The sequence below is a fragment of the Pseudohalocynthiibacter aestuariivivens genome, assembly GCF_018457175.1.
GTDB classification, from domain to species: domain Bacteria; phylum Pseudomonadota; class Alphaproteobacteria; order Rhodobacterales; family Rhodobacteraceae; genus Pseudohalocynthiibacter; species Pseudohalocynthiibacter aestuariivivens.
In genome coordinates this window covers 1-115,343 of record NZ_JAGFNU010000004.1, presented here as the reverse complement: position 1 = coordinate 115,343, position 115,343 = coordinate 1, and the positions used below count along the sequence as shown (strand labels likewise).

Below are 115,343 nucleotides of genomic sequence, written 5' to 3'. Positions count from 1 at the left end.
CGCGCAAATAGAGGCGGTTTTCAGTAATCCGAAAGCGGCGGTTAAAATGGCGTCGGCGGCCCTGTCTCAGGGGCGGCCCGATGCGACCGACGATTTGGTGGAACTGGTTGAAAACCTTGCAAGCCAAGGACAAAGAGTATGAGTGCCGCAACCAAATTACCGACGCAGCTCGGCTCCATCCATTTTGTCGGTATCGGTGGTATCGGCATGTCCGGCATTGCCGAAGTTTTGCTCAATCACGGCTATACGGTGCAGGGGTCTGACATTAAGGAAACCAAGATCACCAACCGGCTAAAGAACCTGGGCGCAAAGATTTTCATCGGCCAGCGTGCCGAAAATCTGGAAGATGCCGAAGTTGTCGTAATCTCATCCGCAATCAAGCCTGGGAATACGGAGCTGGATGAAGCACGTTCACGCGGCCTTCCCGTTGTGCGTCGGGCTGAAATGCTGGCCGAACTGATGCGGCTTAAGTCCAATATTGCCGTTGCAGGCACCCACGGAAAAACAACGACCACAACAATGGTAGCCACTCTGCTGGATGCCGGTGGATTTGATCCAACCGTGATCAATGGCGGAATTATCCACGCCTATGATTCAAACGCACGCCGTGGCGAAGGCGAATGGATGGTTGTCGAAGCGGATGAAAGCGACGGCACCTTTAACCGTTTGCCAGCCACAATTGCAATCGTCACCAACATTGACCCGGAACACATGGAGCACTGGGGCGATTTCGATAGTCTGAGGGCGGGTTTTTACCAGTTTGTTTCAAACATTCCGTTTTATGGCCTTGCGGTTTGCTGCACGGATCATCCGGAAGTTCAGGCGCTGGTTGGACGTATCACGGACCGCCGTGTCGTAACCTTTGGCTTTAACGCCCAGGCGGACGTGCGTGCCGCGAACCTGACTTACAAGGCCGGTGTTGCGCATTTTGATATCCATCTGCAAGCCGAGGACAAAGTGATTGAAGGGTGTTCCTTGCCCATGCCGGGCGATCACAACGTATCCAATGCGCTTTCCGCAGTCGCGGTTGCGCGCCATCTGGGTATGAAGCTTGATGAGATCAGAAAAGCATTGGCAAGTTTTGGCGGTGTAAACCGCCGGTTCACCAAAATAGGTGAAGTCAATGGTGTCACGATTATTGACGATTATGGCCACCACCCGGTTGAAATTACCGCTGTTCTCAAAGCGGCACGCCAAGCTTGTGACGGTCGCGTTATCGCGGTGCATCAGCCGCATCGCTACACGCGCCTGCATTCTCTTTTCGATGATTTTTGCGCTTGCTTTAATGATGCTGATGTTGTCGGTATTTCAAAGGTCTACGCTGCGGGCGAAGACCCTATCGAGGGGGCGAGCCGGGATGATCTGGTTGCGGGTCTCGTTCGGCACGGCCACCGTCACGCCTGCGCCATAATGGACGAAGATGGTCTGGAACGTCTGGTTCGTGAAGAAGCAAAGCCCGGTGATATGGTTGTTTGCCTCGGTGCAGGTACGATATCTGCATGGGCGCATGGTTTGCCGGAAAGGCTGAAGACATGACGACGTCTCTTTATCTGGCCTGTTTTTGGGCGATAGCTGCGACTTTCGTTGCGCTGTTGCCGATGCGGTTGCAATACGTACCGGGTGTCTCACTCTTGTTGCTTGCACCGCTTTTGATGGGTTATCTGGCCTACGAGCACAATGTCTGGATCGTATTGCTTGCGTTTGCCGCTGTGATTTCAATGTTCCGTCGACCGCTGGTTTATTACATTGTAAAGTTGTATAATTTTCCATCCAGACAATCAAAACAAGAAGGCACAGACCAATGAACACGTCACTTGTTCTTACGCTTCTGTGGATGATCATCGCGAATGTTTCCGCTATTTTGCCGAGCAAAGACAACTATTGGAGCCGCGCTTACGGTTTGATCGCGATCGGCGTGCCATTGCTCGGGTATCTGACATATGAAAATGGCCCTTGGGTCGGCCTGATTGCGCTGGCGGCGGGCGCGTCGATGTTGCGCTGGCCAATTGTCTATCTGGGCCGGTGGTTGCGGCATCTCGTTCTGGGCGGAGCCAATGATCCTTCCTGAGGTGCGCGGCAGATTAACACCAAACCGGACGCTTGATGATCTCACCTGGCTCAGGGTGGGTGGCCCTGCGGATTATTTGTTTCAGCCTGCCGATATCGAGGACCTGGCAACTTTTTTGCGCAACCTTCCAGCCGACATTGCAGTGTTTCCCATGGGCGTTGGGTCGAACCTGATCGTGCGTGATGGCGGTATCCGGGCGGTCGTAATCCGGTTGGGGCGGGGGTTCAACGACATCAGTATCGAAGATAGTCGCGTTACAGCGGGTGTTGCAGCACTTGACGCCCATGTGGCGCGCCGCGCTGCAGAAGCGGGTATTGATCTTACCTTTCTGAGAACGATACCGGGCGCAATTGGTGGTGCTGTTCGCATGAACGCCGGATGTTACGGCACTTATACCGCTGATGCATTTGTCTCTGCACGCGCTGTCACGCGTGAGGGTGAAATTGTGACCCTGACTGCGGATGATCTGAATTTTCGCTACCGGGCAACGGATCTGCCGGAAGGCTGGGTCATTGTTGATGCCGTATTTGAAGGATCACGCGAAGAACCACAGGTGTTGGCAAAGCGGATGGAAAAGCAGCTTGCAAAACGCGACGAAACCCAACCCACAAAAGACCGGACGGCTGGCAGCACCTTTCGCAATCCTGCCGGGTTTAGCTCCACCGGCAAAGACGATGACAGGCATGATCTGAAGGCCTGGAAGGTTATCGATGACGCCGGAATGCGTGGCGCAACGCGGGGCGGGGCGCAGATGTCACCGATGCATCCGAACTTTCTGGTGAATATTGGCAACGCAACGGCTGCTGATCTTGAAGGATTAGGCGAAGAAGTAAGAAAAAGGGTTTTCCAACACAGTGGAATAACGCTAGAGTGGGAGATCAAGAGGGTCGGTGAACCGGCCCCTGAAAAATGAATAAAAACAAAGGCCCGGAAGCGGGTCGAAAATAACAAGGGTCAGCAATATGACCCAATTGGCGGTACGAGGTGGGTATGTCGAGCAGGGCAACCCAAAAAGTAGCGGTTTTGATGGGCGGATTCTCGGCTGAGCGCGAGGTTTCACTGTCGACCGGGCGTGAATGCGCCGCTGCTTTGAGGGACGAAGGATTTGAGGTGGTAGAGGTGGACGCTGGTCCAGACCTTGCTGCGCGTCTTGTCGATATAAATCCTGACGTTGTTTTTAATGCGCTTCACGGTCGGTGGGGGGAAGACGGCTGCGTTCAGGGAATGCTCGAATGGTTGAAAATTCCATACACGCATTCCGGTGTTCTGGGCTCTGCACTTGCGATGGACAAAGATCGTTCAAAGGAAGTGTTTCGTGTTGCAGGTTTGCCTGTCGTCGATAGCATTATCGCCAAAACGTCTGATGTGGCAGCGGACCACGTGATGACACCGCCCTATGTTGTTAAACCCAACAATGAAGGCTCATCTGTTGGTATTTACATAGTGCATGAATCCGCCAACGGGCCGCCGAAAATGTCATCAGCCATGCCCGAAACCGTGATGGTCGAGACTTATGCACCAGGCCGCGAATTGACCACGACCGTGATGGATGACCGGGCTTTGACCGTGACCGATATCCTGACCGACGGCTGGTACGATTACGATGCAAAATATGTCGAAGGTGGCTCGCGCCACGTGTTGCCCGCCGACATACCAGGCGAGATATTTGACGCCTGCATGGAGTACGCCGTGCGCGCGCATGACGCCCTTGGGTGCAGAGGTTTAAGCCGTACTGATTATCGTTGGGATGAATCCCGGGGGCTCGATGGACTGATCTTACTGGAAACGAATAACCAACCGGGCATGACACCAACGTCGCTCGCGCCTGAACAGGCGGCTCATCTTGGCATCTCTTTCGGGGCCTTGTGTCGCTGGATGGTGGAGGATGCGTCATGCGACAGATGAAAGCATCCCACCGCGAGAACACCAGCCCCCGCGATCCGGCACCAAGCCGGCTGTCATACAGGTATCAACGGCTGTTGCTTACACCATTGTTCCGAACATTCCTGCGGGTTGGTTTGCCAATGGGTGCGGCATTTGCGCTTGGTATGGCTGTATTGGGGAACGCAGATAACCGCGATGCGATTGCATTACGGATCACCGAAATTCGCAATTCGATTGAAGAACGTCCGGAATTCATGGTCAAGCTCATGGCGATTGACGGTGCATCGCCGGAAGTAAACGGCGACATTCGCGAGATTGTGCCAATTGATTTTCCGCTCAGTTCTTTTGATCTCGACCTCGAAGAAATGCGCCTGACCATTGCGGAACTGGATGCGGTCGCATCTGCAGAAGTCCGAATTCGGGCCGGCGGCGTTTTGCAGATAGATGTTATTGAGCGGATTCCTTCGGTTGTCTGGCGTGGCCCGCAAGGTGTTGAACTGCTCGATAGTACGGGGCACCGGGTTGGCGCGTTGATCGCCCGGGCTGAGCGCCCTGATCTACCGCTGCTGACAGGGGAGGGGGCCGAACTCGCGGTGCCCGAAGCACTCGATCTTTTCGCTGCAGCAGAACCGTTGGCGAGCCGGGTGCGTGGTCTCGTCCGGATGGGAGAACGGCGCTGGGATGTTGCACTTGATCGCAATCAGCGAATCCTCTTGCCAGAAGAAAACCCGGTCGAGGCGATTGAGCGTGTGATTGCACTGGATCATGTGCAAGACCTCATGGCGCGCGACCTTGTCGTAATTGATATGCGCAACCAAAACCGCCCAACAGTCCGGCTCGCAGAGACAGCAGTTACCGAACTGCGCAGGATCCGTGGACAGGTTCTAGGAGACACGACTCAATGATGACGAACCTCTATGAAAGCCAGCGGGCAATGCGAAATATGCGCAAAGCAGCGATGCAGCGCGGTGTGGTGGCAATTCTGGACATTGGTACATCTAAGGTCGCTTGCCTTGTTTTGCGCTTTGACGGGCCAGAGCATTTTGGAGAGCAAGACGGTATCGGATCAATGGCCGGTCAGTCCAGCTTTCGGGTGATTGGTGCCGCGACAACCCGTTCACGTGGGGTAAGTTTTGGTGAAATCGATGCCATGCAGGAAACCGAGCGCGCGATCCGAACCGCAGTGCAGGCCGCGCAGAAGATGGCAAATGTCCGGGTCGACCATGTCATCGCTTGTTTTTCCGGGGCTCAACCCAGATCCTACGGGCTGGCGGGCGAGATTGAGCTTCAGGACAGTGTTGTAACGGAACAGGACATCGCGCGCGTTCTTTCGGCATGCGATATGCCGGATTATGGGCAGGGTCGTGAAGTTTTACATGCGCAGCCTGTTAATTTTGCGATTGACCATCGCAGCGGGTTAAACGATCCGCGCGGCCAAATCGGCAATCGTCTGGCTGTAGATATGCATATGATGACAGTGGACAGCACAGCAATCCAAAACCTGCTCTATTGTATTAAGCGATGTGATCTTGAGCTCGCGGGGCTTGCGTCTTCGGCCTATGTGTCGGGTGTTTCCTCGCTGGTTGAGGATGAGCAGGAACTGGGCGCAGCCTGCATAGACCTTGGCGGCGGTGCGACCGGTTTGTCGATTTTCATGAAAAAACACATGATCTATTCCGATGGCGTGCGCTTGGGCGGCGAACATGTGACCGGAGATATATCCAAAGGGCTGCAGGTCCCGTTGACGGTGGCTGAACGGATCAAGACATTCTACGGCGGGGTTGTTGCGACCGGAATGGATGACCGCGAAATGATCGAAATCGGCGGAGAGACCGGTGACTGGGAGCACGACAGGCGTACTGTCAGCCGCGCAGAGCTGATCGGAATCATGCGCCCCCGTGTCGAAGAGATTCTTGAAGAGGTGCGCGCCCGTCTGGATGCTGCCGGGTTCGACAGGCTTCCAAGTCAGCAAATCGTTCTGACGGGTGGGGGCAGTCAGATTCCGGGACTTGATGGGCTTGCCTCGCGCATTCTTGGCCAGCAGGTGAGACTTGGTCGTCCGCTACGCGTTCAGGGACTACCCCAAGCCGCTACGGGTGCCGCTTTTGCGTCCTCTGTGGGGTTGTGTCTCTTTGCGGCCCACCCGCAAGACGAGTGGTGGGATTTTGAAATTCCCGCAGAACGATACCCGGCGCGTTCGCTGCGCCGCGCCGTTAAATGGTTTAGGGACAACTGGTAGACCGCAACATCTAGCTAACCCGGCGAAATCCCGCCGAAGCCGCCCCAAAAATGTCTATATTTTGTGTCTTTTGGGTGTTTTTTAGGTGACGTTGCGGCTTTGTAACGGTAGGATTGACGTGGATTAGGGGCAAATTGCCAACAGAGTAAGTTAACACACAGGCGGATAAATCGATGACATTGAACCTCATGATGCCAGGGCAGGATGATTTGAAACCACGTATTACGGTTTTTGGCGTAGGTGGTGCGGGCGGCAACGCCGTGAACAATATGATCGATAAGCAGCTTGAAGGCGTCGAGTTTGTTGTGGCGAACACCGATGCCCAGGCGCTGCAGTCCAGCAAATCTGGGGCGAAAATCCAGATGGGTGTTAAAGTTACTGAAGGTCTGGGCGCTGGCGCCCGGCCTGCAGTTGGTGCCGCCGCCGCCGAAGAAACGATCGAAGCAATCGTCGATCATCTGGCTGGGGCGCATATGTGTTTCATCACTGCTGGTATGGGTGGGGGCACCGGTACCGGCGCGGCACCGATTATCGCGCAAGCCGCGCGCGAGCTTGGTGTGCTGACAGTTGGTGTTGTGACGAAGCCTTTTCAGTTTGAGGGAATCAAACGGATGAAACAGGCCGAAGACGGCGTTGACGCGCTTCAAAAGGTTGTCGATACGCTGATCATCATCCCAAACCAAAACCTGTTCCGTCTGGCCAATGAAAAAACCACCTTCACCGAAGCGTTTAGCATGGCAGATGATGTTCTGTATCAGGGCGTTAAAGGCGTGACCGATCTAATGGTTCGGCCCGGTTTGATCAATCTCGACTTTGCTGATGTCCGTGCTGTGATGGATGAGATGGGCAAAGCGATGATGGGAACCGGCGAATCAGAAGGTGAAGATCGCGCTATTCAGGCAGCGGAAAAAGCGATTGCCAATCCATTGCTTGATGAGATCAGCCTGCGTGGCGCACGTGGTGTTCTTATCAACATCACTGGCGGCTACGATCTTACGCTGTTTGAGCTTGACGAAGCAGCAAATCGCATTCGGGAAGAAGTGGATGCAGAGGCGAACATTATTGTCGGCTCTACTTTGGATACTTCCATGGAAGGTATGATGCGCGTTTCTGTTGTTGCGACGGGAATCGACGCAAGCGAAATTGTTCCGGAAGTTCCGGTCGCACGCCGCCGTATGGCAGAGCCTCTTCAGCCAAAACAACACGCGACTGAAGAACAAGAGGAGTATGCAGAAGCTGAATTCGTTGCCGAATCAGTATCTGAACCAGAACAATCCCTGTTCGAAGATTTGGATGCGCAAACAGCCGCAGCGGAAGAACAGGCGGAAGATATTTTTGACGACTTTGATGAAAGCGACGATCTTCCACCACCCGCCTATAAGCCACAATCAGAAGCGTCTGATTCGCAGTTCGACGCACGTGCAGAGGCGACCGAGTTTGTTGCACCACGGGCCCCGACGCCGGGTACGCCATCGCCCGAGGCGATTGCGAGGTTGCAGGCCGCTGTGCAAAAGGCTCCCGCAACACAAAGCATGGCACCTCGCCGTGAGCCGGAACAAACGCAGCCAAGGGCAGAAAACCGCCCTAGATTTGGTATCAATTCTTTGATCAATCGGATGACGGGGCATGGCACCGAACCTGGCGAAACACAGAGCCAGTCGACGCGACGTCAACCGCCGGTTCAGTCTTACGAGAGCGATTCCGAGACTGATCCTGAGCAGGAACGCATCGAAATTCCGGCGTTTCTCCGCCGTCAAGCCAACTGAGTCGGTTTAATAAATGTTAAAGAAAGGCCGGATTTATCCGGCTTTTTTTTATTTATAAACAGTGATTTATATCACCTTCATAAATTTTTCGGCAATTTATCGCGCATATTAATTTACGATGTTTCAGAACGTTGCAAAGATTGAGTTGAGCTATTGGCCCTCTGCATTTACCTCAACGGTGCCGGCCACTGATACGTGCCGTGCTTTGCTGAAGGGGTTTGTTTTGCAAACAACGATCAAATCGCCAGTTCGCTTCGATGGAGTCGGGCTTCATTCCGGTGCCGCGGCCCGGGTGACGATTCATCCTGCGTCTGCTGAATACGGGATCTGGTTTCGCAGAACGGATGTTGATTCGAACGCCCTTATCGCTGCGCGCTGGGATCAGGTTTTGCCGGGCGTAAAACTGTGTACCCGAATTTCCAATGAAGCCGGTGTCGAAGTTTCCACAATAGAACACATCATGGCGGCTTTGTCGGGGTGTGGCGTTCATAACGCTCTTGTCGAAGTAGATGGCCCGGAAATTCCTATCCTTGATGGTAGCGCCGTTCCGTTTGTGGAAGGAATCGTTGCACAGGGTCTGCGTCGTCTTGATGCACCGGTACGTGCGATTGAGGTGCTTGCGCCCGTCGAAGTTCGTGACGGTGATGCAACTGCGAGACTTGATCCGTCCGATACGCTTTATATTGATTTTCATATCGACTTTGCCGACTCAGCGATTGGCCGTCAGACCAAAACACTGAACATGGCAAACGGCAGTTTCGTGCGCGAATTGTGCGATAGCCGGACCTTCTGCCGTCAGGTCGATGTAGATGTGATGCACGCCAATGGGCTTGCATTGGGCGGTACGCTTGACAATGCTGTCGTAGTGGATGGCGCTGAAGTTCTGAGCCCCGGTGGTTTGCGTCACACGGATGAGGCTGTTCGCCACAAAATGCTGGATGCACTTGGTGATCTTGCCTTGGCGGGTGCTCCTTTGATGGCACGCTATTCCGGGCATCGTGCGGGGCATGCTCTGACCAATAAACTCTTGCGCGCGCTTTTCGCGCAACCTGACTCATTCCGGATGGTTGTCTGCGATGAAACCATGGCTGCACGGCTTCCGGGCGTGGGTGTGCGGCCTTCTGATATTCCTGCCATGGCGCATGCGTGTTAAAAACCGCGTAAAGTCGTTTTGCACCGGATTTTTCTGTGCTAGGAAACTCCTGACATATTAGGACAACTGGTCCTTTTTGATATTCAAGTGGGGTAGGCGGGTGATGGCACGCGGCAGGTCTTCGTTTAGGACAGTCGGAATTTTGTTGGCACTGGTTTTGGTGACGGCGTGTGGACGCGGCGAGCGTAATCGCGAGCGCGAAATTGAAGAGATGTCCGCACAGGAAATTTTTGAACAAGCAGAGTTTGAGCTTGAAAATCGGCGTAAAGCTGATGAGGCGACACGCCTGTTTGGCGAAGTCGAGCGTTTGTATCCTTATTCGGAATTCGCAAAACGCGCCCTTATAATGCAGGCTTTCGGATATCACAAAGACCGCGATTACGAAAACAGCCGTGCTGCAGCCCAACGGTACATCGACTTTTATCCAGCTGACGAAGATGCAGCCTATGCGCAATACCTTCTCGCGCTAAGTTACTATGACCAGATTGATAAAATCGGTCGTGACCAGGGTCTGACGTTTCAGGCGCTTCAATCGCTAAGAACAGTAATTGAACGCTATCCAGACAGTGAATATGCGCGTTCGGCGATTCTCAAGTTTGACCTGGCCTTTGATCACCTCGCTGCCAAGGAAATGGAGATCGGGCGGTATTACCTTGCACGGGGCCACTATACAGCAGCGATAAATCGATTCCGTGTTGTGGTAGAGCAGTTCCAGACAACCAGCCATACCGCAGAAGCATTGCATCGGCTGGTTGAAAGCTACTTGTCACTCGGGTTGAATGCGGAAGCCCAAACTGCAGCTGCAATATTGGGCCATAACTTCCAGTCCAGCGCGTTCTACGAGGACAGCTATGCCTTGCTGACAGGGCGGGGACTGGCGCCAGAAGCACGCGGCGGCGGCTGGCTGGCACAGATTTATCGCCAGACTGTTAAGGGCCAATGGCTCTGATCCAGAGCGCGCGGAGGACCGATGCTCAGAGGACTGGACGTCCGGGACATGTTGATCATTGACCGCCTGGAACTGGAGTTTCAGCCGGGCCTCAATGTTCTGACAGGAGAGACCGGAGCAGGAAAGTCGATTCTGCTGGATGCACTTGGATTCGTACTTGGCTGGCGTGGACGCGCAGAGCTTGTGCGCACTGGTGCTGAACAGGGCGAGGTTGTTGCGTGGTTCGACCTTGAAGAAGACCACCCCGCCCATCAGATTCTTGAAGAGGCTGGCTTGCCAGATGGCGAAGAGCTGATCCTGCGCCGCACAAACGGACGTGACGGGCGCAAAACCGCATGGGTCAATGACCGACGCTGTTCAGGCGAGGTGCTGCGCCAGCTTTCTGATACCTTGGTAGAGCTTCACGGACAGCACGATGATCGTGGTTTGCTCAATCCACGCGGCCACCGGCTGTTGCTGGATGATTATGCGGGGTTGGCCACAAAGGTCGGAACATGCCGGTCGGCATGGCGGGCGCTTTCAGATGCAAAGAAAGACCTGCAAACCGCCGAAGACGCACTTGAAACAGTCCGCGCCGAAGAAGATTTCCTGCGTCACGCAGTCAGTGAATTTGACTTGCTTGATCCGCAACCGGGCGAGGAAGCAGCATTGGACGCACGTCGCCGAATGATGCAGGCGTCAGAACGTATTCGCGAAGATATCGTCAAAGCGCAGAATGCACTAGGTCTGGAAGGGGCTGAGAGCAAAATAGGGGACGCCCTGCGCTGGCTTGAAGAGGTGGCCGAACAGGCAGAGGGACAGCTTGAAGAGGCGACCGAGGCTTTGTACCGCGCATTGTCAGAACTTGGAAATGCTCAGAGCGGTGTGGAACAATGTCTTCAGGCACTGATTTTTAACCCATCAGAGCTGGAAGAGGCAGAAGAACGCCTTTTCGCTATTCGCGGTCTTGCGCGTAAACACGACGTATTGCCCGATGATCTTGGAACTTTTGCAACGCAACTGCGCGTTAAACTGGATGCGCTTGATAACAGCGCAACTGAAATGAGCAGTAAACAACAAGCTGTGCGCGATGCGGAAACTGAATATGACGCAGCAGCAACCAAGCTAAGCAAAGCTCGCCGAGACTCAGCGCAACTCCTGGATCGCGCTATGGCAAAAGAACTGGCACCGCTGAAAATGGAGCGCGCGATATTTGTGACCGAAATTACCGAAGCACCCGCAGGGCCGGAAGGCCGTGATTCCGTTGCGTTTACCGTTGCAACCAACCCCGGCGCACCTTCGGGCCCGTTAAATAAGATCGCCTCGGGGGGCGAACTTTCAAGGTTCCTGTTGGCGCTTAAAGTCTGTCTTACTTCCGGCGCTTCTGGCCTGACAATGATCTTTGATGAAATTGATAGAGGTGTCGGCGGGGCGACGGCGGATGCGGTAGGGCGGCGCCTGTCAACGCTTGCCAATGGGACACAGGTGCTGGTGGTGACTCATTCTCCGCAGGTTGCAGCCTTGGGTGGCCATCATTGGCGGGTAGAGAAGCACGTGAAAGATGCCCAGACCACATCGACCGTGGTCCCACTCAATCCGCACGACCGGATAGATGAGATAGCGCGCATGCTGTCAGGTGATACGGTGACAGAACAGGCACGGGCAGCGGCAGCGGCTTTGCTCGCTGGATAGAAATGCAAACATCGCTCCGGATATGACTGTTAGAATCCTAAATCTAAAAAGAGTAGATCAGTCGTGGAAATCTTGACTGTCCCCGGGCGCTTGCGCACGTTGATCCATGCCGTAATCTCGCAATACATTGGCAACCCGCAGTCGATAGTCTGCAAATACCTTTCGACGCCCCACGGATTGTGCTGCACGGTGTTGTTCAGTCTTACGCCAGCGTATCACGGCGGCTTCATCACGCCAGAATGACAGCGACAATATCTTGTTCGGGGTGACAAGGCTTTCGAAACGCTCAACCGAAATGAAGCCGTCTATTTCTTCCAGCTTCGCGCGTAGCCCTGACGCAATATCAAAGTAGACAGAGCGTTGCTCTTCGGCGGGCTGAACTTCGAATATTACTGCAATCATAAGGGTTTCCTTTGGGCGTGTGGTTTGGATGCACATGACAGGAATATGCGGTCCTCGCGACGGATAAACTGCTCACTCTTTGCAAAGGCATAGTTTTGCTGTCCCAATGGATGGACGGCAAGCCGGGCACGGTACGCCTCATATTCCGCAAGCGACGGTAATGTATAAACGCCGTAGGCCGTCGTGGCAGATCCTTCGTGTGGTGCAAAATAACCGACTAAATCAGCGCCACACTCGGGAATCGCCTTTCCCCAGTTTTGTGCGTATCTGCAAAACGCGTCGCGTTTGAAGTGATCAATTTCGTAGCGGATAAAACAGGTAATCATGGATCAGTTCCTCTAAGTTGTACAAAGTGTCTTAGCATCTTGAGATTCGACAATGGTTCGGTTACCGTCGAACTATGAAAGAAGGCCCTGACATAGCTCTGACTGCATCACTGATCGGTGATCCTGCCCGCGCAAATATGTTGGTGGCGTTGATGGACGGTCGCGCACTAACCGCGACCGAGTTAGCAACCGAGGCGGGAGTTACGAAACAAACGGCGAGCACGCATCTTGCCCGCCTTGTCGAAGGCCAACTGCTGACGCGTGAAGTGCAGGGCCGGCACCACTATTTCCGTCTGACTGGTTCAGATGTAGGAGCGGTGCTTGAAGCATTGATGGGTATTTCAGCACACCGCACGGGCCACCGTGCTCGCCCTGGCCCGCGAGACCCCGCACTACGCTACGCCCGTGTTTGTTATGACCATCTGGCGGGTGAAATAGGGGTTACCTTGTTTGACAGAGCGAAGGCACTTGGGTGGATGTCGAATGGTGAAGCCTCATTGAAACTAAGCAATTCTGGACGGCTGGCATTGACGCGCTTTGGTCTTGATATGGATGAACTAGAATCGCAGCGCCGCCCCGTTTGCAGAAGCTGTCTTGACTGGAGCATGCGGCGTCACCATCTGGCCGGGGGTCTTGGAAAGGCGCTGTTACAAGAGATTTTCAAGAAAGGCTGGGCTCGCCGTTTACCAGATAGCCGTGTTGTTGCTTTTTCTACTGCAGGCAAATCTGAAATGTTGGATTGGCTTAATTTAGCTTCAAAACCTTCCCCGGGTTCATGATGTTTTTCGGGTCTAGGCTGCGTTTGATATCTCCCATGACAGCCCACCCGTCACCATGTTCAGCCTGCATATAGTCAAGCTTACCCATACCGACCCCATGTTCTCCAGTAATTGTGCCGCCCAGCCGCAGCGCACGTTCCGCCATGCGGTGGGACAGGTCCTTGGCAACCTCGAGTTCTTTGGTGTTGCCCGGCTCAACCAACAGGATCGCGTGAAAATTGCCGTCGCCGACATGGCCCAGAATTGGGCCGGGAATCGAACTATTTGTGATATCTGCACGGGTTTCTTCAATGGCCTCGGCAAGACGGGAAATCGGAACACAGATATCGGTGACAAGCGCTGTCGCCCCTCTGCGCAATGCGAGGCAGGCGTAGTAGGCGTTGTGGCGCATGGCCCATAACGCACGCCGGTCTTCTGCCTTGGTTGACCATTCAAATCCCTTGCCGCCCATGTCATCGACGATTTCGCCAAATCGGCGCGCATCTTCAGAAGCAGATGTGTCTGAACCGTGAAACTCGACTAACAGATGCGGTACTTCAGGCATGTTCGCCCCGGCATATATGTTGAAAGCGGTAGCGGTGGCGCTGTCGACAAACTCGATCCGCGCCATCGGAATCCCCATTTGGATGGTCGTGATAACTGTGTTCACCGCATCTTCGATTGCATCAAAGGCGCATATCGCAGAGGCAACCGCCTCGGGTTGTCCCTGAAGCTTGAGCGTCAGTTCGGTGATCAACCCAAGTGTGCCTTCGGAACCGACGAACAAGCTGGTCAGGTCATATCCGGCAGAGGATTTTCGCGCCCGGCTGCCAGTTCGAATGATCCTTCCGTCAGCGAGCACGACCTCAAGCGCGCGAACATTGTCCCGCATCGTGCCATAGCGCACGGCTGTTGTTCCGCTGGCCCGTGTTGCCGCCATGCCACCGATCGAAGCGTTGGCCCCGGGATCAACCGGGAAGAACAACCCGGTCGCGCGCAGATCCGTGTTCAGGTCTTCACGGGTTATGCCGGGTTGTACGACAACATCCATGTCTTCAGCATTGACAACCAAGACTTTGTTCATGCGAGAAAAATCAACGCAGACCCCGCCGCGAAAAGCCGAAGTATGCCCTTCCAATGATGTGCCTGCGCCCCAGCCAATGACCGGGCAGTCTTGAGCTGCGCAAATTCTCACGATCTTGCTGACCTCATCTGTGTTCTCCGGATAGGCAACAGCATCAGGCGGCATTGTAGTGAAATGTGTCTCACTTTGACCGTGAAGCTCAAGATCGGGCTTTGCTGAGGATAGCCTATCGCCTAAAACAAGAGAAAGCTCGGCAATTGCGGACTGGATGGACATTGTCGCCTCGTTCAAGTTGTAACCGGAAGGACCCTAGGCCAAGCTGGTAACATGGGAAAGCCTGCAAAAATAGAAACCGGTCGTTATTGGACCGCACAATAAGGTAGGTGCTAGATGGCAGAACAGGGCAAATCCCTGATCGTGCAGCAAAAAGACCAGGCCGTCCGCGCACTCCGCCAAGGCTGGCAGGTCTTGCTCAAACGTGGACCAAGCCAAATTCAATTCTGGTTCATTGCATTGCTGATTGGTATTTGCGCTGGCTTTGCAGCGCTGTTTTTTCGCAAAGGCGTTTCGGCCGTTCAAACGGCACTTTATGGAACTGAAGATGTGCGCATGCTGCATACGTTTGCGGAAACTCTACCCTGGTACTGGATATTAATAATCCCAATCCTTGGCGGGCTATTGACTGGGCTGGTTTTGCATTGGTTCACGCCCGATGGGCGGGCACGCGCTGTTGCGGATGTGATTGAAGGGGCTGCTCTGCGGGAAGGGCGCGTTGAAAAGCGCGCGGGTCTGGCCTCTGCCTTTGCCTCGCTCGTGACGCTTTCATCGGGCGGTTCCAGTGGCCGGGAAGGGCCTGTCGTTCACCTTGCGGGAGTGATTTCAAGCTGGGTGTCAAACCGCATACATGCCGACGGAATCACCGGGCGTGATCTGCTGGGATGTTCAGTGGCCGCTGCGGTTTCGGCGTCTTTCAATGCCCCGATTGCCGGTGCCCTTTTCGCGCTTGAGGTCGTGCTGCGCCACTTTGCGGTGCATGCCTTTGCGCCAATTGTTATTGCCAGTGTTGCGGGTACCGTGATCAGCCGTCTGGAATTTGGGGATGTTACCGAGTTCATGTTGCCGGTTGATGGTGCGATCGCGTTTTATGTCGAGTTGCCGGCATTTCTGATTCTCGGGCTGGTGTCGGGCCTTGTGGCTGTCGCGCTGATGTGGGCGATCTTCTGGGCAGAGGACATCGGCGACCATATACAGGCGCGCTTGCATATTCCGCGTTGGGCGCGCCCGATGATTGCTGGCGCACTGCTTGGGGCAATGGCAATCTGGTATCCGCATATCATTGGGGTTGGTTATGAAACCACGTCTGCAGCATTGACCGGTAAGCTGTTGTTTCATGAAGTGGTGATCTTTGCGGTTTTAAAAACGGCGGCTGTTGCGATCACTTTAGCCGGACGCATGGGGGGAGGGGTTTTTTCCCCTTCGTTGATGCTTGGTGCGCTGACAGGACTCGCTTTTGGAATTGTGGCAACCGGAATACTGCCGAATGTTTCTGGTTCGGAAACGCTTTACGCCTTGGCTGGGATGGGCGCGGTTGCAGCAGCGGTGCTTGGCGCACCCATTTCAACGACGCTGATCGTGTTTGAACTGACGGGGGACTGGCAGACTGGACTTGCTGTCATGGTATCCGTATCGCTGTCTACGGCGCTGGCGAGCCGCCTCGTGGATCGGTCGTTTTTCCTGACACAGCTTGAACGACGAAATGTTCATCTTGCAGCCGGACCTCAGGCCTATCTCTTGGCGACGTTCAATGTTGCCCAGGTGATGCGTGCCAAAGGGCAGGAAGACGGTGCAACGGATGACGCCTGTTGGGAGCTGATCGAACAGGGCGTTTATGTCGATGGTAACGCAACGCTTGAGGCAGCTATGCCAATCTTTGAAAAATCTGGGCTGCCCTTCATTCCAGTGGTCACTTTGGGGGGGGAAGATCAGCCTCCCGAGCTTTGGGGTGCGTTGTTTCAGGTTGATGCGCTTAGGGCGTATAACAAAGCTTTGATGGAAACAGCCGCAGAAGAGCATTCCTGAAGCTCAAGACCAGCGCTTTGAATGGGAAGGTCCATCTAAAAGATTCTATGCCTTCGGCGAGGATATTTCTTGGAAAAAGAAAGTGTTGAATAAAGAGCTTAAAGTTGTTCCACAGCTACTTTCTCCGGATAAAACGCAAGGTGGCCCTTTATCCGCGAAACATTTTCTGTTGGGTTTTCATATGACCATGCGGCGTCATCGATAAGCACGCTTTTGGTCTGGATCGAATGATAGCTTGCATCGCCCTTATGTGGGCAATGAGAGGTGGTTGCGGACGGTTCAACAAACGCCATCGCGATATCCGCGCGCGGGAAGTAGATCACCGGTGGATAGCTGCCCTCTGAAAGTTCCAGAGCGTTTTTGGATTCTGCCAAAACGGCGCCGCCCGCGCGGACAACCCATGTGCCGTCTGCTTTTCGAATATGAATGTGATCAGTCATCTTTTCCCACCTCTAAAACTTGCTGCGCAATCTAACAAAGAAAACGCAACAAATCAGTGTCACAGAGGTTGGGTCGCGGCGTCAAGCCATTCTCTTGCTTCTTTTGAGAGACGTGGCGACAGGAAGCGGCGTGTATCTGCATGATATTGGTTGACCCAGTCGCGCTCATTGGTCGAAAGCATATCAGATACAATCAGGCGGCGGTCGATTGGCACATAGGTCAACGTGCGAAAAGCCAGCATCTCGCGGTTATCAGCCCCGGGCAGATCCGTTGCAGGTTCTACAACGATGAGGTTTTCGATCCGGATGCCAAAGGCGCCTTCGCGGTAGTAACCGGGTTCGTTCGATAACAGCATACCGGATTCAAGCGGCAGGTCGGACGTGCGCGCGATCCGGACGGGGCCTTCATGAACGCTTAAAAACGCCCCAACACCGTGGCCGGTACCATGGTCATAGTCCTGACCAGCCAGCCAAAGCGGATAACGTGCGAGACTGTCCAGATCACGACCGGCAACACCTTTGGGCCAACGGGCGCGGGACACGGCGATCATTCCCTGTAAGACTCTGGTAAAGCAGATCTTTTCATCTTCACCAATCTCGCCAATTGCGATTGTGCGCGTGATGTCTGTTGTGCCGTCCAGATACTGGCCGCCGCTGTCAACCAGCAGTAGTTCGCCGGAGGTGATGTTGCGGTTGCATTCCTCGTTCACCCTGTAGTGAATGATTGCGCCGTTCGGCCCGGCACCGGAGATTGTTTCAAAACTGATGTCCCGCAGTGCATTTGTTGCGCGACGAAAACCTTCCAACTTCTTAACAACGTCAATTTCTGTGAGCGCGCCCTTTGGGGCCTCCTGATCAAGCCAATGCAGGAACTCGACCATTGCGGCACCGTCGCGCAAATGGGCCTCGGCAGAGCCAGCAATTTCGGCAGGGTTTTTCCGCGCCTTTGGCAAAATGCAGGGATCACGATCAAATACGGTGTGAATTTTTGCAGTCTCAAGCGTGTGAATGACCTGCATTGGAACAGTGTTTTTATCGACCAGAATCTTTCCCGAGAGGGACGCCAGGGTGACTGCAAAGGCTGCAGGGGCGTGAACTCGCACATCTGCGCCCAGATGAACGTTGACATTTTCATCAAGCTTGGCTGCGTCGATAAACAAATCAACACTTGAGTCTGCATGCAAGATCGCAAACCCATGCGCCACCGGGTTATGTGCAATATCGGAGCCGCGAATGTTCAAAAGCCATGCCAGACTATCGGGCAGGGTGATGATGGCGGCACTTTGGCCTGAGTCGATCAAAGCTTTGGCGAGCCGCTTGCGTTTGTCTTTATGGCTTTCGCCAGCCAATTCAGCCGGGTAAACCTCAACTTTGCCAAGCGGTGGGGGCGGCTGGTCATGCCAAATGCGATCCACCAGATTTCCGCTGGTTTGCAGTGAAATTCCGCTAACCTTCAGCAGTTCACTGAGCGTTTCGATTTCGTTATAGGCATGCAACCAAGGGTCATAGCCAATGGTCCCTCCATCTGGCAGGGCCTCTTTCAACCAATTCCCAAGTTTTGTTTCGGGCCATGGCACAGGCGTGAAATGCTCAAGGTCAACTTGCGATTTCACCTGAACGCGGTAACGCCCGTCAATGAACACCCCCGCGCGGTCTGTAAGAACAGCGCAAAACCCTGCTGACCCGGTGAATCCGGTAAGCCAACTTAGGCGACCGTCATGATCGGCAACATATTCACCCTGATGGGCATCCGCACGTGGCACGAGAAAGCCATCCAGAGGTTCCGCAACCAGTTCTGCTCTAAGTGCCGCAAGGCGTGGTGGGCCATCTTTGGGGTGGGTGCGAATTTCAAAGCTCTGGAACATCAGACCGCCCGCTTTATTCCCAAAAACCGGGCGCGGGCGCGTGGATCATTGTCAAAAAGCGCTGCAAGCTGTTCGGTGATAGCACCGGCGAGTTGTTCGACATCGGTGATTGTGACGGCACGTTCGTAGTAACGTGTCACATCGTGGCCGATGCCGATTGCAAGCAGTTCAACAGCATTTCGTTTCTCGACCATGGCGATCACGTCGCGAAGGTGTTTTTCCAAATAATTAGCAGGGTTAACGGACAAAGTTGAGTCGTCAACCGGTGCACCGTCAGAGATAACCATAAGGATTTTCCTGACTTCAGGGCGACCGGTCATACGCCGATGTGCCCATTCCAGCGCTTCGCCGTCTATGTTTTCTTTGAGCAGGCCTTCCTTCATCATAAGGCCAAGATTGGGTCGTGCACGCCGCCATGGCGCATCTGCGGATTTATAAATGATGTGACGAAGGTCATTCAGGCGTCCGGGTTGTTGTGGGCGCCCTTCGGCCAGCCAGCCTTCGCGGCTTTGCCCACCTTTCCAGGCACGTGTTGTGAAGCCCAGAATTTCGACTTTGACCTGACAACGTTCCAGCGTACGCGCCAGAACATCTGCACAAATGGCGGCAATGGAAATGGGGCGTCCGCGCATGGAGCCGGAATTATCAAGCAGCAGGGTGACAACGGTATCGCGAAATTCTGTATCGCGTTCCATTTTGAAGCTAAGCGGGGTTGTTGGGTTCGCGACTACTCGGGCAAGGCGGCCTGCGTCGAGAATGCCCTCTTCCAGATCAAACTCCCAACTGCGGTTTTGCTGTGCTTGCAGGCGGCGCTGCAATTTGTTGGCAAGACGGCTAACCGCCCCTTTCAAGGGTTCAAGCTGTTGGTCCAGATAGGCACGCAGACGTTCAAGTTCCGCAGGTTCCGCCAAGTCTTCGGCTTTGACTTCTTCATCAAATTCAGTTGAATAGATGGTATAGTTCGGGTCAGCATCCGATGCAGGTGCAGGCGGGGGTGGCTCCATCGGAGCATCGCCTTCGGGCAATTCCGTTTCGTCGCCCTGTTCCATATCGGCCATTTCATCAAGCGAGACTTGAGCCTGACCGGAATCTTGCTGTTCTTCCTGAGATTCTTCGGGCGATGCTTCGGCTTCTTCCGATTCATCATCTTGACCCTGACTATCCGGGTTTTCGTCGTCGTCCTGATTTTCTTCAGCGTCTTCGCTTGAATCCTCATCTTCGTTGTCCGGGTCATCACCCAGTTGGTCACCGTATCCAAGGTCTTCTATAACTTGCCGGGTAAATTTAGCGAAAGCCGTTTGATCAGAAAGGTTTGAAGACAGATCTTCAAGTGTTCCGCCAGCCTGTTGTTCAATGAAACCGCGCCAGAGTTCCATCACATTTTCAGCACCTGCAGGCAGGTCGCGCCCAGTCGCCAGATGACGTACCAGATATCCAGCCGCCACAGAAAGCGGTGCATCACCACGTTCAGTTATCTGTTCATAGCCTTTGCGGGTCGCATCGGTCGCAATCTTTGCATCAATGTTAGACAAGGTGCCGGGCATTTGGCGTGCGCCCACGGCTTCGCAGCGCGCGGTTTCCATAGCCTCGTAAAGATCACGCGCCATCTGACCCTGAGGCAGATAGCGGTTATGTGTCGTCAGGTCGTGGTGCTTGTGCTTCATCGCCAAAGCATCTGCAGTGCCACGGGCAAGCAGAACTTCGTCACGCGTCATGCGGCGTGTGACTTGCGGTAAACGGACTGAATCTTCCGTCTTGCCAGGAGGATCAACAGAGTAAGTGACCGAAAGCTCAGCGTCATCGGCCAGCACTTTGGTGGCTTCTGCAAGAGCCTTCTTGAACGGCTCAGCTGGGTTATCTGTTGGTTTATTCATTTGCCGGTCTTCACATCATCCAGAGTGATAACACCCAGTGCTAGTTTCGCCAATTGGTCGACGTGAACGTCAAGCGCATCAATCACCCGGTAGCCCGTGTTCTGCCCATTAAACGCGAGGTTCAAATCGGTTCCTGCGAGCACCACCGCATCGGCCCCCTGATCGCGTACCATGCGGGCACCCGCATTCACAAGCGTTGCACGCTGTTCATCTGTACAGAAACCGGCAACAGCCATGTCCTGATATGTCTGGCCAAGGTGCTCAATATAGTCATCCAAGGCGGTTGCCCCGGTTTTATTAATTTGCCCGTAGAGCCGTGTACGCATGACAACACGGGTGCCTAGAATCCCTGCTTTCTTAATGCCCTGTTCGACAAAAAAATCATCAAGCGGGGTAACGCCAGATATCAAAGGCAAGGCGCTGCGGGCTTCGGTTTCTTCAAAACAGAAATGTCCACCAAGCGAGGTTATTGCGGCGCAATCACATCCGGCGGCTGCAAGACGATCAATTAAACGAGCATAAATTTCAGCTTGTGTTTCCCGGTCATCCGCTAGGTTGTTCTTGATCAGCTCATGTACATTAGCATGAACGATGGTCAGTTCGAGGGCGCCACCCTGTGCTTCTATCGCCGCCGTAAGACGTTGATAGTAAACAACAGTTGCTGCAACTCCGATGCCACCGATCAGACCGATATGCATTTACTCAGACCATCGCGCTTGATGCGGCACTTTCCGGCAGTTCTTCGTCAAAGCACCGCTGATAGAATTCCGCTACCGTCTGGCGCTCAAGCTCGTCGCATTTGTTGAGGAAGGACAGACGGAAAGCATAGCCGATATTGCGGAAGATATGGGTGTTCTGAGCCCAGTTGATCACGGTTCTCGGGCTCATCACTGTCGACAAGTCCCCGTTCATAAAGGCCGTGCGGGTCAGGTCGGCCACTGTAACCATCTGGCTAATGGTTTGTCGGCCCTTTTCATTGTTGAACAGCGGGTTCTTCGCAAGCACAATCTGTGTTTCAGCATCGTGACTCAGGTAGTTCAGCGTTGCGACAAGCGACCAGCGGTCCATCTGGGCCTGGTTGATTTGTTGCACACCGTGATAAAGCCCGGTCGTGTCCCCCAATCCAACGGTGTTTGCAGTGGCAAACAGGCGAAAGTTCGGGTTCGGGGTGATGATTTCGTTCTGGTCAAGCAACGTAAGCTTGCCGTCATGTTCCAGCACACGCTGAATAACGAACATCACGTCGGCGCGGCCAGCATCATATTCATCAAAAACAATCGCAACCGGATTGCGCAGCGCCCAAGGAAGGATGCCTTCATGAAATTCAGTCACCTGTTTGCCGTCGCGCAGCTTGATTGCGTCTTTACCGATAAGGTCGATCCGGCTGATATGGCTATCAAGGTTAACGCGCACACAAGGCCAACTCAGGCGAGCAGCCACCTGTTCGATATGTGTCGACTTCCCGGTGCCGTGGTAGCCTTGAATCATGACACGGCGGTTGTGGGAAAACCCGGCAAGAATTGCCAGTGTTGTATCAGGATCAAATTTGTAAGTGGCGTCAATTTCGGGCACCCGATCACTGCGATCTGCAAAGCCTTTGACAACCATATCGGTGTCGATTCCAAAAACCTCGCGTACAGAGATTTCTTCAGTTGGTTTTGCTGCGACATCAGTTGTGCCATCTGCCATGACGTATCCTTCCAGACTTTGTTGCCTGCCCCAAGCAAAGCAACGCGATTGTCGTGCAACAAAATTCACGGAGGTGCAAGGGGAGCAATGGCAGAAATGGATCACTTAGGGAGTATTCATTTGTTTAACACTTAGGTCCGAATATCTGGTCTTGCGCGGCGATGATGAACGAATATTCCAGGCTCAACCGCCTCAGAATCCGTGCTTTCACGCTTTTTTCGCTTGGTTTGGTCAAAAAAAGTAACGCTGGTCTCACGCAGATTTGCTTGGTGTTCACTTGCTCAGAACAGGGCTAACCTACTATTCTTTCTCCCAATTGGAGGAGGATTCTATGAAGCGTCGTCACTTTCTTTCTGCTACAGCGGCTTTTGCCCTGATTGGAACAACGTGCAGCCCCGCATTTGCGAACACAGGCAATTTTGAGGTTACTCGAACACCGGCAGAGTGGCGTGCCAGGCTATCCGCATTACAGTACCGCGTGATGCGCAGAGAGGGCACAGAGGCACCTTTTTCAAGCCCGTATGATAAAAACTATGCGGATGGAACTTATATTTGCCGCGGTTGCCAGCTGCCGCTTTATTCTTCTTCCGCCAAATATGACAGTGGTACCGGCTGGCCAAGCTTTTACCAAAGTTTGCCAGGTGCGATTGCCACGAAAGCGGACAACACATTGTTTACCACGCGAACCGAAGCGCATTGTCGCCGTTGCGGTAGTCATTTGGGCCACATCTTTGATGATGGGCCAGAGCCGACAGGCATGCGGCATTGTCTGAATGGCGTTTCATTAATTTTTGTGGCTGCCTAAAACTAACACGAAAAAATCGCAAAGACCCCTATCGCAGAATAAAAAAAGGACCGCAATTTGGCGGTCCTTTTAAATTTCCAGTGCTAGTTTCTGAAACTGCGGCTTTCCTTGATCTGATCCCAGGCCCAGACAACTTCTTGCAAACGGTCCTCGTCGGATCGGTCACCGCCATTCATGTCTGGATGCAGGATTTTGATCAGCGCTTTGTATTGTTTGCGAATCTCAGTTTTAGTCCAGTGGTCGCGCGCTTCCAGAATTTCAACGGCCCGGCGTTCCGTCGGTGGCAGTTTACGGGTGCCAGTTATGGATTTTCCGGGGTTTTGCGTCGCATTGCTTCCCAGAACCTGATGCGGGTCATCAACACCAAGGCGCGCCCATGCACGCTGTTCATCAGTTGCCTTCAAGGGCTTTGTCGGACGGCCCCATACGCGGTCTGACTGAACCTGTTCTTCGACCTCATCTTCGGTCGCACCGTTGAAAAAGTTCCATTTCAGATTGTATTCACGCACGTGGTCTTTGCAGAACCAATAGAAATCATCCAGAATATCCGGTGACTTGGGCGCACGATACTGGCCCGGCTCCTGACAGCTGGGATGCTCGCATTGACGGGTAGAGGTTTCGAAGGCCCCAGACATCCCACGCTTGCCTCTTGTCCGCTTCTTTTTGTCCGAAGAAACGGAAATATCGAATCCGAAGGGATCAGCTTTTTTCATGTTCTTTACCTTTTCGACTCGGACAAGAGAGTTTAGTGTTTTTTGAGCATTAGAGAAGGGGCTAGGGCAAAAAATATGACCGTTCAGGACGAAATCTACCAAAAACTTTCATCCGCGTTTTCGCCGGAGAGTTTAAATGTTGTTGATGAAAGCGAGGATCACCGTGGTCATGCCGGATATCAGGAGGGTGGTCAAAGCCATTTTCGAGTTGCTATTGTAGTGCCGGAATTTGCAGAAATGAGCCGTATTGCGCGCCACAGAGCCGTGCACGTTGCGATTGGACCCGAGATTATCGGACGTATCCACGCGCTTACATTGGATATCAATTCCTGAGCCAAGTTACTCAGCAGCAACTTCTGACTTGGGTTCGTCTTTGCCGGCTTCTTTTGCAGATCCCAAAGCGGGGGCCGCATTTTCCTGATCTTGAAGCGCTGGTTGGATTGTTGGCGCGCTATGCATAAAACCACCCGTTGCCTGTGGCACAGCGAGCGTCACTGAAGAATCGGTCTTGGTTTCAGCACCGGTTTCAATAGCACGGCGAAAAATTAGCATGTTCTGGAAAACGGTTGTTTTTCCGGTCAGACCAGAGCGTTCTTCGCAAGGTAGGGTATCTGAACGCTGGTACTCCCAGCCGTCTTGACCAAGCTCATTCATCACACCCATCAAGGTATTGGCAAAACGCGCGTCAGAGCTTTTCAATCCTTTTGCGCGTTCTCCCTTTTTTGGGGCAGGCACAACTTTATATTCGAATTTTGGCATTACCGTTTTCCCTGATCGGTTCTGGCGAAGTTACTCATTACCCGATTCGGGGATGATTTGTCCAAAATACTGCGATTATGTCCGTATTTTTGTTGCTTTATTGCCGATGCATGCGGATGACGTTGTTGAGATTAGAACGTCACCGGTACGCTCATTTATAGCAGCACTATAAACCAAGCTTGTCTTTCACGAGGGCGTTGACGGTTGCGGGGTTTGCTTTGCCGCCGGTCGCCTTCATTACTTGGCCGACGAACCATCCGGCAAGCTTGGGGTTCTGCTGTGCTTTTTCGACCTGTGCGGGGTTGTCCGCAATAATCTGATCAACAGCGGCTTCAATCGCACCGGTGTCTGTCACCTGCTTCATGCCACGTGCCTCGACGATATCCGAAGGGTCACCGCCTTCAGTATAGACTATCTCGAACAGTTCCTTGGCAATTTTGCCGGAAATGTCACCTTTGGTAATCAACGCAATGATGCCGCCAAGCTGTTCTGCCGAAACCGGGCTATCGGTGATAAGAAGATCGTCCTTTTTCAAACGGCCAAACAGTTCATTAATTACCCAGTTCGCGGCCAGTTTTCCATCGCGCCCTTTGGCAACGACTTCAAAGAAATGCGCGCTTTCAACATCGGCGGTCAGGACGGACGCGTCATAGTCTGACAAGCCGAAATCCGCTATAAACCGCGCTTTTTTTGCATCCGGTAGTTCCGGAAGCGAGGCTTCTATTTCATCAACCCAGGCCTGTTCGATTTCGAGCGGCAGCAAGTCGGGGTCTGGGAAGTAACGGTAGTCATGCGCTTCTTCCTTGCTCCGCATAGAACGCGTTTCGTTTTTGTCGGGGTCATAGAGGCGCGTTTCCTGCACGACTGAACCGCCATCCTCAAGAATGGCGATCTGGCGGCGCGCCTCATAGTCGATGGCCGCCTGAATGAACCGCAAGGAGTTCATGTTCTTGATCTCGCAACGCGTACCAAGATGGCCGAAATCCTGCGTTTCCTGGTAACGCTCATAGTCGCCGGGGCGACAGACAGACACGTTCACGTCTGCACGCATGCTGCCGTTTTGCATATTGCCGTCACAAGTTCCGAGATATCGCAGGATCTGGCGCAGCTTAGAGACATAGGCAGCTGCCTCTTCGGGGCCGCGAATATCCGGGCGACTGACGATTTCCATCAGCGCAACACCTGTGCGGTTTAGGTCAACGAAAGACATGTTCGGGTCCATGTCATGAATGGATTTGCCGGCGTCCTGTTCAAGGTGAATGCGTTCCACCCGCACTTTACGCGCAATCCCTTCGCCCATTTCCACCAGAATTTCACCTTCGCCAACGATTGGGTGGTAAAGTTGGCTGATCTGATAACCTTGCGGCAAGTCCGGGTAAAAATAGTTCTTGCGGTCAAAGGCGGAGTAAAGGTTGATATCCGCTTTCAGGCCCAATCCCGTGCGCACGGCCTGCTCTACACAATATTCGTTGATCACCGGCAACATGCCCGGCATCGCGCTGTCGACAAAGGCAACGTTGGAATTCGGCTCCGCCCCAAACTTGGTCGAAGCCCCGGAAAACAGCTTGGCCTTTGACGTGACCTGCGCGTGGACTTCCAGCCCGATCACAAGCTCCCAATCTTCCTTGGCGCCAGCGATGGTTTTGGGGGTCGGGGCAGTGTAGGTAAGGTCGAGCATGTCAGATCCGTCCGAAAAGCAATTCAGCGCTTTCTAAGACAGGGCGAAGTGCGGGGCAAGATCACATAAGCCCACGTTCAGCCGCTACAGTGCGAAAATCCTTCAATGCAGCCGGAAAACCGGACAGTTCCCAGTTCAAATCCTGCGGATTGCCGTGTCTGTCGGTAAAGGTGAAGCGAAAACTCTCACCAGTTTCCATCATTGATATCAGCGTGGCCGCCTCTTTACCTGTAAAATTGCAATTGCGCCCCCTCAGGCATCCACGTCGGTCGTTTGACCAGATGACACCTTCGTCAGCGAGGATGCGGAACCCGTCAGGTTCAAATGCCGTGCTGCGTTCCATCCCAAAGTCGATTTCAACACCATCTGCGTGTGGTGTGATGAAAAGAAACTGTGCCGCGAATTTTGGTGCAGGGGAAAATACGTCAACCCGGCGGATGTAACAGCGTTCTTCAAGGGTATCGCCGGTCAGCCGTTCGTCACAAAAAACATTCCAGATACCAAAAATCTGGTGGTGGGTCACACGCCAACTGCCAGCAGTGTCGCCTCCGCTTCTGTCTTGTGCCAAGACCGGAAGACAAAACAACAGCAAGATTGGCAGAGCATAACGCATAGTGGAATCCCCTTTTCGGGCACTATAGGCGCTTGTGGCTTAAACGGTATTCACAACAACGAGAAGTGATGGCGTTCCGTCACAACGCCGCGTTCCTTCATCGCTCGTTCAAGCGTTTTATGCGGGGGAAGGCAGTCATAGGGCAGGCGGAGTTTTTTTCCACTGCTTAGAAAAAGCGTTACGCGCACGGAAAAATCTAACCGCGTATCAAAGCGCGCCTTGACGATTTGTTCAAGTGGTAGTTCCTGCGTCACGTTGCCCGAAGACCAACCGAGGCTCTGATCATTGAGTTTTAGAGATGATGGACGATCTATTGCAATGTCCCAAAGCGCGGGTAGCGTAAAGATTACTAAACCACCAACAAGCCACCACGCAGCGTCAAAGACCACCAAAAGCGCTGCCAATGCAGAATAAACCAGTACCAAGACAATGATCGTACGCGTAGTTCGACCGCTCGTTTTATAGGAAAATTCTTGCATCAATAACCTCAGATCACGCAGACCCTACGCAGCGCTTTACCGGGGAACAAGTGTTAACCTTTCAGCTGATACTGATCCCAACCGATATCACCGCTCCAGCGCCAGGCGGCTAACAGTGGTTTTTCGCGCGTTTCGCTGCGATGTGGCATCATCGATGGATGAAAAATCACGTAACCTGCGGTTTTGTGATATCGCTCTCCGTCATCTGTGCTCCAGAACCCTTCCCCTGCCAGCATAATGAAACACTCTTCTGCGGCGTGGTTGCGGGTGACATAGTTCAAGCCGGCCCGTTGCATGAAAAGGCCGACCCGAACCGTTGGATGAAAAATCATGCCATCTGGGTCCAAAAGTTCTGCGGTCAGCATATGACGGGCGATTTCCGGGCGGATGCGGCCATCTTCCAAACCCGCGTAGTGCCATTTGATCAGCGGCAGAACATCTTGCACAGCAATAGCCTCAGGCGCTGGGTTGGTTGCAAAGGCAGTTTCGAATTCTTCAAGAAATGGTGTTTCGTCAACCTCTGAAAACGAATGATCGGATGTTGTCGCCTTCTTTAGCGCGGTAACGGCTTCATTTGCCCCATCACGGCCCTCCCTTTCATAAAGGGACGCCAGGGTTGAAAACAGGTTTGAAAGATCATGTGCCATGATGCGCGCCTCGCTTTTCCGCATCAAGGCTGTGGTGCGTGATCCCGTCTTTGCAGTTTGCGACGCCAGTTGTCGTCTTTTGGCCGGTCCGCATTTCGCAGCCGGCCAAGTGAGTTATTTTCGTGCTAAATTTTCTCTGCGCGTAGTTTCGAAAGCGAAAGCAGGTGAAATCCAATGAAAATGGGTACAAAAAATCCTGGAAAAAGCGCCATCGGATAGCTGTTGATAATATTTGGTGCATCAAGCGACCAGATGTGAGCAAACCCTTCTGTGGTCAAAACCCCGGTTCCAACCGCAACGGCAAAATCGAGCAGCCCGATGACATTTGCGCGAACGAGCTTTTTACGGGCATCAGGAGCATTTTGCTGAACGGCCCGATAGGCACTAATACCAGCGAAACCAGCCCAGATGTCACCAAGGCCTGCGGGCAAGGCGAACTGCCATGGGATATCTCCGGTCAGCCAGCCAACCAGAAAGATGAACCCCATGATACGCAGCATTTGAATGGCAATCAGCGAGGAATGGCTTGCTTGGTTAAACAGCGCATTGCCGGTGGCGGTTTTGCGCCCGAGGAACCAGATTAGCGGGCCACCGATCAAAATGGGCATCAGCGCGAAGGGTGGGTCAGCGAAAGTTTCGGGCGGCATCAAGATTCCGGCAAGGCTTAGTGCCGAGGCGCCCGCATACCAAACGCCAAGTAAAAGTCCGACAATGCCCACAGTGGCGAGCATTCGGCCTAATGAAAATTCGGCTTTTTGTGCGTGAAACGCAATTATCCCCAGAACTATTGCAGGAACAAGCACCACAAAACTTTGGACATAGTACTCTACGAATTGAACGAACATATATCTCTCCTATATTGATATAAATCACGTAGTGACTATAAATATGGAAGTCAATTCGAGAACGGTAATTTATATGGTAGGCAAGACGCATGGAGATTCCTGACAAAACAAATTGCCCGATCAAACGCACAACCGATGTGGTTGGCGATCAGTGGAGCTTTCTGATTATGCGAGAGCTGATTTTGGAAGGACCGCGTCGTTTCAAAGACTTTGAAGACGTCTTGTCCGTCAGCCCAAACACCTTATCGGCGCGGCTCAAAAAACTCGAAGACGCTGGTGTGATACGCCGTGAATTCTACTCAACGCATCCACCACGCGCCGAGTATCACCTGACGGAAAAGGGCGAGTCGCTAAAACCGGTTATCGGCGCCATGTACGAATGGGGAATGGGCCCGGGACTGAAACAATAGACCGCCCGAAAAGAAGCTTATCCGTTCAGTATCCGCCCGACCATCTCGCTTGTGTCGCGTGACAGACCGGGTGTTGATTGAATTCGCTCCAAAGCGTCCCGGATCAGGGATTGCCTATCACCATCATAACGCCGCCAGGTTTCAAACGCTGTGGACAAGCGTGCCGTGGTTTGTGGGTTCAGCGCATCAAGGCGTATCAACCAATCGGCCACCAGGTTGTAGGACGTCCCAGTCGGGTCGTGAAAGCCCGCTGCGTTCATGGCGAGGGCGCCAAAAACCGCACGAAAACGATTTGGATTTATCAAATCAAACTCAGGGTCTTTGGTCAGCCTGTCAGCAGTTGCAGCGGCGCGTTCCGGTGCTGCGTAAGTGACTTGCAGACCAAACCATTTGTCCATTACCAGGCGGTCTTGGCCCCATTGCGTGCGGAAGGCCGCAAGCTCTGCTTCCCCCTTTTCAATCGTCAGCAGGCAGGACAGCGCGCCAAGCTGCTGGGTCATGTTATCTGCACTTTCATACTGACGTGATGCGGCAGAACCACCGTCAAGGCGTGACAACAGGCTGAGTGCTGCTCCCTGTAACGCTCTGTTCCCGGCAGCTTCAGCATCGGGTGAATAGGGTCCGGGCACATGCATTTCCGCGTAAATCTTTGGCAGTAAGTCCTGTAAGTGCTGGGCGAGTGTTTGTTTCAATGTCTGCGAGGCGCGATAAATCTTGTCGGGGTCGGGCGTCAACCCAGCGTCAAACAATGTTTGTGCGATGTCGTCCTGACCTGGAAGACTGAGGGCCAGTGCGCGAAACGCAGGGTCAAGGGTATCATCGCGCAAAACGGCCATGAGCGCATCAAGGTAAGCGTTATCCGGTGGTGTGCCATTGGTCACCATACGGCTCAGGGTGTCTTTGCCAAGCGCGCGCCCGGCTTCCCATTTGTTGAACGGGTCCGTGTCATGGGCCAGTAAAAACGCGCGCTCTGCGTTTGTGGTGTCTCGTTGCAAGATGACCGGGGCGGAAAACCCGCGCAGGATTGACGGAACCGGTCTTGCTGCCAACCCCTTAAACTCAAAACTCTGCTCTGCCTCGGTCATCTCCAGAATGGTGGTTTCCACCACCTCGTCGCCGTTGGGGTTTAGCAGCCCGACAGCAACCGGAATAACCCGCGGGTCTTTCTTGGGCTGGCCCGGCGTTGGCGGAGTTTCTTGTTTCAGATGCAGCGTATAGGTGCCGTTGTCAAAGTGATCAGTCACAGTCAAACGTGGCGTGCCAGCCTGTTCATACCAGCGTTTGAACTGGTCCAGATCGCGGCCTGTCGTGTCCTCAAACACCTTCAGCCAGTCTTCTATCGTGGCTGCATCGCCATCGTGGCGTTCAAAATAAAGGTCGAGCGCTTTTGCATAGTCAGCATCCCCAACCAGACGCTTCAGCATCCCAATGACTTCGGCACCTTTCTCGTAAACCGTTGCGGTGTAGAAGTTATTGATTTCAACAAAGCTGTCGGGGCGCACGGGGTGGGCGAGCGGACCATTGTCTTCGCGGAACTGACGACCGCGCAACGCAAGCACATCATTAATGCGTTTCACCGCATGGCTGCGCATGTCACCCGTGAACTGCTGATCGCGAAAAACGGTTAGCCCTTCTTTCAGGCAAAGCTGAAACCAGTCACGGCAGGTAATCCGGTTCCCTGTCCAGTTGTGGAAATACTCATGTGCGATGATGGCTTCGATACGCTCAAAGTTTGTATCGGTTGAGGTTTCCGGGCTGGCAAGAACGGCCGAGGAGTTGAAGATATTCAGCCCCTTATTTTCCATCGCCCCCATGTTGAAATCATCAACCGCCACGATGTTGAAAATATCGAGATCATATTCGCGACCATAGATCTGTTCATCCCAGACCATGGACCGTTTCAGTGCTTCCATCCCAAAGGCGCATTTGTGTTCATCCCCGGGGCGCACATAGATGTTTAGCTCAACCTGTTTGCCGGACATTGTGTTAAAGCTGTCGGGGTGTGCGACAAGGTCACCCGCGACAAGCGCAAAGAGATAAGATGGCTTTGGCCAGGGGTCATGCCATTCAGCCCACCCATCACCAGACGCGGCAGGGTTGCCGTTTGAAAGCAGCACTGGCAGATCACCCTCAACCCGCACGGTAAAGGTCGTCATCACATCCGGACGGTCGGGGTAATACGTTATCTTGCGAAACCCTTCCGCCTCGCATTGCGTGCAATACATTCCGTTTGACATGTAAAGCCCTTCAAGCGCCGTATTGGTCGACGGGCTTATTTCTACTTCCGCCTCAAAGATAAACGGCGCATCGGGCACCGCGATTATAAGGCCTTCATCTGCAATCTCAGGTCGACACGCTTTCCCATCTACTGTGGCTGAAATCAACGATAGCTGTTCGCCGTGCAGAAAGAAGTCCCGGTCTGTCGTTTCGGGATTGGGGTGAAATGCAATGCGGCTAAGAACCCGGGTTTTGGTTGGGTCCAGCTTAAATGTCAGATGCACATCGTCGATCAGATAGGCGGGGGGGGTGTAATCTTTCAGAAAGATCGTCTCATTGCGCATCACGGGCTCCTGCAACCGAATTTGTCCTAGATGTAACGGAATGCTTGGCCGCCGCAAGGCTTGGAAAAAAGAGGATAGCACCTCACAAATTGCCTAAATTGGTAACTTAATATTACCACAGTTGTTGCGCATCGGAAACTTTGGCCCTAAATAGGCGCAATTCAGTTGTATACCGTACCATTCAGAGGTGATTCCATGCCGGCCCGCATTGATAAACACGGACTTCAGGTCGACCCGACGCTCGTTGAATTTGTTGAGGCGCAGGCCTTACCCGGCACGGGAGTAAACACAGATCAGTTTTGGTCCGGCTTCTCGGACCTCGTTCATGACCTTGGTCCCAAGAACAAGGCGCTTCTGCAAATCAGGGAAGATATGCAGGCGGCAATTGACGATTGGCATATCGCAAATCGCGGAAAGGTTCATGACGCCGCTGCCTATCGGGCGTTCCTGGAAAATCTCGGGTATCTTTTGCCGGAAGGGCAGGATTTCAGCATCGACACAGCCAATGTTGATCCAGAGATAGCGTCGATTGCAGGCCCACAATTGGTGGTTCCGATCATGAATGCCCGCTATGCACTGAATGCGGCGAATGCGCGATGGGGGTCGCTCTATGATGCGCTGTATGGCACAGATGCACTTGGTGATCTGCCTGCTGGAAAGGGGTATGACCCGGCGCGCGGCATGCGCGTTATCGCCTGGGGTAAATCCTTTTTGGATGATGCGGTTCCGCTACAAACAGGCAGTTGGGCAGATCTGGATAATCTGGCAGTACAAGACGGGTACCTTCAGGCCGGTGCGGGCCTGAAAGACACCAGGCATTTCGTCGGATTTATTGGCATCGCCACTGATCCAAGTGAAATCATTCTTAAAAACAATGACCTGCACATCAGACTTGTGCTCAACAAAGAGACGCCGGTTGGTAAATCAGACAGCGCCGGAATTTCGGATATTGTGCTTGAAAGTGCGCTTTCCGCGATCATGGATTGCGAAGATTCCGTTGCCGCCGTGGATGGCGAAGACAAGGTTCTTGCCTATCGCAACTGGCTTGGTCTGATGAAGGGCGATTTGTCAGAAGAGGTCTCAAAGGGCGGCAAAACCTTCCAGCGCGTTTTGAACGAAGATTTGGAATTCACCGCACCGGATGGCGCGACACAGACCCTGAAGGGCCGGGCTTTGATGTTGGTGCGCAACGTTGGGCATTTGATGACCAACCCAGCCATCCTTGACAGGGACGGCAACGAGGTTGGCGAAGGCCTGATGGATGCCATAATGACAACCGCCATCGCAATGCATGATTTGCAGCGGGACGGTGGAAATTCGGTTCACGGATCAGTCTACGTTGTGAAGCCAAAAATGCACGGCCCGGAAGAGGTGGCTTTTGCGGATGAAATTTTCGGCCGTGTAGAAGCAGCGTTGGGTTTGCCGCAATACACAGTAAAGCTTGGGATCATGGACGAGGAACGCCGCACCTCGGCAAACCTCAGGGAATGCATCCGGGTCGCAAAATCACGTGTTGCCTTTATCAACACGGGTTTTCTGGACCGCACAGGGGATGAAATTCATACTTCGATGGAAGCGGGCGCAATGGTCCGTAAGGGCGAGATGAAAAATTCCGCCTGGATCACAGCCTACGAAGACAGAAACGTCGATATCGGTCTTTCCTGCGGTCTTCAGGGGCGTGCGCAAATCGGCAAAGGCATGTGGGCGGCACCTGATCTGATGACTGAAATGCTTCGTGATAAAATTGGCCACCCGATGTCCGGGGCAAATTGCGCCTGGGTGCCCAGCCCAACCGCCGCGACGTTGCATGCAACGCATTATCACACGGTAAATGTGTTTGAGCGTCAGGATGAAATTACCAAGGGTGGCGCGCTTGGTACACTTTCCGATCTGCTGACCATCCCCGTCGCAAAGGGCGTGAACTGGTCAGAGCAGGAAATCGCGGAAGAGATTGAAAACAACGCTCAGGGGATACTTGGCTATGTGGTACGCTGGGTGGATCAGGGGGTTGGCTGCTCGAAAGTGCCGGACATCAATGATGTGGGGCTGATGGAAGACAGGGCGACTTGCCGGATTTCATCACAGGCGCTGGCCAATTGGCTTCATCATGGCGTTGTTTCGCAAGAGCAGGTCATGGCCGTGATGAAAAAGATGGCGGCTGTTGTTGATCAGCAGAACGTAGGCGATGCGGGCTATTTACCTATGGCACCGGATTTCGACGGTATCGCTTTCCTGGCGGCGTGTGATCTGGTTTTCAAAGGTCGCGAACAACCATCTGGATATACCGAACCCGTGTTGCATGCACGTCGGCTTGAACTTAAAAAACGACATCAACAAGGGGCTTCAAATGTCAGAAATTACGCTTAGAAAAGCGAAAACGATTATCAGAGCGACCCTTAGTAAAGGCAAAGAGCTTGGGCTCAAGCCGCTTTCTGTTGTGGTTCTTGATGCGGGCGGCCACGTCAAAGCGTTTGAGCGCGAAGACACAGCTTCGCCGGGCCGTTTTGCGATTGCGCAGGGCAAGGCATATGGCGCTGTCATGCTGGGCATGGCTGGCACTGCCCAGATGATGCGGGCCGAGCAGCAAGCGTATTTCATGGCTGCTGTAAATGGGGTTTATGGAGGGCAGGTTGTGCCTGTTCCCGGCGGTATTCTGATGCGCGACAAAAAAGGCGCGGTCATCGGGGCCGTGGGTGTAACCGGTGATACCTCTGACAACGATGCAAAAGCGGGGCTTGCTGGTATTGAAGCCGCGGGCCTTTCGGGCGAGGCGTGATTTTTCAGTATTGCAACCTTGCACATCTGAATGTGCAAGGTAGCTCTACACACAAGAATAGAAACAGCTTATAGGTATCTGAAGTTCAAGACAAAGGTATCAAATGGCCCGCCCAATCGTTGGTATTATCTCAAACAGCTACCTGATCAACGACGATTACCCTACGCACGCAGGCGGAACCATGAATTCCGAAGCAATTAGCGAAGTGTCTGGTTGTATGCCGCTGCTTATCCCGTCAGATCCGCGTTTTGTTACAGTCGAAGAACTGCTCGCGACCTGTGATGGTTTCTTGCTGACTGGTGGGCGGCCTAACGTGCACCCGGAAGAATATGGTGAACCCGCAACCGATGCGCACGGCGAATTTGATCGCAATCGTGATGCGATCACCCTGCCGCTTGTGCGGGCCTGTGTTGAGCGCGGTCAGCCGATTTTAGGGGTTTGCCGTGGTTTTCAAGAGGTTAATGTCGCGTTGGGCGGCACACTTCACCCGGAAATCAGGGATTTGCCCGGTCGCGAAAACCACCGAATGCCACCAGAGGGCACGCTGGAAGAAAAATTTGCATTGCGCCATACCGTCCGGTTCGCAAAAGACGGTGTGTTTCACCGCATGATGGGTGCGGAAGAGGTGATGACAAACACGCTGCATGGTCAGGGTATCAAAACGGCCGGAAAACGTGTCGTCATTGACGGTTGGGCGCCTGATGAAACACCCGAAGCGATATATGTCGAAGGTGCGCCGGGCTATGCAATATCGGTGCAATGGCACCCGGAATGGCGTGCTGCGCAAGACCCTGTCTCGCGCCCCTTGTTCGCCAGCTTTGGCGAGGCTGTGCATGCGTGGTCGGAGGGCCGGACGTCACCATCTTTGCGCCACGCCTAGATCGGAATTGACTGCCATTTAACCCATTTGGGTTTCACCGCGGGTTCTTAAGCATAAGGCTCATTGCGAACCGTTCCAGTTTTTGACTGTTTCGCTCCACTGTCTCGGCATAGTCGATGGTCCATCCTTGTCGCAGGAAAAACCTTCGGGCCTGATGACTTGCGTGCACAGTGAGACGGTCTAGGCCTTCCTTGTCCGCCCACTCCAGTACTTCGCAATAAAGCGCTTTTGCAACGCCACGACCGATGTACTCTGGCAGCACAAAGGCAAGGTCTAAATAGCCGCCGGGTTCCACAGCCACAAAACCGACGGGTTGCGCTTCATCTTCCGCAACCCAGCAGATGAGCGCAGCGTCAAAAGGCTTTTGCCTTTTTTCGGACGGAGCCCAGGCAATCCGCTGCTCTTGTGTGTAAAACTGTGCGGTGCCTTCGCGAACGGCGCGGAAGTAGATATGATGTAACGCGTCATCATCTTCCGGCCCAGAGGCGCGTATATGAAGCTTCATGTAACGCGCGCGCGCATTTTGTATTCCGGCGTGTCCCACAGGCGGTTCATCGTAACATCAGTAAGAACATCAACCGCACGAGCGACATCTGCTTCGTCGATATAAAGCGGCGTGAAACCAAAACGCATGATGTCAGGCGCACGAAAGTCACCAATTACGCCGCGCACAATAAGGGCCTGCATCGCCGCGTAGCCATTTTCAAACCGGAAAGAGACCTGCGAGCCACGGGCAGTGCCATCGCGCGGGCTGGCGAGTGTCAGTTCAGGGCAGCTCGCCTCAACCCCTGCAATGAACTGATCACACAGTTTTATCGATTGCGCGCGTACATCATGGATGTTGGCACTATCCCAAACGTCCATTGCCGCCTCCAATGCGGCAAGTTGCAGGATCGGCGGTGTGCCAACCCGCATGCGTTCAATGCCAGAACCGGGCCGGTAAGATAGGTCAAATTCAAACGGCGCTTCATGCCCCAGCCAGCCGGAAAGCGCGGGGCGAACTTTGTTAACATGCCGGGGCGCAACATAGATAAACGCGGGTCCACCGGGGCCGGAGTTCAGGTATTTATAGGTACACCCCACCGCAAAATCAGCGTTTGCCCCAGCAACGTCCACGGGCAAAGCACCGGCACTGTGGGCAAGATCCCAGACAGTGATGATTCCATGCGCCTGTGCTTCTGCAGTTAGCGCGTTCATATCGTGAAGGCGACCCGTGCGGTAATCTACCTCGGTCAGCATCAGAACAGCTACGTCGCTGGAAAGCGAATTTTCCACGTCTTCCGGCTTTACGGTTCTAAGCTCGAAATCAGAACCAAGTGTTTTGCACAGCCCTTCGGCCATATAGAGGTCTGACGGGAAATTCCCGTTATCTGAAAGTATCACGCGGCGCTTCGGGTTCATCTCAAGTGCAGAGGCGAGCGCCTGATAGACCTTGATCGACAGCGTATCCCCCAACACGACATGGCCGGGTTCCGCACCAATCAGCTTTCCTATGCGATCGCCGATTTCAGTTGGCATCCCCATCCAGCCCGCTTTGTTCCAGCCAGTGATCAGCATCTCGCCCCATTCGTCCTGCATGGTGCGCGCCAGCCGTTTCGGGGCGGCCTTTGGAAGCGGACCCAGAGAATTACCGTCAAGGTAAGTTGCGTCGTCAGGCAAATGAAACATCGCCTTGGTGGCTGCAAAATCGGTCATGTTGAAAGCCCTGAAATTGTGAAATCTTGGCAAGCGATGCTGCACCCCGAAAGCTATCGTATCTAACCTGAGGCGCAAGAGCGCAGGTATGTGAATTGCAATTTCGCAATGGACAGCACAATTGTAGGAAACCGAAAAGGAGTAGGGTCCATGAAATCCATTGATGTCCCACCGGTATGGTTGGCAGCTTTTCTGGCTTTGGCCTGGTGCCAGACAGTCTATTTACCGGGCTTAACATTTGGTGGCGCCTGGGCCGACTTCCTGGGTGGAATTTGCCTCGGCGGTGGAATATTACTTCTTATTCTTTCGCTTCGGGAATTTACCCGCCACAAAACCACGGTGCATCCGCACAAAGAATCCAGCAATCTGATTCAGACAGGTGTTTACAAACGGTCGCGAAACCCAATCTATCTGGGCGATGTGCTGATCCTGACGGGCCTGATCTTGTATTGGGACGCGGTGTTATCTCTGCCGCTTGTTCCGATCTTCGTCTGGATTATGGAAAAACGCTTTATTATACCAGAGGAGGATCGGCTTCGTAAAAAGTTCAGGGTTCAGTTCGCGGCCTACATGCGAAAAACCCGCCGCTGGCTGTAGCAAAGGCCGACCTTCAATAAACCGTTAGCGTCAACTTCTTGTGAAATAATATTGCGCAGGGTATGACGCTCTTATCTGAAAATGTCTGCACGGGGTTCGTTTTAGCTCAAACTGGAACGGTTTTCCGTAACATCCGCAGAAAAGGGGAAAATCGACGTGAAAATTGGTGCGCCGAAGGAAGTTTTTGAGGGAGAGGCGCGTGTAGCCATGACTCCCGAGAGTGCGGTTCAGCTTCAAAAGTTGGGCTATGACTGTGTTATCGAATCCGGCGCTGGTGATGCGGCTGGTTTTTCCAACGCCACCTACAAGACTGTGGGGGTTGAGGTCGTGAAAACCGGTGCGGCGCTTTTTAAGGCGGCAGACATCGTGGTCAAGGTGCGCCAGCCCAATGACACAGAGCTTAAACGCCTTCGCAAAGGGCAGACGCTGATTTCCTTCTTCAACCCCGGAGGGAACGAAGAGGGCATGGAAGCCGCCCGTGCCAAAGGCGCAAACGTGATTGCCATGGAAATGGTGCCGCGTATTTCACGTGCGCAAAAGATGGATGCGCTAAGCTCTATGGCCAATATCGCGGGCTATCGCGCGGTGATCGAGGCGGGCAACAACTTTGGCCGCTTTTTTACCGGGCAGATCACGGCTGCGGGTAAGGTACCACCTGCCAAGATCCTTGTGGTTGGGGCAGGGGTTGCCGGTTTGGCTGCAATCGGAACTGCAACCAGTCTTGGCGCTGTGACCTACGCCTTTGACGTGCGCCCTGAAGTGGCGGAGCAGGTTGAATCGATGGGGGCTGAATTCGTCTATCTCGAATTTGAGGAAGAACAGCAGGATGGTGCAGCCACTGGCGGCTACGCTTCTGTTTCCTCGCCAGAATTCCGCGAAGCACAGCTTGCGAAGTTTCGCGAACTTGCCCCGGAAGTGGACATTGTGATCACCACCGCGCTGATCCCGAACCGTGAAGCGCCAGAGCTTTGGACCGAAGATATGGTCAAAGCCATGAAGCCCGGTTCTGTGATCGTGGACCTCGCTGCCGAAAAGGGTGGTAACTGTAAACTGACGGTGGCCGACGAAAAGATTGTCACAGCCAATGGCGTGACCATCATTGGCTACACAGATTTCCCGAGCCGGATGGCCTCGCAGGCGTCCACGCTTTACTCAACCAACATCCGCCACATGATGACGGATTTGACCCCGGAAAAAGACGGCAAGATCAATCATGACATGGAAGATGATGTGATCCGCGGCGCGACAGTGACCTTCAAGGGTGAAATCACCTTCCCGCCGCCGCCGCCGAAGATACAGGCGATCGCCGCCAAACCGAAAGAAGCCACCAAAGAGCTTACGCCCGAGGAAAAACGCGCCGCCGAAGTGGCAGCTTTTCAAAAGGCGACGCGCAGTCAGGTTGGTATGCTCGCCATTGGCGGATTGCTGATGCTGATCATCGGGGCCTATGCACCGGCGAGCTTTATGCAGCACTTCATCGTCTTTGCGCTTGCCTGTTTTATCGGCTTCCAGGTGATCTGGAACGTCAGCCACGCGCTGCACACGCCGCTGATGGCGGTGACGAACGCGATCTCAGGTATCATCATTATCGGCGCGTTGTTGCAGATTGGCTCGGGCTCATGGCTTGTGATGATCCTCGCCGCGATATCGGTGCTGATTGCCTCGATCAACATTGTTGGTGGCTTCCTGGTGACACGCCGGATGCTTGCCATGTTCCAGAAGTCCTGAGGAGAGCGACATGAGCATTGGTATTACATCCGCGGCTTATATAGCCGCTTCGGTTCTTTTTATCCTTTCACTGGGCGGTCTCAGCAATCAGGAAAGCGCGAAACGCGCCGTTTGGTACGGGATCGTGGGCATGGCGGTGGCGGTTGTTGCCACCGTATTTGGCCCTGACAGCGGCAACTACATCGTCCTTTTGCTGATGGTCGCGATTGGTTCTTACGCTGGCTATTATGTTGCTGGCAAAGTTCAGATGACAGAGATGCCACAGCTTGTGGCAGCGCTGCACAGCTTTGTAGGCCTGGCCGCGGTCTTTATCGGGCTGAACGCCGATCTGGAGCTTTCTGCCGTGCAGGGCATGGATCAGGCGGCGCGTGACGCGCTGCATGGTTTTGCCAAAAAGCTCGCGCATAAAGACTCCATCGAAGTCGCCATTTTGAAGGTCGAGGTGTTTCTTGGTATCTTCATCGGTGCGGTGACATTCACCGGCTCTGTCGTGGCTTTTGGCAAACTTGCAGGCAAGCTTGACGGCAAGCCAAAGAAACTGCCGGGTGGTCACGCGCTGAATGCGGGTTCACTGGCGCTCTGCATTATCCTTGGCCTCATGTATTTCAACGGTGCCGGTATCTGGACAATGGTTGCTGTAACGCTCATCGCAGGCTTCATTGGATATCATCTGATCATGGGCATCGGTGGCGCTGACATGCCAGTTGTTGTGTCAATGCTGAACAGCTATTCCGGCTGGGCTGCAGCGGCCATCGGCTTTACGCTTGGCAATGACCTTCTGATCGTGACCGGCGCACTTGTTGGTTCATCCGGTGCGATCCTGTCTTACATCATGTGCCGTGCGATGAACCGACATTTTGTTTCGGTGATCCTTGGGGGCTTTGGTGGTGCCGTTGGCCCGCAGATGGAAGTCGAAGGCGAGATGATCGCAATCGAGGCCGAGGGTGTTGCTGCGGCATTGGAAGACGCAGACAGCGTGATCATCATTCCGGGCTACGGTATGGCGGTTGCGCAGGCGCAGCAGTCAGTCTCTGAACTGACAAAACGTTTGCGCGCCAAGGGCAAAGAGGTACGCTTTGCCATCCACCCGGTCGCCGGGCGTTTGCCGGGCCACATGAATGTGCTTCTGGCCGAAGCGCGCGTGCCTTACGATATCGTTATGGAAATGGATGAAATCAACGACGATTTCCCATCAACCGATGTGGCCATCGTGATCGGCTCCAACGACATCGTGAACCCCGCCGCGCAGGAAGACCCCAACAGCCCCATCGCTGGTATGCCGGTGCTGGAATGCTGGAAAGCCAAGCAGGTGTTCGTGAGCAAACGTGGGCAGGGTACGGGGTATTCTGGCATCGAGAACCCGCTGTTCTATAAAGAAAATACACGCATGTTCTATGGTGACGCCAAAGCCTCGCTTGATCAACTGCTGACGATGATCAGCTAGGACCATACGCGTTAACGAAAAGTGCCTCGCAGTGAAGAACTGCGGGGCTTTTTTATTTTACGCACAAGGAAAGACGGTTGGTATGCAATTGTGTGCAGGTAAGCAATTGAAAATAAAGATTATTTTATTTACACTTCTCGGGTTACCGCGTAGTTAGCGTAAAAAATTCCGGAGCCTGTATATGAGCCGCATCAAAGATCATCCGTTGCGCTATAAATTGGCGAATGAGCTTCACGCGCGTCCATTTCCAGCGCTCGCAGCGCCAAGCCATGCCATATATCTTGCTATAAAGCGCCCGCTGGCCGCTGCTAATCGTGACCGGGACGCGGATCTTATCCACCTTCTGGCATTGCTTGATCGTTATGGCGCGCCACATCCGCAACCCGAGGCAACACATTATTCCGGAGAAATCGGTCGCTATCATCTTAAGTGGGAAAGCCATAGTGAATTTGTAACCTACACGGTGTTTTGTGACGGCCTTAGCGGACGGGTTTTCGACCCCGTTGCGTTCGAGATTTTCCCGGAAGAATGGCTGACCCAGGCACCCGGCGTCCGGGTTACGTCTGCGATGATCCATATAGATCACATGCCTGACCTTGCGCAGATACATTCGCATTTAGACGCGTTTTTTGTGCCGGAAAGTCTGGCCGTCAGCTATGTTCTGGATCGTTCGGCCGTCATCGCGGGTGATTTTCGGATCGATGAGGCAGGCCATATGCGCTTTTCGGTGTTTGTTGCGCCGGATATCGGGGTGCGCCGGATCGGCCGCATCGTGCAACGGCTGTGTGAAATTGAAACCTACAAAGCGATGTCCATGCTTGGCTTTCAACAGTCGCGCAAGCTGTCGGCACGGCTGCGCGAAATTGACAACCAGTTGATTGCGTTGGTTGAGGAAATGGCCTCGGACTCCGTGAATGCCGAGGAAACGCTTTCGGCCCTGACGCCCATTTCTGCGGAGTTGGAAAAGCTGACAACGCAAACCAGTTACCGGTTTGGTGCGACAGCTGCTTACGCGGCTATTGTAAGCCAAAGGATAGAAGTGCAGCGTGAAGAACGTTTTGAGGGTCGTCAGACGTTTGGCGAGTTCATGATGCGCCGGTTCGACCCTGCAATGCGAACGGTCAAGGCGGCTGAGCGTCAGCTGCGCAACATGGCAAAGCAAAGTTGGCGTGCAGGCGAACTGCTGCGTACGCGGGTGGATGTGGAACGGTCAGCACAGAACCAGAAAGTGTTGGAAAGCATGGATAGGCGGGCTGATCTTCAGCTTCGGTTGCAAAAAACGGTCGAAGGGCTGTCCGTCGTCGCGATCAGTTACTACGCTGTGAATTTGCTAAGCTACATGGCCCTGCCGATCGCCAAAGGGATGGGCTTTGACAAGATATGGCTGACTGCGGGCCTGACCCCGCTTGTCGTCCTTGGTGTCTGGCTTGTCGTTCGGCAAATTCGCAAGGCCGTGCATTGAGCGTAATCATAGAATGTTGGCGGGAATGGAATAAAGAGTTAAATAGCTGCCCCGTAATTCAAACCCGACCCATTCCAATATAAAGCTGCCTGTCCTGATCCTTGATGGCGCGGCGGCCATGCATCACGCGGGTATTGTCAATGACTGCAATATCGCCATCCTGCCAGTTAATTTCGACGGTGCAGGTTTCTGCGATGTCACGCAGAGCCTCTATTTCCTCCGTCGTCACCTTCGTTCCATCTTCCAGCGTGTAGACCGGAGGCTCGTAGTTATGAGACGGTCCAAGGATCGCGTTTGCGAAAGCGTGACCGTTGGAAAGCGAGGAAGGCCGCACCGGCGCAATCGTGAGTTCATAATCCAGTGAACCGTCCTCATTCAGTTTGAAATCCTGATCGGGAATCGCCGCCTTGAATTGTAGGATGTGTTCGTGGGTTACTTCTTCCGGCTCTCTGATCGCGGGATGTTCATTCGCCAGGTAGCGCTTCCAGAGGTCTTCGGGCAGCGTACGCTTCACCGTCATTTTTTGTGACCAGCGTTCTTTCTGCCTGTCATCAAACTTCTTGAATACTTCTCGCCCATCGCAGATCGTTGTCTGTGACCCCTCAAAAGCAGCCTTTGTGCAATAGAATGCGACAACGTCCGGGCAAACAGGCGTATTGCCGTTTTCGATGTGAAGACCAATGGGGCCAAGCCCGGCATCAACCTTTTGGGTCGTCTTGTCGGTATTTTCACGCGCCGGATCAAAGGTGATTGTTTTGCAAAGCAGCGTTGTCAGGTCGCTGAACGCCTGCATGTCAACGTCAAAGCCACGCAACAGTACCCAGCCATCTTTTTCCAAGTAATCTTTGACCGATGCAACAACAGATGCGTCAAGGGTTGGAGTTTTTGCTTCAGTCGCGCGAATGACATTATAGTTCATTTTGTAGTCCTGTTCTTGAATCGGAAATCATTGGTCAAAAGTAAAGTGCATTCAGGTGGCGGGTTTGAGCGCTGCCAATGTTTTTGGGTCCTGCGCCTGTGCGCAGACAGAATTATCGACAAGCTTGGGAAACAGACGCTGCACTTTGACAAAGAAGCGTTCTTTACCCTTTGGAAAACTCTCGCGTTTGCCTGCAAGGATCGCTTCCCAAGCTTGCGAAGCCACATTTTCAGCACTGTCGAGTGTCATTTGCATGGGTTCAACCAAAGCTGAAAATTCGGTTTCAGCAGCGGTGTGGGTTGCACGGGGTGCGATGTAAGTCACGCCCACCCCGGTTCCGGAAAGCTCTCGGCGGATGGCGTCAGAAAAACCGCGCAGACCAAATTTTGTCGCTGAGTACCCAGCGAAGAACGGGTAAGCGATATCCCCAAACACCGACCCGATATTCACGATCCGGCCTTTAACCATGTCCAATGCGGGCAAAAGGTCACGTGTCAACGCAATGGGTGCCGTCAGATTGGTGCCGATCATTTGGTTGAGGTCTTCATCGCTCAGCAACGCCAGATGGCCAACTTTGAGCGTGCCCGCATTGTTAATCAGAAAATCCAGCTTGTTGCCCACAGCCTCACGAATAGCGGCCCGCCCTTCAGCGGTTGCAACGTCAGCGGTAACGGTTTTAACATTCGTCTCGCCGACCATCGATGCTGTTTCGTCCAGTTTGGAAGCGGTTCGCCCGGCAAGGATCAGATCAAAACCCAGTCTTGCAGCCTCAACGGCAAGTGCGCGTCCAATTCCCGACCCACCCCCGGTGATCAGGGCTGTTTTCCTTTGTGTCATGATGCAAGGCTTTCAATAGTTTCAAGGTTTGGTAGGGGAAGCGCTGCGCGTGTGTTGATCAGCGTTTTGGCAACAGCGCGATCAGGTGTTCCCACGGGAAATAAAAGGCCGGGTTCCGCGGGATCCACAAAGATCACTTCCGTGGGTTTTGCGTAATCTGGCAGATCAGCCAAAGACCGGGCGATCTTTTCTACAGGTAACGATTGAGCAGTCGCGACGACGAGAACCAAAAACCCGTCGGCATCCCGAAGCCCAAGCGCCGAACTTACAATTCTTGGGTCGGCGTTGATGCGCTGTTCGACCCACTCAGGCGAAATATTGCGCCCCGCACCAGTCACCAGCAACGCATCCTTGCGGCCATCGATTACAAGTCGATTCCCGACGAAATGGCCAAGATCACCCGTTTTCCATCGTGCGGGTGCCGGATCACCATTCAGATACCCGACCATAACGGTTGGGCCTTCAACTGTGATCTCTCCATTCTCGAGCTTTACATCCAGACCATCCAAAACCGGACCAACCGTTCCGACAACGCTTTCACCAGGACGGTTCATTGCGACAACCGCACAACATTCTGACAAGCCATAGCCCTCGTGCAACGGGATGCCGACAGCCCTTGCTGATGTCGCAAGCGAAGGCGCGGTTGAAGCCCCGCCTACAGCGACGAAACGCAAGCTGTCCGGGGCGGTTTCTGATCTCAGTTCCAGATCGGCGACCCATCGGCCAAGAAGGGATGGAGCCAAAAGGCTGGTCGTTGGCAATTCTGTGAAAAACGTATCGGTCAACGGTTTGATCGGAGCACCAAAAAGCGCCTTTGTTGCGTCGAATCTGAAGATCGTTTCGGCGCCTGCGAGGATTGGCAGAAATATCCCGCAAATCTGCTCTAACAACTGGGCAAGAGGCAGGATTGAAAGATGCCGGTCCGTCGCTGTGGCACCACTCATTTTGCTCAGTGCGGCAAGAGACGCATCTAATTGACGGTCACCGATAACCACGCCTTTGGGGCGACCGGATGATCCGGAGGTGTAAATCACACGCTCCGCGCCACCCTGATACTCTGGCATTGATGGTCCTTCGTTTCCCGAGAAAGTCGGATCAATGACCTCTATATGCGGCAAGGCCGAAAACAAGGAAGCATCGAGCGCAATAACAGCGCTAATCTGAGCATCCATTAGTATGTGCGCATTTTGTTCGTTGCTAAAGAAAAAGGGCAATGGAACCTGTGTTCGTCCGCTAAGCGTGACGGCAAGGTCTGCAACGACATAGTCAATACCCCCGGCAAGCGCGATGCCAACCGTATTTGGGGCCCCGGCAAGCCGGGATGCAAGGTCCACAACACGGGTGGATAGATCAGCCCAGGTTACGATCTTCGCATCATCCCGAAAGGCGACAATTTCTGGCCGCGTGGCCACATGCCGCGCCAGCGCTTCGAATACTGGTTTCATCAGGAGGCCTCAGAACGCAGATCAGCCGACAGGTGCCGGTGCCGGGGCGACAGGGTTACCGGCAAAGACTGGGCTTCGCTGAACGCGCAAACCCAAGGATCCGTTTCATAATAACTGCCCCAGTTCGCAGGTGAGGGCACACATGCAGGGCTGGCCGGGCACAGGGGAATATATGTCAGACCCGTGCGCTTCAAAAGCCGACGCAGCGGAGCTGTGGCCGTAAACACGCCACAGGTCATGCCGCGTTCGCGACCCCAGGAAATCATGGAATCAAGTACAGGCAACACGGGAAACTGTGTGATGGAAGCAAGCGACACAACTTCCATTATCTCTTCGGCAGGGAGGGAAATTCCGGCGCGGTGCAATAATGCGGTGCTAAAGTCACCATCTAGATAAGTATCAGAGAAAAACCCATCCGTAGCCGTTCGAATACCGGCAGCGCACAGAATTTTACCCTCAGCATTCGTCGCGGTGACAAGCAGCGGCGCAAAGCTGTTTAGCTCTGCCCCATATGCTTCCTGATACACCTTCCGGATATGGTTTTGCGCAGCCATTCTTTCGGCGCACGCACCTTCTAAAAATTCGATCTTCATGTTCTGCCTCATGCCAGCTTATCGCTCGTCTAGACACATGTGCAGACAGCAGGCTTACAGAATTCTTACAGGCAATCAGATTTCTAAAAGATTTTGGATAATGTGCTGAATTTTCTTAAATAATAGCGGTTGAATCTTTTTGATTCCCAAGACCTGGAAAATTCCTGACCTCAGAGCAGTAGATTGGGTTTGCTCTAGGCGTGTTGCGAAAAATCAAAGACAAAATCACTTCCGCCACCTTGTCGGTCCTCAATGCGGACTTTCGCATCATGCGCGTCGGCTACAGATTTTACGATCGCCAATCCGAGTCCAGAACCGACGGGCTTGCACCCAGAAGAGGACCCGCGGTTGAAACGTTCAAACAGATCGGTTTTTAATTTCTCAGGCACACCAGGACCGCGGTCAAGCACGCGCAAGCCTGCAGGTTTTTCCAAAACTTCAATCTCAACTTCGGTGCCTTCGGATGAATAGTGCAGCGCATTTCGAACGAGATTTCCAAGTGCTATCGTCAGTAACCCCGGATTACCCACGACAAAGCTTTGTGACGCTCCGGTAACAGCGAGCGTTCTGCCGGAGCGGATGGTTTCGGAGGCCATATCTGATGCAAGATCAACTGCTAGCTTGCGTAAATCGACCTTGGAATAGGCTGTTTGTGCCGAGGCATCGGCGCGAGACAGGTCGATAAGTTGTTCAAACATTCTGTCGAGCCTGCTGACATCCTGTTTGATGTCGGTCCGAAGCTTTGAATTTTCAATCCTTTCCACACTGGAACGCAAAACCGCCAGTGGCGTCCTTATTTCGTGGGCAACATTGGACGAGAAATCGCGTTGCGAACGGTAACCTTGTTCCAATCTGGCAAAGGCACCGTTTACCGCGTCAATCAATGGGGCGATTTCAGAAGGCAACTTGTCTGTGGACAAACGCCGATCCGGGTCTGTTGGCCCAATGTCTTGCGCCTGCTGCGAGATTTCGTGCAACGACCTAAGGGACTGGCGGGTGGCAAGCAGTGCAGCAGTCAGGATTAAAAATATTCCCAGAAAGACCCAGCCAATTTCTTCCTCGACCTCATGATAGAGTTTCTGTAGTCGTGTTTCTTCAAGGTTGGCTGGGTACGTCGAGACAAGTACATAGAAATCGGTGTCATTAATTCTGGCCTTAAGCCCAACGCCGATCCGGTCGCCTAACAAACGAATTTTCTCAGTTGCACCAAGATCAAGCGCAAGCATTTGCTGCGCTATCTCAGGCGATGTTTCGCCCCCGGCTACCGGGTTGCCTGAGCTTTCAAAAACGGTGTATCGATAGATCCCCTCAACGCCCCGAAACCGAATTGCGTCAGGGTTCAACCCATAGTTTGTTGCATCCGGGTCGATCTGCCCAATAACTTCTTTTGCTTCCAGGCTCAGCGCGGCTTCGAGGTTTTCATCGAGATGCTCGTAAAATTCCCGGATCAGAATAATACAAGCAGCAGCAATACAAAAACAAAGCGCTAAGGTAATATTGAAAACCAAATTTCGCCGAAGGGAATAGCGTTCCCCAAACAACGCGGCGAATGTGTTCATTGACCATCATCTTCCAGCATATACCCAATCCCCCTTAGGGTATGGATGCCGGTTGTAGCCCCAAGATCAATCAATTTCTTTCGCAGTCTGTGCGTTGCAACCTCAATCGCATTGGGTGTTGGCGGTTCATCAAACCCGTAAAGCGCATTTTCAATCGCATCTTTTGATTGGATGCGGCCCTTCTTGCGCATGAATAACTCAAGCAAATCAAGCTCTCGTTTTGAAAATCGGGCTGCATTTCCATCAATCGAAACAGAACGGTCAATCGTGTCAAAGCTAATGTTACCTGATGTCAGCACCAGCCCTAGGACCCCACCGGGGCGGCGCATAACGGCCTTGATCCGGGCGACCAGTTCAGAAACGTCAAACGGTTTGATCAGATAGTCATCCGAGCCGGAATTCAGCCCTTTGATGCGGTCATCAAGCGCATCCCGCGCAGTGCAGATGATGATAGGCGTCTCGCTATTTGCTTGTTTGATTTCACACAACACCGAAAGACCGTCTACATCCGGCAGGCCAAGATCAAGAATAACGGCATCATAGGTGAAGGACCTTGCAGAATGGCGCGCATCTTCACCCGTATGCACAGTATCTACGGTGAAACCGCTTTTCTCAAGACTGGCGCATGTATTTTGCGCCAGCTTTTCATTATCTTCTACATAAAGTAGCCGCATGAAACAGAGCCTATTTTCGAATGTATGTCACCGTGGAGCCATCTTCTGCCTTGAACGCGACGCGCGCAAGGTTGCCGTTCTCATCATACCAAAGATCGCGTTCCAAGCCGCCTGAGATGCGATAGTGATGGGCATTCAGGTTTCCACCGTTGACCGGGACATTTTCACTGCCTAGGTCTGCGACACGAACAGACATAATTGTTCCGTCGATTGTATTCATCAACTGACCGCTGCGCACGATATCGCCATTCCACAGACTTGCGGGCAAAGGCCCTTGGTTTCCGGTGTTCAGTTCGTGCGGTGTACCATCGTCGTTTGTTGTCGAAACAAGTGTCTGCAGTTCGCCGCCTCGCCAGATTTCAACGCTTGAATGTTCGAACCTGTAGGCTGCGATGCGGATCAATGGCACACGCACTATAACATCGGTTGAAACGGTCACTGAAAATGACCCCGGCGAGCCCGAAAAACGATAGCTGTGATCGCCGATATCCTTACCTTTGCGCACAACATCAAAGTTGAGTTGCCCTGATGCGGGGATAGATGCCGCATTAAGCGGCGCTGCAAAGGCAATTGCCAAGCCAGTAATCAATGTAAGGATACGCATGTTTTCTCCACCAAAACGAGTTTTCTTGAGTCTGGTTGGTGAAATGAAGAGTTTAGCTTACAGAATACTTACGATTGTCAAATTTCCATCATGGATGGCTTTTTCTTGTACTGTCCCGCAGGTGATGGAGAGGGGTTTCAGCAAGAACGCGACTCGGTATTCCGTGTATTGCTGCAACAAACAGAGGTGTTACGGCAAAACGATTGCATTCTGGAACTAAAAGAACCGTTAAGTCTTTTTGATGAGGATTTTTCCATCTGCTGTACCTTTTGTAAGGTTTTCAAAGGGCCGCGATGACAGTAATTTTCTGTATGGATGTGAGATACTAGGGTTAATAGTTTTTAGACGAATCTCTCACGCACGTGGTTTGACCCCCGGCAAGACGCAAAGCATTTCGAACAAGATGTTGGCGGCCAGGTTGGCAGTTGCACCGGTGTGATCGTAAGGCGGCGAAACCTCAACAAGATCGCACCCCACGATATTCAGGCCGACGCAGCCTCGGATCGCTTCAATACCTTGAATTGAAGTCAGGCCGCCTGGTTCCGTTGTGCCGGTACCCGGTGCGAAAGCCGGATCAAAACTATCGATATCAAAAGAGATGTAGACCGGGCTGTCACCCATTTGTTCGCGCACCTCACCCATAAGCGGTGCAAGTGACTTATACCAAATCTCCTCTGCCTGAACGACACGAAAGCCCTGTTTTCGCGGCCAGTCGAAATCATCCGCCTCATAGCCTGTGGCGCGCACCCCAATCTGAACGACGCGATTAAGATCAAGCAAATCATCCTCGACAGCCCGTCGAAACGGAGTGCCATGGGCGATTTTTTCCCCAAACATCAGATCGTTAATATCGGCGTGCGCGTCCACATGGATCAGCCCGACGGGGCCGTGTTTTTTTCGGATTGCCCGTAAAATCGGATAGGTGAGTGTGTGATCGCCCCCGATGCCCAGCGGGATAACGTTATGTTCCAGAATCTCGTCATAAGCTTCTTCTATAATTTTAACGGAGTTTTTCAGATCAAACGTATCAATCGCGATGTCGCCGATGTCTGCTATCTGGAGCGAGTCAAACGGGGAAACCTTGCTCCACATATTATAGGGGCGGATCATTGCAGATTCTGCACGAATTTGCCGAGGTCCAAAGCGGGTGCCGGATCGGTGGGAGGTGCCGATATCCATCGGGATTCCCACAAAACACGCGTCCAATCCCTTTGCAGTCTCCTGAAGCGGAAGCCGCATCATAGTGGGTAGCCCGCCGAAACGTGGCATGTCATTGCCGCCCAGTGGTTGATTGAATGCCATAGAGATTTTCCCCCGGTTTTACTGACCCGTGCAAACTGTCTTGCAGGTCTGTATTTTTGCTTGCCCACACGATAGCTCTTGCTAACGATAACAGCACAAGACTTGCTGTTACCGGGGAAATACGCAACGATTTTGTGGGCCGTTGACCCAAGATTGCCGTTGATGCGTTTGGAAAGTGAAACGCGTCGCAAACTTCAGAGCCTGACACGATTATTCCCGTCTGCGTGAACAATGCCTCGTTTCGCTTATCAGCGGGGTAGCTTTTCACTAAATTAGAATGAGGAGGGCGGAATATGCAAACGAGATTGGGTAAAGCTTACAGCCGTTTTCTAAGCAAGATCGGTGGTCGCCTAGCGGTCAAGCTTCATATGCGCAGCTCTGGCTATCAGCCCTACACGCCGTCAGACTATCAAACGCTCTGCCAAACGCTTCTGCCCGGCGATGTTCTTTTGATTGAGGGCAATGAGCGTATTTCAAATGCAATCAAGTATCTGACGCAGTCAACCTGGTCGCACGCAGCGATTTTTGTGGGCGATGTGTTGCCCGAACTTCAGACGGGCGAAGAACGCCCACGACTGGTAGAGGTCAACCTTGGTGAAGGCTGCGTTGCAGCACCCCTGTCTAAATATGAAACCTACAACACCCGCATTTGCCGAGCAAAGAATTTGACCGACGAAGACCGCGCCATGGTCGTCGATTTCATGGTTGGCAAGCTTGGCCTCCGCTATGACCTGCGTCATATATTTGATCTGCTCCGGTATTTCTTTCCCACACCCCCTGTTCCCGTCCGCTGGCGGCGCAGGATGCTGGCATTCGGTTCGGGGGACCCGACGCGCGCAATTTGCTCGTCCCTGATTGCGCAGGCGTTCCAGTCTGTGCGATACCCGATTTTACCTGATGTGAAAATAAAAGGACCTGAGGGTGATTTTGCCAGACAGGAAATATACCAAATTCGCCATCATTCCCTGTTCACACCTCGCGATTTTGATCTGTCACCCTATTTTGAAGTTGTGAAGCCAACGCTTGTTCAAGGTTTTGACTATAAGAAACTCGTTTGGACCAGCCCGACCGCAGCGTCGTTGGAGAAGTAGTGTTCTAGCTCACCACCTCAGGTTTGGGTGCGGGTCGAACTGGCAGTGCCGCAATTTCTTGGGATTTGCAGTGCTTTGCGAACAGAGCGTTAAAAATTCACTAATGAGCATAAAAGATACTAAATAACGCGAATCAGGGTTTAAACTTGGGTTTTTTCCGCGACTAAAGTTGCTAAGATTTACCTGAAATTAAAGGGCTGCCCATGCAAGATAAGCGTTCAGATGACTCTGCATTGCACGACCTGATGGTCGGGTACCGCCATTTGTTTCATCAAAGACCGGAGCTTGGGTTTGAAGAACATGAGACTGCTGCGAAAGTAGCCGAGGCGCTACGCAGTTTTGGGCTCGAAGTGCACGAGGGCGTTGGTGTTGTCGGCGTTTTGCGCAATGGGAAGGGAAACCGGGCGATCGCGCTACGCGCCGATATGGACGCGCTGCCAATTCATGAAGCGAGCACACACAACCACGTTTCAGAGAAACCCGGGAAAATGCACGCCTGCGGTCACGACGGGCACATGGCAATGTTGCTTGGGGCTGCGAAAAGGCTGGCAGATAACCGCGATTTCGATGGGACCGTTGTGTTTCTCTTCCAGCCGAACGAGGAACATGGGTTAGGTGCCAAGGCAATGCTTGAGGATGGGGTTTTCAATCGGTTTCCCGTCGAAGAGGTCTATGCCATACATAATTTACCCGGTGCGCCCATGGGCGAAATCTCTACTCGCGTCGGGATTATCTGCTCAAGCGAAAGCCTTTTTGAAATTGAAATAGAAGGGCAAGGCGGACACGCCTCCATGCCACAAGTTGGGGTGGATGCAATTCTTGTTGGTGCAGATGTTGTGCAGGCTTTGCAAAGCATCGTTGCGCGTAAATTGCCACCCTCTGCTGGCGCCGTAGTTTCCGTTACTGAATTCATAACCGACGGGCAGCGCAATGTCTTGCCAGGGCGGGCTAAGCTGAAGGGCGATGTGCGTACGCGTGATCCGGAAACGCGTGCTGCGGTAGAGCGTTTTATGCGCCAGATCACAGAGGGGATTGCGGCGGCACACGGGGTTAGGATTACCGTGAATTTTCGGACCGAATTTATTGAGACGATAAATGCTGAGGAGCCTGTAAATGCCGTGCTGAGAGCCGCTGCTGAAGTGACTGACGAAATCATCCCCGACCGCATTCCAATGTCATTTTCCGAAGATTTTGCCCATTTCAGCAACGCCGTTCCCGGCTGTTTTCTGCTTTTGGGGAACGGGCAGGACGGGGCGCATGGCCGCCCTCTGCATTCTTCGGACTATGATTTCAACGATGACGTGTTGCTGACAGGTGCAGGGTTCTGGGCTGCACTTGCCAAACAACGCTTGCCACTTAAGGATACCTGATATGTTCGCTGCATACGATGCTGCCGAGGTGCACCACGTTCCTCACAAACGCCATACTGGCCAAGCTGCAGAAACAGTTCTGAGCCGCGCAGATTTCGCAACAGCAAGGTCTGAAATTACTACGTGGCAGGGGTATGAACCAACACCGCTGTATGAGCTGAAGGCTTTGGCCCGTGAACTCGGGCTCAGCAACATCCTTTACAAAGACGAAGGCCCGCGGTTTGGGCTTGGCAGTTTCAAGGCGCTGGGCGGCGCCTATGCCGCACTTCGTGTTTTGCAAAGAGAAGTCTCCAAATTCGTTGGAGCAGAGGTTACGCTCTCGGACATTCGCAAAGGCAAATATGCTGATGTGGTTTCGAAGATCACCCTTGTCTCTGCGACAGACGGAAATCATGGGCGGTCGCTCGCCTGGGGGTGCCAGCGCTTTGGCGCGCCTTGCCGGATTTACATTCATGCCGAGGTGTCCGAAGGCCGCGCGCAGGCGATGCGCGATCTGGGAGCACAGGTTGTTCGTATTGATGGCGATTATGATGCGTCGGTTGAACTGGCCCGCAGCGAGGCCGAAGCAAATGGGTGGTTCGTTGTGTCGGATACATCTTGGGAAGGATACTCAGACCCGCCGCGCGATGTCATGTCAGGCTATGGTGTAATGGTGCAGGAAATTACTGATGCTCTGGAAACATCACCCAGCCATGTCATCTTGCAAGGTGGTGTTGGCGGTTTGGCCGCTGGTGTTTGTGCGGCCTTTCGACAGCACTGGGGCGAAGACAGCCCCCGCGTTGTGATTGCAGAGCCTGGCTTGGCAGCTTGCCTGTTTGAAAGCGCGAAAATGGGCGAAATGCGGTCGGTTCCGATTAACGAGGAAACAGTTATGGCAGGGCTATCCTGCGGGGAACCTTCTGCAATGGCCTGGGAAATTCTAGATGATGAGGCGTCAGACTTTCTGACGATACCCGACGCGGTTGTCGGCCCAACTGTACGCTTGCTCGCGCGTCCATTGCCGGGTGATCCTGAAATTCAGGCCGGTGAGTCCGCTGTGGCAGGGCTCGCGGCGGTAATAGCGGCGGCACGCCGTGCGGATTTGAGTATGACCTTAAACCTTGATGAAACATCCACTGTTTTGGTTATTGGTTCTGAAGGGATCACTGACCCCGAGATTTATGCGCAAATGATGCAAGAGGACGCTCATGCCTGAAGTTGCTCCTAAACGGGGTTTTGAGATCGCGGAGTATGAAACGCGGCTTTCTGCAGCCCAGTATTTGATGGCACGTCATGGGTTTGATGGGATGCTGCTGCTGAGTGAGCCGGAGATACGTTACTTTTCCGGGTTCCAAACCTTGTTTTGGCAAAGCCCAACCCGCCCTTGGTTCTTGTTTCTGCCTGCGGAGGGGAAACCTATAGCAGTCATTCCTGAAATTGGCGCTGCTTTGATGCGTCGAACATGGGTTGACGATATCCGGTCGTGGAGCGCGCCAGCGCCGTCGGATGATGGCATTTCATTACTCATAGATCTTTTGACGCCATATTCAAAGCGCGGCGCGACGATTGGCATTCTAAAAGGGCATGAAACCGGGCTTCGGATGCCCCTTGGCGACTATGAACGCCTGATTTCTGGTTTACCCGGTCTCAAGATCGGGGACGCTACTGATATTATCCGTTCTCTCAGAATGGTGAAATCTGAAGCCGAGATTGAAAAAATCGCCCATATCTGCAGGGTTGCATCCCGTACTTTCGATAAGGCAGGCAAGCTCTTTTTTGAGGGCCAGCCCCTGTCTGAAGTATTCCGCGCCTTTCGCATGGCCTGTCTGTCAGAAGGTGCTGATGATGTTCCATATCTGGTTGGTGGTGCCGATCAGGGCGGGTATAATGATGTCATTTCACCGCCAACCGACCGTCCGCTTCAGAGAGGTGATATTCTGATGCTCGATACCGGGTCGGTTTTTGACGGCTACTTTTGTGATTTTGACCGCAATTTCGCGATTGGCAAAGCAGATGAACTTTCGCAGAAGGCTTATGAGGTGCTTTATCACGCAACAGAGGCAGGGCTGGACGCGGCGCGACCGGGTGTTACGTGCCGCGAGTTGTTTTCGGCCATGCAGGATGTGATCAGCACCTTTGACAAAGAGAGCGGGGATGTCGGGCGTCTGGGGCACGGGCTTGGGATGCAATTGACCGAATGGCCATCGCACGCAGCTTTTGACGAGACCGTGCTAAAGGAAGATATGGTCATCACGTTAGAACCGTCGTTAAGCTATGGTTCGGGCCGTATCATGGTACATGAGGAGAATATCGTGATCAGAGATGGCACACCTCGGCTGCTTTCAAAACGGGCCGTACCCGAGTTGCCGGTGATCGGATAGGAATGAAAATGCGGTTGCCATTTGAAACAGATGAGGGGATCGGGACGCGGGCGACACTGGGCCTAATCGTTTTACAGACCGATGAAACCATCGAAACCGAATTCGCGCGATTGATGAATATCGACGGTCTTGCACTGTACCATAGTCGCATTCCGATGCAGCCTGAAGTTACATCTGAAACGTTGAAGTCGATGCAGGCTGATTTACCAGCGTCGGCGGCGTTACTTCCGTCATCTGCTGACTTTGATGTGATAGGGTACGGCTGTACCTCTGCTTCAACAGTGATCGGGCCAAAAGGTGTCGCAGAAGCGATTCAAAGCGTTCATCCAAACGCTAAAGTGGCTGACCCGATCAGCAGTATTATCGCCGCATGTGACGCTTTTGATGCCAAAACCATCGCATTTGTGACACCTTACGTTGCTGAAGTCTCGGCTAGGATGCGTGAGATGATTGAAAACTCCGGACGAAAAATTGTGGCATTCGGGTCATTTGAAGAAGGTGACGACAGGATCGTTGCGCGCATAAAATCAAATGATATTCTGTCAGCAATAGAACGAGTCGCAGCGCAGGCCGAATGCGATGCGATCGTCGTTTCCTGTACTAATCTCAGAACTGCGGGCATAGTAGACGTTGCCGAGCAGCGAATCGGAAAACCCGTTATTTCCAGCAACCTAGCGCTCGCTTGGAATATGCTGCGACTTGCTGGCATTCGCGCACAAGAAACCGGCAAAGGGATGTTGTTTCAACTTTAACGTGTGAATTTGTGCAATTGTGTGCGCGTTTTAAGAAATGCAGCGTTGTAATGAATTTTACGATATGCTTGCATGCAGACAAAGGATCAGCGTGAAGCTGACCAGAAAAAATAGGGGGATGCCTTGACAGATAGTGCCAAGGATGACGGCTTTGTCGTCTTCGACCACGTTCAGAAAAGTTACGATGGCGAAATACTCGTCGTAAAAGATCTTAATCTATCAATCGGCAGGGGCGAGTTTTTGACGATGCTCGGGCCATCAGGCTCTGGCAAAACGACTTGTCTGATGATGCTGGCCGGGTTTGAGACCGCAACACATGGTGATATCCGCCTTGGCGGCAAGCCAATCAACAACATCCCACCTCACAAACGTGGGATTGGCATGGTGTTTCAGAATTACGCCTTGTTTCCGCATATGACGATTGCAGAAAACCTTTCGTTTCCGCTGGAAGTCAGGAAAATAGGTAAATCTGACCGCGAGGCTAAGGTTAAGCGCGCGTTAGATATGGTGGAAATGGGCGATTTCGGCGGACGTCGCCCGGCGCAATTGTCTGGTGGCCAGCAACAGCGTGTTGCATTGGCCCGTGCCCTGGTTTTTGAACCCGAACTGGTTTTGATGGACGAACCGCTGGGGGCGCTGGACAAACAGCTTCGCGAAAAAATGCAGTTTGAGATCACCCATCTGGCGCATAGTTTGGGGATCACTGTGGTCTACGTGACCCATGACCAGACAGAGGCATTGACGATGTCTGACCGCGTCGCGGTCTTCGACGACGGACGTATTCAGCAAATCGCGCCGCCCGATCAGTTGTACGAAGCGCCAGAGAATAGTTTTGTTGCGCAATTCATCGGTGAAAACAACACGATGGAAGGCACTATTGAGGAAATCAAGAACGGCGTTGCTTTGGTCAAACTGGACAGCGGCGGTATGATTGACGCGAAACCAATCAATGTCTCCAAAGCGGGCGAGCGTACGCGTGTTTCGATCCGCCCAGAGCGTGTTGAATATAACCGAGACCGGCTAAGCCCCGACGCACACACGTTGAAAGCTGAAGTGCTGGAATTTATCTACATGGGTGATATTTTCCGGACGCGTCTGCGGGTAGGCGGAAATGACGAATTCATAGTCAAAACCAGAAATGCACCGGATCAACGGCGCCTGACCCCAGGTGAAACGATTGAAATTGGTTGGATGCCTGATGATTGCCGCGCGCTTGACGCTTAAAGCGCGCGATTTACCATGTGCCGTGTGAAAACACGGCATCACAATTGGTCTGCCACCTTGCCCGGGGTGCTGAACCGCAAGATATTAACGGGATTTTTAAGGGAGAACCTAAATGAAAGTAACCCAAACACTAATGACGGCAAGCGTTGTTGCGCTGGTTGCAGGGGGAGCTCTGGCCGAGGATATGACGATCGTATCCTGGGGCGGCGCATACTCCTCTTCACAGCAAAACGCGTATCACGACCCCTACATGGCTGCTAATCCAGATGTGAACATCATCAATGATGAAAGCTCTGCGGAAGCTGTGGCTAAACTTCGTGCGATGAACGAAGCCGGAAACGTGACATGGGACGTTGTTGACGTTGTTGCAGCAGACGCAATGCGCCTGTGTGACGAAGGTCTGGCAATGGAAATCGACGCGGACACACAGCTCGCTCCTGCACCTGATGGAACCCTTGCCAGCGAAGACTTTGGTGAACTGCTTGTTTCAGAGTGCTTTATTCCACAGATCGTTTACTCGACCACGTTTGGCTATCGCACCGATATGGTTGGCGACACTCCTCCAACCAGCGTTTGCGCAATTTTCGACACAGACGCCTATCCAGGCCGTCGGTCACTTGAAAAGCGCCCGATCAACAACATGGAATGGGCACTGCTTTGTGATGGCGTAGCGAAAGCAGACGTGTATGACGTTCTGGAAACAGAAGAAGGTCAGGCACAGGCATTCGCAAAACTGGACACCATCAAAGAAGATGTGATCTGGTGGTCTGCTGGTGCTGACACGCCTCAGCTGTTGGCAGATGGCGAAGTTGTTATGGGGTCTACCTATAACGGTCGTCTTTTTGCACTGATCGAAGAGCAAAAGCAGCCTGTAGGAATGCTTTGGGACGCTCAGGTGTTTGACCTTGATGGTTGGATCATTCCAGCTGGTCTGAGCGATGAGCGTAAAGCACGCGCACTTGACTACATCTATTTTGCAACTGACACACAGCGTCTTGCTGATCAGGCAAAGTACATCTCTTACGGTCCAGCACGTGCGTCTTCCGCACCTCTGGTTGGTATGCATGCAGAACTGGGCATCGACATGGCACCACATATGCCAACCGATCCTGAAAATGCGAAAAACACCTTCCTCTATAACTACGAATGGTGGGCAGACTACCGTGACGATCTGGATGCAAAATTCCAAGCATGGCTGTCTCAATAATTTGAGTGAAATTAGGAGGGCGCCCTTTCCGGGCGCCTTCCGAACAATTCGTTTTTACCTTTAAGACGACAAAAAAAACACGAGGGGATGATATGAGCGACGCAACCGATACCGGTCCGGTCCTGGCCGCCGACGGCACACCGCTAAAACGCAGTCTGAATCGTGCTCTGAGACGCGAAAAATTGCGCGCGTTGATGTTGATTGCACCTCTGCTTCTCTTTGTCCTTGTGACGTTTATCGCACCGATTGCGGATATGTTGTTCCGTTCTGTCGAGAATAATATTGTCGAGGATACGCTTCCCCGCACTGTAGTCGCGCTTGAAAGCTGGGACCGAATGACTGGTGAGCCACCAGATGAGGCGGTTTTTGCCGCCTTGGCAGAGGATCTGGTGATTGCGGTCGAGACAAAGACCCACACCCGGCTTGGCTCGCGCCTAAACTATGAAATGACTGGTATATCGTCGCTGTTTCGGAAATCGGGCAGAAGTGTCAAGCGCTGGGACCTTGCAACGGATGGGCCATTTCGCGAGAAATTCATTGAACTCGACGAAGATTGGGCTGATGTCGGAATGTGGGCGATGATCCAGATATATTCGTCTCGCTACACGAGTGGCTACTTCCTGAATTCGGTCGATTTGCAGCTTAGCCCCGACGGCATAGCTGCGCGCGAAGAAGATCAGCGGATTTATATCACACTGTTTAAACGAACAATTTTCATGTCTTTGACGATCATGTTTAGCTGCGTTCTGCTGGGCTATCCAATCGCTTGGCTGCTGGCAAACCTGTCTGCGAAAGCGTCGAACATGTTGCTTATTCTGGTGTTGTTGCCCTTCTGGACATCGCTGCTTGTGCGAACGTCCGCCTGGAAGGTGCTGCTTCAACAACAGGGGGTGATAAATGATGTCCTGGTCTGGGTCGGTCTTGTGGATGATGGAAACAGGCTGATCATGATCAACAACCAGTTTGGTACGATTGTTGCGATGACGCATATTCTATTGCCGTTCATGATCTTGCCGCTTTATTCGGTGATGCAAACTATTCCTCCGACTTACCTTCGCGCCGCAAAATCGCTGGGCGCGACAAACTGGACAGCGTTCTGGCGAGTTTACTTTCCGCAGTCCGTACCGGGGATTGGAGCTGGATGTATCCTCGTCTTCATTCTTTCCATTGGTTACTACATCACGCCTGAACTGGTGGGTGGAACCAAAGGTGTCTTTATCTCGAACCGGATCGCTTACCACATCTCAAGCTCACTTAACTGGGGTCTTGGGGCTGCCTTGGGTACTATCCTGCTGGCGGCGGTTCTCCTTCTTTACTGGGCCTACGATAAGATCGTTGGCATCGACAACGTGAAACTGGGGTGACAAAATGAGCGCTTTACCACCATATGCAACGACGCCCCAGCGGGTCTGGTACTACAGCTTTCGGGTGATTTGCGGGTTGATCTTTTTCTTCCTGATCGCACCGATTGTCGTCATTATCCCGCTAAGCTTTAACGCAGAGGATTTCTTTACCTTTACACCTGAAATGCTGGCGTTTGATCCTGAAGGTTATTCGCTGAAACACTACCAAGATTTCTTCAGCAATTCGGATTGGCAAAATGCGCTTTACAATTCAGTGCGCATTGCTCCGCTGGCAACACTTCTGTCGGTCAGTTTCGGAACATTAGCTGCAATCGGCCTTAGCCAGGACCACGTGCCTTTCCGGCGTGCGATCATGGCGATCCTGATCTCTCCGATGATTGTTCCACTGATCATTTCAGCCGCCGGGATGTATTTCTTTTATTCTCGGATCGGTTTGCAGGGAACTTACATCGGTGTTGTTCTGGCGCATGCTGCTCTTGGCATACCTTTTGTGATCATTACTGTCACGGCAACGCTCGTTGGTTTTGACAGAAGTCTCACACGTGCAGCGGCGAATATGGGTGCGAACCCGGTAACGACCTTTTTCAAGGTTCAGATGCCGCTGATCCTGCCGGGTGTTATTTCTGGTGGACTATTCGCGTTCATCACCTCTTTTGACGAGGTTGTGGTTGTGTTGTTCGTTGGCTCATCTGGCCAGAAAACACTACCCTGGCAGATGTTCACCGGCCTTCGCGAGCAAATCAGCCCGACCATTCTAGCAGTTGCGACGATCCTCGTGGGGATTTCGATCCTGTTGCTTGCAACTGTGGAATTACTTCGCCGCCGGTCCGAGCGCCTGAGGGGTATGTCGCCAACCTAATTGGCTACAAGTACCAAAAAAAAGGCCGGGCAATTGCCCGGCCTTTTTTTTGTTCCTGCATTGTGCATATGCCTTAGCAAGCGTCGGGGCAGTAGCCCGACAGAAAACGGCAAAAAAACCCAGCATTAGGAAGTCGCTTTTGTGCGTTTATAAATTGAATGTGCTGCTAAAGTTTTCCAAGTTAGTCACCGAAGGGTTCAAGGGATGTCATCAGCAAATCTGAATTTTAACCACGAAGAATACAGCGCACGTATTGGCAAGACACGCGCCGCCATGCAAGCGAGGGGCGTTGATGTTCTCATTGTTTCAGACCCTTCGAATATGCACTGGCTGACGGGATATGACGGCTGGTCGTTTTATGTGCACCAAGCGGTTGTTCTGGGCATGGAAGGTGAACCTGTGTGGTGGGGTCGTGCGATGGATGGCCTGGGTGCAAAACTTACCGCATTCATGCAGCACGACAACATTGTCGGCTATGATGATACCTACGTCCAGAACCCTGAAAAACACCCGATGGAAACACTTGCTGCATTGCTGTCAGAGCGCGGTTGGGCGCAGGGAAACATTGGTGTTGAACTCGACAATTACTACTACTCCGCCGCCGCGCACGCGTCGCTTGTCGGGGCGTTGAGCACGGCCGGTTTCAAGGACATGACTGGCCTCGTGAACTGGCAACGCGGCATTAAATCTGAGACTGAAATTTCTTACATGCGCCGTGCCGCGAAGATCGTAGAGGCGATGCATGCAAAAATTATCGAAATCGCAGAACCCGGCATGCGCAAGAATGATCTGGTGGCCGAGATTTACAGGACAGCAGTTCGCGGGGCTGACGGGCACTGGGGAGACTATCCGGCAATTGTGCCTATGGCCCCATCGGGAATGGATGCAACAGCCCCGCATCTGACGTGGGATGATAAACCTCTTAAGGCGGGGGAAAGCACTTTTTTTGAATTGGCAGGTGTTCACAGACGCTACCACGCAACGCAATCGCGCACCCTGTTTTTTGGGGCGCCGCCAAAGAAATATCTTGATTCGGAAAAGGCGGTTCTGGAAGCGGTTGAAGTGGGTCTTGAACAAGCCAAACCCGGAAACTTTGCCGAAGATATCGCGAATGCGTTCAATGCGAAACTGAACCAGCTTGGCTTTGAAAAGGACAGTCGGTGTGGCTATGCGATTGGTCTGTCCTACCCGCCGGACTGGGGTGAAAGAACGGTATCTTTTCGCCGCGGAGACCGTACAGAACTCAAACCCGGAATGACTTTTCACTTTATGCCAGCACTATGGCTTGATGATGGTGGGGTGGAGATAACAGAGCCTATCCTGATCACCGATACAGGGGTGGAATGCCTGTGCGCAACTCCCCGGAAGTTGTTTGTGAAGGATTAAGAGCAGGACCTATAAACTAAGAAAAGCGAAGGGCTGCTATGCGGGACAAAGCGACAATTTTCTGCAAGTGTGTGGATGATCGTTGCGGGCCCATACTGACGCAAAGAGTGAAAAGAGCACCAGCAGAAAGAGTCACCCTGTGCTGCCAATTGGCCGTGCAGGGTTGCCCACTACTACTTGGCCAGGATCGACGTCCTTTGTGACAACGCTACCCGCACCTATGACTGCCCCTTCACCGATTGTAACACCCGCCAGAATGATAGCACCACCACCGACCCAAACCCGTTTGCCGATGTGAACAGGGTGGGCGATCTCTAGTCCTTCAAGGCATCGCTTGATCGGATCCTTATGGTGTTCGGCGCAATAGATTTGTACATTGGGCCCGAGTTGGCACTGATCGCTGATGGTCACTGTGGCACAATCCAGAATGGTGCAGCCCGCATTTAAGAAAACCTTGTCCCCGAGTTCAATGTTGATGCCATAGGCGCAGTGAAACGGTGCTTCGATGATGGCGTTCTTAGCCTTAATGAGTCGGGCAAGTTTCGGTCCGATTGCCCCCCGGTCTTCTAAAGGCAGAGTATTGTGCTGATGCACCGCTGACCGCGCCTTGACCCGAAGCGCCTCTAGCTCGTCATCAAGACAGGTGTACCATTTGCCCGCCGCCATTTTCTGTCGCTCTGTCATTATATCCCAATCCTAATAAAAATGAATCCAAGAACTGCGCTAACAATGCTGATGAACATCAGTGTTTCGTAACGTAGGCCAAGAACTTTAGCTTCCCTGTTGCCAAAAATAAATGAAAGCCAGTGTGCCGAGAATATCAGCGAGATCAAAATTTGAAGTAAGCCGATCATGGATACCCTGCCTATAGATAACTGAAGTTTTTCAAGCGAATCTACGAGTTCAAATGGAACAAGAAACGGTGGTTTTTGTCGCGAACAATCTAAAGCTGAAAGATCAAGCGCTTCGCTATTACGAAAACTCGCGACAAAACGGGTGGTGTTTTGAAAGGTTTTAGGGCGGCATTTTGAAAGCAGACGTTAGCTACGCTTTAACTAATTAGAAAGTATGGGATCGTAACTGTCATCTGGCTCCTTCAATCAGTTCATAAATTCTGACCCTGAGCTAGTTCAGCCCTCTAGTGGCGTTATGTTTCCATCTTTGGAAAGTTGCGCGCGAGTGAACCCGCGCGCCTATTTTCTCAGATTATGTTGGCTTCGGGCCCGTAAGCGAAACCTGTAATGTTTTCTGCACCATCGTCGCCAACAATCAGAATGTCGTGCTCGCGGTAACCACCGGCGCCGGCAGTTCCTTCGGGAACCCAAAGCATTGGCTCCATTGAAACAACCATTCCGGGTTCCAGAACCGTATCAATGTCTTCACGCAGCTCAAGCCCGGCCTCGCGGCCATAGTAGTGCGAAAGAACACCAAACGAATGACCATAGCCAAATGATCTGTACTGAAGAAGGTTTTCGTCAGCCAGAAAACGGTTCAGCTCATCACAGATTGCAGAGCATGTAACACCCGGGCGGATAAGCGACAAGCCCAGTTCATGTGTTGCGACGTTGGCTTTCCACAGGCGCAGGCTTTCTGCATCAGGCTCGCCCAGAAACAGGGTGCGTTCCAGCGCGGTGTAATAGCCAGAGATCATCGGAAAGGTGTTGAGGCTCAGGATGTCGCCTTGTTCCAGCGCGCGGGTGGTCACGGGGTTATGCGCGCCGTCTGTGTTTAAACCAGACTGAAACCAAACCCAGTTATCGCGGATTTCACTGTTAGGGTGCGAACGGGCAATTTCCAGCTCCATCGCGTTGCGCCCTGCCATGGCGATATCGATCTCGCGTGCGCCTTCGCGGATTGCGGCACGGATTGCGTCACCGCCAATGTCTGCTACACGCGCACCTTCGCGGATCAGGACAATCTCTTCAGCCGATTTATGCATACGCGCTGCCATTGTGTCGCCAGCAATGTCGACAAGTTCTGTGTTGCCCAAAAACTCTTTCAGCGTTGCACGACTTGTCAGTGTCATATGGTCGTTTTCAACGCCGATACGGCCAGCAGACCCGACGAGCGATGCAACCGCACGCCAGTAATTATTGCGCTTCCAGTCGGTGTAAATCACGTTTTCACCGAAACAACGCCGCCAGGGTTGGCCCGCGTCGATATTGGCCGAAACGGTTGTGATTGCGTCCTGCGTGACAACGCAGGCATAGGGCCGGCCAAAGCTACAATACAGAAAGCCAGTGTAGTAAGCGATGTTGTGCATTGAGGTAAGCAGAACGGCAGGCACATCTTTTGCGGCCATGATTTTGCGCAGGCCGGCAACGCGGCGTTCATATTCAGCGTTCGAAAACGGCAGCGGGGCTTTGTCACCGTTGTGACACGTGAACATTTCAGGTCTTGAGTTAATATCCATCGTCATTTCCTATCCAAAAGCCGGACGGAAATTCACGCCCAGCAAACACACCCCGGCGTGCAGGATGGTTGGTACATCAGTGCGATGACCACGGTGTGAATAGGATTGGATGCAACGACGCCATCGTTGCCCACACCGCACTGTCGGATTATATTTGAGCAGCTAGTCTGTCAAATAAAATGATGCTGTTGATTGAGATTTACAGCATCAAAAGTGTTGTCACCTCAATCTGCTGTCAGTGCCGTATCAAAACTGTCGCCTGGCGTCGTTAAACGCACGTGCCGCATGAATGCCCTCGCGACGCGGGAAAGCGGCCGATGGTCAGAGACGGCAAAATAAGTGCGATATTGCAAAGGGGGCTCAAACAGGCGCACTGCCAGGTCTTGCTCATTTGCTTGAATGGCGGGAAACGGGCTGACGACGGCCAACCCCAGCCCGGCACGCACCATTTCGATTGCGGCAACTGTTGTACCAGTTTCAGCAACAACATGAGCCTTGGCGCCAACTTCGGCGATGGCGCGCTCAAGCTGCGCGCGTCGTGCATGACGCGAGGACAGGGCGACAATATCCTGACCATCAAGGTCCTCGGGACGAATGATTTTCTTTTTTGCAAGCGGGTGATCTGGCTTCATGACGCAAACGGTTTGGGAGTTGCGAAAGGGGATAAGGTTCAACCCGGTTCGCGTAAGCTCGACACCTGTGATGCCAAGGTCGAACCGATTGTCCAGAATACCTGTGACCACTTCATCAGATGTTCCAATTTCAAAGCTGATAAAGATATTGGGGTTAGCTTTCAGAAAGCTGGCGACACGTGTCACCAGAAACCGGTGTGCATAGGTCGGGGGCGCGATAAGCTTCAGCGTTTCCTGTCTTTGGTCATTCTCTCCGTCAATCTGGTCCAGCGCGACAAACAGATCGTCAAGCCGCGCATTTAGCTGGATCGCTTCGTCCGTGGGGCGCAACCGGCCGGATTCTCGCTGAAACAGTGTTTTACCTAACCTTGTTTCAAGACTGGAAATCGACCGGCTGATTGCCGATTGCGTAAGGCCAAGCCGCCTGGCAGCAGAGGTTGTTGAACCACCAGAGATAGTTGCACGCAGAGCCTGATATTCTCTTACGCTGTGCCAGTTTTTCCGCATTTTCCACGCTCCAAAAGCAGTTGGTTTTTAGTCATTGCTCTATGAGTAATACTCATAACTTTGAGACTATTGAATGAAAATCTATCTGTTACACTCATTCTTGTTGAAGTGACGCTTGGGCTGCTGAACGATTCCACATCACATCATTAAAACTGGCTGGCTAAACAACATTGGACGCTGCAATGACTGATATGACCCACCCTCTGGTCTTTGACGGGCACAACGACGTTCTGCTGAAAATCTTCAGGGCAGGGGGTATATCTGCAGTCGATGGCTTTGTTTCGGGGCGTGACGGCGACATTGATTTACCCCGCGCGAAAACGGCTGGTTTTGGCGGCGGTTTCTTTGCCATTTATGTACCGTCTCCGATCGACATGGAATTCAAATACGCGCAGATGACCAAGCCGACCTATGATTTACCGCTGCCAGATCAGATAGGTCGCGCAGAGGCATTGCCGGTTGTTCTGGAACAAGCTGCAATCTTGCTTCGGCTGCAAGAGATAGGCGCACTGACCATATGCAAAACGGCTGCGGAAATTCGAACCTGTCTTCAATCAGGTCAGCTTGCCGCGATCATGCATATCGAGGGTGCGGAAGCGATTGACGCAAATCTTCATGCGCTTGATGTGCTTTATCGGGCTGGGCTCCGTTCCATTGGGCCGGTATGGAGCCGCCCAACAATATTCGGCGAAGGTGTTCCTTTCCGGTTTCCGAGCGACGGCGATATTGGTGGTGGTTTGACCGAACATGGACTGAATCTGGTTGAGCGCTGCAACGAGCTCGGGATCATGATTGATCTTTCGCATCTGAACGAAGCTGGTTTCTGGGACGTTGCCAAGCACAGCAACGCGCCTTTGGTTGCGACCCATTCTAATTGTAACGCGATCAGCCCGCATTCGCGAAACCTGACGAATAAACAATTGGCTGCAATCAAGCAAAGTAATGGTATGGTTGGGCTTAATTTTGCTGTAGCTTTTCTGCGAGAGGACGGCCAGATGCTGCCCGAAGTACCATTGGAAACGATGCTGCGCCACCTTGATCACCTGATTGAAAGCCTTGGTGAGGACCATGTTGGTCTTGGGTCTGATTTTGACGGGGCGGTTGTTCCCGAACAGATCGGCGACATTGCCGGTCTGCCTAAATTGCGAGTAGCAATGGTAAAACACGGCTATAACGAAGCCTTAATAAAAAAACTTTGCCACGAAAACTGGTTGCGTGTTCTGGAAAGAATCTGGGGCGCGTAATAAACCACTCTTCTTTTAACAACAGGAAGGACAAGAAATGATAAACTTTAAACCAATCCTCGCGGGTGCAGTGCTTGCGCTTGCGACGGGGATGACCGCATTGCCTGCGGCGGCGGAAACGCCGGCCAACATGCTTGTGATTGCAAACCGAATAGATGACATAACAACACTTGATCCGGCGCAATCCTTTGAGTTTGCGGGCAGCGACGTTAGCCGAAATGTTTACGGCAAGCTCGTAAACTTTGACCCACTAGACCTGACCGCAGGTTATCAGCCTGATCTCGCGGAAAGCTGGACCGTGTCTGAAGACGGCCGGACCATCACGTTTACCATGCGCGAAGGAGTAACGTTCCATTCCGGCAATCCGGTTACGGCGGCTGATGCTGAGTTTTCACTGCGCCGCGTAATTATCCTGAACAAGACACCAGCGTTCATTCTGACGCAATTTGGCTTTACGCCAGAAAATGTCAGTGAAACGATTGTGGCGGACGGAAACACCCTTTCGATCACCACTGACAAGCGCTATGCGACCTCTTTTGTGCTGAACTGTCTAACGGCTACGATCGGCGGTATCGTTGATATGAAAACCGTGATGGAGCATGAAGTCGACGGTGACATGGGTAACACATGGCTTGCGACGAACACTGCAGGGTCCGGTGCTTACTCTGTCCAAAGCTGGAAGCCAAATGAGTCTGTAACTCTGGTTTCCAACCCTGATTTCTATTTAGGCGCTCCGGCAATGGAACGCGTGATCGTGCGTCACATTCAGGAAAGCGCCACGCAGCGTTTGCTGCTTGAGCAAGGAGATATCGACGTTGCGCGCAACCTGAACCCGGAAGACATTTCAGGTATCACGGGTGTTGATGGGATTGACGTTGATAGCGAACTTCGTGGCCGCCTGATGTATATCTCTCTTAATCAGGCTCACCCTGTGCTTAGCAAACCGGAAGTTCGTGAGGCGATCAAATACCTGATCGACTATGAGGGTATGCAGGACAGCTTCCTGCGTGGTCAATACACGATCCACCAAAACTTTTTGCCTGCGACCTATCTGGGTGCGATTGACGATGCGCCTTACAGCCTGAACGTTGACCGTGCCAAGGAACTTCTTGCCGCCGCTGGTGTTGAAGGTCTGGAAATCGAAGTTGGCGTACGTGAAGCACAAGAGCGGATCGAAATCGCGCAAAGCTTCCAGAACACCATGGCGCTTGCGGGCATCAAGGTGAACATCACCGTCGGTACAGCGAAGCAAATCCTTGGGCGCTACCGTGCTCGTGAGCTTGACGTTTACCTTGGTGCATGGGGTCCGGATTACCCTGACCCGCATACCAACGCAGGTACTTTTGCGTATAACCCTGATAACTCGACCGAAGCAGGTGCAACTGGCCTTTTGGCTTGGCGCAACAGCTGGGACACGGGAGGGCTCACCGAAATGACAGCGGCTGCCGTTGTCGAAGGTGACCGTGACGTGCGGGCGCAAATGTATGGCGACATTCAGCGCAAGTTCCTGGAAATTTCACCGTTTGCGGTCATGTTCCAGAAAATCGAACAGACCGGTCGTCGCTCCAACGTCCAGAACCTAGGCCTCGGCGGCGCTATTACCGCAGTATCCTACTGGCCGGTGACAAAGTAAGTGGCAAATACGACTGATACCTCGAAAGGGCGGAACACTCCGCCCTTTCTACAAGCGCTACTTTCAATTGTACGAATTATAGGCTCCATCGCGATAACGATGCTGGGGCTGTTGTTTATCACTTTCATAATTGGGCGGGTGATGCCGGTTGATCCGGTTTTGTCCATTGTCGGCGAAAGTGCGTCAAAGGAAACATATGACGCGGCGTACAAGGCGATCGGATTGGATAAACCCCTGATCGTGCAGTTCGCAACCTACATCTGGGATGTCATCACTGGCGATTTCGGTGTTTCGCTTCTTAATGCACGTCCTGTAGCCGATGATATTAAACGCGTTTTTCCCGCAACGCTTGAGCTTGCAACCCTCGGCACCCTGATTGGTGTTTTCGTAGGTGTTCCTCTGGGTGTGATTGCGGCGGTCAAGCGCGGTTCCTGGATTGACCAGATCGCACGTGTTCTGGCTCTGGTTGGTTATTCGATGCCGATCTTCTGGCTCGGCCTCGTGTCCCTTCTTATCTTTTACGGAATTCTGGGCTGGGTTGGTGGACCGGGGCGGGTAGGTATCTTTTATGTGGATATCGTTCCCGAAGTGACCGGCATGATCCTTGTCGACAGTCTTCTTGACCGCAACTGGGATGTGTTCCGCGATGCGTTGAGCCACATCATCTTACCTGCACTGCTTCTTGGGTATTACAGTTTGGCTTATATCAGCCGTATGACCCGCAGCTTCATGCTGGAGCAACTGAGCAGTGAGTACATCACGACAGCACGAGTGAAAGGCCTGTCAGAACGCGCTGTGATTTGGCGCCATGCGCTGGGCAATATCAAGGTTCAGCTGATCACAGTGATAGCACTGTCATACGCCGGGTTACTCGAAGGTTCGGTTTTGACCGAAATTATCTTCGCGTGGCCCGGTATCGGCTCGTACATCACAACTGCTTTGCTATCTGCGGATATGAACGCAGTTATGGGTGGAACCGTTGTTGTTGGGCTGGTCTTTGTCTGTCTGAACATTTTCTCGGACCTTCTTTACAAATATTTTGACCCGAGGGCGAAATGAGTCAATCAGAAGCACAAAAACAAACTTTGCGCGAATGGCTTTTGACTGATACGCCGCAGTCGCGCCATCAGGCGCGGATGGTGGCGCTTTATCAGGGGTGGCTCTCATTTAGCACCAACACGATGGCGATGTTCGGCCTTGGCATCCTGATATGTCTTGGTCTGGTTGCGTTGTTTGCACCTTTGATTTCGCCACATGATCCGTTCGCGCAGGAACTTGGAAACAGGCTGCAACCTCTCTGGTCCGAGGGTCACGTGTTTGGCACGGATTCCCTTGGCCGTGATATTCTGAGCCGTCTTATCTATGGCTCGCGGATTACGCTGTATATTGTTGCTTTAGTAGCGCTGATCGCGCCAGTTGCGGGTTTGCTGGTGGGGACGGTTGCGGGGTATTCTGGTGGGTGGCTCGATGTGATCCTTATGCGGATCACCGATATTTTCCTTGCTTTTCCACGCCTTGTCTTGGCGCTGGCCTTTGTTGCAGCACTTGGTGCAGGGATTGAAAATGCTGTCCTTGCAATCTCGCTTACGGCCTGGCCGCCCTATGCGCGAATCGCGCGGGCTGAAACGCTGACCATTCGTAACTCCGACTATATCAGTGCCGTGAAGCTGCAAGGGGCCGGGGCGACACGGATTGTAACGAAACACATCTGGCCGCTTTGTATTTCGTCGCTGATTGTGCGGGTTACACTCGATATGGCGGGTATTATTCTAGCAGCCGCGGGGCTTGGTTTCCTTGGCCTTGGCGCGCAACCGCCGAGCCCTGAGTGGGGCGCCATGATATCAGAAGGCAGACGGTTCATCCTTGATCACTGGTGGGTTGCCACCATTCCTGGGCTTGCGATTTTTACGGTCAGTCTTGCGTTTAACCTGCTTGGTGATGGTTTGCGGGATGTGCTTGATCCAAAGGATGGTGGATCATGAACCTGCTTGATGTGGAAAACCTTTGGGTGAAGTTTCCTACCCGCAACGGTGTTTTTGATGCGGTTCGTGGAGTGTCTTTTACCCTTGGTCAGGAACGCCTTGGTATTGTTGGTGAAAGCGGTTCCGGTAAATCAATGACCGGCCGCGCAATTCTGCGCCTGATCCGACCACCGGGTCAGGTAACGGCTGAACGTATCGCGGTTGAAGGCGACGACATTATGGCGATGAGCGAAAAGGAAATGCGCTCGGTTCGCGGGCAGCGCATTTCGATGGTGATGCAAGACCCTAAGTTTTCGCTCAATCCCGTGATGCGCGTCGGAGACCAGATTGTGGAGGCATACGCGATCCACGCCAAGTCAACCAAGGCAGATGCAAAACGCAAGGCAATGGAGATGCTCGAAGCTGTTTCGATCCGCGATCCGGAGCGGGTCTACCGTTCATATCCGCATGAATTGTCAGGTGGCATGGGCCAGCGGGTGATGATTGCGATGATGATGGTGCCCGACCCCAGAATTCTGATTGCGGACGAGCCGACATCGGCCCTTGATGTTTCCGTGCAAACCCAGGTGCTGCGGATCATGGACAAGCTGGTGCAGGAACGCGGCATGGGGCTGATTTTCATCAGCCATGATCTTAATCTTGTGTCGTCTTTCTGTGATCGGGTTTTGATCATGTATGGTGGCCGGATTGTTGAGACCTGCGTGGCGGACAAACTGCACGAGGCGCAACACCCCTATACGCGTGGTTTGCTGAATTCGCTGCCGCGACTGGACGTAAAACAAGAGCGTCTCGCGGTGTTGGAACGCGATGCAACATGGCGCGATACAGACAGCGTGAGCGGGGCGCGATGAACGGAATCTCAGTAAAAAACCTGAAAGTCTGGTTCGGATCAGGAAAAGACCGGATCGATGCTGTTAAAGACGCAACATTTGATGTTCCAAAGGGCGAGAGCTTTGGCCTCGTCGGGGAAAGCGGGTCTGGTAAATCTACCATTCTGCGCGCCATAACTGAACTTGCCCCTAATTGGTCCGGCGCAATTCATGTTGCTGGAAAGACCTTGGATCACACCCGGGACAACGAATTTTACAAGACTCTGCAAATGGTCTTTCAGGATCCCTATGCATCGCTTCATCCGCGTCATTCGGTGGATCAGGTGCTCAGTGAAACGCTTTACCTGCATGGTTTTGACAATATCGAAAAACGAATTGTAACCCTGCTTGATGATGTTGGGTTGGGGCCATCTTTCCGGTTCCGCTATCCGCACCAGCTGTCTGGTGGGCAACGTCAAAGGGTGGCGATTGCACGTGCTTTGGCGCCGGAGCCATCGTTTCTGTTGCTGGATGAGCCAACCTCGGCGCTCGATGTGTCGGTACAGGCGGAGATACTGAACCTGCTCACGGACCTTAGGGCAGAACACGGCCTGACATATCTGATGGTGTCACATGATCTTGCGGTCGTTGGGCACATGTGTTCACGTATTGCCGTGATGCAGCTTGGCGAAATTGTTGAAGTGATGACGGCCGAAGATATGCGGGCAATGCGCCCAAGCCATCCGTACACGAAACACTTGCTTGAGGCGTCAATCGGCTACAGCCGTGAGGCTGCCGCCGATATCGTTGCCTAAGACTTACTCTGCCACCGCGTTGTGGGTGAACAGCGTTTCACCATTTATTGTGTAGCCATCAATCAAAACGCGCGCACGGTCACTGACCAGCCATTCCTCCAGAGCATTCGCAAGGTCGTTTTTTACGTGCGTGTGCAGCTTCGGGTTCACTGGTATAATTGCGTACTGATTGAACAGAACCGGATCGCCCGAGAACAGCAAAGCCAGATCGCCCTTGTTACCAAAGTTAAGCCAGCTTGCCCGGTCTGACATGACGTAGGCATTCATGCCGCTAGCGGTATTCAGTGTCGCGCCCATACCTGCGCCAACCGAACGGTACCAGCTTTCAAATGTACTGTCGTCAAGACCTGCGCTGGCCCAAAGCGCACGCTCTTTCTTATGTGTTCCGCTGTCGTCACCGCGGCTGACGAAAGGCGTTTCTGCATAGGAAATGAGCGTCAGGGCAGACGCCGCATTCTCGGCAGAACCAATTTTTGCGGGGTCGTCATTGGGGCCGATCAGCACAAAGTCATTATACATAATCTCGCGTCGGTGGGTTCCATACCCGGCCTCCAGGAAGGCGTCTTCAGCCTTGCGGGAATGCACGAGAATTGCGTCAACATCCCCGGCCTCACCCAGGCGTAATGCCTGACCCGTGCCAACCACCAAAAGCTGAACGTCAAGCCCGATATCTTCTGCGATTGCAGGCAACAGGATATCTGAGAGGCCAGAGTTGTGAAAAGAAGTCGTTACCGCAACTTTAATTTCTTCTGCTATGGCGATTGATGCTGACATGACAAATGCGGTTGCCAGCGCAATTTTAGAAAATCTCATTCCAATATGTCTCCTCGTAAAAAGGCTTGGGCTTCGTGGGTTTTGGGTGCTGAAAAAAATGTTTCAGCCGATCCATATTCGTGGATCATACCCTTGTAAAGAAACGCTATCTCTGTTGATAAGCGCTTCGCCTGACCCATATCATGGGTCGCCATCACGATTCTGGTTCCTGCCCGGTACGCCTCCAGTAAAATGGTTTCGATTTCGCGGGTTGCCCGACCGTCAAGATTCGCGCAGGGCTCATCCAGGAATAAAATTTCTGGTTTGCGGATCAATGCGCGCGCGAGTGCAAGTTTTTGCTTTTCGCCCCCTGACAGAACCGTTGCAGGGCGATCAAGCGCCTCGCCTAGACCAAGACGGGTTGCCCATTCTGCTGCGCGCGCGCGTGCAGCTTTTCTGCCCGTTCCAGTCAGAAGCAACGGGTAAGCAATACAGTCTACGACACGTCGGCGCATCATGATCGGGGTCTGAAAGACATAGGCCTGTTGTCGTTGCGCCTCTGCTTGCGAAACGTTCCAGCGAACACCGCCTTTGGAAACGCGCCCCAAGCCATGCATGAGTTGAAGAAAACTCGTCTTACCAGACCCATTCGGCCCGATCACAATGGTAAACCCTTTGGCCCCAACCGTCAGGTCTACGGGACCGATAAGGGTTTTGCCCCGCTTTCGGGTCGCTGCACCTGTTAGCACCAAAGGCAGGATTGATTTCACCATCTTCCTCCCTGTTCTGTACGCGACAAAATGTGGATTGCCAGGTTAAGAACGATGGCCAAACCGATCAGGATGAACCCAAGCCCAAGCGCGAGCGCGAAGTCGCCTTTGCCTGTCTCAAGCGCGATGGCGGTTGTCAGAACGCGTGTTGCGTGATCAATGTTTCCACCAACAATCATGATCGCACCAACTTCGCCAATTGCGCGCCCAAACCCAGCCAATGCTGCCGTCAGCAAGGCGCGCCTTCCGTCCCATATCAGTGTCATGATTCTTTGACGTTTCGTTGTGTTCAGAGACAGCAAAAGATCATGGTATTCTGCCCAGAGTTCCCGGATTGCCTGATGGGCGATAGACGCAATAAGCGGCGTTATAATTATCACTTGCGCGATGATCATCACCGTTGGCGTGAACAAAAGCCCCAATACGCCGAATGGCCCGGAACGTGAAAACAGAATATAGACAAAAAGCCCGACAACAACGGGTGGCAGCCCCATCAGGGCGTTAAGCACAGCAATCGTGTAACGCCGCATTCTAAAGCGATTTACCGCAAGCCATGCACCAAAGGGCAAACCCAGCAACGAACCGATGGCGACTGCACTTAGCGTCACCTGAAACGACCGCAGGGTGATTTCTGCAAGTTCACCGTCAAAGGTAATGATAAGGCGAAACGCGGCGCTTAATCCTTGCAGAATGTCATTCATTTAAAGCGCCGATTACTCTGTTCTGATGTAAGGTCACAATGATCCCGACCAAGTTATTCTACAAGTTAAAATAAAAGATAAAGCCCAATCCGACACACCTGTTTCGATTGACGTCAAACAAAGTAAAACTTTGATTTTCAGGATATACAGAACCCGACGTCTATATTCAGATAACGTAACAATCCGTATGGTAAGACCACGCGTTGCGACGTATCAGTAAGGTGAGTTTTTGGGGTGATATCCATGATGGCCGATTTTTTACGGTCTCTGACGAGGATATGGCAAAGCGGTGCTTTTGCTGTCTGTCTGGCGATGGGGTTTGTTCAGCCTGCCGCAGCGCTGGACACCGTCCTATTCGAAACAGGGGATGTGCCGGAACGGGTTACAGACGTTCTTCGCGAGACATCCTTGATTTTAGCTGCACAGAGAGATGGGGTTTCCGCCCCACAAGATCTCGTCGCGGCTGCGCGCGCAGACTATGGGCGCCTGGTTGCAGCACTTTATACGCAAGGGCGATACAGTGGGACTGTGAACATCTTGATTGATGGTCGCGAGGCAGCTTCGATCCCGCTATTTCAGCGGTTGACCGAGGTTCGCAGGATAGAAGTTCGTATTCGTCCGGGCCCGGTTTTCCGGTTTGGGGACGCGCAGGTAAGGCCGGTTGCATGGGGTAGCGAATTACCAACTGGTTTTGCAAGAGGCGCGACAGCCTACAGCCCGCTGGTGGGTGATGCCGTTAGCGCGGTCATTGATGGATGGCGAAATATCGGGCACGCAAAGGCAAATATTGAACGCCAGTCTTTGCGCGCAGATCACTTGTCACAGACTCTGGAGGTTGATGTTAGCGTTGCGCCAGGCCCAAGGCTTCGCTTTGGCAAACTTCTCGTCGAAGGCCAAAGTAACGTACATACATCACGTATCATAACAATTGCAGGTCTTCCGGAGGGCGCCGTTTTTTCTCCGGACGATGTGGAGGCAGCCGCCATACGGCTGCGCAGAACCGGGACGTTCCGGTCTGTCGCATTGAGCGAAGCTGAAACAGTCGGGCCGAATAATACACTCGATATCACGGCTGCAGTTGTTGACGAAAAGCCGCGCCGTTACGGGGTTGGCGCAGAAATTTCAACACTCGAAGGGCTGTTGTTGTCTGGGTATTGGTTTCACCGAAATCTTCTCGGCGGTGCGGAACGGCTGCGCATAGATGGCGAAATCAGCGGCATTGGCGGTGAAACGGGTGGCACAGATTATAGCTTTGGCGCAAGGTATGAAAGGCCAGCGACGATTGGTCCTGATACTTCTGTCTTTGTGACGATAGAAGCAGAACGCTTGGACGAACCGGATTTTCAATCTGACAACCTCGGTTTTGGTGTTGGTGCACATCGGATATTTTCAGACACGCTTGAAGGTGAGCTTGCGATTGAAGTGCGCAATGCGCGTGTGACCGACACCAGCGGAATAAAAGATTTCAATCTGCTGAGCCTGCCTGCCACGCTCATATGGGACAAGCGCGACAATGCGTTAAATCCGACAAGTGGCTTTTATCTGGCCGGTGAACTGCGCCCGTTCGTTGGATTTGGAACAACCTCCTCGGGCCTGCGGATTGAAACTGATGCACGTACTTATCGTGGCTTTGGTGAAGAGAACCGGTTTGTTTTGGCAGGGCGTTTTCAACTTGGCTCGGTCGTAGGGCCGACTGTAATCGATTCGCCGCCTGACTACCTGTTTTATTCAGGCGGTGGTGGTACTGTTAGGGGTCAGTCTTATCAGTCGCTTGGCGTTAATCTTGGGGGTGGCATACGCCGCGGGGGGCGTTCATTTATCGGCCTTTCCTCTGAACTGCGAACAAGCTTTACCGAAAAACTGGGCGCCGTCGCGTTCGCAGATGCGGGATACGTTGGCTCGGGTTCCTTTTATGACGGTAACGGGGATTGGCACGGTGGCTTCGGGCTTGGACTGCGATACAACACCGGCATCGGGCCGATACGTTTTGACGTTGCCGCACCTGTAGGGGGAACTGGGAATGGTCTGCAAATCTACGTTGGCATAGGACAATCATTTTGAAACGGTTTGCCGCAATAGTTCTGTTGCTTCTGCTGCCCTGTTTTGCTTTCGCGCAGACAGAGACCAAGGATGACCGTGATTTTCTGACGGCGTTTCTGGAAGATAATCTCTCTGATGCAGGGCGTGAGGTGCGCGTCAAAGGTTTTTCAGGTTCACTAAGCGCCGAGTCCACCATTGAAGAACTCACCATTGCAGATGATGGTGGCGTCTGGATCACGTTGCGCGATGTGGTGTTAGACTGGAATCAATCGGCGCTTTTGCGTGGTCGCCTTGAGGTGAACACACTGAGTGCGCGCGAAATTTTGCTCCCTCGCTTTCCAAAGACCGACGCATCCACACCAAGCCCTGAAGCAACAGAATTTACACTGCCGGAATTGCCAGTTTCTGTCGAAATAGCCGCGGTCAAGGCAGACCGCGTGGTTCTTGGTGCCGCTGTTCTGAGCCGCGAAGCGACAGTCAAGTTAGAGGCGAGTCTTTCGTTAAATGCTGGTGCTGGAGACGCAGAAGTCAGTATTGCAAGGATCGATGGTGAACTCGGAACGCTTCGCTTTGCGGGTGGTTATAGTAACGCGACACGCGAATTGAGCCTGGATGTCGCTTTGAGCGAAGGCAAGGGCGGCATTGTTTCAACGTTATTGAATCTTCCCGATACGCCAGCGATTGCGATGACTGTTAAGGGAACAGGAGCTCTTGATGACTATATAGCCGACATAAGTCTCTTGTCTGACAACGAGCCCCGACTTACCGGCCAGATTACAATTGTTGCACTGCGGGATGAAAATGACAGCTCAAATCTTGGCCACGCGTTTGGTGCTGAGATAGGTGGTGATATTGCGCCGTTGTTCGCGCCTGATTACCGGTCCTTCTTTGGCTCGGATATCCAGTTGAAACTACGCGGTGAACGGCTGACCGACGGGCGGGTGACGCTGGACACACTGGCCTTGAAGGCGCGCTCCGTTTCGATTGAAGGGAGTGGCGCGATTGGGGCAGAGGGCTGGCCAGAACGTTTTGAGTTAGAAGCAGAAATTAGTGATCAATCGGGTTCGCCTGTTTTGTTACCACTTTCAGGAAGCAAGACGCTTGTCGACAGCCTTACGCTTGATCTTGCATATAATCATGCAAATGATGACGATTGGAAAGGAACGCTTCTGTTAGATGGGCTGGTCAGTGAAAATCTGACAGCTGAAACTCTGTTGCTGGCTGCAACAGGCAAGATTTTTGCAAGAGACGGAACAGCGCTTGGCCGCGTGACAAGCGAAGTGTTTTACAGTGCGGACGGTTTAATTCTGCGGGACGAAGGTTTGGCCGCTGCGCTGGGTTCTGAAATTTCCGGTGACACTCAGGTGGAATGGATTCAGGAAGAACCCGTCGTATTGCGCAACGTAATCTTAAACGGCGATAACTTTTCCATTTCAGGACAGGCCGCCTTTGCAGGGCTGCAAGATGATTTTAATGTGGAAGGGGAAATACTTCTAACATCTGGCGATCTTTCACGCTTCTCTCTGCTTGTTGGTCGCCCGCTGAAGGGGTCTGGACGTATTAACTTGGCGGGGCAGGGTGATCTGCTGGGCGGATCTTTTGATCTGACACTGAAAGGCCAGACACAAGACCTTGGAATAGGTCAGTCAGAGGTTGATCGTTTGCTTCGCGGCACGGCTGATCTATCGGTAGCTGTCGCGCGTGATACCACGGGTCTAAGAATTAACCAGTTTGAAATCGCCACACCGGAACTTACCGCAGGCGTATCCGGCCAGCTAGGATCAGAGACTGGTGATCTCAGATATGCTGCAAGTTTAAACAACCTCGGAATATTTGTTTCAGGGTTGAATGGCCCGCTTAGCCTGAACGGTACGGCAAGCCGGAACGGTGGCGACTGGCAGATCGATGCGAATGGCGATGGCCCTGCTGGAACCGTGCTAAGTATTACTGGTGGCGTTGTCGTTGACGGCCAATCAGCCAACCTTGCGTTGGCGGGCAATGCGCCATTGGGGCTTGCAAACCCACTTATTACGCCGCGCACGCTTGACGGTAACGCATGGTTTGATCTGCGGTTGGACGGGCCTTTCGCGTTGTCGTCAATTTCCGGTCAGGCGACGGCGGGAGCGGTGCGTGCGTCGATCCCATTGTTGCGGTTGGCGCTAACAAACGTCGCTGTAAACGCACAGATTTCCGGTGGCCGCGCGGTAATTGACTCAACGGGTGCGGTCACATCGGGCGGTCAGTTTTCAGTGAATGGCCCGGTATCTTTGACGCCACCATATGCTGGCGAACTGGCGGTACAATTGCGCAGCGTTGGATTGATAGATCCGGCGCTTTATCAGACGAACGTCAATGGCGCTGTGACCGTAAATGGGCCAGTTACGGGGGGCGCGCTGATTGCCGGTGATTTGACACTTGGACCGACCGAAATACAGGTTCCAACATCTGGATTTACAGAGGGCGGCGACTTGCCCGGGCTTGTTCATGTGAATGAACCTGCCAGCGTCAGGGAAACGCGGCGCCGTGCTGGATTGCTAGACAACGATGCAGGAAGCAGTGGAGGTGCTGCTTATCCGGTTGATCTGACAATTTCTGCGCCATCGCGCATATTTGTTCGTGGTCGCGGTCTTGACGTCGAACTTGGTGGTGAGCTGCGCTTGGGCGGAACAACGGATAACCTCATTCCGTCAGGGCGGTTTGATCTGATCCGGGGGCGGCTCGACATTCTGGGAAAACGCCTGACACTTGATGAAGGTTATGCACAGTTGCAGGGTGAATTTGTGCCCTACTTACGGCTCGTCGCGACAAGTTCTGCAGATGAGTTTACCGTCAATGTTATCGTTGAAGGCAATGCTGCGGATCCGACGATATCCTTCACATCTCAACCTGAACTGCCCGAGGACGAAGTGCTCTCGAGGCTCTTCTTTGGACGCGCTATAACAGAAATTTCTCCGTTTCAGGCGGCCCAGCTTGCGTCTGCTGTTGCAACCTTATCCGGGCGGGGCGGTGTTGGGCTCGTGTCGCGACTAAGGGACAAGTTTGGTCTGGATGATCTTGATGTTGCCAGTAACCAAGAAGGCACCACCGGAGTACGTGCCGGGAAGTACATTTCCGAGAACGTCTATACCGACGTGACGATTGGCAGCGATGGAACGAGCGAGATTAACCTGAACCTGGATATTTCCCCGGCTTTGACCGTCAAAGGTGGGCTTGGGCAAGATGGTAACACCAGCATGGGTGTATTTTTCGAGCGAGACTACTAGCGTAAAGTTCGCCTTGTCAGCGCAATGCCGCAATAAATGCAAACTCGCGCGACAAAAAGCTTGGACTCGTCGTCTGGATAAGCCATCACCGTGGCATGAGCAAAGATGTTATTATTGTAATCCCCGCCCGCTATGCGTCGACCCGGTTCCAAGGAAAGCCCTTGGCACCGCTGGTAGGGGCAACAGGTAAGTCAAAATCCCTGATTGAACGCAGTTGGATTACCGCGATGCAGGTGCCAAGTGTTGCCGCTGTTTATATTGCTACAGACGACGCGCGTATTGCAGAGGCCGCGCGCGGTTTCGGCGCCGAAGTTCTGATGACTTCGGACGCCTGCGTCAACGGAACAGAGCGGGTGGCAGATTCACTTAAAGACCTTTCGCAGCTTCCTGATATCGTTGTAAATCTTCAGGGTGACGCCCCGCTGACCCCACATTGGTTTTTAACAGCTCTGATTGATGAAATGCGGGCTGATGTGTCTGTCCAGATGGCAACGCCCGTTTTGCGGTGCGACGGTCAGACCCTGTCCAATTTCCGTGAGGACCGCCGAAATGATCAGGTTGGTGGCACCACTGCGGTATTCGATAAAACGCGAGACGCACTCTATTTTTCGAAAGAAGTGATCCCATATACCGACAGCGACTATGCGGATGAAGCTGAAACACCCGTCTTTCATCATGTAGGCGCCTATGCCTATCGACCAGCTACATTGGCTGAATATGTAAACTGGGGTGAAGGTCCATTGGAAAAGCTTGAAGGGTTGGAACAACTCCGGTTTCTGGAGCGTGGAGTTAAAGTACGCTGTGTCGAGGTAGATGCACGCGGCCATGTTTTCTGGGAACTAAACAACCCGATTGATGTTGAACGGATCGAAGCTGTGCTGCAGCAAAGAGGTGAAGAATGAAAACTGTAACCGTCGGAAATGCGGATTTTTCGAACACTGCACCCTTTGCGCTGATCGCTGGCCCTTGCCAGCTTGAAGGCCTTGGTCACAGCCGTCAGATTGCTGAAACGCTTGTTGGTATCTGCAGCGATCTTGCGATTCCGCTGGTTTTTAAAGGCAGTTTTGATAAGGCAAACCGGTCAAGCCTGTCGGGTAAACGCGGGCTTGGGATCGACGAAGGATTGTCAATTCTGTCAAAAATTTCCACTGAATTTGGCTGCCCGACCCTGACCGATGTACATAGTGCGCAGCAGTGCCCAGTTGCGGCCGAAGCCGTTGATATTCTGCAAATCCCAGCATTCCTGTGCCGTCAGACCGACCTGCTGCTTGCAGCGGGGGAAACCGGGGCAGCGATAAACGTGAAAAAGGGACAATTCCTCGCACCCTGGGATATGGGCAATGTTGCTGACAAGATTGCCAGCACCGGGAACGACCGCATACTTTTGACGGACCGTGGAACATCCTTTGGTTACAACATGCTGGTCAGTGATTTCAGAAGCCTGCCGATCATGGCAGATACCGGATATCCGGTGGTTTTTGATGCAACACACTCGGTGCAACTTCCGGGTGGACAGGGCACATCATCTGGCGGGAAAAGAGAGTTTGTACCGCCGCTTGCACGCGCGGCAATTGCAGTCGGCTGTGCTGCTCTGTTCATAGAAACGCACCCTGACCCTGACAACGCGCCAAGCGACGGGCCAAACATGATGCCGCTCGATCAGATGGCAGCAATGCTGAAGCGCCTGAAGGCGATTGATAATTTGACGAAAGCAGAAGTCAGCTGAGGGTCAGGCGACACCACGTTGCAGAAGCTGTAATACTGTGACAAGCCCGACCGGCTTGCTGTCTTCAACAACAAAAGCAGCAGAAATCTTGTTTTTTTGCAGGATATTCAGGGCGCGCGCACTTAGCCGCTCGGGCTCAAGTCTCACGCCGCCCGGTGTCATCAGGCTTGCGGCTGTGGCCTTCCAGATCACTGACTTCATTGTGCCAGAGGCATTGCTTTCAAGGTAGCGTCTGATATCGCCATCCGTGATGACACCAACCAGATTACCACCCACGTCTCGCATCCCGACGATGCCAAACCCTTTGTTTGAAATTTCAGAGATGACTTCGATGATAGGTGCATCCATTTCGACGAGTGGTAGCTGATCACCCTTAAACATGAGCTCACTGATTGGCTGCAGCACGGAACCGAGCTTGCCGCCGGGATGAAAATTCCGAAAACTTTCTTCGGAAAAACCGCGCATCCGAAGCAATGTAACTGCCAAGGCGTCGCCCATAGCCAATTGCAACAATGTTGATGTTGTGGGAGCCAGATTGTGCGGGCATGCCTCTTCTGCGTGGGGCAGGATGATTGGGTACTGCGTTTTACGTGCGAGCGTACTTTCGCTATTTCCTGTGATCGAAATCATGGGAACATCAAAGCGCGCGCAATAGGCAACAACATCTGAAAGTTCGCGGGTTTCACCAGACCATGACATCAACAAAACGACGTCATTGTCCTGTATGACACCCAAGTCACCATGGCTGGCTTCAGCCGGGTGCACGAAATAGGCAGGGGTGCCGGTTGAAGAAAATGTTGCAGCAAGTTTGCGCGCGATATGGCCACTTTTCCCAACGCCAGACAGGATCAGCCGCCCCTTCATTTCTAGGATCAGGCGCGCCGTATCGGAGATTACGTCACCATTGCCGTTTTTTGTGAGCTCCGCCTGCATTTGTTCCAGCCCGTCCTGAAAACATCTGAGCGATGCCAGAACAGATTGGAGTGGGTCTATTTTTTCTAACATTGCTTGCCTCTTTGCCTTTACTGGCGTCCTTCGGGCATTTGGCCTTGCCGCGACTGTTGCGCACAATATGCCTCGTGCGCGCCCCCTTCCTCAAGCGCTGAATGACGTGGTTCGCAAACAACGCTGCTTTATTGTTTCGAGTCTAAAGCGAAAAGAAATGCAATTGCGGAAATTTTAACGCGCTTGGGACGTGAATTGGGTTTCACTTGATAACCAATTTTCAAGCTCGGCCAGCGGCATTGCAGGTGCGAAATAAAATCCTTGGGCACAGTCACATCCCATTGCGGTAAGAACTGCTAGTTCTGCGTCGGTTTCGACACACTCTGCAATGACAGTAAGGTTTAGTTTCTTCGCAAGATGCACGATGGCACCTGTTAATTCTTCAAGGCTTTTGTCTTGGTCAATTCCCGATACGAAGCTTCTGTCTATCTTGATCCGGTCGACCGGGAATTTACGTAAACTGGAAATTGAGGCGTGCCCGGTTCCAAAATCATCCAGTTCCACGGAAAAACCCGCTGCCGAAAGCTCATGTACATTTTTTGCAATATGTCCGGCGGGATCATCCAGAAAAACCGTTTCCAGAATTTCGAGGGCAATCTGATGGGGGTGCAAACCTTGCGCTTTGACGACGTCGATCAAATTGTCAACGACCTTGGAATCGCTCAACCTGGAATTTGACATGTTGATACTGATTTGCGGGGCAGGTAGCCCCAGTGCCTGCAGGTGCGCGAGAGACTGGCTGCTTTTCAGCAGCATTTGTCTGTCGAGATTATCCAGTAGGTCTGCATCTTTTGCTGCGTGAATGAAATCTTCGGGTTCCAGCCAACCGCGCGAAGGATGTTTCCAGCGAAGCAAAGCTTCATACCCGTTTAGCGTACGCGTACGAATGTTGATCTGAGGTTGGAAGAAAGGCGCGAATTCGTCGCGCCGTAACCCTTCCCGGATCTCCTCGGCCAACGTGGAGTTTCGTTCAATCTGCTGTCGCATACTGTCTTTGAAAAAACGGTATCGGCTTCTGCCTTCACGCTTGGCTTGGCGTAAGGCTATATCAGCATCTATCAACACGCGTTTCAGGGTTGGCTCTGCCGTTTTATCCCAAAATTTTATACCAATACTCGCACTGATCCGGCAGCATCTTCCATCAATCTCAACTGGTTTAGACAGCTTTCTCATCAAGCACAGAGCGAGCTGTTTCGTCTGCGCTCGGTCGTTTGCATCTTTGAGAACGATCACAAACTCATCGCCGGCGATCCGAGCAACCAAATCAGCATCACCCGCTTCTGACGTAAGAATTTTTGCGCAATGGCGAAGGAGATTGTCACCGGTTTCGTGATCAGAGGTGTTATTAACAGATTTGAAGTTATCCAGATCTATTGCAAGAACAGCATGGCGCGAGTGCTGATCCGATTTGTTTAGCTCGTTCAGATACTCGTGCAACCCACGTCGGTTTATCAATCCTGTCAACTGATCGGTCACAGCAGCAAGGCGCAGTTCATCCTGCAAACGTCTGTATTGACTTACGTCCTGAAAAACGCCGGAAAATTTGGACAAAATGCCATTCTCCAGAATGGGTTGACCTAAAATACGAACCCAAATGTGGCGCCCACCAGCGGTGACCAGCCGGACCTCCTTGTCAAAAGGAGCGATTTGCTCTTTTGCCTTTTTTATCGCGGGGAACAAAAGCCTGCGAGAGCTTGGTGTCAAAAACCGAAAAGCCTTTTTAAGTGTCGGTCTGAATGTTTCATCAACATCATGGATTGTTTTTGTATGCGTGTCCCAGGAAAGCTCGCGACTCTGATAATCAAATTCCCAGCCACCAACCTTTGAAGCTGACTGAGATGAGGTTTTATTTTTCTCGGTCTGAAAGCTGGATTCGCAGGCTTTCAAAGCTTTGGAAAGCTGTTTGTTGCGTTGCTTTAGGCGAAAAAGCAGTCCCAAACATAAAGTCACAACAATGATGGCGGCAAGGCTCCAAAGCGAGAGATAAGTCATTACGGGTTTGATCCTTCAATGAAGTCCAGAGATGTCAGTAAAGGATTTTTGAAAGAAAAAATTTTACCCAATCGAAAAGGGTCGCAGCGAAAGTAGGTTCGATATTTTTCGGTATTCACAAAAAAATATTCCTTTCTACTCTAGCCATAGAATGGTCAAATCAAAAATACAACCTCAGGTGGTAATTTTTTTGACCAAACGTAAAGCATCAAATTTTAGTTGAAATTGAGAGACCGAGTTGTGGGCAATGCGATCGCCCCGACCAAGTTACTCGGGCGCATTAGCGTAACATTTTGTGTAAAGCTCAGCGCGTATAGATCTCTGTGCCCCATTCGACGCACCGTTTCGTAAGCGTTTCTGAAAGCGGTTTGTCTGTGAATAGCGAGTCTACTTCGCTAAGCGATGCAATGCGCGCAGGGGCGCTGCGTGAAAATTTGGAGTGATCCGACACAAGGAATGTTTTTCTGGACTGACGAATGATTGCTTTACTGACGCCAACCTCCTGGACATCAAAATCCAATATGTCGCCGTCCTCATCCATGGCTGAACACCCTATCACGGCATAGTCAACCTTGAACTGTTCGATCACACGCGCCGTCAAATCGCCAACCAACCCTCCATCCGAGCGTCGCAACATCCCGCCCGCTACCATGATCTGACAATCAGGGTTGGCGACCAAGATATTGGCAACATTCATATTATTAGTGACAACCATGATGTTAAGGTGGTGCAGTAGTTCACGTGCGACCGCTTCGGTGCTTGTGCCGATGTTCAGAAACAAAGACGCGCCGTCAGGAATAGCCTTCGCGCAACGCTGTGCGATATCTTTTTTCGCTTCGTCATTTAACCCGCGCCGGTCTTCATACCCGATATTGGATACCCCTGATCGCAGGATCGCCCCACCGTGAACGCGCTCAAGCTTTCCTTCATTCGCGAGATCACTCAGGTCGCGCCGGATTGTTTGAACCGTCACTTCAAACCTTTCAGCAAGGCCTTCAACTGTGACTTTTCCCTCTGTGCGGGCGATTTCTAGAATGTCGGGTTGTCGAAAACTCTGTGCCATAGGGGCCTTTCTAGCGGTTCCCTTTTATGACATTCGTATCAATTCTTCACTGCAATTAAACTCTTTTTCTAAGTTGGTTAGAAAAAGAAATTCGAATTTCTGCTTTGAATCCGCACTCAAACGCACATTCGGTGACAGGGTTTTCAAAATAGTGGTTTGAAATAAATAGGTTAGGGGCGGTGGCAATGTATTTCGTAAAAAGTTCAAAAATTATCAAAGCGAAAAAAAAAGAACATAATAATTGACAAACCGCGCATTAACATGCTTCGTATTGCAAATATTTCAGCAAAGTGGGGGACTTTGTTCAATTGTCGGCAGTTCAGCATCAGGTTTACGATCTTTTCGTGATCGGCGGTGGAATCAATGGCTGCGGAATTGCGCGCGATGCTGCAGGGCGCGGGCTTAGCGTGTCCCTTGCTGAAATGAACGACCTGGCATCAGCAACGTCTTCCGCCTCGACCAAGCTTTTCCATGGTGGTTTGCGCTATCTTGAATACTTTGAAGTTCGTCTGGTCCGGGAAGCACTGATTGAGCGTGAAACGCTTTTGCGGGCGATGCCACATATAAGCTGGCCCATGCGTTTTGTTCTTCCATATCATAGGGATATGCGCTTTGAAGGAGAAACGCCAACATCACGCATCCTGAATGTTCTTATGCCATGGATGAAGGGCAGGCGGCCTGCCTGGCTTATACGATTTGGTCTGTTTCTGTATGATACTTTGGGTGGGCGAAAAATCCTGCCTGCAACGACGACTGTAGACCTGCGTACCGATCCTGTTGGGAAACCTTTGCAAGACAGATTCAAGAAGGCGTTTGAGTATTCGGACTGCTGGATCGAAGATTCGCGGTTGGTTGTCCTGAATGCGCGTGATGCGGAATCACGTGGTGCCAAGATCATGACCCGTACGCGTGTTGTCGCGGCAGAGCGAACGGACGATCTTTGGAAAATAACCCTGATCGATGCTGTAACAGACGAAATTCAGTTTGTTTGGGCAAAGATGCTTGTGAATGCTGGCGGCCCTTGGGTCGAAAGCGTGATCACCAAAACGCTTAGGCTAAATGCGTCGGAAAGCGTCAGGCTGGTTCGGGGGAGCCATATTGTGACGCGCAAGCTGTTTGATCACGACAAATGCTACTTCTTTCAGGGTGAAGACGGCAGGATCATTTTTGCAATTCCTTATGAAACTGATTTCACGTTAATCGGAACGACGGACGCGGAGCATGACGACCCGGAAGAAAAACCCGAGTGCACACCTGAAGAAGCGGATTATCTGCGAAGTTTTGCTTCGAACTACTTAAAAAAGCCGGTCGAAAAAGAAGACATTATCTGGACCTATTCTGGTGTTCGCCCACTTTATGACGATGGTGCAAATTCAGCAACGGCGGCGACCCGAGATTATGTGCTGAAACTGAACACAGATGCCGGGGCGCCGTTACTGAACGTCTTTGGCGGAAAAATAACCACCTACCGTCGTTTGGCAGAGGGCGCATTGGCGAAAATCACACCATTTTTTCCAAAGGCGACCGGAAACTGGACAGCAGGTGTTGCGCTACCGGGCGGGGATTTTGCGGTGAACGGGGTCGCGGACCTGACTGCAGGCCTGAAAAAGGATTACGCCTTCCTTGACGATTTTTGGGCACGCCGTCTTGTCAAAGCCTATGGCACCGAAGCACGCGAAATACTGAGCAGTGCTGAAACTGTGGATGATATGGGTGTCGCATTTGGCGCAACCCTGACAGAGCGCGAAGTGATATGGTTGATGGAGCGGGAATACGCCCGAACCGCCGAAGATGTTATCTGGCGCCGCTCAAAGCTGGGCTTGCGGATGAGCAAGGCTGAAGTCGTTAAGTTGAACAAATGGATGAAGGGCGCTCTGCACTCCAGTCGACGCGTATCGGCCGCAGTATGAGAGCGATAGGAGAGAACAATGACTCTGGTTCTTGAGGGGGTATCAAAGGTTTTAAATGGTATGACCCATATACAACCCACTGATCTTACGTTGCAAAACGGTACAATGAACGTACTGCTTGGGTCTACCTTGTCCGGGAAAACTTCGTTGATGCGCCTAATGGCAGGTCTGGATGTACCGACAACTGGCCGCATTCTGTGGCATGGCGAAGATGTAACCGGTATGCGCGTTCAGGACCGCAAGGTCGCGATGGTCTATCAACAGTTCATCAATTACCCCTCAATGACAGTCTATGATAATATCGCGTCGCCCATGCGCCTGCTGGGCAAAACGAACGCAGAGATAAATGCTGCTGTTCAAAAAACTGCCGACCTGATGCAACTCACACCATTGCTGGACCGCAAACCGCTTGAATTGTCGGGCGGTCAGCAGCAGCGTTGTGCGCTGGCGCGGGCCTTGGTGAAGGATGCGGGGCTTGTTTTACTCGATGAGCCGCTCGCAAATCTTGACTACAAGCTGCGTGAAGAATTGCGCGCGGAGATTCCCAAGATATTTGAAGAGGCCGGGTCGATCTTTGTCTATGCCACAACAGAACCTGAAGAGGCTTTGCTGTTGGGAGGGAACACCGCAACCCTGTGGGAAGGGCGTGTAACGCAATTTGGCCTAACGCCATCGGTCTACCGCAAACCTGTTGATGCTAAGACGGCGCGGGTATTTTCTGACCCTCCAATGAATTTTCTGCAGATTTCAAAGGCCGGAACCAAACTTCTGTTTGGTGATGGGCAATCAACGGCGGCGACGGGCGCGCTTGCTGAGCTTGCAGACGGGCGCTATGTGGCAGGGTTCCGGCCTAATCACGTTAAGCTCGAACAAAAGCGTGATAACGCCTTGAAGTTCAACGCACATCTGAACGTGACAGAGATCACCGGGTCAGAAACCTTTGTCCATCTCACACATCAGGGCGAACGGTGGGTCGGGTTGATTCACGGTGTGCGCGACCTTGAGCTAGGTAGCGCACTAACTGTCTATCTGGACCCGTCGCATGTTTACATTTTTGCCGAGGATGGTGGCCTCGTCGCGCCTGCGTCCTACGCGCTGGCGGCTTGAGGAGGAAACGGTTATGGCGAAGATCACACTCGACAATCTGGCGCATTCTTACCTGCCCAATCCGCAGAGCGAAGATGACTACGCACTGAAAGAGTTGAACCACGACTGGGTCGATGGCGAAGCCTACGCACTTCTAGGGGCTTCTGGCTGTGGTAAATCCACCTTGCTGAACATTATTTCTGGCCTGTTACATCCCTCACAGGGGCGCATCCTGTTCAATGATCGCGATGTCACGTCAGAGCCAACGGCCGCGCGCAACATTGCGCAGGTTTTTCAGTTCCCGGTGGTCTACGACACGATGACAGTGCGCGATAACCTTGCATTTCCCTTACGCAACCGTGGTGCGGACGCAAGCTACATTCAGGATCGCGTTCAACACATTGCCAAGATGATTGGGATGGAGGGGGAGCTTAATCACAAGGCGCGTGGCCTGACTGCTGATGCAAAGCAGAAGATCAGCCTTGGGCGGGGCATGGTGCGTGAAGATGTAAACGCATTGTTGTTCGACGAGCCTTTGACGGTAATTGACCCTCACATGAAGTGGGAACTGCGGACCCAGCTAAAGTCTTTGCACCACGAATTTGGGCATACAATGATCTATGTGACGCATGACCAGACCGAAGCACTGACCTTTGCTGACAAGGTTGTTGTCATGTACGACGGTCGTGTTGTGCAAATCGGCACGCCGCAAGAGTTGTTTGAAACACCAGCGCATACCTTTGTCGGGTACTTCATTGGCTCGCCGGGGATGAATGTTCTTGCTGCCACGGTTGATGGATCAACCGCTTACATAGAAGGGACCGAAGTAGACCTTGGTGCCGGGTACAGCGTGCCCGACGGGAAAGTTGAAATTGGTGTACGGCCTGAATTTGCTTCACTGTCCAGCAATGGCACTGGGTTGCCCATAAAAATTCGCCGGGTGGAGGATGTGGGCCGCCACAAGATTGTTCGTGCCGATTTTTTCGAGAATGAAATCAATGTTATTGCAGGCGAAGGTGCAGAGATTGGCGCGGATATGAACCGCGTCACTTTTGAGGCCGCGCATATCAATGTTTACGCAAATGATTGGCGTGTAGAGCCGATGGGCACGCAGGCAAGTCCTGCTGGGGAGGCCGCATAATGGAAAAAACCGTTAATCAAAAAGCCTGGTTTCTGGTGCTTCCAGTTCTTTTGCTGGTCGCCTTTTCCGCGGTTATACCGCTGATGACCGTGGTAAATTATTCCGTGCAGGACACTTTCGGGAACAACCAGTTCTATTGGGCGGGTCTGGAGTGGTTCAAGGAGCTTCTTGAATCAGAACGGCTGCACAACGCTCTGGGTCGTCAGATTGCCTTTTCGATGATCATTCTGGCGATCGAAGTGCCGTTAGGTATTTTTGTCGCCCTCAACATGCCGAAAAAGGGGTTTTGGGCCTCGGTGTGCCTTGTACTGATGGCCCTGCCTCTGTTGATACCGTGGAACGTGGTTGGCACCATCTGGCAGATTTTTGGCCGGGTTGATATTGGCCTGCTCGGTTACACGCTCGACGCCCTAGGGATTGCATATAACTATACCCAAGACAGTTTCGCGGCCTGGGCAACGGTTGTAGTTATGGATGTCTGGCATTGGACATCGCTTGTCGCGTTGCTCGCGTATGCCGGACTCCAATCCATTCCTGACGCTTATTACCAAGCGGCAAAGATTGATCAGGCAAGCCGCTGGAAGGTGTTTCGCTACATCGAACTGCCAAAGATGCAGGGTGTGCTTCTGATCGCTATTTTGCTGCGGTTCATGGACAGCTTCATGATTTATACGGAACCCTTCGTTGTCACTGGGGGTGGGCCGGGAAATGCCACGACCTTCCTGTCGATCGACCTCGTGAAAATGGCGCTTGGGCAGTTTGATCTTGGGCCGGCCGCAGCGTTCTCGCTGATGTATTTCCTCGTGATCCTGCTGATATCCTGGGTGTTTTACACTGTGATGACAAACCTCGACAAAAGGGATGGTGTGTGATGGCTGATGCAAGTTTGAACAAAACGGCCTCGCGTGGCATTGCCCTGCCAAAGATCAAGGGCAACGTTGTGGTGATGGTGCTTTACCTTACCTTCCTGTTGCTGCCGATCTATTGGCTGCTGAACATGAGCCTGAAGACCAACAGTGAAATTCTTGGGGCGCTCACGCTTTGGCCAAATAGCCTGACATTTGCGAATTATGCGACGATCCTCACGGACCAGACATGGTACATGGGTTACGTCAACTCATTGATCTATGTGGTTTTGAACACAGTGATTTCTATCGCGGTTGCGTTGCCTGCAGCCTATGCGTTTAGTCGCTATACCTTCATGGGTGATAAACACCTGTTTTTCTGGCTTCTGACCAATCGGATGGCACCGCCTGCAGTGTTCGCTTTGCCGTTTTTCCAGCTCTACAGTTCTGTCGGGCTGTTTGACACGCATATTGCGGTGGCGTTGGCGCACTGCCTGTTCAATGTTCCGCTTGCGGTCTGGATCATGGAAGGGTTCATGCGCGGTGTTCCAAAGGAAATTGACGAAACCGCCTATATCGACGGCTACAGTTTTGGCCGGTTCTTCGTGAAAATCTTCATGCCGCTCATTGCGTCTGGTATTGGGGTCGCAGCGTTCTTTTGCTTTATGTTCAGCTGGGTTGAACTTTTGTTGAGCCGTACTCTGACGTCCGTCGCAGCAAAGCCAATCTCTGCAATCATGACCCGCACTGCAGGGGCCGCCGGGCAAGACTGGGGCGTGCTTGCTGCTGCGGGTGTGCTGACCATCGTACCGGGGGCGCTCGTTATCTACTTTGTCCGAAACTACATCGCCAAGGGCTTTGCCCTCGGTCGCGTATAGGAAAGGAACAGACCTATGGCATGGATGGCCTGGACACTACCGACAGCAATTTTCTTTTGTACAATCGCTTGTCTGCTCGTTCTTTTTACGGTGCTGGCGATCAAATACCCTGAAACGCCGCGCATGGGTGTTTTGCGGATCGAAACAACACGCGGAGATCGTCTTTTCATTACGTTATTAGGCTCGGCCTTTATCAATCTGGCCTGGCTTGGACTGGTCAGTGCACCCCAATGGGGCGCGCTGATTGTATGCCTGGTTTATGCCGCAGCAGTGTTTCGCTGGGTGTGACGGGGCAAAGGAACGCGACGGGCCGGTATGAGGCTGGCCAGTCGTCAATGAAATCGGAGTATTTGGGAGGAAAAAATGAACTTTCGATTTAAATCCACCGCCGCTGTTGGCTTGGCACTGACGATCCTTGGATCGCCGGCCTTTGCCGACATGAATGCGGCGCTCGCCTTTCTGGATTCAGAAATTGGCGAAATGTCGGCACTGAGCCGTGCAGAGCAAGAAGCAGAGATGCAATGGTTCGTTGACGCGGCAGCGCCGTATCAGGGTATGGAAATCAACGTCGTTTCTGAAACGATTGCGACCCATGTTTACGAATCCGAAGTTCTGGCAAAAGCATTTGAAGAAATTACCGGCATCAAGGTCACTCATGACCTGATCGGTGAAGGTGATGTTGTTGAGAAACTTCAGACCCAAATGCAATCAGGTGAAAACATCTATGATGCCTATATCAACGACTCTGACCTGATCGGTACTCACTGGCGCTATCAGCAAGTGCGTAACCTGACCGACTGGATGGCGGGCGAAGGTGCGGGTGTAACCTTGCCAACTCTTGACGTTGATGACTTTATTGGCACCCAGTTCACCACCGGGCCAGATGGCAAGCTTTATCAGCTTCCAGACCAGCAATTCGCGAATCTTTACTGGTTCCGCTATGACTGGTTCACAGATCCGGCAATCATGGCAGACTTCAAAGCCGAATATGGTTACGATCTGGGCGTGCCAGTCAACTGGTCTGCCTATGAGGATATTGCTGCCTTCTTTACGGGGCGCGAGATCAATGGCGAAACCGTCTTTGGCCACATGGATTACGGTAAGAAAGACCCGTCACTTGGCTGGCGCTTTACCGATGCGTGGATGTCCATGGCTGGCATGGGTGACATTGGCGAACCAAACGGCCTGCCGGTTGACGAATGGGGCATTCGTGTAAACGAAAACTCCCAGCCCGTCGGCTCCTGTGTGGCACGCGGCGGGGCGACAAACTCCCCGGCAGCCGTTTATGCGATTGAAAGCTACACGAACTGGCTGACAAACTACGCGCCACCTGCTGCTGCTGGTATGGTGTTCTCTGAAGCTGGCCCAGTGCCATCACAGGGTGCAATTGCCCAGCAAATGTTCTGGTACACTGCGTTCACCGCGAGCCTTGTTGGCGAAGGTGCCGAGGCTGTCCTGAACGATGATGGTTCACCCCGTTGGCGGATGGCCCCATCCCCGCATGGGTCGTACTGGGAAGAGGGTATGAAAGTTGGCTATCAGGATGCGGGTTCCTGGACGCTGATGAAATCTACCCCGGTTGATCGCGCACAGGCTGCGTGGCTCTATGCTCAGTTCGTGGTGTCAAAAACTGTGGACGTGAAAAAAGCGCACACGGGTCTGACGTTCATTCGTGAATCCACCATTAACCATGACAGCTTTACCGAACGTGCACCTAACCTTGGCGGTCTGATTGAATTCTATCGGTCGCCTGCACGTGTTGCTTGGTCACCAACTGGCACCAACGTTCCTGATTATCCAAAGCTCGCGCAGCTTTGGTGGCAGAACATTGGCGACGCGTCTTCAGGCGCTAAAACAGCACAGGAAGCACTGGATTCACTCTGCTCAGAACAAGAGCGCGTGTTGTCACGGCTTGAGCGTTCCGGCGTTCAGGGCGACCTTGGCCCGGTGCTGAATGATGAGGTTGATCCTGCCGAATGGCTGGCAAAGCCTGGTTCGCCAAAAGCGCGTCTGGAAAACGAGCGTGAAACCCCGGTTACGATTGGCTACGATGAACTGATCGCATCCTGGAACTAAAAATGAAGGCCGGGGCGTGAAAAAATGCCCCGGCCTACCTTTTCTTTGTGCAGAGAATATTGTCTTCTGCGCCGATAAGTTTGTTTTGTTGTGAAACGGTTACGCCTCGGTGTGATCGTGCGTACATTTTGGCATTAGAAAAAAGTACAGCGACATGAGCTACATCTTCGCAATTGATCAGGGAACGACATCCAGCCGCGCCATTCTGTTTGACGCGAAGATGAAAATCGTCTCGGTTGCCCAGAAAGAATTTCCACAATATTACCCTGCTTCGGGGTGGGTAGAGCATGACCCGTCAGATATTTGGAATACGACAATTGAGACCTGCCGCGACGCAATAGAACGCGCGAAGATTTCCGCATCAGACATAGCTGCAATCGGTATTACCAATCAGCGCGAAACAACGCTTGTCTGGGACCGCACAACAGGCCAACCCATTCACAATGCAATTGTCTGGCAAGACCGGCGTACCGCCGATATGTGCCACGCGTTGCGTGCTGACGGGCATGAGCTGATGGTGACGGAAAAGACCGGACTTTTGCTCGACCCGTATTTTTCGGGCACAAAGCTGAAATGGATATTGGATAATGTCGACGGCGCCCGGAACCGTGCGGCAAAAGGTGAATTGCTGTTTGGCACCGTCGACAGCTTCTTGATCTGGAAGCTGACCGGGGGCAATTCACATGTGACCGATGCGACAAATGCCGCGCGCACCCTGCTTTATGATATTCGCAAAGGAAGGTGGAGCAGCAGTATTTGCGCGTTGCTCGATATTCCAATGGCGATGCTGCCAGAGGTTAAGGATTGCGCAGCCGATTTCGGAACGACACAGGCCGATCTTCTAGGGGCCGGAATTTCGATACTCGGAGTGGCCGGGGACCAACAAGCCGCTACCGTAGGACAAGCATGTTTTAAGCCGGGCATGATGAAATCCACCTACGGAACCGGGTGTTTTGCATTGCTGAACACCGGTGACACGCCTGTTGTCTCAAACAATCGCTTGCTGACGACAATTGCGTATCAGCTTGACGGGAAGCCAACCTATGCTTTGGAAGGCTCAATCTTTATTGCTGGGGCGGTCGTTCAATGGCTGCGCGATGGCTTGCAGATAATTGAAAATGCAAAAGAAACTCAAAAGTTAGCTGAATCTGCCGATGACTCGCAATCTGTAATTCTGGTTCCCGCGTTTACCGGATTGGGCGCGCCTTATTGGAATGCGGAATGTCGCGGTGCGGTTTATGGCCTGACACGAAACTCCGGCCCGGCAGAATTTGCACGCGCAGCGCTTGAAAGCGTTGGGTTTCAGACCCGCGACTTACTTGAGGCTATGACCGCTGATTGGCATGGCAGCGGTTCCGCCGAGCTGCGTGTTGACGGTGGGATGAGCGCGAACAACTGGGCTATGCAATTCCTTTCGGACATCATAGGCGCGGCGGTTGATCGCCCAGAGGTGCTCGAGACAACGGCACTTGGTGCAGCGTGGCTCGCAGGTATGCGTGCAGGAATTTATCCGGACAAGGAAGGATTCTCAGAAACATGGGCGCTTGAGCGGCAGTTTCACCCGGCTATGAATGACGATGTGCGAGAAACGAAATATGCGGCATGGAAACGTGCAGTCAATGCAACGTTGAGCGTTTGACGATGTCCGAGGGTACTCAGCCATTCTCATTCTCAACCGCAGGAAAAATTCTGTTTGGGTCCGGGCAATCGAAACACGCCGCAAATCTGATTACAGCGTTTGGTTCAACCGTAATGGTCGTTCATGGCGCTTCGCATTCGCGGACCGAATGGCTGTTGAATGACATATTAGAACAGGGTGGTGACGTGAGTTGTCTTTCCTGCCCGGACGAGCCTTCGTTAATGCTGCTTGAAACCGCAGTTGATGTTGCGCGCGCTATTAAGCCAGATGTCATCGTTTCGGTAGGCGGCGGGTCAGCGATTGATCTTGGCAAAGCTGTCGCGGCCTTGATGCCAGCGATGGGGCAGGCGATTGATTATCTGGAAGTCGTTGGCGCAGGGAAAAAGCTCGACAGCCAACCACTTCCATTTGTCGCGATCCCAACAACAGCGGGCACCGGTGCGGAAGTAACGAAAAATGCTGTGATCAGTGTCTTGCAGAAAAAACGTAAAGTAAGCCTGCGGGATGACAGGATGATGGCGGATATCGCGATCATCGACCCACGCCTGACCGATGGTTTGCCCCGGGGCATAACTCTTTCAGCCGGACTGGACGCTGTCACTCAGGTGATAGAGCCCTACATAAGTTGTAAGGCGACGCCATTGTCAGATGCGCTGTGCAAGCCCGCGATCCCACGCGGCCTCGCAGCACTTGGGCGGTTGATGGAGGGTGAAGATGCCGACGCGCGCGATGAAATCGCCTGGGTAAGTCTTTGTGGTGGCTTGGCGCTCGCAAATTCGGGCCTTGGTGCGGTCCACGGATTTGCAGGCGTAATCGGCGGCCACTGCGGGGCACCGCATGGCGCGATTTGCGGCGCTCTTTTACCACATGTTTTGCGCTGTAATGCCAAAGCTTCGATCGATCAGTCACGCTACGCCGCGCGCATTTCAGAAGTCTACGAGAGTATTTCTAATTTTACTGGCGCGCAGGAGTCAGATGTTGCCTTGAAGTTGTTTGAGGTATGGATTCACCAAAACGGCTTGTCACGTCTGTCTGACATGGGCGTTCAGCCGGCGGATCACGGTGAAATTGTCGAGGCAGCACAGGCGTCTTCCTCGATGAAAGGAAACCCAGTTGCACTTTCTAGCGAGGAACTTTTGGGTGTTCTCGCCTCGGCGGGGTAACAACGGAAGTTTTCTTAGATGCGTCACGCGCCGGGTTTCAGCGCGTGTTTTTCCTGTCTTCAATAATGAGGTCGCTGTCTTTTTCACCAATCATGATTGCGGGCGCATTTGCGTTGCCGGAAACGATTTCTGGCATGATCGAACAATCAGCAACACGCAAACCAGTGATCTCATGGACACAAAGTCGAGCGTCCACAACGCTGTCGCCGGTTGTCCCCATCTTGCATGTGCCCGTCGGATGGTAAATTGACGAAGAATAGTTGCGCGCCCAATCCAGTGTGCAGTCATCGTCATCGATATCGAGTTCCGATGTTGGCCGGAATTCTTCTGATATTTTTAAGGCGAGCGGGGCAAGCCGTGCAATTTTTTGGCCCAATGGAGCTGCCAGCTATTACGATGCGAAGCGCTCAGATCACGGGAATTCTTGCCCCATTTATCGCGTTTTCGGTTGTGATGCAGCAAATCCTGTCAATACTTGGTGCACAACAAACCATTGGTGATTTTGTGACCTCTATGGGCGGCTACTATGCGGTTCTGTTCACATCCATGGCAATTGTGTTTGTCTGTGGCATGGTATTGGAGAGCTTGCCGGTAACGATTATTCTTGCTCCAATCCTTGCGCCAATCGCAGCTTCGGTCGGTGTCGAGCCTGTGCAACCCGCAGTTATTTTCCTAGTTGGTGCATCTATTGGGTTTATCACGCCGCCTTACGGTCTGAACCTTTATGTTGCGTCCGGGGTGACGGGTGTGCAGTACTTCCGGCTATTACGTTACACGGTGCCTTACCTTGTCGCTCTCATTTCGGTGTGGATCATTGTCGCGTTGGTGCCTGCGCTATCGACAATACTCTTACCCGCACGATAAAGAGGGGGTGAGACAGCAACCGACTGGGATGAACGATGGTGATGGACGCTACGGCCGAGGATAAAAACAGTATCCCAACCAATCTGCGCCCATTGCTGGTTCTTGAGGCTATTGCAACTGCAGGCGTCCCTGTAACGCCGACCGAGGTGAATGAGGGGCTTGGGTTACCAAAGCCAACAATTCACCGCTTGTTTGCAACGTTAGAGGACGAAGGCTTTATCCAGCGCGAAATTGATGGGCGTGGTTATACACCCGGTCTTAGAATGCGAACCCTTTCTACTGGAATACTTTCTTCGCTAAGGGTGCGTACGGCGCGCATCGCAATTCTGTCGCGCCTTGCAGAGGAAATAGGCGAGACCTGCAACATCGCATTGCCTGATCGTGATGCGATGATCTATCTCGACCGGATCGAAACCAAATGGCCGCTTCGAATCCAGTTGCCAGTTGGTACACGCGTACCGTTTTACTGCACGGCAAGCGGCAAACTTTACCTGAGTTCACTGGATGACAGGCATCTTGAAAGCTATCTGAACGCAACAACAATGACTGCGCACACAGAACAAACCCTCACTTCGCCTCAGGCTCTTCACCAGGAAATTTCCCAGATACGCAAGCAGGGCTTTTCAACTGACAATGAAGAATTCATGGACGACATGATTGCCGTTGCTGTGCCGATCGTTGAATCAAACGGGCGTTTGCTTTCAACCCTGTCGTTCCATGCCCCCGTACAGCGTTTGCCCCTTGATCAGGCTGTTTCGTTTTTACCGGTTATGCGCACCGCTGCAGCCGAGCTGTCGAACCTCATTTCGACAGATTAGCTCTTTGGGGCGCAGGATCGCCCTGCCTGATTGGCTAAAACAGAGTCTGGCACGTGAGTGTTACACGCACCGAAACACACGTCTCACGAGATAGATCGACTGAAATCCGCGGGCTTCGCCGGTGATATCCAGTAAGCGACCCGACCTGCCGCCGGATCGCCGTAAAACGCGGCGCTTGAGCAACATTTGCGCTTCAGCGCCTGCAGCCCGGCGAGCAACGCATTAGAAAAGTGTGATCAACGAAAAAATACGATGCTTCAGGTTGTTGCTTACTGAAATTCAGTTAAGGAGTAGTAGTAACCAGGCCGACTCACCTGCAAACAAGACAATCGGATTGATATGCGAAAAATTCTGTTCCTCGCGACAGCTTTGTTAACCTTACAGACTTTTCAAAGTGTGAGTGCCCAACAAGCGCCCCCTCCAGTTACCGTGGCGAAACCGGTTGTGAAGACAATTGTCGAACACGATGAATTCGTTGGCCGTTTCGATGCGCTTGAAAGAGTGGAAGTACGCTCACGCGTTACCGGTTATCTGGACAGCGTTCATTTCAAAGATGGTACATTGGTCGAGGCCGGGGAACTGCTGTTTTCCATTGATAAACGCGAGTTTCAGACGGCCCTGCTTCAGGCAGAGGCACAAATCGACATCGCTGAGGCTTCTTTTGATTTCAGCAAAGGGCAACTCTCCCGTGCCGAGTCACTGATCCAGAACGGCAATATTTCTCAGAGTGTTGTGGATGAGCGTCGCGAGAGACATCTTGAGGCCCGAGGCAACCTTGAACAAGCGAAAGCCGCTCTGGAGCGTGCGCAGATTGACTACGATTATGCGGAAATCCGGGCGCCAATTTCGGGACGCATCGACCAGAAACTTCTGGATGTGGGAAACTTGGTAAATGCGAATGCGACAATTCTGACCACCATCGTTTCGCATGATCCCATCTATTTTTTCTTTGATATCGATGAACGGTATTATCTGTCTTACGCAAGGGACGCCCGCACGCGCGGGACTACGCTGCAAGAAGGCGGCGGCGGATTGGAAGTTGTAGTTACGCTGTCCGATGAAAGTATTCCGCCCATCTCCGGGCACCTGGATTTTTCTGAAAATCGGATTGATCCTGCAACTGGTACAATGCGCATCCGCGCCGTTCTGGGCAATGCAGAAGGTGTATTGACCCCGGGCCTTTTCGGGCGTGTGAGCGTGCCGGGATCATTACCCTACGAGGGTATTCTTGTGCCTGACAATGCTATTGTTGCCGACCAGAATCGCCGACTGGTGATGATGGTTGATGAAGCAGGCAACGTCAGCCCAAGACCTGTTCTGCCCGGGCCGAAAGTGGATGGGTACCGTGTAATCCGTGAAGGGCTGACTGGCAGTGAAACCATTGTTGTTTCAGGCATTGTCCGCGCCCGCCCCGGCGCTGTGGTGACACCGGAGCTGGTCGTGCTTCCGCCAGTGGCCGGTCAATAAGATGGGTAGTTTCTTCGTTGATCGCCCAATATTTGCGATCGTTATCTCGGTTGTTCTGACGATACTTGGTGGCATTGCGTACACGCAGTTGCCTGTCGCGCAATATCCGCAGATCGCGCCACCTTCGATTGTGGTGCGCGCGAATTATCCCGGCGCAGATGCTGCGACGGTGGCGGCAACCGTGGCGACCCCGCTTGAGCAGGAAATCAACGGCATCGAGGGGATGCTCTATCTGTCCTCTTTTGCGACGTCTGACGGCTCGATGAGTCTTACCATCACCTTCAAGCAGGGGACCGATCTGGATACCGCGCAGGTGCTGGTTCAAAACCGGGTTTCGATTGCCGAACCCAGGCTTCCGCGCGAGGTACGTGATCTGGGTGTGACAACAACGAAAAGCTCGCCAGATCTGATGATGGTGGTGCATATGCTGTCGCCGGATAACAGTTTTGACCAGCTTTATGTGTCAAATTATGCGCGGTCCCGGGTACGTGACCTGCTTGTGCGGTTAGACGGTGTGGGCGATTTATTGCTTTTTGGAGAGCGTGAATTTTCGGCTCGCGTTTGGCTGGATCCTGAAAAACTGTCGACCTTGGGACTGACTGCCGGAGATGTTGTTGCCGCGCTGCGTGAACAGAACGTTCAGGTGTCTGGCGGTTCTCTGGGTAGCCCGCCCAATGAAGGGGGCACCGCCTTTCAGGTAACCATTACAACCGAAGGCCGACTGGAAACGCCAGAAGAATTTGGCAGGGTGATCGTGCGCTCGACGGACGCCGGGCGTATCGTCAGGGTGCGCGACGTCGCAAGAGTGGAAATTGGTGCCAAAAGCTACACCACGAATTCCTATCTGAACAACAACCCTGCTGTGGCGCTTGGTGTTTTCCAGCGCCCGGGCTCCAATGCTTTGGCGACCGCAGAAGAAGTCCTGCAAGTTATGGAAGAACTTTCCAAAGACTTCCCACCCGGACTGGAATATCAGGTTGTCTACAATCCGACAGAATTTATCGAAACGTCGATCAACGAAGTCTATAAAACGATCTTTGAAGCTATCCTGCTGGTTGTTGCAGTTATTGTCGTGTTTCTACAAAACTGGCGCACGGCGATCATTCCGCTGTTGGCAATCCCGGTGTCGCTTGTCGGCACCTTTGCCTTCATGCTTGTCCTGGGGTTTTCGCTGAACCTGCTGACTTTATTCGGTCTAATCCTCGCGATCGGCATCGTTGTGGATGATGCGATCGTCGTGGTTGAGAATGTCGAACGTAATATCGCCGACGGCCTGTCGCCACGCGACGCTGCGGCGATAACGATGAAGGAAGTTTCGGGCGCCATTATCGGCACATCTCTGGTACTGATTGCGGTCTTTGTTCCGACGATTATGGTGCCTGGAATTACCGGGCAGTTCTACACTCAATTTGCGGTAACGATTTCCATCGCAACAGTGATATCGACCCTCAATTCACTTAGCCTGTCACCTGCCCTCTCTGCAATTTTATTGCGCTCCCACGATACCAGCGCGCCCACCAATCCCATCAGCCGTTTCCTGTCCCTGCTGGGTGCGGGCTTTAACAGCGCATTCGCGAAAGTGACGCGCCGGTTCGAGGCAACCGTTGCCATGTTGGTCAGCAGTTGGCGCGGACTCTCTGCTTCTTTGTTGGTCTTCGTCGCGTTGTTGGCGGGGACCATCTATATGTCTCAGAAAGTGCCGACCGGGTTTATTCCGGACGCGGATCAGGGCTATGCAATTGTGGTTGTGCAGCTACCGGACGGCGCTTCGCTCGAAAGAACCGATGCCATCATGCGGCAGGCTTCAGATATAGCATTGGATACACCGGGCGTTGCCAATGCCGTTGCATTTGCTGGGTTTTCAGGGGCAACATTTACCAATGCATCCAATCAGGGCGTGATTTTCACACCCTTCGACAGCTTTGAAGACCGTGCCATTAGTGGGCTGTCCTCCGGGCAAATTGTCGGGTCGTTGTTTGGACGAATGCAGTCGCTCCGCGAGGCGTTTATCATCGCAATACAACCCCCTTCAGTGCGCGGCGTCGGCAATGGTGGCGGCTTCAAATTGCAACTCAAAGATAGCGAGGAAGCGGACATCAGCAGGGTCTTGGGCGCCGCCTATGCGATTATGGGAGCATCGCAGACCTCTGACAAAGTCACAGGTGTTTTCACGACATTTTCCGCGAATAGCCCACAAACCTATTTAGATATTGACCGGGTGCGGGCGCAAATCCTCAACGTGCCGATAGGCAACATATTTGAAACGCTGGCGATTAACCTTGGCTCGGCTTATGTGAACGATTTCAATGCTTACGGTCGTTTGTTTCAGGTGCGTGCCCAGGCAGATGAACAATTCCGCCTAGAGCAATCCGATATCGCCGCTTTGAAGGTTCGCTCTGCAACCGGCGCGCTCATCCCACTGGGCACGTTGGTCAGTTTCCGCGAAACTGCAGGGCCTATTCTGATCCAAAGGTATAACCAACAGGTATCTGTCCCTATTCAAGGCTCTGCCGCTGCCGGGGTTGCAACTGGTGATGCGCTGTTGGCGATTGAGGCGATGGCCGACCAAATCGTTCCTCCGGGCGTAAGCTATGAGTGGACAGAGCTTGCCTTGCAAGAACGCAACCAGGGGAATACCGCTGTTTACGTCTTTGCACTGTCTATCGTCCTAGCTTTCCTCTTTCTGGCCGCTCTTTACGAAAGCTGGGTTTTGCCCTTTGCTATTATTCTGATTGTGCCGTTGTCTATGTTGTCCGCGTTGATTGGCGTCAGCTACCGTCAGATGGACAATAACATTTTGACACAGGTCGGCTTGATCGTCTTGATCGGGCTTGCGGCGAAAAACGCAATTTTGATTGTGGAATTCGCCAAACAGGCACAAGCTGAAAAGGGAATGGGTCCGGTCGAGGCTGTGTTGGAAGCCAGCCGCCTGCGCCTGCGTCCAATTCTGATGACTGCCTTTGCTTTCATCCTGGGTGTCGTGCCTTTGCTGATCGCGACGGGCCCTGGTGCGGAAATGCGCCAAACCTTGGGAACCGCTGTATTCTCGGGCATGTTGGGTGTGACACTGTTGGGCTTGTTTCTGACACCGGTCTTTTATGTCGTGCTTCAGCGGATGTTTGGACACCGCAAGGCGCGTAGATCCTAGATCGAAGGTCAGGCACCTTCACACCCAGTGTTTAAGCTTTGACTGCACAACAGATTTTTTCGAAGGTTGCGGTCTGAAAAAGTCTTCTTCGTTTTAGTCGTCGTTTGTTGAAAATAGCGCGTTGCCGCGCGAATTGTTCAATGCATTTTTTAGAAGATTTGGACTATGCCGCCGTTATTAGTCGTCCAGAAATCAGCTCGTGCCCGGGTCATCATTCGCTAATATTCGCTGCCAAGTGCCAAACGAATGGTCCGGGTTGTGGTTTCAACGGGTCGACGCAACACTTTAATCTTTTTTGAAAGATGGAGATGTGCGAACGATCTGAATTTTTGGCCTTCAATGTGAAGCCAAACGTGTTTGGCGGATTTTTCAGCAGAGCAGGCAATGGTCGTTGAAGAGTTCATCGGTTTCTGTTGCCAGCGGCATCCCATTCCAGTTTGTTTCACGTTTCTATTTGCTCCGCATTGCAATGAATCTGGGCACAGGTTTTCCGAGATAAAAGCTAACTGAACTGCTTCGCATGATCGGATCAAATCCGAATGCTTAGAAATACAGGGCCAGTCGTTGAGGCAAAGACCCACGTTAACCATCCAACGGCACAGCGTAAACAGGTAGAAATCAGCCGCTGTCGGGCCGTTTACGTTCAAAAATGCGTACCGCGAAAGCTGATCTTCAATCACTGACAACCTTTTTCTCAAGTGGTTTAGCCCCGGTTTTGAAAAATCTACCGGTGTATCTGGGCGAAAAAGCGGGCTGAAACTCTTGTGAACTCCTAAATCTGAACGAAACTTAGAGCCATATGTTACGGAGTGTTGGAGCGTGGTTCGAAGGGATGCGGTGTTCTAGGCCAATGTCGCGTAACAGGTGATCCGGTAAACGAGCAATTGCTCGGCGATCTTTTACGCAGTGCCAACGTTCCGCCCACCAGTTCAATATTTGTACGACCCCATGTCGAGTTGCGTACCGCCTATCTCCATAATTTGCTTGCTTGATCGACGTCATTGATCTGTTCCTTTCAATGAAAAGGGTTGCGGTTTTTTGGAATTGGCAATGCGGTACACGGATTGAACTTCATCGGACGAGGCCATTCGCGACGCTATGCTGGTTGCAATACGTTTTGCGCTTATTCCGGCCGCATGAAAGAAGCCCTGGAAGATCACGCCGTAACCGGTGAACCAGAGTCCGGGATTGTGAACATCCGCTTGACCCATTGGGTGCAAAGGATAGCCCTTGCTATCCAGCGCCCCAAGATTTCCAAATAATTCATCAAGACCGGGCCGATAGCCAGTGGCGCAGATCACTACATCCGGAAAGATCTCGCGTCCGTTAGACAACTCAACAGCAGTCGGCGAAAAGCCTACGGTTTCCTCGACCGCTTCAAAGCGTCCAGCCTTGAGCGCAGCTACAAATCCATCGTCCAATGCGAATGTCACACCATCTTTGATCATTCGTGTGCCACCACCCAAAGAATGTCGGCGCAGTCCGTAGCGGCGCAAGTTGCCAAAGAACAACCGCTGCATGATCACAAAAATTGGATCCAGCGACCATTTGGGTAAACACGCGAACAGGTTTGCAAGACGGTGAAGCGGAAATCCGAGAACTCCTGCTGGCAAGATCGCCGGGCCGTGTCGTACAGACACCCAAACCTGCGCGGGATTGCTGCGCGACAGGTGATTCAGGACATCCGTACCGGAGTTTCCCGCACCGATAACCAGCACTTTTTTACCATCATATTCAAGCGGATCAGCAAAATCGGCGGCGTGGATAACTTTTCCGCCAAATTCGTTCATGCCCGGCCAAACCGGGATGTCCTTCAACTTTTCCCGTCCGGTTGCTACGATCAGATACGCACAGTGATAATCGCCCTTGTTCGTTTCTATGTGCCAGATGTCACCTTCGCGCTGCACAGCGAGAACACGCGTCTCGAAATGGACCTGAGCATCCAAATTATCTGCATATTCGACCAGATACTCTACAACTGAATCCTTGCGCAGGAAGGTATCGTTGTTGCGGATAGTCCGGTGACCTGGAAGACGGGCAAAGTGTCGGTGGATATTCAGGCGAAGTTTCGGGTGACGCGCACGCCAAGGTGCGGCGACACGGTCTGATGCCTCCAGAATGGTGACCGGGATACCGCGCGCACGCAGTTCCTTGGCCACAGCAAGGCCAGAAAGACCCGCGCCGATCACGATCGCGTTTTCCGATTGGTTCGGTTTCATTGTGAAAATCCTTAAAAAGAGCACCTAGTGGCGGGCGAGGAAATAAGCGTTGATCGGATCGTGCGGCAGACGGCAGGTCTCGATCTGCCCAAAACCTGCGATGGCGAGGAATTCCTGAGCCGTCTCAATACCCCACATTGCGCCAAGCCCCGGACCACCTTGGCCGATCGATACCGGTGTGCAATGCATGAGGGACAGGGTGTAGAGGAGCGGCGAAAACGGGTTGTCGATGTTTGTCGCCAGATCGCGAGAGCCACCAATATCCTGCATCAGGAAAACCCCGTCCTGCGCCAGTGAGTTGAACACAAGGCTCAACAGGCCCTGGGGGTCCTTCTGGTCGTGGACCGCGTCGAAGGCGGTGATAAGATTAAATTTTCCAAGCGAAGCAACCTGCGACAAATCCTGGGCGCGGAAGGTCAAATTCGACAGATTCAGCCGCGCCGCCGTAATTTGCGTTTCGGCAAATGCATCTTCGCAAAGATCGATCCCGGTAAAGCGGCTGGCGGGGAACGTCATGGCCAGGTGCATCATCGCGCGACCAGCACCGCAGCCCACATCAAGAACATCGACACCGCGTTCCAGTTGCTCAACTAATCCGGGTACAAGCGGTAGAATGTGATCCGTCAGGGCCGCCACAACAAGTTGCCCGCTGTCTTCCGCCATTACTTCGTGAAACCGGCCGTAATCGTGATAATGCGTGCCCGCACCATCGCGAAACCTAGCGACCATTTCCTCCTCAATGGATGCAATCACGCCAATGAACTGGCAGGTGACCGCCATGTTATCCGGACTTGCAGAGCGGGTCAGGAAGGCCGCGTGTTCAGCTGGCAACGTATAGGTTTTGGTTTGCGGCGTGTACTCAACCACGCCCGACGTCACCATGACCCCCAGCCATTCGCGAACATAACGTTCAGCCAACCCAGCTTTTTCGGCCAGCTCCTGAGACGTTGCGTTCGGCATGGCAGCAAAGACGTCAAACAGGTTGGTGCGGTGGCCAAGCGAGGTCATCAAGGCAAGTGCGGCCCCGTTCAGCGCGCCAACCAGATGGGTTGCAAAGGCTTCCGCTTTCGCGTCGTCAAAGGCGATTGTAGATTGTTCGTTCATTGTCGTTCTCCGGCATCTAGCCAACAGGTTGGTTTACTTTCTGCGCTGGTATTGCCGGACTCTTTCGAGTCATGATATGCTCTAAAACGATTGAAACGGTGAAAATCGGACACTTCATGACGATGACAAAACCCGCTTGCCGTACAGCTGTGGTGACGATGCCCTGCGCCGGCACTTCGACGGTCTTCTGTATTCTTGACGCTCTGGCGTCCGTCGGGCGCGACTGGGAAATGCTGCACGGAACGCAACCTAAGCCACCAGTTTTCGATGCAGCGCTGCTCTCAATAGATGGAGAGAGCTACATCGACATCAACGGACGGCGGATCACCCCGGATGGTACGCTAAAGGGCTTTGGTCAACCCGACTTGATCATTGTTCCTGATCTGCATTTTGATCCCAGTGCGCCGCTTCCAGAGGAATTTGCACAGATTATTCCCTGGCTCGTTAATGCGCATTCTAACGGCGCAATGATTACATCGGTCTGTTCTGGCGCGTTGTTGCTTGCGGCAGCCGGTCTATTGAACGGCCTGGACGCCACAAGCCATTGGGGTTTTTGCGACGTGATTGCTCGGCGTTTTCCCGAAATCAGAGTGCGGCGGGAAAGAATTCTTGTTCCAGCCGGCGAAGGACACCGGATTGTGACGGCGGGCGGCGCATCGGCATGGGGCGATTTGGTGCTCTATCTGGTTGGACGTATTGCGGGTCAGGAAGAAGCACGACGCATAGCGAAGATTTACTTGCTGCAACCACACAGCGAAGGGCAGTTGCACTATGCCTCGCTCGTTGCAGGCGCCCAGCACGAGGATGGGTTGATCGCAGAGGCGCAGATTTGGGCCGCAGACAATTACGCGCTGGCGACGCCGGTTGCCGCAATGGCTGGCCGTTGCGGCTTGACTGAGCGTAGCTTGTTGCGTCGGTTTCGTAAGTCGACGGGGCAAACGCCGGTCGAGTATATTCAGACGCTGAGGATCGAAGAAGCTAAGCAAATGCTGGAGACGACAGACATGCCGATCGAAGAGATTGCAGCAGAGGTTGGCTATACTGAAACATCAAGTTTTCGGAATGCATTCCGCCGATACGTTGGAATGCCGGCTTCTACATATCGCAAGAAACGGCTGTCGCCGATTTCAACCTCTCCCTACAAAGTGGTTTCCACGGGATAGTCAGATCTTGCATTCGTGATACAAAAGCTCAGCCAAAATCCTGCAATTTCTGCATAGATATTGGCATAGGGTCGAACCTGAAACCTTCCTGTACTGGAAGGTTTGTCGAAATTTTAAATATAGTTACCATATGATTAGGTAGTTTTACGGAATTCCCTTAGCTGATCACATTTTTTTGATTGGTGAACCTTCACCTAAGGCGAACTTAAAGGGTTGCCAAGGGATTGAACTATGTTATCGAAAAGGATGGAACGCAAACGCAAGCCAGTTTGGGCAGTGATTTTACTCTATGCGTTGGTCTTTATGATCTCGCTGAGTGGCCCGATATCTGCGAGTGTTGATCATTCGGAACACTGTGGTGGCAGCCAAACGCTTGCTTCGGTTGTCGTTGTGAATGACCAATCCCATTCTCACGAAGTATCAGCAACCGACACTCGAGATGAAGAAGCGAGGGCTCCATTTGAAGCTCCTTCAACCTGTATGCCTCATATTTGCTCCGCTGTTGAAACCAGAGCCTTCTGCAGCCCCGTCCTTCTAGGACCCATCGTAGCTTCCGTTTTCATTGAGCCGGATGAAACAGTTCTCTTAGAAACGGTTTACGGCCTCCACCGTCCTCCAAACACCTGATCCAACCGGTTTTCCGGCAAACTTCCTGCTGACACGGCCTTTCGGGTTTGTCGGTATCGAAAACTTGCAAATGATCAGGAATTTTTATGCGATCTCTTATTCTAGCGGCAGTGCCGTTTACCATCCTATCGGCTTGCGCCGTGCCGGATACCGCTCTCAGCAACCCTTTTTCCGGGCCTGATGATCCGAGCATTGGAATTCGTACTGTCACTGCCCCAAGCGGCGTGGCGGGGTATACGCCACGCACCCCTTCCGGACCTGCACCTTGGCGTCAGTCAAATGACGAACAATCCCCCGCTCACGGAGGGTCGAACTGATGCGCATGTCGATTGTTAAACTCACAGGTGTTGCAAGCTTTGCCTTTCTATCCGCTTGCGCGTCTCCTGAACTGACTGCCCAGTATTCCAGTCAGCGAGCAGGCTTTGCCTCAGTTTCGGAAGGGATAAATGCCTTAACCGGCCAAGACGCAGTCTGGATTCAAAACGCAGCAGAGGCCAAAGCGAACGCCGCGCGTGTTCACAATCTCGTTCACCAAAAAACCATAAGTGCTGACACGGCTGTTCAGGTTGCCATCCTGAACAACAAGGGGCTTCAGGCTGCTTATGCAGAGCTTGGTCTTTCCGCCGCCGATATCTGGCAACAAACACTGCAACCTAATCCTACAGTGTCGATTGGCGTTCTGGGCATCGGAGCAGATGGGCTTGGTGGATTTCGATCTGTTGAAGCAACGATTGCCAACAATCTGCTTTCACTATTCACGCGTGACAGCAGAGCAGGCATAAATGAGATCCGCTTCCGTCAGGCACAACAACGCGCAGCTCTGGAAACTCTGCGTGTCGCGGGCGAAGCGCGTAACGCATGGATTAACGCTGTTGCGGCATTTGAAGCAGGCGGTTTGATCCGGCAGGCACAGGAAACCGCAAACGCATCCTCAGAACTCGCGGCTCGTTTGGGCGAAACTGGTGCGTTAAACATAGCTGGGCAAGCACGAGAACATGTCTTCTATGCGGAACTGACGGGTCAACGTGCACAAGCAACGCTTGCTGCAAGGCTCGCCAAGGAGGCTTTGACTAGGCAACTGGGGCTCTGGGGAACCGAGGTCGACTACTATGTTCCCAATGCCCTGCCAGCGCTCCCGCGCTCTGTCTCTCGACGGCCCAATATCGAAGCTGAAGCACTGAAAAACCGGATTGATCTGTCAATTGCCCGGCTCGAACTTGAGGCGGTTGCAAAGGAACAAGGTCTTACCGAGGCAACACGGTTCGTTACCGATCTGGAAATCATTGTTGGGGTCGAGTCAGAACGCGAACTGGATGCTGGCGATCGGGTAACCGAAACAACGCCGCAGGTCGAACTGGAGTTTGCCATACCAATTTTCGATAGCGGTAAAGCACGCCTTCGCAGAGCCGAAATGATCTATATGCGCGCGGCGAACCTGTTAGCTCAGAATGCGGTAAATGTACGCTCGGAGGCGCGTTCCGCCTATCTGGCTTACACGTCGACGCATCAGATTGCGCAACACTATCGCGACGCTGTTTTACCGCTTCGCCGCACGATCGAGGAAGAAGCGTTGCTTAGCTATAACGGCATGATCACCAACACTTTTGAACTGCTGGCTGACACGCGTGCGCGGTTGAATAGCAACATCACAGAAGCATCTGCACGTCGTGGATTCTGGTCGGCTAACGCAAACCTTGCTGCTGCGGTCTACGGCGGTGGCGGCTCTACTTCAGTAGGCGGAACAGCAACAGGAAGTGACGTTGCCGGTGGCAGCGGTGCAGGACATTGAGCAAAGGATTAGAACCATGAACAGACGTCAGTTACTTGGCGCCGGTGCAGCGCTCGTCACAACCAGCGCCTGGGGTCAAACCTCGAATATGGGCTTGCCCGAGGCCGCGATTATGGAAAGCGCGGCAACGCAAACCCCAATACGGCCAACATCTGGCCCTGATTACACCCCTGTCGTCACGCTCAACGGCTGGACACTGCCATATCGCATGAATGGTAATGTAAAAGAGTTTCATCTTGTCGCGGAGCCTGTCGAACGTGAACTGGCCGAGGGAACAACGGCGTTCCTCTGGGGCTACAACGGTCAGTCTACAGGTCCAACCATTGAGGCGGTTGAAGGAGACCGGGTTCGCATCTTTGTCACTAACAAGCTGCCGGAACACACCACCGTGCATTGGCATGGGATTATCCTTCCGTCCGGAATGGACGGTGTTGGCGGACTAAGCCATCCGGGAATCCCGCCCGGCAAGACCTATGTCTATGAGTTCGATCTCACAAAAAGTGGAACATTCATGTACCACCCACATGCCGATGAAATGGTGCAGATGGCGATGGGGATGATGGGTCTGTTCATCGTGCATCCGCGTGATCCGTCTTTCATGCCAGTGGATCGGGATTTTGCTTTCCTTATGAATGCGTTCGACATCGCCCCCGGCACCTATATTCCGCGTATCATGACGATGACCGACTTCAATCTCTGGACATGGAACAGCCGGATTTTCCCGGACATTGACCCGTTGGTCGTAAACAAGGGTGACAGGGTGCGCGTGCGCGTCGGAAACCTGACAATGACAAATCACCCGATCCACATGCACGGCTATGATTTTGAAGTCACCTGTACCGATGGCGGTTGGGTGCCACCTGGCGCCCGTTGGCCCGAAGTGACAATTGATATTCCGGTCGGCGGGATGCGGGCGTACGAATTTGATGCCATGCACGAAGGTGACTGGGCCATACATTGCCATAAATCGCACCACACGATGAATGCGATGGGCCATGATGTTCCCACCTTCATCGGTGCCAATAAGTCTGAATTGACGCGCATGATCCGCCAGCAGCAACCTGAATACATGCCGATGGGTACCGCCGGCATGGCTGACATGGCCATGATGGAAATGCCGCTCCCAGACAATACCGTACCCATGATGACAGGATGGGGGCCGCATGGACCTATCGAAATGGGTGGCATGTTCTCGGTCGTAAAAGTCCGGGAAGGCATCGGAGCCGACGATTACTCGGATCCCGGTTGGTACGAAAACCCCCCTGGCACTCAAGCCTATGAGTGGACAGGCGAATTGCCGGAAATCACTTCGAATGACAGCCCTAAAACCCAACTTTCGCCGCGCCCGGAGGGCAACGCGAAAGGTTAACCCACCCCGGCAACGTCCGGATTACAAAAGGAAGAGCAGATGAAACAGATTTTACTGGCAAGTGCGATGGTACTGAGCGGCAGCGCAGTTCTGGCAGGCGGGTCCCACAGCGACGGCCATGGTCACGGCGACATGATGACGGATGGTGATGCAGATCATCACGCCGAAATGATGGAGATTGGTCGGCCAAGTGACCCCGAGAATGTCACGCGCGTGATCGAGATCAAGATGATGGAAACCGAAGACGGGGACATGATTTTTGAACCGTCGGTTCTTGAAATCACCCAAGGTGAAACCATCAAGTTTGCCATCGAAAACATCGGCGAGCAGGAGCATGAATTTGTGATGGACACGATGGCTTCTGTTGCTGAACACAAAGCGTTGATGGAAGAATTTCCGTTTATGGAACATGATGACCCCAACGCTGTCCGCCTGCTTCCGGGTGAAAAGGCCGAGATCATCTGGTCTTTCGTTAACGACGGCGGCTTTGAATTTGCGTGCCTCATACCCGGTCACTACGAATCCGGCATGCATGGTCCGCTCGCTGTGATTAAAAACCCGGATTCGTGAAACGCAGCCCCAACAAGGCTTAGGAATTAAAGGAAATCGATATGATCAATGTAAAAACACTCGCTCTCTCGGCGGCAATATTCGCAGCGTCGATTTTGACCGCTTCTGCAGAAACTTTCACCAGTGGGGTCGTTAAGAAAATCGATCCAGAGGCGGGTAAAGTCACAATCATCCATGAAGAACTTGTGGATCTGGGAATGCCAGCGATGACGATGGTTTTCCGCTTGGCCGACCCAGAGATGTTAGACGTTATGAGCGAAGGGCAGGAAATTGAATTTCTGGCAGATCGAATTGAGGGAAAGCTAACAGTCACTGAATTTCGATAGTGAAAGCCAACGAGGCCGCTTAGGTGGCCTCGTTCAAAAAAGTTTGGTCGAACGATTGCGTCAAGACCAACTGGCATGAAATGGCACCCGACCGAGAGAAGGAACAAGTCAATGAAATTTAAAATAGCTTTGGCGGTCGCACTGATTGCTGTTGCAGTAATTGCGTACAACAATTTACGAATGCCCAATCACGACACCATGCCAATGACGGCTGCAGCGAGCGGTGCGCCAATGGTTGAAGTTAAACTTCCGGTGCTAACCGGTAACGAAATTCTGGGTGAAACAGCGTACAACGCGAAATGCGCATCTTGTCATGGCACCAACGCCGCAGGCAAAGAAGGGGATGGACCTCCGCTGATTCATAAGATTTATGAACCGAGCCATCATGGCGATTTTGCAATCCAAAGTGCTATTGAAAACGGTGCATCCGGGCACCATTGGCCGTTCGGCAACATGGCCCCCGTTGAGGGGCTGACACAGGGGGAGATCAAGAACATAATCGAATACATTCGCGCACTTCAGCGCGGGAACGGTATTCAATAGTGAACGAGATTATTAATATGGTGCTGTGCCGCTATTGCAGCATCAAAAAATGCGCGCCAAATTTGTTCAGCTCCAAATTGATCCACCTAGTCTGGAACACGAAACGTTTCCGAGCGCGTAGCCATCAAAGGATGCGTTGAAGTCCAATGCGGATTTCAGGAAACTACGGAAGCCTTTGTGCAGTTCTTCTAGCATGAGGGTGTTGGTGACTTTGGGGGAGAGCATCCGGGACGCCGTGTAGCTCCCTCGCCACCTGCGGTATGCGGGTTCGAAGGGAGATGCGGACGTCTTATGGCTTTCTGTCGGGATGCAGGTGCTTTGGAATAGGTCAACGGACGTAAAATATGCCGTGTCTTGATTGGCTTAGATACGCAGCGTTATGCATGATCTGTGCCTCACCTTAATGGCGCACCAGAACATCACGACCTCTAAGTCATTGGTTTTGTGGAAAATGTTGGTGGTCGCAGTCTGCGTCGAACCCGTCTCAGGTGGAATTCTCTGATTACAGGGAATTTACAGGGAAATTTTCCGATTACGACGTGATATCGGCACGATCTGAAGAATTGGCTCCTGATATTGGGCGTGTTTACAAAGCGTTAGTGCCCAATTCCCTGTTTTCGAGTTATCAGGGAATTTTCGCCTTTTGATCACGGAAATTCCCGACGAGTTCAGGGAAGGTCCTTGACGTTTCTGGGAACTTGCCGGCTGCCAGATCGGCGAGGCTGGGCTCGTTGCCGGACGGGCTACGTATTGGCCAGCGAACGCGACTTCTCGTTCCATCTTGTGAACTAGAATGTTCCTTCTATGTTCTCGTTGGGCGATTCTACTAGTGAAGCAGTATCGGTCCGCACGGACAACCTGCCCAAAGGCGCCCTCCGGTAAGGACAGCCCCTGGCAAGCAGGTTCCGGGCGCGGATAATTCGCCAGGACAAGTCGTCGCCGACGAAGCCGCGTCACTCTTAAGCCGGGACCCGGTAAGCCCGTGCTCCGATAGGACCACGGCAACTTTCAATCGACATAGAAAGCCAGTTTGGCGACGAAGAACGCGAGGTTTTTTTAGACCCGCCAAAAAAAGGAGCAAGCAAATGACTTGCCTTATCGAGCATATCGCGATCCGCGATCTCAACCCCTGGGCGCGGAATGCCCGGACCCATTCGAAGAAACAAGTTCGCCAGATTGCGGACAGCATCGAGACCTTCGGATTCACCAACCCGGCACTGATTGATGAACGGCGAACAATCCTTGCGGGTCATGGTCGTATTGAAGGGGCGAAGCTTCTTGGCATAACCAAAGTGCCGTGCCTTCGGCTTGACTACATGAGTGAAGAGGAGAAACGGGCCTATGTGCTGGCGGACAACAAATTGGCCCTCAATGCTGGCTGGGATGAGGATCTGCTGGCTGTGGAGCTTGGGGCGCTCATGTCGGCTGATCTCGAGTTTGATGTATCGGTGACCGGTTTTTCCATCCCTGAGATCGATGGATTGCTGGAAACCGTGGCGCCGGAGGAACCGGGCGTTCCTGACGATGATGTTGTTCCGAAACTGGCGCTGGCACGAGTGCAACTGGGTGACATCTGGCAGCTGGGCCGGCATCGCCTGGCCTGTGGTGATGCGCTTGAAGCGGATGTGATCTTTTCGCTGATGAATGGTGAAGATGCCCGGATGGTGTTCAGCGATCCACCCTACAATGTGCCAATTGATGGCCATGTCGGCAACTCCGGCAAGATCCAGCACCGCGAATTTGCCATGGCATCAGGTGAGATGAGCCAGCAGGAGTTCACCGCCTTCCTGGAAACAGCATTCCGCAATCTCGCCAAGCACAGCGTCGATGGTTCGATCCACTTCCTCTGCATGGACTGGCGTCACATGTGCGAGATGCTGACTGCGGGGCAGGGGGCCTATGACGAGATGAAGAACCTGATCGTCTGGGCCAAGGACAATGGCGGTATGGGCACGTTCTATCGCTCCCGCCACGAGCTAATCTTCGTGTTCAAGCAGGGCAGGGCGCCGCATATCAACAATTTTGAGCTTGGCCAGCAAGGGCGCTACCGCACCAATGTCTGGGAGTATCGCGGGGTGGACAGCCGGCACGCTGGGCGCATGGAAGAACTGGCCCTGCACCCGACAGTGAAGCCGGTTCAGATGATTGCGGAAGCGATCCGGGATGTATCGGGTCGGGGCGACATCGTGCTCGATATCTTCGGCGGTTCGGGATCAACGCTGATCGCGGCGGAAAAAACCGGCCAGCGCGGGTATCTCTGCGAGCTCGACCCGATCTATTGCGGCCGCATTCTGGCGCATTTGGAAGCCTACGCGAAAGATGAGGCCGAGCAGACGGTCTGCGGCTGGCCGCAAGAGATGCAGGTTCGGGAGGCCGCGGAATGAGTGATCGTGAAGGCAAGATTGGTGCGGGCCTCACGGCAACGACCGGCTACGACGTTGGTTATGGCAAGCCCCCAGCGCACGGCCGGTTCAAGCCCGGTCAGTCGGGTAATCCACGTGGGCGCCCAAAAGGCGCAAAGAACAAACGGCCCAGGCTCAATGAAGAGCGCCTCAAGGACATCATTCTCGACGAGGCCTATCGCGAGATTACGGTGCGCGACGGGGATCGGAATATCGCCGTGCCGATGGCGCAGACCGTGATCCGAGCGATGTCGGTAAAGGCCGCCAAGGGCGATCACCGTTCGCAGCGTCTCTTCGCCGAACTTCTGGCCTCGACCGAAAGTGCCAGCAGGATATTGCATGACCGATGGATTGAAGGTGCTACCGAGTACAAGATCGAATGGGAAAAAGAGCTGCGTCGGCGCGAGGCACTGGGAGTTGCTGGCCTTTCTGAACCCTTGCCGCACCCCGACATTTGATCATCGATTACAGATCCGGGACAGCCCGTATCATGGGGCCGATGACAAAAGAGGAAAAGGTTGAATGGGATGATCTGGTGCGTACCAAGAAAGTGCTGGAAGACGGCATTGCCGATTTGAGCGATATACTCGAAGTCGAGGAAGATGAGTCCGAGCGCGCGCGCATTCAACACCACATTCAGCTTGGTCAGGAAAGCCTGGATGCCATCAGAAAGGCCATTCCGGATTGATCGATGGTAGGTGGCGTCCTGAGTGTGGGCAGCGGTTTTTAAAACCGCCGCCTAGCGCCTTTCTTTTGTTGCGGTGACGGGTGTTGAATGCGGGCATTCGGAGGTAAGCAGCGGTGGTCCCGCTCCAAAACAGACCTTCGTAACCTGCGCAGCAAACTAACGCTTTGAACCCAATTTGATCACGATTTTATCGAAAGCCTATTACTGCTGCGAAACCAGTAGGAATACTTTGACACCGAGATTTGCAATGCTTCTATTGAAGCAAGCGCACGGCT

At 52.9% G+C, this 115,343-nt stretch carries 103 protein-coding genes and 3 pseudogenes (1 of these 106 running past the window's edge); 67 read left to right on the top strand and 39 right to left on the bottom strand.

Annotated elements, in window-relative coordinates; translation table 11 throughout:
- The 12 genes from J4E70_RS07955 to recN all read left to right on the top strand — a co-directional run.
- Positions 1–142 carry the 3' portion of a UDP-N-acetylglucosamine--N-acetylmuramyl-(pentapeptide) pyrophosphoryl-undecaprenol N-acetylglucosamine transferase gene (locus tag J4E70_RS07955; protein ID WP_213888567.1) on the top strand. It extends 962 nt beyond the left edge of the window, so the window shows 142 of its 1,104 coding nt (coding positions 963–1,104); its start codon lies beyond the left edge, outside the window; its stop codon occupies positions 140–142.
- Complete coding sequence (gene murC, locus J4E70_RS07950; RefSeq protein WP_213888566.1) at positions 139–1,536, top strand: UDP-N-acetylmuramate--L-alanine ligase; 1,398 nt, start codon at positions 139–141, stop codon at positions 1,534–1,536. The genes J4E70_RS07955 and murC overlap by 4 nt, the downstream gene beginning before the upstream one ends.
- Positions 1,533–1,805, top strand: coding sequence for a DUF2484 family protein (locus J4E70_RS07945; protein ID WP_213888565.1), 273 nt, complete (start codon positions 1,533–1,535; stop codon positions 1,803–1,805). Before murC ends, J4E70_RS07945 begins: the two co-directional genes overlap by 4 nt.
- Positions 1,802–2,068 (top strand): DUF2484 family protein, encoded by a 267-nt coding sequence (locus J4E70_RS07940; RefSeq protein WP_213888564.1) that lies wholly within the window; start codon positions 1,802–1,804, stop codon positions 2,066–2,068. Before J4E70_RS07945 ends, J4E70_RS07940 begins: the two co-directional genes overlap by 4 nt.
- A complete protein-coding gene (gene murB / locus J4E70_RS07935; RefSeq protein WP_213888563.1) occupies positions 2,055–2,981 on the top strand; it encodes a UDP-N-acetylmuramate dehydrogenase in 927 nt (308 codons plus the stop codon). Before J4E70_RS07940 ends, murB begins: the two co-directional genes overlap by 14 nt.
- Positions 2,982–3,058: 77 nt before the next feature.
- Entirely contained in the window at positions 3,059–3,973 is a 915-nt protein-coding gene (locus tag J4E70_RS07930; protein ID WP_213888562.1) for a D-alanine--D-alanine ligase, read from the top strand.
- Positions 3,961–4,857, top strand: a complete 897-nt coding sequence (locus J4E70_RS07925; protein ID WP_213888561.1) for a cell division protein FtsQ/DivIB — start codon at positions 3,961–3,963, stop codon at positions 4,855–4,857. The genes J4E70_RS07930 and J4E70_RS07925 overlap by 13 nt, the downstream gene beginning before the upstream one ends.
- On the top strand, positions 4,857–6,191 hold the full coding sequence (ftsA, locus tag J4E70_RS07920; RefSeq protein WP_213888732.1) for a cell division protein FtsA: 1,335 nt from the start codon (positions 4,857–4,859) through the stop codon (positions 6,189–6,191). The genes J4E70_RS07925 and ftsA overlap by 1 nt, the downstream gene beginning before the upstream one ends.
- A gap of 173 nt (positions 6,192–6,364) precedes the next feature.
- Positions 6,365–7,957 (top strand): cell division protein FtsZ, encoded by a 1,593-nt coding sequence (gene ftsZ, locus J4E70_RS07915; RefSeq protein ID WP_213888560.1) that lies wholly within the window; start codon positions 6,365–6,367, stop codon positions 7,955–7,957.
- A 223-nt stretch (positions 7,958–8,180) separates the two neighbouring features.
- Positions 8,181–9,110, top strand: a complete 930-nt coding sequence (lpxC, locus tag J4E70_RS07910; RefSeq protein WP_213888559.1) for a UDP-3-O-acyl-N-acetylglucosamine deacetylase — start codon at positions 8,181–8,183, stop codon at positions 9,108–9,110.
- 103 nt (positions 9,111–9,213) lie between these two features.
- Positions 9,214–10,059, top strand: a complete 846-nt coding sequence (locus J4E70_RS07905) for an outer membrane protein assembly factor BamD (RefSeq protein WP_213888558.1) — start codon at positions 9,214–9,216, stop codon at positions 10,057–10,059.
- A 21-nt stretch (positions 10,060–10,080) separates the two neighbouring features.
- A complete protein-coding gene (gene recN / locus J4E70_RS07900) occupies positions 10,081–11,730 on the top strand; it encodes a DNA repair protein RecN (RefSeq protein ID WP_213888557.1) in 1,650 nt (549 codons plus the stop codon).
- 57 nt (positions 11,731–11,787) lie between these two features.
- Here the strand turns inward: recN and J4E70_RS07895 are convergent, their stop codons facing one another.
- The gene (locus J4E70_RS07895) at positions 11,788–12,132 is read right to left on the bottom strand and encodes an antibiotic biosynthesis monooxygenase family protein (protein WP_213888556.1); all 345 of its coding nucleotides are present in this window, start codon (positions 12,130–12,132) and stop codon (positions 11,788–11,790) included.
- Positions 12,129–12,458, bottom strand: a complete 330-nt coding sequence (locus J4E70_RS07890; RefSeq protein ID WP_213888555.1) for an NIPSNAP family protein — start codon at positions 12,456–12,458, stop codon at positions 12,129–12,131. The genes J4E70_RS07895 and J4E70_RS07890 overlap by 4 nt, the downstream gene beginning before the upstream one ends.
- Positions 12,459–12,532: 74 nt before the next feature.
- On the opposite strand from J4E70_RS07890, the gene J4E70_RS07885 reads away from it, so the two are divergent.
- Positions 12,533–13,237 carry an ArsR/SmtB family transcription factor gene (locus J4E70_RS07885; RefSeq protein WP_213888554.1) on the top strand — a complete coding sequence of 235 codons (705 nt, stop codon included), beginning with the start codon at positions 12,533–12,535 and terminating at the stop codon, positions 13,235–13,237.
- Here J4E70_RS07885 and J4E70_RS07880 read toward each other — a convergent pair.
- On the bottom strand, positions 13,203–14,576 hold the full coding sequence (locus J4E70_RS07880; RefSeq protein WP_213888553.1) for an FAD-binding oxidoreductase: 1,374 nt from the start codon (positions 14,574–14,576) through the stop codon (positions 13,203–13,205). The genes J4E70_RS07885 and J4E70_RS07880 overlap by 35 nt on opposite strands.
- A 114-nt stretch (positions 14,577–14,690) precedes the next feature.
- Here J4E70_RS07880 and J4E70_RS07875 point away from each other — a divergent pair, with 114 nt between their 5' ends.
- Positions 14,691–16,379, top strand: coding sequence for a chloride channel protein (locus J4E70_RS07875; protein WP_213888552.1), 1,689 nt, complete (start codon positions 14,691–14,693; stop codon positions 16,377–16,379).
- Between the two features lie 98 nt (positions 16,380–16,477).
- On the opposite strand, the gene J4E70_RS07870 is transcribed toward J4E70_RS07875, so the two are convergent.
- From J4E70_RS07870 to cobS, 5 genes are read right to left on the bottom strand one after another with little or no spacing between them, the layout of a single operon-like run.
- Entirely contained in the window at positions 16,478–16,819 is a 342-nt protein-coding gene (locus tag J4E70_RS07870) for a DUF427 domain-containing protein (protein WP_213888551.1), read from the bottom strand.
- A 59-nt stretch (positions 16,820–16,878) separates the two neighbouring features.
- Positions 16,879–18,684, bottom strand: coding sequence for an aminopeptidase P family protein (locus tag J4E70_RS07865; RefSeq protein ID WP_213888550.1), 1,806 nt, complete (start codon positions 18,682–18,684; stop codon positions 16,879–16,881).
- Positions 18,684–20,558, bottom strand: coding sequence for a cobaltochelatase subunit CobT (gene cobT / locus J4E70_RS07860; protein WP_213888549.1), 1,875 nt, complete (start codon positions 20,556–20,558; stop codon positions 18,684–18,686). The genes J4E70_RS07865 and cobT overlap by 1 nt, the downstream gene beginning before the upstream one ends.
- On the bottom strand, positions 20,555–21,256 hold the full coding sequence (locus J4E70_RS07855) for an aspartate/glutamate racemase family protein (RefSeq protein ID WP_213888548.1): 702 nt from the start codon (positions 21,254–21,256) through the stop codon (positions 20,555–20,557). The genes cobT and J4E70_RS07855 overlap by 4 nt, the downstream gene beginning before the upstream one ends.
- Positions 21,257–21,260: 4 nt before the next feature.
- The gene (gene cobS, locus J4E70_RS07850) at positions 21,261–22,247 is read right to left on the bottom strand and encodes a cobaltochelatase subunit CobS (RefSeq protein ID WP_213888547.1); all 987 of its coding nucleotides are present in this window, start codon (positions 22,245–22,247) and stop codon (positions 21,261–21,263) included.
- A gap of 331 nt (positions 22,248–22,578) precedes the next feature.
- Between cobS and msrB the strand changes: the two genes are divergently transcribed.
- Complete coding sequence (gene msrB / locus J4E70_RS07845; protein WP_213888546.1) at positions 22,579–23,052, top strand: peptide-methionine (R)-S-oxide reductase MsrB; 474 nt, start codon at positions 22,579–22,581, stop codon at positions 23,050–23,052.
- A gap of 83 nt (positions 23,053–23,135) precedes the next feature.
- Here msrB and J4E70_RS07840 read toward each other — a convergent pair whose 3' ends face one another.
- Complete coding sequence (locus J4E70_RS07840; protein ID WP_213888545.1) at positions 23,136–23,765, bottom strand: DnaJ domain-containing protein; 630 nt, start codon at positions 23,763–23,765, stop codon at positions 23,136–23,138.
- A 75-nt stretch (positions 23,766–23,840) separates the two neighbouring features.
- Here J4E70_RS07840 and J4E70_RS07835 point away from each other — a divergent pair, with 75 nt between their 5' ends.
- Positions 23,841–24,098, top strand: a complete 258-nt coding sequence (locus J4E70_RS07835; RefSeq protein ID WP_213888544.1) for a BolA family protein — start codon at positions 23,841–23,843, stop codon at positions 24,096–24,098.
- A gap of 6 nt (positions 24,099–24,104) precedes the next feature.
- Here J4E70_RS07835 and J4E70_RS07830 read toward each other — a convergent pair whose 3' ends face one another.
- The 6 genes from J4E70_RS07830 to J4E70_RS07805 all read right to left on the bottom strand — a co-directional run bounded on the left by J4E70_RS07830 (position 24,105) and on the right by J4E70_RS07805 (position 28,786).
- A complete protein-coding gene (locus tag J4E70_RS07830; protein WP_213888543.1) occupies positions 24,105–24,524 on the bottom strand; it encodes a DUF4177 domain-containing protein in 420 nt (139 codons plus the stop codon).
- Between the two features lie 166 nt (positions 24,525–24,690).
- Positions 24,691–26,202 (bottom strand): Asp-tRNA(Asn)/Glu-tRNA(Gln) amidotransferase subunit GatB, encoded by a 1,512-nt coding sequence (gene gatB / locus J4E70_RS07825; RefSeq protein WP_213888542.1) that lies wholly within the window; start codon positions 26,200–26,202, stop codon positions 24,691–24,693.
- Between the two features lie 61 nt (positions 26,203–26,263).
- On the bottom strand, positions 26,264–26,815 hold the full coding sequence (locus tag J4E70_RS07820) for an invasion associated locus B family protein (RefSeq protein ID WP_213888541.1): 552 nt from the start codon (positions 26,813–26,815) through the stop codon (positions 26,264–26,266).
- Between the two features lie 50 nt (positions 26,816–26,865).
- Positions 26,866–27,294: a hypothetical protein gene (locus tag J4E70_RS07815; RefSeq protein WP_213888540.1), complete on the bottom strand. Its 429-nt coding sequence runs from the start codon at positions 27,292–27,294 to the stop codon at positions 26,866–26,868.
- A 53-nt stretch (positions 27,295–27,347) separates the two neighbouring features.
- Positions 27,348–27,941, bottom strand: coding sequence for a dimethylsulfonioproprionate lyase family protein (locus J4E70_RS07810; RefSeq protein ID WP_213888539.1), 594 nt, complete (start codon positions 27,939–27,941; stop codon positions 27,348–27,350).
- Between the two features lie 125 nt (positions 27,942–28,066).
- Complete coding sequence (locus J4E70_RS07805; RefSeq protein ID WP_213888538.1) at positions 28,067–28,786, bottom strand: hypothetical protein; 720 nt, start codon at positions 28,784–28,786, stop codon at positions 28,067–28,069.
- 89 nt (positions 28,787–28,875) lie between these two features.
- Here J4E70_RS07805 and J4E70_RS07800 point away from each other — a divergent pair, with 89 nt between their 5' ends.
- On the top strand, positions 28,876–29,196 hold the full coding sequence (locus J4E70_RS07800; protein ID WP_213888537.1) for a winged helix-turn-helix transcriptional regulator: 321 nt from the start codon (positions 28,876–28,878) through the stop codon (positions 29,194–29,196).
- 17 nt (positions 29,197–29,213) lie between these two features.
- Here J4E70_RS07800 and pepN read toward each other — a convergent pair whose 3' ends face one another.
- Positions 29,214–31,757 (bottom strand): aminopeptidase N, encoded by a 2,544-nt coding sequence (gene pepN / locus J4E70_RS07795; protein WP_213888536.1) that lies wholly within the window; start codon positions 31,755–31,757, stop codon positions 29,214–29,216.
- Between the two features lie 195 nt (positions 31,758–31,952).
- On the opposite strand from pepN, the gene J4E70_RS07790 reads away from it, so the two are divergent.
- The 3 genes from J4E70_RS07790 (at position 31,953) to J4E70_RS07780 (ending at position 35,413) form a co-directional block, all read left to right on the top strand.
- A complete protein-coding gene (locus tag J4E70_RS07790; protein WP_213888535.1) occupies positions 31,953–34,124 on the top strand; it encodes a malate synthase G in 2,172 nt (723 codons plus the stop codon).
- Entirely contained in the window at positions 34,105–34,533 is a 429-nt protein-coding gene (locus tag J4E70_RS07785) for a GlcG/HbpS family heme-binding protein (RefSeq protein ID WP_213888534.1), read from the top strand. The genes J4E70_RS07790 and J4E70_RS07785 overlap by 20 nt, the downstream gene beginning before the upstream one ends.
- A gap of 103 nt (positions 34,534–34,636) precedes the next feature.
- Complete coding sequence (locus J4E70_RS07780; protein WP_213888533.1) at positions 34,637–35,413, top strand: gamma-glutamyl-gamma-aminobutyrate hydrolase family protein; 777 nt, start codon at positions 34,637–34,639, stop codon at positions 35,411–35,413.
- A 34-nt stretch (positions 35,414–35,447) separates the two neighbouring features.
- On the opposite strand, the gene J4E70_RS07775 is transcribed toward J4E70_RS07780, so the two are convergent.
- Positions 35,448–35,918, bottom strand: coding sequence for a GNAT family N-acetyltransferase (locus J4E70_RS07775; protein WP_213888532.1), 471 nt, complete (start codon positions 35,916–35,918; stop codon positions 35,448–35,450).
- Positions 35,915–37,108 (bottom strand): kynureninase, encoded by a 1,194-nt coding sequence (gene kynU / locus J4E70_RS07770; protein WP_213888531.1) that lies wholly within the window; start codon positions 37,106–37,108, stop codon positions 35,915–35,917. The genes J4E70_RS07775 and kynU overlap by 4 nt, the downstream gene beginning before the upstream one ends.
- Before the next feature lie 150 nt (positions 37,109–37,258).
- Between kynU and J4E70_RS07765 the strand changes: the two genes are divergently transcribed.
- From J4E70_RS07765 to J4E70_RS07750, 4 genes are all read left to right on the top strand, one after another.
- Complete coding sequence (locus tag J4E70_RS07765; protein ID WP_213888530.1) at positions 37,259–37,705, top strand: methyltransferase family protein; 447 nt, start codon at positions 37,259–37,261, stop codon at positions 37,703–37,705.
- 156 nt (positions 37,706–37,861) lie between these two features.
- Positions 37,862–39,433 carry a Re/Si-specific NAD(P)(+) transhydrogenase subunit alpha gene (locus J4E70_RS07760; RefSeq protein ID WP_213888529.1) on the top strand — a complete coding sequence of 524 codons (1,572 nt, stop codon included), beginning with the start codon at positions 37,862–37,864 and terminating at the stop codon, positions 39,431–39,433.
- A gap of 10 nt (positions 39,434–39,443) precedes the next feature.
- On the top strand, positions 39,444–40,877 hold the full coding sequence (locus J4E70_RS07755) for an NAD(P)(+) transhydrogenase (Re/Si-specific) subunit beta (protein ID WP_213888528.1): 1,434 nt from the start codon (positions 39,444–39,446) through the stop codon (positions 40,875–40,877).
- Positions 40,878–41,058: 181 nt separating this feature from the next.
- Entirely contained in the window at positions 41,059–42,339 is a 1,281-nt protein-coding gene (locus tag J4E70_RS07750) for a DUF3422 family protein (RefSeq protein ID WP_213888527.1), read from the top strand.
- A 58-nt stretch (positions 42,340–42,397) separates the two neighbouring features.
- On the opposite strand, the gene J4E70_RS07745 is transcribed toward J4E70_RS07750, so the two are convergent.
- From J4E70_RS07745 to speB, 8 genes are all read right to left on the bottom strand, one after another.
- On the bottom strand, positions 42,398–43,258 hold the full coding sequence (locus tag J4E70_RS07745; RefSeq protein ID WP_213888526.1) for a TauD/TfdA family dioxygenase: 861 nt from the start codon (positions 43,256–43,258) through the stop codon (positions 42,398–42,400).
- A gap of 51 nt (positions 43,259–43,309) precedes the next feature.
- Entirely contained in the window at positions 43,310–44,095 is a 786-nt protein-coding gene (locus J4E70_RS07740; protein ID WP_213888525.1) for an SDR family NAD(P)-dependent oxidoreductase, read from the bottom strand.
- Positions 44,092–45,540, bottom strand: coding sequence for an AMP-binding protein (locus J4E70_RS07735; protein WP_213888524.1), 1,449 nt, complete (start codon positions 45,538–45,540; stop codon positions 44,092–44,094). The genes J4E70_RS07740 and J4E70_RS07735 overlap by 4 nt, the downstream gene beginning before the upstream one ends.
- Positions 45,540–46,133, bottom strand: coding sequence for a thermostable hemolysin (locus J4E70_RS07730; protein WP_213888523.1), 594 nt, complete (start codon positions 46,131–46,133; stop codon positions 45,540–45,542). The genes J4E70_RS07735 and J4E70_RS07730 overlap by 1 nt, the downstream gene beginning before the upstream one ends.
- 194 nt (positions 46,134–46,327) lie before the next feature.
- A complete protein-coding gene (locus tag J4E70_RS07725; protein ID WP_213888522.1) occupies positions 46,328–47,692 on the bottom strand; it encodes a sensor histidine kinase in 1,365 nt (454 codons plus the stop codon).
- Positions 47,689–48,366 (bottom strand): response regulator transcription factor, encoded by a 678-nt coding sequence (locus J4E70_RS07720; RefSeq protein ID WP_213888521.1) that lies wholly within the window; start codon positions 48,364–48,366, stop codon positions 47,689–47,691. The genes J4E70_RS07725 and J4E70_RS07720 overlap by 4 nt, the downstream gene beginning before the upstream one ends.
- A gap of 10 nt (positions 48,367–48,376) precedes the next feature.
- Positions 48,377–48,970, bottom strand: a complete 594-nt coding sequence (locus J4E70_RS07715) for a DUF6134 family protein (RefSeq protein WP_213888520.1) — start codon at positions 48,968–48,970, stop codon at positions 48,377–48,379.
- 354 nt (positions 48,971–49,324) lie between these two features.
- On the bottom strand, positions 49,325–50,272 hold the full coding sequence (gene speB, locus J4E70_RS07710; RefSeq protein ID WP_213888519.1) for an agmatinase: 948 nt from the start codon (positions 50,270–50,272) through the stop codon (positions 49,325–49,327).
- A 293-nt stretch (positions 50,273–50,565) separates the two neighbouring features.
- On the opposite strand from speB, the gene J4E70_RS07705 reads away from it, so the two are divergent.
- The 10 genes and pseudogenes from J4E70_RS07705 to doeA all read left to right on the top strand — a co-directional run bounded on the left by J4E70_RS07705 (position 50,566) and on the right by doeA (position 61,885).
- Entirely contained in the window at positions 50,566–51,363 is a 798-nt protein-coding gene (locus J4E70_RS07705) for a YiiX/YebB-like N1pC/P60 family cysteine hydrolase (protein ID WP_213888518.1), read from the top strand.
- Positions 51,364–51,566: 203 nt separating this feature from the next.
- The gene (locus tag J4E70_RS07700; protein ID WP_377608080.1) at positions 51,567–52,733 is read left to right on the top strand and encodes an amidohydrolase; all 1,167 of its coding nucleotides are present in this window, start codon (positions 51,567–51,569) and stop codon (positions 52,731–52,733) included.
- Between the two features lies 1 nt (position 52,734).
- Entirely contained in the window at positions 52,735–53,928 is a 1,194-nt protein-coding gene (locus J4E70_RS07695; protein ID WP_213888517.1) for a diaminopropionate ammonia-lyase, read from the top strand.
- Positions 53,921–55,093: a M24 family metallopeptidase gene (locus J4E70_RS07690; protein ID WP_213888516.1), complete on the top strand. Its 1,173-nt coding sequence runs from the start codon at positions 53,921–53,923 to the stop codon at positions 55,091–55,093. Before J4E70_RS07695 ends, J4E70_RS07690 begins: the two co-directional genes overlap by 8 nt.
- Before the next feature lie 8 nt (positions 55,094–55,101).
- Positions 55,102–55,845 carry a maleate cis-trans isomerase family protein gene (locus tag J4E70_RS07685; protein WP_213888515.1) on the top strand — a complete coding sequence of 248 codons (744 nt, stop codon included), beginning with the start codon at positions 55,102–55,104 and terminating at the stop codon, positions 55,843–55,845.
- 123 nt (positions 55,846–55,968) lie between these two features.
- The gene (locus tag J4E70_RS07680) at positions 55,969–57,069 is read left to right on the top strand and encodes an ABC transporter ATP-binding protein (RefSeq protein WP_213888514.1); all 1,101 of its coding nucleotides are present in this window, start codon (positions 55,969–55,971) and stop codon (positions 57,067–57,069) included.
- Positions 57,070–57,181: 112 nt separating this feature from the next.
- On the top strand, positions 57,182–58,276 hold the full coding sequence (locus J4E70_RS07675; protein WP_213888513.1) for an extracellular solute-binding protein: 1,095 nt from the start codon (positions 57,182–57,184) through the stop codon (positions 58,274–58,276).
- Between the two features lie 92 nt (positions 58,277–58,368).
- The gene (locus J4E70_RS07670; protein WP_213888512.1) at positions 58,369–59,640 is read left to right on the top strand and encodes an ABC transporter permease; all 1,272 of its coding nucleotides are present in this window, start codon (positions 58,369–58,371) and stop codon (positions 59,638–59,640) included.
- Between the two features lie 13 nt (positions 59,641–59,653).
- Positions 59,654–60,499 (top strand): annotated as a pseudogene (locus J4E70_RS07665) (ABC transporter permease); the annotation flags it as partial.
- A 204-nt stretch (positions 60,500–60,703) separates the two neighbouring features.
- Positions 60,704–61,885, top strand: coding sequence for an ectoine hydrolase DoeA (gene doeA, locus J4E70_RS07660; protein ID WP_213888510.1), 1,182 nt, complete (start codon positions 60,704–60,706; stop codon positions 61,883–61,885).
- A gap of 132 nt (positions 61,886–62,017) precedes the next feature.
- Here doeA and J4E70_RS07655 read toward each other — a convergent pair whose 3' ends face one another.
- The 3 genes from J4E70_RS07655 to J4E70_RS07645 all read right to left on the bottom strand — a co-directional run bounded on the left by J4E70_RS07655 (position 62,018) and on the right by J4E70_RS07645 (position 65,437).
- Positions 62,018–62,569 (bottom strand): sugar O-acetyltransferase, encoded by a 552-nt coding sequence (locus tag J4E70_RS07655; RefSeq protein ID WP_213888509.1) that lies wholly within the window; start codon positions 62,567–62,569, stop codon positions 62,018–62,020.
- A 517-nt stretch (positions 62,570–63,086) separates the two neighbouring features.
- Positions 63,087–64,298, bottom strand: a complete 1,212-nt coding sequence (locus tag J4E70_RS07650; RefSeq protein ID WP_377608075.1) for an aminopeptidase P family protein — start codon at positions 64,296–64,298, stop codon at positions 63,087–63,089.
- Positions 64,299–64,522: 224 nt separating this feature from the next.
- The gene (locus tag J4E70_RS07645; RefSeq protein WP_213888507.1) at positions 64,523–65,437 is read right to left on the bottom strand and encodes a LysR family transcriptional regulator; all 915 of its coding nucleotides are present in this window, start codon (positions 65,435–65,437) and stop codon (positions 64,523–64,525) included.
- Positions 65,438–65,628: 191 nt separating this feature from the next.
- On the opposite strand from J4E70_RS07645, the gene J4E70_RS07640 reads away from it, so the two are divergent.
- Genes J4E70_RS07640 through J4E70_RS07615 form a run of 6 tightly spaced genes read left to right on the top strand, consistent with a single transcriptional unit; the run spans position 65,629 to position 71,920 of the window.
- On the top strand, positions 65,629–66,681 hold the full coding sequence (locus J4E70_RS07640) for a dipeptidase (protein WP_213888730.1): 1,053 nt from the start codon (positions 65,629–65,631) through the stop codon (positions 66,679–66,681).
- Positions 66,682–66,718: 37 nt separating this feature from the next.
- Positions 66,719–68,314 carry an ABC transporter substrate-binding protein gene (locus tag J4E70_RS07635; protein ID WP_213888506.1) on the top strand — a complete coding sequence of 532 codons (1,596 nt, stop codon included), beginning with the start codon at positions 66,719–66,721 and terminating at the stop codon, positions 68,312–68,314.
- Entirely contained in the window at positions 68,315–69,373 is a 1,059-nt protein-coding gene (locus J4E70_RS07630) for an ABC transporter permease (RefSeq protein ID WP_377608072.1), read from the top strand.
- A complete protein-coding gene (nikC, locus tag J4E70_RS07625; protein WP_213888505.1) occupies positions 69,370–70,296 on the top strand; it encodes a nickel transporter permease in 927 nt (308 codons plus the stop codon). Before J4E70_RS07630 ends, nikC begins: the two co-directional genes overlap by 4 nt.
- Positions 70,290–71,147 (top strand): ABC transporter ATP-binding protein, encoded by an 858-nt coding sequence (locus J4E70_RS07620; RefSeq protein ID WP_213888728.1) that lies wholly within the window; start codon positions 70,290–70,292, stop codon positions 71,145–71,147. Before nikC ends, J4E70_RS07620 begins: the two co-directional genes overlap by 7 nt.
- Entirely contained in the window at positions 71,144–71,920 is a 777-nt protein-coding gene (locus J4E70_RS07615) for an ABC transporter ATP-binding protein (protein ID WP_213888504.1), read from the top strand. The genes J4E70_RS07620 and J4E70_RS07615 overlap by 4 nt, the downstream gene beginning before the upstream one ends.
- Positions 71,921–71,923: 3 nt before the next feature.
- Here the strand turns inward: J4E70_RS07615 and J4E70_RS07610 are convergent, their stop codons facing one another.
- The 3 genes from J4E70_RS07610 to J4E70_RS07600 are packed head-to-tail and all read right to left on the bottom strand — an operon-like array spanning position 71,924 to position 74,144.
- Positions 71,924–72,733 (bottom strand): ABC transporter substrate-binding protein, encoded by an 810-nt coding sequence (locus J4E70_RS07610; RefSeq protein ID WP_213888503.1) that lies wholly within the window; start codon positions 72,731–72,733, stop codon positions 71,924–71,926.
- A complete protein-coding gene (locus tag J4E70_RS07605; RefSeq protein WP_213888502.1) occupies positions 72,730–73,446 on the bottom strand; it encodes an ATP-binding cassette domain-containing protein in 717 nt (238 codons plus the stop codon). The genes J4E70_RS07610 and J4E70_RS07605 overlap by 4 nt, the downstream gene beginning before the upstream one ends.
- Complete coding sequence (locus tag J4E70_RS07600; RefSeq protein WP_213888501.1) at positions 73,440–74,144, bottom strand: ABC transporter permease; 705 nt, start codon at positions 74,142–74,144, stop codon at positions 73,440–73,442. The genes J4E70_RS07605 and J4E70_RS07600 overlap by 7 nt, the downstream gene beginning before the upstream one ends.
- A 243-nt stretch (positions 74,145–74,387) precedes the next feature.
- On the opposite strand from J4E70_RS07600, the gene J4E70_RS07595 reads away from it, so the two are divergent.
- The 4 genes from J4E70_RS07595 to kdsA all read left to right on the top strand — a co-directional run bounded on the left by J4E70_RS07595 (position 74,388) and on the right by kdsA (position 81,173).
- Positions 74,388–76,205, top strand: coding sequence for an autotransporter assembly complex protein TamA (locus J4E70_RS07595; protein WP_246531666.1), 1,818 nt, complete (start codon positions 74,388–74,390; stop codon positions 76,203–76,205).
- Positions 76,202–79,447 carry a translocation/assembly module TamB domain-containing protein gene (locus J4E70_RS07590; protein ID WP_213888500.1) on the top strand — a complete coding sequence of 1,082 codons (3,246 nt, stop codon included), beginning with the start codon at positions 76,202–76,204 and terminating at the stop codon, positions 79,445–79,447. The genes J4E70_RS07595 and J4E70_RS07590 overlap by 4 nt, the downstream gene beginning before the upstream one ends.
- 95 nt (positions 79,448–79,542) lie before the next feature.
- Complete coding sequence (locus J4E70_RS07585) at positions 79,543–80,349, top strand: 3-deoxy-manno-octulosonate cytidylyltransferase (protein WP_213888499.1); 807 nt, start codon at positions 79,543–79,545, stop codon at positions 80,347–80,349.
- Positions 80,346–81,173, top strand: a complete 828-nt coding sequence (kdsA, locus tag J4E70_RS07580) for a 3-deoxy-8-phosphooctulonate synthase (RefSeq protein WP_213888498.1) — start codon at positions 80,346–80,348, stop codon at positions 81,171–81,173. The genes J4E70_RS07585 and kdsA overlap by 4 nt, the downstream gene beginning before the upstream one ends.
- A gap of 3 nt (positions 81,174–81,176) precedes the next feature.
- Here kdsA and J4E70_RS07575 read toward each other — a convergent pair whose 3' ends face one another.
- The 3 genes from J4E70_RS07575 to J4E70_RS07565 form a co-directional block, all read right to left on the bottom strand.
- Positions 81,177–82,178 carry a KpsF/GutQ family sugar-phosphate isomerase gene (locus J4E70_RS07575; protein ID WP_213888497.1) on the bottom strand — a complete coding sequence of 334 codons (1,002 nt, stop codon included), beginning with the start codon at positions 82,176–82,178 and terminating at the stop codon, positions 81,177–81,179.
- Positions 82,179–82,352: 174 nt separating this feature from the next.
- Complete coding sequence (locus tag J4E70_RS07570; RefSeq protein WP_213888496.1) at positions 82,353–84,170, bottom strand: putative bifunctional diguanylate cyclase/phosphodiesterase; 1,818 nt, start codon at positions 84,168–84,170, stop codon at positions 82,353–82,355.
- A 304-nt stretch (positions 84,171–84,474) separates the two neighbouring features.
- On the bottom strand, positions 84,475–85,233 hold the full coding sequence (locus tag J4E70_RS07565) for a DeoR/GlpR family DNA-binding transcription regulator (protein ID WP_213888495.1): 759 nt from the start codon (positions 85,231–85,233) through the stop codon (positions 84,475–84,477).
- A gap of 308 nt (positions 85,234–85,541) precedes the next feature.
- On the opposite strand from J4E70_RS07565, the gene glpD reads away from it, so the two are divergent.
- The 9 genes from glpD to J4E70_RS07520 all read left to right on the top strand — a co-directional run bounded on the left by glpD (position 85,542) and on the right by J4E70_RS07520 (position 95,971).
- Positions 85,542–87,143, top strand: coding sequence for a glycerol-3-phosphate dehydrogenase (gene glpD, locus J4E70_RS07560; protein WP_213888494.1), 1,602 nt, complete (start codon positions 85,542–85,544; stop codon positions 87,141–87,143).
- Between the two features lie 18 nt (positions 87,144–87,161).
- Entirely contained in the window at positions 87,162–88,250 is a 1,089-nt protein-coding gene (locus J4E70_RS07555) for an ABC transporter ATP-binding protein (RefSeq protein ID WP_213888493.1), read from the top strand.
- Between the two features lie 13 nt (positions 88,251–88,263).
- Positions 88,264–89,370, top strand: a complete 1,107-nt coding sequence (locus J4E70_RS07550; protein ID WP_213888492.1) for an ABC transporter ATP-binding protein — start codon at positions 88,264–88,266, stop codon at positions 89,368–89,370.
- Entirely contained in the window at positions 89,370–90,242 is an 873-nt protein-coding gene (locus J4E70_RS07545; protein ID WP_213888491.1) for a carbohydrate ABC transporter permease, read from the top strand. The genes J4E70_RS07550 and J4E70_RS07545 overlap by 1 nt, the downstream gene beginning before the upstream one ends.
- Positions 90,242–91,093: a carbohydrate ABC transporter permease gene (locus J4E70_RS07540; protein ID WP_213888490.1), complete on the top strand. Its 852-nt coding sequence runs from the start codon at positions 90,242–90,244 to the stop codon at positions 91,091–91,093. Before J4E70_RS07545 ends, J4E70_RS07540 begins: the two co-directional genes overlap by 1 nt.
- Positions 91,094–91,108: 15 nt before the next feature.
- On the top strand, positions 91,109–91,381 hold the full coding sequence (locus J4E70_RS07535; protein ID WP_213888489.1) for a DUF2160 domain-containing protein: 273 nt from the start codon (positions 91,109–91,111) through the stop codon (positions 91,379–91,381).
- Between the two features lie 75 nt (positions 91,382–91,456).
- Positions 91,457–93,169, top strand: coding sequence for an ABC transporter substrate-binding protein (locus tag J4E70_RS07530; RefSeq protein ID WP_213888488.1), 1,713 nt, complete (start codon positions 91,457–91,459; stop codon positions 93,167–93,169).
- A gap of 154 nt (positions 93,170–93,323) precedes the next feature.
- On the top strand, positions 93,324–94,808 hold the full coding sequence (glpK, locus tag J4E70_RS07525; RefSeq protein WP_213888487.1) for a glycerol kinase GlpK: 1,485 nt from the start codon (positions 93,324–93,326) through the stop codon (positions 94,806–94,808).
- A 2-nt stretch (positions 94,809–94,810) separates the two neighbouring features.
- Positions 94,811–95,971, top strand: a complete 1,161-nt coding sequence (locus J4E70_RS07520; RefSeq protein WP_213888486.1) for an iron-containing alcohol dehydrogenase — start codon at positions 94,811–94,813, stop codon at positions 95,969–95,971.
- 37 nt (positions 95,972–96,008) lie between these two features.
- On the opposite strand, the pseudogene J4E70_RS07515 reads toward J4E70_RS07520, so the two are convergent.
- Positions 96,009–96,347: pseudogene (locus tag J4E70_RS07515) on the bottom strand (GMC oxidoreductase); the annotation flags it as partial.
- Between the two features lie 2 nt (positions 96,348–96,349).
- On the opposite strand from J4E70_RS07515, the pseudogene J4E70_RS07510 reads away from it, so the two are divergent.
- The 4 genes and pseudogenes from J4E70_RS07510 to J4E70_RS07495 all read left to right on the top strand — a co-directional run.
- Positions 96,350–96,835 (top strand): annotated as a pseudogene (locus tag J4E70_RS07510) (TRAP transporter large permease subunit); the annotation flags it as partial.
- 41 nt (positions 96,836–96,876) lie between these two features.
- A complete protein-coding gene (locus J4E70_RS07505) occupies positions 96,877–97,653 on the top strand; it encodes an IclR family transcriptional regulator (protein WP_213888725.1) in 777 nt (258 codons plus the stop codon).
- A gap of 339 nt (positions 97,654–97,992) precedes the next feature.
- The gene (locus J4E70_RS07500; protein WP_213888485.1) at positions 97,993–99,120 is read left to right on the top strand and encodes an efflux RND transporter periplasmic adaptor subunit; all 1,128 of its coding nucleotides are present in this window, start codon (positions 97,993–97,995) and stop codon (positions 99,118–99,120) included.
- A 1-nt stretch (position 99,121) separates the two neighbouring features.
- The gene (locus J4E70_RS07495; protein WP_213888484.1) at positions 99,122–102,268 is read left to right on the top strand and encodes an efflux RND transporter permease subunit; all 3,147 of its coding nucleotides are present in this window, start codon (positions 99,122–99,124) and stop codon (positions 102,266–102,268) included.
- Positions 102,269–103,057: 789 nt separating this feature from the next.
- Here the strand turns inward: J4E70_RS07495 and J4E70_RS19685 are convergent.
- Genes J4E70_RS19685 through J4E70_RS07480 form a run of 3 tightly spaced genes read right to left on the bottom strand, consistent with a single transcriptional unit; the run spans position 103,058 to position 105,591 of the window.
- A complete protein-coding gene (locus J4E70_RS19685) occupies positions 103,058–103,270 on the bottom strand; it encodes a YjiS-like domain-containing protein (RefSeq protein WP_213888483.1) in 213 nt (70 codons plus the stop codon).
- On the bottom strand, positions 103,267–104,487 hold the full coding sequence (locus tag J4E70_RS07485) for a flavin-containing monooxygenase (RefSeq protein ID WP_213888482.1): 1,221 nt from the start codon (positions 104,485–104,487) through the stop codon (positions 103,267–103,269). The genes J4E70_RS19685 and J4E70_RS07485 overlap by 4 nt, the downstream gene beginning before the upstream one ends.
- Positions 104,488–104,511: 24 nt before the next feature.
- Positions 104,512–105,591, bottom strand: coding sequence for a class I SAM-dependent methyltransferase (locus J4E70_RS07480; protein ID WP_213888481.1), 1,080 nt, complete (start codon positions 105,589–105,591; stop codon positions 104,512–104,514).
- A gap of 116 nt (positions 105,592–105,707) precedes the next feature.
- Between J4E70_RS07480 and J4E70_RS07475 the strand changes: the two genes are divergently transcribed.
- The 10 genes from J4E70_RS07475 to J4E70_RS07430 all read left to right on the top strand — a co-directional run bounded on the left by J4E70_RS07475 (position 105,708) and on the right by J4E70_RS07430 (position 115,068).
- Positions 105,708–106,754, top strand: coding sequence for a GlxA family transcriptional regulator (locus J4E70_RS07475; protein ID WP_246531665.1), 1,047 nt, complete (start codon positions 105,708–105,710; stop codon positions 106,752–106,754).
- Between the two features lie 713 nt (positions 106,755–107,467).
- Positions 107,468–107,698, top strand: a complete 231-nt coding sequence (locus tag J4E70_RS07470; protein WP_213888480.1) for a hypothetical protein — start codon at positions 107,468–107,470, stop codon at positions 107,696–107,698.
- Between the two features lie 5 nt (positions 107,699–107,703).
- The gene (locus J4E70_RS07465) at positions 107,704–109,170 is read left to right on the top strand and encodes a TolC family protein (RefSeq protein WP_213888723.1); all 1,467 of its coding nucleotides are present in this window, start codon (positions 107,704–107,706) and stop codon (positions 109,168–109,170) included.
- A 16-nt stretch (positions 109,171–109,186) separates the two neighbouring features.
- Entirely contained in the window at positions 109,187–110,539 is a 1,353-nt protein-coding gene (locus tag J4E70_RS07460) for a multicopper oxidase family protein (protein ID WP_213888479.1), read from the top strand.
- Between the two features lie 39 nt (positions 110,540–110,578).
- Positions 110,579–111,109, top strand: a complete 531-nt coding sequence (locus J4E70_RS07455) for a cupredoxin domain-containing protein (RefSeq protein ID WP_246531664.1) — start codon at positions 110,579–110,581, stop codon at positions 111,107–111,109.
- 41 nt (positions 111,110–111,150) lie between these two features.
- Positions 111,151–111,435, top strand: coding sequence for a copper-binding protein (locus J4E70_RS07450; protein WP_213888478.1), 285 nt, complete (start codon positions 111,151–111,153; stop codon positions 111,433–111,435).
- A gap of 111 nt (positions 111,436–111,546) precedes the next feature.
- Complete coding sequence (locus tag J4E70_RS07445) at positions 111,547–111,978, top strand: c-type cytochrome (protein ID WP_213888477.1); 432 nt, start codon at positions 111,547–111,549, stop codon at positions 111,976–111,978.
- Between the two features lie 1,085 nt (positions 111,979–113,063).
- Complete coding sequence (locus tag J4E70_RS07440; RefSeq protein ID WP_213888476.1) at positions 113,064–114,362, top strand: site-specific DNA-methyltransferase; 1,299 nt, start codon at positions 113,064–113,066, stop codon at positions 114,360–114,362.
- Positions 114,359–114,838, top strand: a complete 480-nt coding sequence (locus tag J4E70_RS07435; RefSeq protein ID WP_213888475.1) for a DUF5681 domain-containing protein — start codon at positions 114,359–114,361, stop codon at positions 114,836–114,838. Before J4E70_RS07440 ends, J4E70_RS07435 begins: the two co-directional genes overlap by 4 nt.
- A 32-nt stretch (positions 114,839–114,870) precedes the next feature.
- Positions 114,871–115,068 (top strand): hypothetical protein, encoded by a 198-nt coding sequence (locus tag J4E70_RS07430; RefSeq protein ID WP_213888474.1) that lies wholly within the window; start codon positions 114,871–114,873, stop codon positions 115,066–115,068.
- The last annotated feature ends 275 nt before the right edge of the window (positions 115,069–115,343 follow it).

Excerpts from the sequence above, each read along its gene's own strand:
- murC (WP_213888566.1), top strand. The coding sequence starts at position 139 with ATGAGTGCCGCAACCAAATTACCGACGCAGCTCGGCTCCATCCATTTT.
- J4E70_RS07945 (WP_213888565.1), top strand. The coding sequence starts at position 1,533 with ATGACGACGTCTCTTTATCTGGCCTGTTTTTGGGCGATAGCTGCGACT.
- J4E70_RS07940 (WP_213888564.1), top strand. The coding sequence starts at position 1,802 with ATGAACACGTCACTTGTTCTTACGCTTCTGTGGATGATCATCGCGAAT.
- murB (WP_213888563.1), top strand. The coding sequence starts at position 2,055 with ATGATCCTTCCTGAGGTGCGCGGCAGATTAACACCAAACCGGACGCTT.
- J4E70_RS07930 (WP_213888562.1), top strand. The coding sequence starts at position 3,059 with ATGTCGAGCAGGGCAACCCAAAAAGTAGCGGTTTTGATGGGCGGATTC.
- J4E70_RS07925 (WP_213888561.1), top strand. The coding sequence starts at position 3,961 with ATGCGACAGATGAAAGCATCCCACCGCGAGAACACCAGCCCCCGCGAT.
- ftsA (WP_213888732.1), top strand. The coding sequence starts at position 4,857 with ATGACGAACCTCTATGAAAGCCAGCGGGCAATGCGAAATATGCGCAAA.
- ftsZ (WP_213888560.1), top strand. The coding sequence starts at position 6,365 with ATGACATTGAACCTCATGATGCCAGGGCAGGATGATTTGAAACCACGT.
- J4E70_RS07905 (WP_213888558.1), top strand. The coding sequence starts at position 9,214 with ATGGCACGCGGCAGGTCTTCGTTTAGGACAGTCGGAATTTTGTTGGCA.
- recN (WP_213888557.1), top strand. The coding sequence starts at position 10,081 with ATGCTCAGAGGACTGGACGTCCGGGACATGTTGATCATTGACCGCCTG.
- J4E70_RS07895 (WP_213888556.1), bottom strand. The coding sequence starts at position 12,132 with ATGATTGCAGTAATATTCGAAGTTCAGCCCGCCGAAGAGCAACGCTCT.
- J4E70_RS07890 (WP_213888555.1), bottom strand. The coding sequence starts at position 12,458 with ATGATTACCTGTTTTATCCGCTACGAAATTGATCACTTCAAACGCGAC.
- J4E70_RS07885 (WP_213888554.1), top strand. The coding sequence starts at position 12,533 with ATGAAAGAAGGCCCTGACATAGCTCTGACTGCATCACTGATCGGTGAT.
- J4E70_RS07880 (WP_213888553.1), bottom strand. The coding sequence starts at position 14,576 with ATGTCCATCCAGTCCGCAATTGCCGAGCTTTCTCTTGTTTTAGGCGAT.
- J4E70_RS07875 (WP_213888552.1), top strand. The coding sequence starts at position 14,691 with ATGGCAGAACAGGGCAAATCCCTGATCGTGCAGCAAAAAGACCAGGCC.
- J4E70_RS07870 (WP_213888551.1), bottom strand. The coding sequence starts at position 16,819 with ATGACTGATCACATTCATATTCGAAAAGCAGACGGCACATGGGTTGTC.
- J4E70_RS07865 (WP_213888550.1), bottom strand. The coding sequence starts at position 18,684 with ATGTTCCAGAGCTTTGAAATTCGCACCCACCCCAAAGATGGCCCACCA.
- cobT (WP_213888549.1), bottom strand. The coding sequence starts at position 20,558 with ATGAATAAACCAACAGATAACCCAGCTGAGCCGTTCAAGAAGGCTCTT.
- J4E70_RS07855 (WP_213888548.1), bottom strand. The coding sequence starts at position 21,256 with ATGCATATCGGTCTGATCGGTGGCATCGGAGTTGCAGCAACTGTTGTT.
- cobS (WP_213888547.1), bottom strand. The coding sequence starts at position 22,247 with ATGGCAGATGGCACAACTGATGTCGCAGCAAAACCAACTGAAGAAATC.
- msrB (WP_213888546.1), top strand. The coding sequence starts at position 22,579 with ATGAAGCGTCGTCACTTTCTTTCTGCTACAGCGGCTTTTGCCCTGATT.
- J4E70_RS07840 (WP_213888545.1), bottom strand. The coding sequence starts at position 23,765 with ATGAAAAAAGCTGATCCCTTCGGATTCGATATTTCCGTTTCTTCGGAC.
- J4E70_RS07835 (WP_213888544.1), top strand. The coding sequence starts at position 23,841 with ATGACCGTTCAGGACGAAATCTACCAAAAACTTTCATCCGCGTTTTCG.
- J4E70_RS07830 (WP_213888543.1), bottom strand. The coding sequence starts at position 24,524 with ATGCCAAAATTCGAATATAAAGTTGTGCCTGCCCCAAAAAAGGGAGAA.
- gatB (WP_213888542.1), bottom strand. The coding sequence starts at position 26,202 with ATGCTCGACCTTACCTACACTGCCCCGACCCCCAAAACCATCGCTGGC.
- J4E70_RS07820 (WP_213888541.1), bottom strand. The coding sequence starts at position 26,815 with ATGCGTTATGCTCTGCCAATCTTGCTGTTGTTTTGTCTTCCGGTCTTG.
- J4E70_RS07815 (WP_213888540.1), bottom strand. The coding sequence starts at position 27,294 with ATGCAAGAATTTTCCTATAAAACGAGCGGTCGAACTACGCGTACGATC.
- J4E70_RS07810 (WP_213888539.1), bottom strand. The coding sequence starts at position 27,941 with ATGGCACATGATCTTTCAAACCTGTTTTCAACCCTGGCGTCCCTTTAT.
- J4E70_RS07805 (WP_213888538.1), bottom strand. The coding sequence starts at position 28,786 with ATGTTCGTTCAATTCGTAGAGTACTATGTCCAAAGTTTTGTGGTGCTT.
- J4E70_RS07800 (WP_213888537.1), top strand. The coding sequence starts at position 28,876 with ATGGAGATTCCTGACAAAACAAATTGCCCGATCAAACGCACAACCGAT.
- pepN (WP_213888536.1), bottom strand. The coding sequence starts at position 31,757 with ATGCGCAATGAGACGATCTTTCTGAAAGATTACACCCCCCCCGCCTAT.
- J4E70_RS07790 (WP_213888535.1), top strand. The coding sequence starts at position 31,953 with ATGCCGGCCCGCATTGATAAACACGGACTTCAGGTCGACCCGACGCTC.
- J4E70_RS07785 (WP_213888534.1), top strand. The coding sequence starts at position 34,105 with ATGTCAGAAATTACGCTTAGAAAAGCGAAAACGATTATCAGAGCGACC.
- J4E70_RS07780 (WP_213888533.1), top strand. The coding sequence starts at position 34,637 with ATGGCCCGCCCAATCGTTGGTATTATCTCAAACAGCTACCTGATCAAC.
- J4E70_RS07775 (WP_213888532.1), bottom strand. The coding sequence starts at position 35,918 with ATGAAGCTTCATATACGCGCCTCTGGGCCGGAAGATGATGACGCGTTA.
- kynU (WP_213888531.1), bottom strand. The coding sequence starts at position 37,108 with ATGACCGATTTTGCAGCCACCAAGGCGATGTTTCATTTGCCTGACGAC.
- J4E70_RS07765 (WP_213888530.1), top strand. The coding sequence starts at position 37,259 with ATGAAATCCATTGATGTCCCACCGGTATGGTTGGCAGCTTTTCTGGCT.
- J4E70_RS07755 (WP_213888528.1), top strand. The coding sequence starts at position 39,444 with ATGAGCATTGGTATTACATCCGCGGCTTATATAGCCGCTTCGGTTCTT.
- J4E70_RS07750 (WP_213888527.1), top strand. The coding sequence starts at position 41,059 with ATGAGCCGCATCAAAGATCATCCGTTGCGCTATAAATTGGCGAATGAG.
- J4E70_RS07745 (WP_213888526.1), bottom strand. The coding sequence starts at position 43,258 with ATGAACTATAATGTCATTCGCGCGACTGAAGCAAAAACTCCAACCCTT.
- J4E70_RS07740 (WP_213888525.1), bottom strand. The coding sequence starts at position 44,095 with ATGACACAAAGGAAAACAGCCCTGATCACCGGGGGTGGGTCGGGAATT.
- J4E70_RS07735 (WP_213888524.1), bottom strand. The coding sequence starts at position 45,540 with ATGAAACCAGTATTCGAAGCGCTGGCGCGGCATGTGGCCACGCGGCCA.
- J4E70_RS07730 (WP_213888523.1), bottom strand. The coding sequence starts at position 46,133 with ATGAAGATCGAATTTTTAGAAGGTGCGTGCGCCGAAAGAATGGCTGCG.
- J4E70_RS07725 (WP_213888522.1), bottom strand. The coding sequence starts at position 47,692 with ATGAACACATTCGCCGCGTTGTTTGGGGAACGCTATTCCCTTCGGCGA.
- J4E70_RS07720 (WP_213888521.1), bottom strand. The coding sequence starts at position 48,366 with ATGCGGCTACTTTATGTAGAAGATAATGAAAAGCTGGCGCAAAATACA.
- J4E70_RS07715 (WP_213888520.1), bottom strand. The coding sequence starts at position 48,970 with ATGCGTATCCTTACATTGATTACTGGCTTGGCAATTGCCTTTGCAGCG.
- speB (WP_213888519.1), bottom strand. The coding sequence starts at position 50,272 with ATGGCATTCAATCAACCACTGGGCGGCAATGACATGCCACGTTTCGGC.
- J4E70_RS07705 (WP_213888518.1), top strand. The coding sequence starts at position 50,566 with ATGCAAACGAGATTGGGTAAAGCTTACAGCCGTTTTCTAAGCAAGATC.
- J4E70_RS07700 (WP_377608080.1), top strand. The coding sequence starts at position 51,567 with ATGCAAGATAAGCGTTCAGATGACTCTGCATTGCACGACCTGATGGTC.
- J4E70_RS07695 (WP_213888517.1), top strand. The coding sequence starts at position 52,735 with ATGTTCGCTGCATACGATGCTGCCGAGGTGCACCACGTTCCTCACAAA.
- J4E70_RS07690 (WP_213888516.1), top strand. The coding sequence starts at position 53,921 with ATGCCTGAAGTTGCTCCTAAACGGGGTTTTGAGATCGCGGAGTATGAA.
- J4E70_RS07685 (WP_213888515.1), top strand. The coding sequence starts at position 55,102 with ATGCGGTTGCCATTTGAAACAGATGAGGGGATCGGGACGCGGGCGACA.
- J4E70_RS07675 (WP_213888513.1), top strand. The coding sequence starts at position 57,182 with ATGAAAGTAACCCAAACACTAATGACGGCAAGCGTTGTTGCGCTGGTT.
- J4E70_RS07670 (WP_213888512.1), top strand. The coding sequence starts at position 58,369 with ATGAGCGACGCAACCGATACCGGTCCGGTCCTGGCCGCCGACGGCACA.
- doeA (WP_213888510.1), top strand. The coding sequence starts at position 60,704 with ATGTCATCAGCAAATCTGAATTTTAACCACGAAGAATACAGCGCACGT.
- J4E70_RS07655 (WP_213888509.1), bottom strand. The coding sequence starts at position 62,569 with ATGACAGAGCGACAGAAAATGGCGGCGGGCAAATGGTACACCTGTCTT.
- J4E70_RS07650 (WP_377608075.1), bottom strand. The coding sequence starts at position 64,298 with ATGGATATTAACTCAAGACCTGAAATGTTCACGTGTCACAACGGTGAC.
- J4E70_RS07645 (WP_213888507.1), bottom strand. The coding sequence starts at position 65,437 with ATGCGGAAAAACTGGCACAGCGTAAGAGAATATCAGGCTCTGCGTGCA.
- J4E70_RS07640 (WP_213888730.1), top strand. The coding sequence starts at position 65,629 with ATGACCCACCCTCTGGTCTTTGACGGGCACAACGACGTTCTGCTGAAA.
- J4E70_RS07635 (WP_213888506.1), top strand. The coding sequence starts at position 66,719 with ATGATAAACTTTAAACCAATCCTCGCGGGTGCAGTGCTTGCGCTTGCG.
- nikC (WP_213888505.1), top strand. The coding sequence starts at position 69,370 with ATGAGTCAATCAGAAGCACAAAAACAAACTTTGCGCGAATGGCTTTTG.
- J4E70_RS07615 (WP_213888504.1), top strand. The coding sequence starts at position 71,144 with ATGAACGGAATCTCAGTAAAAAACCTGAAAGTCTGGTTCGGATCAGGA.
- J4E70_RS07610 (WP_213888503.1), bottom strand. The coding sequence starts at position 72,733 with ATGAGATTTTCTAAAATTGCGCTGGCAACCGCATTTGTCATGTCAGCA.
- J4E70_RS07605 (WP_213888502.1), bottom strand. The coding sequence starts at position 73,446 with ATGGTGAAATCAATCCTGCCTTTGGTGCTAACAGGTGCAGCGACCCGA.
- J4E70_RS07600 (WP_213888501.1), bottom strand. The coding sequence starts at position 74,144 with ATGAATGACATTCTGCAAGGATTAAGCGCCGCGTTTCGCCTTATCATT.
- J4E70_RS07595 (WP_246531666.1), top strand. The coding sequence starts at position 74,388 with ATGATGGCCGATTTTTTACGGTCTCTGACGAGGATATGGCAAAGCGGT.
- J4E70_RS07585 (WP_213888499.1), top strand. The coding sequence starts at position 79,543 with ATGAGCAAAGATGTTATTATTGTAATCCCCGCCCGCTATGCGTCGACC.
- kdsA (WP_213888498.1), top strand. The coding sequence starts at position 80,346 with ATGAAAACTGTAACCGTCGGAAATGCGGATTTTTCGAACACTGCACCC.
- J4E70_RS07575 (WP_213888497.1), bottom strand. The coding sequence starts at position 82,178 with ATGTTAGAAAAAATAGACCCACTCCAATCTGTTCTGGCATCGCTCAGA.
- J4E70_RS07570 (WP_213888496.1), bottom strand. The coding sequence starts at position 84,170 with ATGACTTATCTCTCGCTTTGGAGCCTTGCCGCCATCATTGTTGTGACT.
- J4E70_RS07565 (WP_213888495.1), bottom strand. The coding sequence starts at position 85,233 with ATGGCACAGAGTTTTCGACAACCCGACATTCTAGAAATCGCCCGCACA.
- J4E70_RS07555 (WP_213888493.1), top strand. The coding sequence starts at position 87,162 with ATGACTCTGGTTCTTGAGGGGGTATCAAAGGTTTTAAATGGTATGACC.
- J4E70_RS07550 (WP_213888492.1), top strand. The coding sequence starts at position 88,264 with ATGGCGAAGATCACACTCGACAATCTGGCGCATTCTTACCTGCCCAAT.
- J4E70_RS07545 (WP_213888491.1), top strand. The coding sequence starts at position 89,370 with ATGGAAAAAACCGTTAATCAAAAAGCCTGGTTTCTGGTGCTTCCAGTT.
- J4E70_RS07540 (WP_213888490.1), top strand. The coding sequence starts at position 90,242 with ATGGCTGATGCAAGTTTGAACAAAACGGCCTCGCGTGGCATTGCCCTG.
- J4E70_RS07535 (WP_213888489.1), top strand. The coding sequence starts at position 91,109 with ATGGCATGGATGGCCTGGACACTACCGACAGCAATTTTCTTTTGTACA.
- J4E70_RS07530 (WP_213888488.1), top strand. The coding sequence starts at position 91,457 with ATGAACTTTCGATTTAAATCCACCGCCGCTGTTGGCTTGGCACTGACG.
- glpK (WP_213888487.1), top strand. The coding sequence starts at position 93,324 with ATGAGCTACATCTTCGCAATTGATCAGGGAACGACATCCAGCCGCGCC.
- J4E70_RS07520 (WP_213888486.1), top strand. The coding sequence starts at position 94,811 with ATGTCCGAGGGTACTCAGCCATTCTCATTCTCAACCGCAGGAAAAATT.
- J4E70_RS07505 (WP_213888725.1), top strand. The coding sequence starts at position 96,877 with ATGGACGCTACGGCCGAGGATAAAAACAGTATCCCAACCAATCTGCGC.
- J4E70_RS07500 (WP_213888485.1), top strand. The coding sequence starts at position 97,993 with ATGCGAAAAATTCTGTTCCTCGCGACAGCTTTGTTAACCTTACAGACT.
- J4E70_RS07495 (WP_213888484.1), top strand. The coding sequence starts at position 99,122 with ATGGGTAGTTTCTTCGTTGATCGCCCAATATTTGCGATCGTTATCTCG.
- J4E70_RS19685 (WP_213888483.1), bottom strand. The coding sequence starts at position 103,270 with ATGACGTCGATCAAGCAAGCAAATTATGGAGATAGGCGGTACGCAACT.
- J4E70_RS07485 (WP_213888482.1), bottom strand. The coding sequence starts at position 104,487 with ATGAAACCGAACCAATCGGAAAACGCGATCGTGATCGGCGCGGGTCTT.
- J4E70_RS07480 (WP_213888481.1), bottom strand. The coding sequence starts at position 105,591 with ATGAACGAACAATCTACAATCGCCTTTGACGACGCGAAAGCGGAAGCC.
- J4E70_RS07475 (WP_246531665.1), top strand. The coding sequence starts at position 105,708 with ATGACGATGACAAAACCCGCTTGCCGTACAGCTGTGGTGACGATGCCC.
- J4E70_RS07470 (WP_213888480.1), top strand. The coding sequence starts at position 107,468 with ATGCGATCTCTTATTCTAGCGGCAGTGCCGTTTACCATCCTATCGGCT.
- J4E70_RS07465 (WP_213888723.1), top strand. The coding sequence starts at position 107,704 with ATGTCGATTGTTAAACTCACAGGTGTTGCAAGCTTTGCCTTTCTATCC.
- J4E70_RS07460 (WP_213888479.1), top strand. The coding sequence starts at position 109,187 with ATGAACAGACGTCAGTTACTTGGCGCCGGTGCAGCGCTCGTCACAACC.
- J4E70_RS07455 (WP_246531664.1), top strand. The coding sequence starts at position 110,579 with ATGAAACAGATTTTACTGGCAAGTGCGATGGTACTGAGCGGCAGCGCA.
- J4E70_RS07450 (WP_213888478.1), top strand. The coding sequence starts at position 111,151 with ATGATCAATGTAAAAACACTCGCTCTCTCGGCGGCAATATTCGCAGCG.
- J4E70_RS07445 (WP_213888477.1), top strand. The coding sequence starts at position 111,547 with ATGAAATTTAAAATAGCTTTGGCGGTCGCACTGATTGCTGTTGCAGTA.
- J4E70_RS07440 (WP_213888476.1), top strand. The coding sequence starts at position 113,064 with ATGACTTGCCTTATCGAGCATATCGCGATCCGCGATCTCAACCCCTGG.
- J4E70_RS07435 (WP_213888475.1), top strand. The coding sequence starts at position 114,359 with ATGAGTGATCGTGAAGGCAAGATTGGTGCGGGCCTCACGGCAACGACC.
- J4E70_RS07430 (WP_213888474.1), top strand. The coding sequence starts at position 114,871 with ATGGGGCCGATGACAAAAGAGGAAAAGGTTGAATGGGATGATCTGGTG.